The 115,343-nt window shown below is 40.7% G+C and carries 131 protein-coding genes, 2 tRNA genes, 2 rRNA genes and 1 riboswitch (2 of these 136 only partly in view); of the genes, 114 read left to right on the forward strand and 21 right to left on the reverse strand.

Going from position 1 to position 115,343, the window contains the following annotated elements; translation table 11 throughout:
• The 9 genes from LG330_RS04135 to LG330_RS04175 form a co-directional block, all read left to right on the forward strand.
• Positions 1-1,898 (forward strand): 23S ribosomal RNA (locus tag LG330_RS04135); it begins 1,029 nt to the left of the window's first position.
• 187 nt (positions 1,899-2,085) lie between these two features.
• Positions 2,086-2,201 (forward strand): 5S ribosomal RNA (gene rrf, locus LG330_RS04140).
• Between the two features lie 10 nt (positions 2,202-2,211).
• A tRNA-Met gene (locus LG330_RS04145) sits at positions 2,212-2,285 on the forward strand.
• 8 nt (positions 2,286-2,293) lie between these two features.
• Positions 2,294-2,369 (forward strand) — tRNA-Asp (locus LG330_RS04150).
• Between the two features lie 311 nt (positions 2,370-2,680).
• Positions 2,681-3,136 carry a tRNA (adenosine(37)-N6)-threonylcarbamoyltransferase complex ATPase subunit type 1 TsaE gene (tsaE, locus tag LG330_RS04155; RefSeq protein ID WP_404407623.1) on the forward strand — a complete coding sequence of 152 codons (456 nt, stop codon included), beginning with the start codon at positions 2,681-2,683 and terminating at the stop codon, positions 3,134-3,136.
• Positions 3,133-3,831, forward strand: coding sequence for a tRNA (adenosine(37)-N6)-threonylcarbamoyltransferase complex dimerization subunit type 1 TsaB (gene tsaB, locus LG330_RS04160; RefSeq protein WP_404407625.1), 699 nt, complete (start codon positions 3,133-3,135; stop codon positions 3,829-3,831). The genes tsaE and tsaB overlap by 4 nt, the downstream gene beginning before the upstream one ends.
• Complete coding sequence (rimI, locus tag LG330_RS04165; RefSeq protein WP_404407627.1) at positions 3,824-4,279, forward strand: ribosomal protein S18-alanine N-acetyltransferase; 456 nt, start codon at positions 3,824-3,826, stop codon at positions 4,277-4,279. Before tsaB ends, rimI begins: the two co-directional genes overlap by 8 nt.
• Positions 4,269-5,279: a tRNA (adenosine(37)-N6)-threonylcarbamoyltransferase complex transferase subunit TsaD gene (gene tsaD / locus LG330_RS04170; RefSeq protein ID WP_404407628.1), complete on the forward strand. Its 1,011-nt coding sequence runs from the start codon at positions 4,269-4,271 to the stop codon at positions 5,277-5,279. The genes rimI and tsaD overlap by 11 nt, the downstream gene beginning before the upstream one ends.
• 99 nt (positions 5,280-5,378) lie before the next feature.
• Positions 5,379-6,656, forward strand: a complete 1,278-nt coding sequence (locus LG330_RS04175) for an MFS transporter (protein WP_404407630.1) — start codon at positions 5,379-5,381, stop codon at positions 6,654-6,656.
• A gap of 545 nt (positions 6,657-7,201) precedes the next feature.
• On the opposite strand, the gene LG330_RS04180 is transcribed toward LG330_RS04175, so the two are convergent.
• Positions 7,202-9,139 (reverse strand): ABC-F family ATP-binding cassette domain-containing protein, encoded by a 1,938-nt coding sequence (locus LG330_RS04180; protein WP_404407632.1) that lies wholly within the window; start codon positions 9,137-9,139, stop codon positions 7,202-7,204.
• Between the two features lie 629 nt (positions 9,140-9,768).
• Between LG330_RS04180 and LG330_RS04185 the strand changes: the two genes are divergently transcribed.
• The 3 genes from LG330_RS04185 to tatC are packed head-to-tail and all read left to right on the forward strand — an operon-like array spanning position 9,769 to position 11,525.
• Entirely contained in the window at positions 9,769-10,440 is a 672-nt protein-coding gene (locus tag LG330_RS04185) for a redox-sensing transcriptional repressor Rex (RefSeq protein WP_404407634.1), read from the forward strand.
• A gap of 59 nt (positions 10,441-10,499) precedes the next feature.
• Positions 10,500-10,688 carry a twin-arginine translocase TatA/TatE family subunit gene (locus LG330_RS04190; protein ID WP_404407636.1) on the forward strand — a complete coding sequence of 63 codons (189 nt, stop codon included), beginning with the start codon at positions 10,500-10,502 and terminating at the stop codon, positions 10,686-10,688.
• An 18-nt stretch (positions 10,689-10,706) separates the two neighbouring features.
• On the forward strand, positions 10,707-11,525 hold the full coding sequence (gene tatC, locus LG330_RS04195) for a twin-arginine translocase subunit TatC (protein ID WP_404407638.1): 819 nt from the start codon (positions 10,707-10,709) through the stop codon (positions 11,523-11,525).
• A 218-nt stretch (positions 11,526-11,743) separates the two neighbouring features.
• Here the strand turns inward: tatC and LG330_RS04200 are convergent, their stop codons facing one another.
• Together LG330_RS04200 and LG330_RS04205 are read right to left on the reverse strand one after the other, a co-directional pair.
• On the reverse strand, positions 11,744-11,947 hold the full coding sequence (locus LG330_RS04200; RefSeq protein ID WP_039807386.1) for a YdiK family protein: 204 nt from the start codon (positions 11,945-11,947) through the stop codon (positions 11,744-11,746).
• Positions 11,948-12,697, reverse strand: coding sequence for a lysostaphin resistance A-like protein (locus tag LG330_RS04205; protein WP_404407640.1), 750 nt, complete (start codon positions 12,695-12,697; stop codon positions 11,948-11,950).
• A 652-nt stretch (positions 12,698-13,349) separates the two neighbouring features.
• Here LG330_RS04205 and groES point away from each other — a divergent pair.
• Entirely contained in the window at positions 13,350-13,634 is a 285-nt protein-coding gene (groES, locus tag LG330_RS04210; RefSeq protein WP_404407642.1) for a co-chaperone GroES, read from the forward strand.
• Between the two features lie 61 nt (positions 13,635-13,695).
• The gene (gene groL, locus LG330_RS04215) at positions 13,696-15,318 is read left to right on the forward strand and encodes a chaperonin GroEL (RefSeq protein ID WP_404407644.1); all 1,623 of its coding nucleotides are present in this window, start codon (positions 13,696-13,698) and stop codon (positions 15,316-15,318) included.
• 79 nt (positions 15,319-15,397) lie between these two features.
• Here the strand turns inward: groL and LG330_RS04220 are convergent, their stop codons facing one another.
• From LG330_RS04220 to LG330_RS04255, 8 genes are all read right to left on the reverse strand, one after another.
• Positions 15,398-16,582 (reverse strand): tyrosine-type recombinase/integrase, encoded by a 1,185-nt coding sequence (locus tag LG330_RS04220; RefSeq protein ID WP_404407646.1) that lies wholly within the window; start codon positions 16,580-16,582, stop codon positions 15,398-15,400.
• Positions 16,583-16,727: 145 nt separating this feature from the next.
• Positions 16,728-16,925 (reverse strand): hypothetical protein, encoded by a 198-nt coding sequence (locus LG330_RS04225; RefSeq protein ID WP_041123111.1) that lies wholly within the window; start codon positions 16,923-16,925, stop codon positions 16,728-16,730.
• Positions 16,926-16,934: 9 nt separating this feature from the next.
• The gene (locus LG330_RS04230) at positions 16,935-17,462 is read right to left on the reverse strand and encodes an ImmA/IrrE family metallo-endopeptidase (protein ID WP_404407648.1); all 528 of its coding nucleotides are present in this window, start codon (positions 17,460-17,462) and stop codon (positions 16,935-16,937) included.
• A gap of 78 nt (positions 17,463-17,540) precedes the next feature.
• A complete protein-coding gene (locus LG330_RS04235; RefSeq protein ID WP_404407650.1) occupies positions 17,541-18,209 on the reverse strand; it encodes a hypothetical protein in 669 nt (222 codons plus the stop codon).
• A gap of 17 nt (positions 18,210-18,226) precedes the next feature.
• Entirely contained in the window at positions 18,227-19,162 is a 936-nt protein-coding gene (locus tag LG330_RS04240; RefSeq protein ID WP_404407652.1) for a hypothetical protein, read from the reverse strand.
• A 38-nt stretch (positions 19,163-19,200) separates the two neighbouring features.
• Positions 19,201-20,334, reverse strand: coding sequence for a thermonuclease family protein (locus LG330_RS04245; protein ID WP_404407654.1), 1,134 nt, complete (start codon positions 20,332-20,334; stop codon positions 19,201-19,203).
• Positions 20,335-20,359: 25 nt separating this feature from the next.
• A complete protein-coding gene (locus LG330_RS04250; protein ID WP_404407655.1) occupies positions 20,360-20,998 on the reverse strand; it encodes a hypothetical protein in 639 nt (212 codons plus the stop codon).
• Between the two features lie 539 nt (positions 20,999-21,537).
• Positions 21,538-21,903: a helix-turn-helix domain-containing protein gene (locus tag LG330_RS04255; RefSeq protein WP_404407657.1), complete on the reverse strand. Its 366-nt coding sequence runs from the start codon at positions 21,901-21,903 to the stop codon at positions 21,538-21,540.
• Between the two features lie 163 nt (positions 21,904-22,066).
• On the opposite strand from LG330_RS04255, the gene LG330_RS04260 reads away from it, so the two are divergent.
• On the forward strand, positions 22,067-22,294 hold the full coding sequence (locus LG330_RS04260; protein WP_404407659.1) for a helix-turn-helix transcriptional regulator: 228 nt from the start codon (positions 22,067-22,069) through the stop codon (positions 22,292-22,294).
• A gap of 262 nt (positions 22,295-22,556) precedes the next feature.
• On the opposite strand, the gene LG330_RS04265 is transcribed toward LG330_RS04260, so the two are convergent.
• Positions 22,557-23,033 carry a hypothetical protein gene (locus LG330_RS04265; protein WP_404407661.1) on the reverse strand — a complete coding sequence of 159 codons (477 nt, stop codon included), beginning with the start codon at positions 23,031-23,033 and terminating at the stop codon, positions 22,557-22,559.
• A gap of 169 nt (positions 23,034-23,202) precedes the next feature.
• Between LG330_RS04265 and LG330_RS04270 the strand changes: the two genes are divergently transcribed.
• The 18 genes from LG330_RS04270 (at position 23,203) to LG330_RS04355 (ending at position 33,892) form a co-directional block, all read left to right on the forward strand.
• Positions 23,203-23,472 carry a LexA repressor gene (locus tag LG330_RS04270; protein ID WP_404407662.1) on the forward strand — a complete coding sequence of 90 codons (270 nt, stop codon included), beginning with the start codon at positions 23,203-23,205 and terminating at the stop codon, positions 23,470-23,472.
• Complete coding sequence (locus tag LG330_RS04275; protein WP_404407664.1) at positions 23,444-24,124, forward strand: ORF6N domain-containing protein; 681 nt, start codon at positions 23,444-23,446, stop codon at positions 24,122-24,124. Before LG330_RS04270 ends, LG330_RS04275 begins: the two co-directional genes overlap by 29 nt.
• Before the next feature lie 15 nt (positions 24,125-24,139).
• Complete coding sequence (locus tag LG330_RS04280; protein WP_404407665.1) at positions 24,140-24,454, forward strand: helix-turn-helix domain-containing protein; 315 nt, start codon at positions 24,140-24,142, stop codon at positions 24,452-24,454.
• A 49-nt stretch (positions 24,455-24,503) separates the two neighbouring features.
• Positions 24,504-25,070, forward strand: a complete 567-nt coding sequence (locus LG330_RS04285; protein WP_404407667.1) for a hypothetical protein — start codon at positions 24,504-24,506, stop codon at positions 25,068-25,070.
• The gene (locus LG330_RS04290; protein WP_404407669.1) at positions 25,067-25,336 is read left to right on the forward strand and encodes a hypothetical protein; all 270 of its coding nucleotides are present in this window, start codon (positions 25,067-25,069) and stop codon (positions 25,334-25,336) included. The genes LG330_RS04285 and LG330_RS04290 overlap by 4 nt, the downstream gene beginning before the upstream one ends.
• Positions 25,337-25,434: 98 nt before the next feature.
• The gene (locus tag LG330_RS04295; RefSeq protein ID WP_404407671.1) at positions 25,435-25,626 is read left to right on the forward strand and encodes a hypothetical protein; all 192 of its coding nucleotides are present in this window, start codon (positions 25,435-25,437) and stop codon (positions 25,624-25,626) included.
• Complete coding sequence (locus tag LG330_RS04300; protein WP_404407673.1) at positions 25,623-27,605, forward strand: hypothetical protein; 1,983 nt, start codon at positions 25,623-25,625, stop codon at positions 27,603-27,605. Before LG330_RS04295 ends, LG330_RS04300 begins: the two co-directional genes overlap by 4 nt.
• Positions 27,602-28,276 carry a hypothetical protein gene (locus LG330_RS04305; RefSeq protein ID WP_404407675.1) on the forward strand — a complete coding sequence of 225 codons (675 nt, stop codon included), beginning with the start codon at positions 27,602-27,604 and terminating at the stop codon, positions 28,274-28,276. The genes LG330_RS04300 and LG330_RS04305 overlap by 4 nt, the downstream gene beginning before the upstream one ends.
• Positions 28,251-29,138 carry a recombinase RecT gene (locus LG330_RS04310; RefSeq protein WP_404407677.1) on the forward strand — a complete coding sequence of 296 codons (888 nt, stop codon included), beginning with the start codon at positions 28,251-28,253 and terminating at the stop codon, positions 29,136-29,138. The genes LG330_RS04305 and LG330_RS04310 overlap by 26 nt, the downstream gene beginning before the upstream one ends.
• A complete protein-coding gene (locus tag LG330_RS04315; RefSeq protein WP_404407678.1) occupies positions 29,135-29,839 on the forward strand; it encodes an MBL fold metallo-hydrolase in 705 nt (234 codons plus the stop codon). The genes LG330_RS04310 and LG330_RS04315 overlap by 4 nt, the downstream gene beginning before the upstream one ends.
• A 13-nt stretch (positions 29,840-29,852) precedes the next feature.
• Positions 29,853-30,077, forward strand: coding sequence for a hypothetical protein (locus tag LG330_RS04320; RefSeq protein ID WP_404407680.1), 225 nt, complete (start codon positions 29,853-29,855; stop codon positions 30,075-30,077).
• Between the two features lie 26 nt (positions 30,078-30,103).
• Positions 30,104-30,529: a hypothetical protein gene (locus tag LG330_RS04325; RefSeq protein ID WP_404407682.1), complete on the forward strand. Its 426-nt coding sequence runs from the start codon at positions 30,104-30,106 to the stop codon at positions 30,527-30,529.
• Positions 30,530-30,558: 29 nt separating this feature from the next.
• Positions 30,559-31,170 (forward strand): hypothetical protein, encoded by a 612-nt coding sequence (locus tag LG330_RS04330; RefSeq protein WP_404407684.1) that lies wholly within the window; start codon positions 30,559-30,561, stop codon positions 31,168-31,170.
• Between the two features lie 48 nt (positions 31,171-31,218).
• Positions 31,219-32,001, forward strand: coding sequence for a hypothetical protein (locus LG330_RS04335; protein ID WP_404407686.1), 783 nt, complete (start codon positions 31,219-31,221; stop codon positions 31,999-32,001).
• Positions 31,925-32,833 carry a DnaA ATPase domain-containing protein gene (locus LG330_RS04340; protein WP_404409499.1) on the forward strand — a complete coding sequence of 303 codons (909 nt, stop codon included), beginning with the start codon at positions 31,925-31,927 and terminating at the stop codon, positions 32,831-32,833. Before LG330_RS04335 ends, LG330_RS04340 begins: the two co-directional genes overlap by 77 nt.
• 1 nt (position 32,834) lies before the next feature.
• The gene (locus tag LG330_RS04345; RefSeq protein ID WP_404407687.1) at positions 32,835-33,023 is read left to right on the forward strand and encodes a hypothetical protein; all 189 of its coding nucleotides are present in this window, start codon (positions 32,835-32,837) and stop codon (positions 33,021-33,023) included.
• Positions 33,024-33,128: 105 nt separating this feature from the next.
• Positions 33,129-33,296 (forward strand): hypothetical protein, encoded by a 168-nt coding sequence (locus LG330_RS04350; protein ID WP_404407689.1) that lies wholly within the window; start codon positions 33,129-33,131, stop codon positions 33,294-33,296.
• A gap of 320 nt (positions 33,297-33,616) precedes the next feature.
• Positions 33,617-33,892: a hypothetical protein gene (locus LG330_RS04355; RefSeq protein WP_404407691.1), complete on the forward strand. Its 276-nt coding sequence runs from the start codon at positions 33,617-33,619 to the stop codon at positions 33,890-33,892.
• Positions 33,893-33,938: 46 nt separating this feature from the next.
• Here LG330_RS04355 and LG330_RS04360 read toward each other — a convergent pair whose 3' ends face one another.
• On the reverse strand, positions 33,939-34,253 hold the full coding sequence (locus LG330_RS04360) for a hypothetical protein (RefSeq protein ID WP_404407692.1): 315 nt from the start codon (positions 34,251-34,253) through the stop codon (positions 33,939-33,941).
• Positions 34,254-34,751: 498 nt separating this feature from the next.
• A complete protein-coding gene (locus LG330_RS04365; protein ID WP_404407694.1) occupies positions 34,752-34,970 on the reverse strand; it encodes a hypothetical protein in 219 nt (72 codons plus the stop codon).
• Between the two features lie 82 nt (positions 34,971-35,052).
• Here LG330_RS04365 and LG330_RS04370 point away from each other — a divergent pair, with 82 nt between their 5' ends.
• From LG330_RS04370 to LG330_RS04585, 44 genes are all read left to right on the forward strand, one after another.
• Positions 35,053-35,478, forward strand: coding sequence for a DUF1064 domain-containing protein (locus tag LG330_RS04370; protein ID WP_404407697.1), 426 nt, complete (start codon positions 35,053-35,055; stop codon positions 35,476-35,478).
• Between the two features lie 4 nt (positions 35,479-35,482).
• Positions 35,483-35,656, forward strand: coding sequence for a hypothetical protein (locus LG330_RS04375; RefSeq protein WP_404407698.1), 174 nt, complete (start codon positions 35,483-35,485; stop codon positions 35,654-35,656).
• Positions 35,653-36,456 (forward strand): DNA adenine methylase, encoded by an 804-nt coding sequence (locus LG330_RS04380; protein ID WP_404407700.1) that lies wholly within the window; start codon positions 35,653-35,655, stop codon positions 36,454-36,456. The genes LG330_RS04375 and LG330_RS04380 overlap by 4 nt, the downstream gene beginning before the upstream one ends.
• Before the next feature lie 204 nt (positions 36,457-36,660).
• On the forward strand, positions 36,661-36,855 hold the full coding sequence (locus tag LG330_RS04385) for an XtrA/YqaO family protein (protein WP_404407702.1): 195 nt from the start codon (positions 36,661-36,663) through the stop codon (positions 36,853-36,855).
• A gap of 37 nt (positions 36,856-36,892) precedes the next feature.
• Complete coding sequence (locus tag LG330_RS04390) at positions 36,893-37,327, forward strand: hypothetical protein (protein ID WP_404407704.1); 435 nt, start codon at positions 36,893-36,895, stop codon at positions 37,325-37,327.
• A 263-nt stretch (positions 37,328-37,590) separates the two neighbouring features.
• Positions 37,591-38,070: a hypothetical protein gene (locus tag LG330_RS04395; RefSeq protein ID WP_404407706.1), complete on the forward strand. Its 480-nt coding sequence runs from the start codon at positions 37,591-37,593 to the stop codon at positions 38,068-38,070.
• A gap of 85 nt (positions 38,071-38,155) precedes the next feature.
• The gene (locus LG330_RS04400; RefSeq protein WP_404407708.1) at positions 38,156-38,329 is read left to right on the forward strand and encodes a hypothetical protein; all 174 of its coding nucleotides are present in this window, start codon (positions 38,156-38,158) and stop codon (positions 38,327-38,329) included.
• 23 nt (positions 38,330-38,352) lie between these two features.
• On the forward strand, positions 38,353-38,766 hold the full coding sequence (locus tag LG330_RS04405) for a LuxR C-terminal-related transcriptional regulator (protein WP_404407709.1): 414 nt from the start codon (positions 38,353-38,355) through the stop codon (positions 38,764-38,766).
• Positions 38,763-38,981: a hypothetical protein gene (locus LG330_RS04410; RefSeq protein ID WP_404407710.1), complete on the forward strand. Its 219-nt coding sequence runs from the start codon at positions 38,763-38,765 to the stop codon at positions 38,979-38,981. Before LG330_RS04405 ends, LG330_RS04410 begins: the two co-directional genes overlap by 4 nt.
• Before the next feature lie 310 nt (positions 38,982-39,291).
• On the forward strand, positions 39,292-39,732 hold the full coding sequence (locus LG330_RS04415; protein ID WP_404407712.1) for a hypothetical protein: 441 nt from the start codon (positions 39,292-39,294) through the stop codon (positions 39,730-39,732).
• A gap of 247 nt (positions 39,733-39,979) precedes the next feature.
• Positions 39,980-40,702, forward strand: coding sequence for a phage terminase small subunit (terS, locus tag LG330_RS04420; protein ID WP_404407714.1), 723 nt, complete (start codon positions 39,980-39,982; stop codon positions 40,700-40,702).
• The gene (locus tag LG330_RS04425; RefSeq protein ID WP_404407715.1) at positions 40,702-42,024 is read left to right on the forward strand and encodes a PBSX family phage terminase large subunit; all 1,323 of its coding nucleotides are present in this window, start codon (positions 40,702-40,704) and stop codon (positions 42,022-42,024) included. Before terS ends, LG330_RS04425 begins: the two co-directional genes overlap by 1 nt.
• Positions 42,025-42,027: 3 nt before the next feature.
• Positions 42,028-43,560: a phage portal protein gene (locus LG330_RS04430; protein ID WP_404407717.1), complete on the forward strand. Its 1,533-nt coding sequence runs from the start codon at positions 42,028-42,030 to the stop codon at positions 43,558-43,560.
• Positions 43,557-44,471: a phage minor head protein gene (locus tag LG330_RS04435; RefSeq protein WP_404407719.1), complete on the forward strand. Its 915-nt coding sequence runs from the start codon at positions 43,557-43,559 to the stop codon at positions 44,469-44,471. The genes LG330_RS04430 and LG330_RS04435 overlap by 4 nt, the downstream gene beginning before the upstream one ends.
• Before the next feature lie 69 nt (positions 44,472-44,540).
• Positions 44,541-45,707 (forward strand): XkdF-like putative serine protease domain-containing protein, encoded by a 1,167-nt coding sequence (locus LG330_RS04440; RefSeq protein WP_404407720.1) that lies wholly within the window; start codon positions 44,541-44,543, stop codon positions 45,705-45,707.
• A gap of 29 nt (positions 45,708-45,736) precedes the next feature.
• Positions 45,737-46,690 carry a phage major capsid protein gene (locus LG330_RS04445; protein ID WP_404407722.1) on the forward strand — a complete coding sequence of 318 codons (954 nt, stop codon included), beginning with the start codon at positions 45,737-45,739 and terminating at the stop codon, positions 46,688-46,690.
• Positions 46,691-46,713: 23 nt separating this feature from the next.
• Positions 46,714-47,049 carry a hypothetical protein gene (locus LG330_RS04450; RefSeq protein ID WP_404407724.1) on the forward strand — a complete coding sequence of 112 codons (336 nt, stop codon included), beginning with the start codon at positions 46,714-46,716 and terminating at the stop codon, positions 47,047-47,049.
• A gap of 7 nt (positions 47,050-47,056) precedes the next feature.
• Complete coding sequence (locus LG330_RS04455; RefSeq protein WP_404407726.1) at positions 47,057-47,452, forward strand: DUF3199 family protein; 396 nt, start codon at positions 47,057-47,059, stop codon at positions 47,450-47,452.
• A complete protein-coding gene (locus tag LG330_RS04460; RefSeq protein ID WP_404407727.1) occupies positions 47,449-47,805 on the forward strand; it encodes a DUF3599 family protein in 357 nt (118 codons plus the stop codon). The genes LG330_RS04455 and LG330_RS04460 overlap by 4 nt, the downstream gene beginning before the upstream one ends.
• Positions 47,802-48,296: an HK97 gp10 family phage protein gene (locus LG330_RS04465; RefSeq protein WP_404407729.1), complete on the forward strand. Its 495-nt coding sequence runs from the start codon at positions 47,802-47,804 to the stop codon at positions 48,294-48,296. Before LG330_RS04460 ends, LG330_RS04465 begins: the two co-directional genes overlap by 4 nt.
• An 11-nt stretch (positions 48,297-48,307) precedes the next feature.
• A complete protein-coding gene (locus LG330_RS04470; protein ID WP_404407731.1) occupies positions 48,308-48,754 on the forward strand; it encodes a phage portal protein in 447 nt (148 codons plus the stop codon).
• Positions 48,747-48,977, forward strand: coding sequence for a hypothetical protein (locus tag LG330_RS04475; RefSeq protein WP_404407732.1), 231 nt, complete (start codon positions 48,747-48,749; stop codon positions 48,975-48,977). The genes LG330_RS04470 and LG330_RS04475 overlap by 8 nt, the downstream gene beginning before the upstream one ends.
• Positions 48,974-50,323 (forward strand): phage tail sheath family protein, encoded by a 1,350-nt coding sequence (locus LG330_RS04480; RefSeq protein WP_404407734.1) that lies wholly within the window; start codon positions 48,974-48,976, stop codon positions 50,321-50,323. Before LG330_RS04475 ends, LG330_RS04480 begins: the two co-directional genes overlap by 4 nt.
• A gap of 22 nt (positions 50,324-50,345) precedes the next feature.
• Positions 50,346-50,798 (forward strand): phage tail tube protein, encoded by a 453-nt coding sequence (locus tag LG330_RS04485; RefSeq protein ID WP_404407736.1) that lies wholly within the window; start codon positions 50,346-50,348, stop codon positions 50,796-50,798.
• Positions 50,799-50,854: 56 nt separating this feature from the next.
• Positions 50,855-51,283 (forward strand): phage tail assembly chaperone, encoded by a 429-nt coding sequence (locus LG330_RS04490; RefSeq protein WP_404407738.1) that lies wholly within the window; start codon positions 50,855-50,857, stop codon positions 51,281-51,283.
• A 193-nt stretch (positions 51,284-51,476) separates the two neighbouring features.
• Positions 51,477-55,403 (forward strand): hypothetical protein, encoded by a 3,927-nt coding sequence (locus tag LG330_RS04495; RefSeq protein WP_404407740.1) that lies wholly within the window; start codon positions 51,477-51,479, stop codon positions 55,401-55,403.
• Positions 55,396-56,076 (forward strand): LysM peptidoglycan-binding domain-containing protein, encoded by a 681-nt coding sequence (locus LG330_RS04500; RefSeq protein ID WP_404407742.1) that lies wholly within the window; start codon positions 55,396-55,398, stop codon positions 56,074-56,076. The genes LG330_RS04495 and LG330_RS04500 overlap by 8 nt, the downstream gene beginning before the upstream one ends.
• 29 nt (positions 56,077-56,105) lie before the next feature.
• Positions 56,106-57,026: a phage portal protein gene (locus tag LG330_RS04505; RefSeq protein WP_404407744.1), complete on the forward strand. Its 921-nt coding sequence runs from the start codon at positions 56,106-56,108 to the stop codon at positions 57,024-57,026.
• Complete coding sequence (locus LG330_RS04510) at positions 57,027-57,341, forward strand: DUF2577 domain-containing protein (RefSeq protein ID WP_404407746.1); 315 nt, start codon at positions 57,027-57,029, stop codon at positions 57,339-57,341.
• A 15-nt stretch (positions 57,342-57,356) separates the two neighbouring features.
• Positions 57,357-57,764 carry a DUF2634 domain-containing protein gene (locus LG330_RS04515; RefSeq protein ID WP_404407748.1) on the forward strand — a complete coding sequence of 136 codons (408 nt, stop codon included), beginning with the start codon at positions 57,357-57,359 and terminating at the stop codon, positions 57,762-57,764.
• Positions 57,764-58,840: a baseplate J/gp47 family protein gene (locus tag LG330_RS04520; protein WP_404407749.1), complete on the forward strand. Its 1,077-nt coding sequence runs from the start codon at positions 57,764-57,766 to the stop codon at positions 58,838-58,840. The genes LG330_RS04515 and LG330_RS04520 overlap by 1 nt, the downstream gene beginning before the upstream one ends.
• The gene (locus LG330_RS04525) at positions 58,833-59,420 is read left to right on the forward strand and encodes a putative phage tail protein (protein ID WP_404407750.1); all 588 of its coding nucleotides are present in this window, start codon (positions 58,833-58,835) and stop codon (positions 59,418-59,420) included. The genes LG330_RS04520 and LG330_RS04525 overlap by 8 nt, the downstream gene beginning before the upstream one ends.
• Positions 59,417-59,698, forward strand: a complete 282-nt coding sequence (locus tag LG330_RS04530; RefSeq protein WP_404407752.1) for a ketopantoate hydroxymethyltransferase — start codon at positions 59,417-59,419, stop codon at positions 59,696-59,698. Before LG330_RS04525 ends, LG330_RS04530 begins: the two co-directional genes overlap by 4 nt.
• A 4-nt stretch (positions 59,699-59,702) precedes the next feature.
• Positions 59,703-61,469 (forward strand): hypothetical protein, encoded by a 1,767-nt coding sequence (locus LG330_RS04535; RefSeq protein ID WP_404407754.1) that lies wholly within the window; start codon positions 59,703-59,705, stop codon positions 61,467-61,469.
• 13 nt (positions 61,470-61,482) lie between these two features.
• The gene (locus LG330_RS04540; protein WP_404407756.1) at positions 61,483-61,749 is read left to right on the forward strand and encodes a hypothetical protein; all 267 of its coding nucleotides are present in this window, start codon (positions 61,483-61,485) and stop codon (positions 61,747-61,749) included.
• Positions 61,750-61,878, forward strand: coding sequence for a CD1375 family protein (locus tag LG330_RS04545; protein ID WP_404407758.1), 129 nt, complete (start codon positions 61,750-61,752; stop codon positions 61,876-61,878).
• A 34-nt stretch (positions 61,879-61,912) separates the two neighbouring features.
• Positions 61,913-62,047 carry a CD1375 family protein gene (locus tag LG330_RS04550; RefSeq protein ID WP_404407759.1) on the forward strand — a complete coding sequence of 45 codons (135 nt, stop codon included), beginning with the start codon at positions 61,913-61,915 and terminating at the stop codon, positions 62,045-62,047.
• 132 nt (positions 62,048-62,179) lie between these two features.
• Positions 62,180-63,553: a protein kinase domain-containing protein gene (locus LG330_RS04555; protein WP_404407761.1), complete on the forward strand. Its 1,374-nt coding sequence runs from the start codon at positions 62,180-62,182 to the stop codon at positions 63,551-63,553.
• 33 nt (positions 63,554-63,586) lie between these two features.
• Entirely contained in the window at positions 63,587-63,769 is a 183-nt protein-coding gene (locus LG330_RS04560) for a hypothetical protein (protein WP_404407762.1), read from the forward strand.
• 77 nt (positions 63,770-63,846) lie between these two features.
• Positions 63,847-64,167, forward strand: coding sequence for a hypothetical protein (locus LG330_RS04565; RefSeq protein WP_404407764.1), 321 nt, complete (start codon positions 63,847-63,849; stop codon positions 64,165-64,167).
• Positions 64,160-64,444 (forward strand): holin, encoded by a 285-nt coding sequence (locus LG330_RS04570; protein ID WP_404407765.1) that lies wholly within the window; start codon positions 64,160-64,162, stop codon positions 64,442-64,444. The genes LG330_RS04565 and LG330_RS04570 overlap by 8 nt, the downstream gene beginning before the upstream one ends.
• Entirely contained in the window at positions 64,437-65,537 is a 1,101-nt protein-coding gene (locus LG330_RS04575) for a peptidoglycan-binding protein (protein ID WP_404407767.1), read from the forward strand. Before LG330_RS04570 ends, LG330_RS04575 begins: the two co-directional genes overlap by 8 nt.
• A 474-nt stretch (positions 65,538-66,011) precedes the next feature.
• Positions 66,012-66,341, forward strand: a complete 330-nt coding sequence (locus LG330_RS04580) for a YolD-like family protein (protein ID WP_404407769.1) — start codon at positions 66,012-66,014, stop codon at positions 66,339-66,341.
• 84 nt (positions 66,342-66,425) lie between these two features.
• On the forward strand, positions 66,426-66,905 hold the full coding sequence (locus LG330_RS04585; RefSeq protein WP_404407771.1) for a hypothetical protein: 480 nt from the start codon (positions 66,426-66,428) through the stop codon (positions 66,903-66,905).
• A 330-nt stretch (positions 66,906-67,235) separates the two neighbouring features.
• Here LG330_RS04585 and LG330_RS04590 read toward each other — a convergent pair whose 3' ends face one another.
• Positions 67,236-67,931 (reverse strand): EAL domain-containing protein, encoded by a 696-nt coding sequence (locus LG330_RS04590; protein ID WP_404407773.1) that lies wholly within the window; start codon positions 67,929-67,931, stop codon positions 67,236-67,238.
• Between the two features lie 424 nt (positions 67,932-68,355).
• Here LG330_RS04590 and LG330_RS04595 point away from each other — a divergent pair, with 424 nt between their 5' ends.
• The gene (locus LG330_RS04595; RefSeq protein WP_404407775.1) at positions 68,356-68,724 is read left to right on the forward strand and encodes a winged helix-turn-helix transcriptional regulator; all 369 of its coding nucleotides are present in this window, start codon (positions 68,356-68,358) and stop codon (positions 68,722-68,724) included.
• Positions 68,725-68,887: 163 nt separating this feature from the next.
• On the opposite strand, the gene LG330_RS04600 is transcribed toward LG330_RS04595, so the two are convergent.
• Complete coding sequence (locus tag LG330_RS04600; RefSeq protein ID WP_404407777.1) at positions 68,888-69,145, reverse strand: LysE family transporter; 258 nt, start codon at positions 69,143-69,145, stop codon at positions 68,888-68,890.
• Between the two features lie 333 nt (positions 69,146-69,478).
• On the opposite strand from LG330_RS04600, the gene LG330_RS04605 reads away from it, so the two are divergent.
• Positions 69,479-70,030: a DJ-1/PfpI family protein gene (locus LG330_RS04605; RefSeq protein WP_404407779.1), complete on the forward strand. Its 552-nt coding sequence runs from the start codon at positions 69,479-69,481 to the stop codon at positions 70,028-70,030.
• A gap of 338 nt (positions 70,031-70,368) precedes the next feature.
• Here LG330_RS04605 and LG330_RS04610 read toward each other — a convergent pair whose 3' ends face one another.
• Entirely contained in the window at positions 70,369-71,982 is a 1,614-nt protein-coding gene (locus LG330_RS04610; RefSeq protein ID WP_404407781.1) for a sodium:solute symporter, read from the reverse strand.
• Between the two features lie 255 nt (positions 71,983-72,237).
• Positions 72,238-72,343, reverse strand: a riboswitch (SAM riboswitch).
• A 715-nt stretch (positions 72,344-73,058) separates the two neighbouring features.
• Between LG330_RS04610 and LG330_RS04615 the strand changes: the two genes are divergently transcribed.
• From LG330_RS04615 to LG330_RS04715, 21 genes are all read left to right on the forward strand, one after another.
• Positions 73,059-73,832, forward strand: a complete 774-nt coding sequence (locus tag LG330_RS04615) for a DNA-binding response regulator (protein ID WP_404407782.1) — start codon at positions 73,059-73,061, stop codon at positions 73,830-73,832.
• A 19-nt stretch (positions 73,833-73,851) separates the two neighbouring features.
• A complete protein-coding gene (locus LG330_RS04620; RefSeq protein ID WP_404407784.1) occupies positions 73,852-74,973 on the forward strand; it encodes an XdhC family protein in 1,122 nt (373 codons plus the stop codon).
• A complete protein-coding gene (locus tag LG330_RS04625; RefSeq protein WP_404407786.1) occupies positions 74,970-75,572 on the forward strand; it encodes an NTP transferase domain-containing protein in 603 nt (200 codons plus the stop codon). Before LG330_RS04620 ends, LG330_RS04625 begins: the two co-directional genes overlap by 4 nt.
• Positions 75,573-75,575: 3 nt before the next feature.
• Positions 75,576-77,990 carry a xanthine dehydrogenase family protein molybdopterin-binding subunit gene (locus LG330_RS04630; protein ID WP_404407787.1) on the forward strand — a complete coding sequence of 805 codons (2,415 nt, stop codon included), beginning with the start codon at positions 75,576-75,578 and terminating at the stop codon, positions 77,988-77,990.
• Positions 77,991-78,005: 15 nt separating this feature from the next.
• A complete protein-coding gene (locus LG330_RS04635) occupies positions 78,006-78,461 on the forward strand; it encodes a carbon monoxide dehydrogenase subunit G (protein WP_404407789.1) in 456 nt (151 codons plus the stop codon).
• A gap of 14 nt (positions 78,462-78,475) precedes the next feature.
• Positions 78,476-79,345 carry an FAD binding domain-containing protein gene (locus LG330_RS04640; RefSeq protein WP_404407791.1) on the forward strand — a complete coding sequence of 290 codons (870 nt, stop codon included), beginning with the start codon at positions 78,476-78,478 and terminating at the stop codon, positions 79,343-79,345.
• A gap of 5 nt (positions 79,346-79,350) precedes the next feature.
• The gene (locus LG330_RS04645; RefSeq protein ID WP_404407793.1) at positions 79,351-79,845 is read left to right on the forward strand and encodes a (2Fe-2S)-binding protein; all 495 of its coding nucleotides are present in this window, start codon (positions 79,351-79,353) and stop codon (positions 79,843-79,845) included.
• A gap of 4 nt (positions 79,846-79,849) precedes the next feature.
• Positions 79,850-81,409 (forward strand): AMP-binding protein, encoded by a 1,560-nt coding sequence (locus tag LG330_RS04650; RefSeq protein ID WP_404407795.1) that lies wholly within the window; start codon positions 79,850-79,852, stop codon positions 81,407-81,409.
• A 19-nt stretch (positions 81,410-81,428) separates the two neighbouring features.
• On the forward strand, positions 81,429-82,217 hold the full coding sequence (locus LG330_RS04655) for an enoyl-CoA hydratase/isomerase family protein (RefSeq protein ID WP_404407797.1): 789 nt from the start codon (positions 81,429-81,431) through the stop codon (positions 82,215-82,217).
• 100 nt (positions 82,218-82,317) lie between these two features.
• Positions 82,318-82,599 carry a hypothetical protein gene (locus tag LG330_RS04660; RefSeq protein ID WP_404407799.1) on the forward strand — a complete coding sequence of 94 codons (282 nt, stop codon included), beginning with the start codon at positions 82,318-82,320 and terminating at the stop codon, positions 82,597-82,599.
• Positions 82,600-83,119: 520 nt separating this feature from the next.
• Positions 83,120-84,151: a TRAP transporter substrate-binding protein gene (locus LG330_RS04665; RefSeq protein ID WP_404407801.1), complete on the forward strand. Its 1,032-nt coding sequence runs from the start codon at positions 83,120-83,122 to the stop codon at positions 84,149-84,151.
• 125 nt (positions 84,152-84,276) lie between these two features.
• Positions 84,277-84,777: a TRAP transporter small permease gene (locus LG330_RS04670; RefSeq protein WP_404407803.1), complete on the forward strand. Its 501-nt coding sequence runs from the start codon at positions 84,277-84,279 to the stop codon at positions 84,775-84,777.
• Entirely contained in the window at positions 84,762-86,039 is a 1,278-nt protein-coding gene (locus tag LG330_RS04675) for a TRAP transporter large permease (protein WP_404407804.1), read from the forward strand. The genes LG330_RS04670 and LG330_RS04675 overlap by 16 nt, the downstream gene beginning before the upstream one ends.
• Before the next feature lie 57 nt (positions 86,040-86,096).
• Complete coding sequence (locus LG330_RS04680) at positions 86,097-86,669, forward strand: UbiX family flavin prenyltransferase (RefSeq protein WP_404407806.1); 573 nt, start codon at positions 86,097-86,099, stop codon at positions 86,667-86,669.
• Positions 86,670-86,686: 17 nt separating this feature from the next.
• Entirely contained in the window at positions 86,687-88,144 is a 1,458-nt protein-coding gene (locus LG330_RS04685) for an aldehyde dehydrogenase family protein (protein WP_404407808.1), read from the forward strand.
• A 24-nt stretch (positions 88,145-88,168) separates the two neighbouring features.
• A complete protein-coding gene (locus LG330_RS04690) occupies positions 88,169-89,317 on the forward strand; it encodes an iron-containing alcohol dehydrogenase (protein ID WP_404407809.1) in 1,149 nt (382 codons plus the stop codon).
• A gap of 11 nt (positions 89,318-89,328) precedes the next feature.
• Complete coding sequence (locus tag LG330_RS04695; RefSeq protein WP_404407811.1) at positions 89,329-90,735, forward strand: UbiD family decarboxylase; 1,407 nt, start codon at positions 89,329-89,331, stop codon at positions 90,733-90,735.
• Between the two features lie 82 nt (positions 90,736-90,817).
• Positions 90,818-91,696, forward strand: coding sequence for a R2-like ligand-binding oxidase (locus tag LG330_RS04700; protein WP_404407813.1), 879 nt, complete (start codon positions 90,818-90,820; stop codon positions 91,694-91,696).
• Positions 91,697-91,858: 162 nt separating this feature from the next.
• Positions 91,859-92,956, forward strand: coding sequence for an NAD(P)-dependent alcohol dehydrogenase (locus LG330_RS04705; RefSeq protein ID WP_404407814.1), 1,098 nt, complete (start codon positions 91,859-91,861; stop codon positions 92,954-92,956).
• A gap of 22 nt (positions 92,957-92,978) precedes the next feature.
• Positions 92,979-94,451 carry an aldehyde dehydrogenase family protein gene (locus LG330_RS04710; RefSeq protein WP_404407816.1) on the forward strand — a complete coding sequence of 491 codons (1,473 nt, stop codon included), beginning with the start codon at positions 92,979-92,981 and terminating at the stop codon, positions 94,449-94,451.
• 530 nt (positions 94,452-94,981) lie between these two features.
• Positions 94,982-95,410 (forward strand): 2-oxoglutarate dehydrogenase E1, encoded by a 429-nt coding sequence (locus tag LG330_RS04715; RefSeq protein WP_404407818.1) that lies wholly within the window; start codon positions 94,982-94,984, stop codon positions 95,408-95,410.
• 228 nt (positions 95,411-95,638) lie between these two features.
• On the opposite strand, the gene LG330_RS04720 is transcribed toward LG330_RS04715, so the two are convergent.
• From LG330_RS04720 to LG330_RS04730, 3 genes are all read right to left on the reverse strand, one after another.
• Entirely contained in the window at positions 95,639-96,355 is a 717-nt protein-coding gene (locus LG330_RS04720) for an SDR family oxidoreductase (protein ID WP_404407820.1), read from the reverse strand.
• Positions 96,356-96,436: 81 nt separating this feature from the next.
• Positions 96,437-97,300, reverse strand: coding sequence for an SDR family oxidoreductase (locus LG330_RS04725; RefSeq protein ID WP_404407822.1), 864 nt, complete (start codon positions 97,298-97,300; stop codon positions 96,437-96,439).
• Between the two features lie 86 nt (positions 97,301-97,386).
• Complete coding sequence (locus LG330_RS04730; protein ID WP_404407824.1) at positions 97,387-97,821, reverse strand: Rrf2 family transcriptional regulator; 435 nt, start codon at positions 97,819-97,821, stop codon at positions 97,387-97,389.
• A 725-nt stretch (positions 97,822-98,546) separates the two neighbouring features.
• Between LG330_RS04730 and LG330_RS04735 the strand changes: the two genes are divergently transcribed.
• The 14 genes from LG330_RS04735 (at position 98,547) to LG330_RS04800 (ending at position 114,744) form a co-directional block, all read left to right on the forward strand.
• Positions 98,547-99,356: a sugar phosphate isomerase/epimerase family protein gene (locus LG330_RS04735; RefSeq protein WP_404407825.1), complete on the forward strand. Its 810-nt coding sequence runs from the start codon at positions 98,547-98,549 to the stop codon at positions 99,354-99,356.
• A 40-nt stretch (positions 99,357-99,396) separates the two neighbouring features.
• Complete coding sequence (locus LG330_RS04740) at positions 99,397-100,569, forward strand: Gfo/Idh/MocA family protein (RefSeq protein WP_404407827.1); 1,173 nt, start codon at positions 99,397-99,399, stop codon at positions 100,567-100,569.
• 64 nt (positions 100,570-100,633) lie between these two features.
• Positions 100,634-101,812 carry a substrate-binding domain-containing protein gene (locus LG330_RS04745; RefSeq protein WP_404407829.1) on the forward strand — a complete coding sequence of 393 codons (1,179 nt, stop codon included), beginning with the start codon at positions 100,634-100,636 and terminating at the stop codon, positions 101,810-101,812.
• Between the two features lie 18 nt (positions 101,813-101,830).
• Positions 101,831-102,997: a Gfo/Idh/MocA family protein gene (locus LG330_RS04750; protein ID WP_404407830.1), complete on the forward strand. Its 1,167-nt coding sequence runs from the start codon at positions 101,831-101,833 to the stop codon at positions 102,995-102,997.
• A 104-nt stretch (positions 102,998-103,101) separates the two neighbouring features.
• Positions 103,102-104,601, forward strand: coding sequence for a sugar ABC transporter ATP-binding protein (locus LG330_RS04755; protein WP_404407832.1), 1,500 nt, complete (start codon positions 103,102-103,104; stop codon positions 104,599-104,601).
• Positions 104,582-105,541, forward strand: coding sequence for an ABC transporter permease (locus LG330_RS04760; RefSeq protein WP_236953576.1), 960 nt, complete (start codon positions 104,582-104,584; stop codon positions 105,539-105,541). Before LG330_RS04755 ends, LG330_RS04760 begins: the two co-directional genes overlap by 20 nt.
• A gap of 290 nt (positions 105,542-105,831) precedes the next feature.
• A complete protein-coding gene (locus LG330_RS04765) occupies positions 105,832-107,880 on the forward strand; it encodes a LacI family DNA-binding transcriptional regulator (RefSeq protein WP_404407834.1) in 2,049 nt (682 codons plus the stop codon).
• Positions 107,881-108,310: 430 nt separating this feature from the next.
• Positions 108,311-108,685, forward strand: coding sequence for a PaaI family thioesterase (locus LG330_RS04770; protein ID WP_404407836.1), 375 nt, complete (start codon positions 108,311-108,313; stop codon positions 108,683-108,685).
• Between the two features lie 257 nt (positions 108,686-108,942).
• Positions 108,943-110,430 (forward strand): spore germination protein, encoded by a 1,488-nt coding sequence (locus tag LG330_RS04775; RefSeq protein WP_404407837.1) that lies wholly within the window; start codon positions 108,943-108,945, stop codon positions 110,428-110,430.
• A 4-nt stretch (positions 110,431-110,434) separates the two neighbouring features.
• Positions 110,435-111,550, forward strand: a complete 1,116-nt coding sequence (locus tag LG330_RS04780; protein WP_404407839.1) for a GerAB/ArcD/ProY family transporter — start codon at positions 110,435-110,437, stop codon at positions 111,548-111,550.
• Between the two features lies 1 nt (position 111,551).
• The gene (locus LG330_RS04785) at positions 111,552-112,631 is read left to right on the forward strand and encodes a Ger(x)C family spore germination protein (RefSeq protein ID WP_404407841.1); all 1,080 of its coding nucleotides are present in this window, start codon (positions 111,552-111,554) and stop codon (positions 112,629-112,631) included.
• Between the two features lie 371 nt (positions 112,632-113,002).
• Positions 113,003-113,218 carry a spore coat protein gene (locus tag LG330_RS04790; protein WP_404407843.1) on the forward strand — a complete coding sequence of 72 codons (216 nt, stop codon included), beginning with the start codon at positions 113,003-113,005 and terminating at the stop codon, positions 113,216-113,218.
• A 10-nt stretch (positions 113,219-113,228) separates the two neighbouring features.
• Positions 113,229-113,591, forward strand: coding sequence for a spore coat protein (locus LG330_RS04795; RefSeq protein WP_404407844.1), 363 nt, complete (start codon positions 113,229-113,231; stop codon positions 113,589-113,591).
• A 16-nt stretch (positions 113,592-113,607) separates the two neighbouring features.
• Positions 113,608-114,744, forward strand: a complete 1,137-nt coding sequence (locus LG330_RS04800; protein WP_404407846.1) for a zinc-dependent alcohol dehydrogenase — start codon at positions 113,608-113,610, stop codon at positions 114,742-114,744.
• Positions 114,745-114,950: 206 nt separating this feature from the next.
• Here LG330_RS04800 and LG330_RS04805 read toward each other — a convergent pair whose 3' ends face one another.
• A protein-coding gene (locus LG330_RS04805) for a 3-ketoacyl-ACP reductase (RefSeq protein ID WP_404407848.1) crosses the window boundary here: on the reverse strand, positions 114,951-115,343 show its 3' portion. 324 nt of this gene lie beyond the right edge of the window; only the last 393 of its 717 coding nucleotides appear in the window; its start codon lies off the right edge, out of view; the stop codon is at positions 114,951-114,953.

Consider the following 115,343-nt stretch of genomic DNA (forward strand, 5'->3'; position numbering starts at 1 on the left):
CCAGACCACCAGCTAAGGTCCCCAAGTAATCGTTAAGTGGAAAAGGATGTGGGGTTGCTTAGACAACCAGGATGTTGGCTTAGAAGCAGCCACCATTTAAAGAGTGCGTAATAGCTCACTGGTCGAGTGACCCTGCGCCGAAAATGTACCGGGGCTAAACGATTCACCGAAGCTGTGGATGAATCTCTATGAGATTCGTGGTAGGAGAGCGTTCTAAGCGCTGTGAAGTCAGACCGGAAGGACTGGTGGAGTACTTAGAAGTGAGAATGCCGGTATGAGTAGCGAAAGAAGAGTGAGAATCTCTTCCACCGAATGCCTAAGGTTTCCTGAGGAAGGCTCGTCCGCTCAGGGTTAGTCGGGACCTAAGCCGAGGCCGATAGGCGTAGGCGATGGACAACAGGTTGATATTCCTGTACCACCAACACATCGTTTGAGTAATGGGGGGACGCAGGAGGATAGGAGAGCACGCCGTTGGTTGCGCGTGTTTAAGCAGTTAGGCAGGAAATGAGGCAAATCCCGTTTCCGCGTAAGCTGAGCTGTGATGACGAGGGAAATTAGTACCGAAGTCTTTGATTCCACACTGCCAAGAAAAGCCTCTAGCGAGATGCAAGGTGCCCGTACCGCAAACCGACACAGGTAGGCGAGGAGAGAATCCTAAGGTGAGCGAGTGAACTCTCGTTAAGGAACTCGGCAAAATGACCCCGTAACTTCGGGAGAAGGGGTGCTCTATTAGGGTGCAAGCCCGAGAGAGCCGCAGTGAATAGGCCCAGGCGACTGTTTAGCAAAAACACAGGTCTCTGCGAAACCGTAAGGTGAAGTATAGGGGCTGACACCTGCCCGGTGCTGGAAGGTTAAGAGGAGTGCTTAGCGCAAGCGAAGGTGCGAATTGAAGCCCCAGTAAACGGCGGCCGTAACTATAACGGTCCTAAGGTAGCGAAATTCCTTGTCGGGTAAGTTCCGACCCGCACGAAAGGTGCAACGATCTGGGCACTGTCTCAACGAGAGACTCGGTGAAATTATAGTACCTGTGAAGATGCAGGTTACCCGCGACAGGACGGAAAGACCCCGTGGAGCTTTACTGCAGCCTGATATTGAATTTTGGCACAGCTTGTACAGGATAGGTAGGAGCCTTGGAAACCGGAGCGCCAGCTTCGGTGGAGGCATTGGTGGGATACTACCCCCGCTGTGTTGAACTTCTAACCCGCACCCGTAATCCGGGTGGGAGACAGTGTCAGGCAGGCAGTTTGACTGGGGCGGTCGCCTCCTAAAGAGTAACGGAGGCGCCCAAAGGTTCCCTCAGAATGGTTGGAAATCATTCGAAGAGTGTAAAGGCATAAGGGAGCTTGACTGCGAGACCTACAAGTCGAGCAGGGTCGAAAGACGGGCTTAGTGATCCGGTGGTTCCGCATGGAAGGGCCATCGCTCAACGGATAAAAGCTACCCCGGGGATAACAGGCTTATCTCCCCCAAGAGTCCACATCGACGGGGAGGTTTGGCACCTCGATGTCGGCTCATCGCATCCTGGGGCTGTAGTCGGTCCCAAGGGTTGGGCTGTTCGCCCATTAAAGCGGTACGCGAGCTGGGTTCAGAACGTCGTGAGACAGTTCGGTCCCTATCCGTCGTGGGCGCAGGAAATTTGAGAGGAGCTGTCCTTAGTACGAGAGGACCGGGATGGACGCACCGCTGGTGTACCAGTTGTCATGCCAATGGCATCGCTGGGTAGCTATGTGCGGACGGGATAAGTGCTGAAAGCATCTAAGCATGAAGCCCCCCTCAAGATGAGATTTCCCACACGCAAGTGGTAAGATCCCTGAAAGATGATCAGGTAGATAGGTTCGAGGTGGAAGCATGGTGACATGTGCAGCTGACGAATACTAATCGATCGAGGACTTAACCAATATAAGAAAGTGGAAGCGACTGGTCAGCTTTGAGAGCTGGTGGAAGCCTGAATGGATGAGACGTCAGTCTCAAACAGGCAGGGTGAAGCAGCCGAAAAGCTAGGAGCTGAAACTGGACTAGGTTGATTCTCGGCAATCTCCTTACTTTGATGAACGTATCCAGTTTTGAAGGCGCGAGCCTTTATAGTCTAGTGATGACAGCGAAGAGGTCACACCCGTTCCCATGCCGAACACGGAAGTTAAGCTCTTCAGCGCCGATGGTAGTTGGGGGTTTCCCCCTGTGAGAGTAGGACGTCGCTAGGCTTTATATCGTCGCGGGGTGGAGCAGTTCGGTAGCTCGTCGGGCTCATAACCCGAAGGTCGCAGGTTCAAATCCTGCCCCCGCAATTACCTTTGGTCCCGTGGTGTAGCGGTTAACATGCCTGCCTGTCACGCAGGAGATCGCCGGTTCGATCCCGGTCGGGACCGCCATTTAAGTTTCCATGACACTGGTCATGGTTATTTTTTTGTTTAAAGAAGAACCTTTTTCGTGTAAACTATTGATGATAGATGAAACTGACAGACTGACTCCGAGTGGGTGAGTCTTTTTTATTGATAAAGAAGTGAATTTAAAAAACGCTGTTGATTTCCGTGGAGGACTGCGCTTTCCGCGGCCGTGCGGTGAGCCTCCTATGCCGCAGGAGTCTCCGTCCCCACTACAATCCACAGCTTAATCTGTATTTTAACAGTACATTTCCGTTATACACTGCCAAATCAATGTACTTTACAACGAGGTGAATGGATTGAAAACATATGAATGGAGATCTTCTTCTTCTGAGGAGACATCTGCTTTTGCTGAAAAGCTTGGTGCTCTTTTAGAAGCGGGAGATGTGCTGACGCTTGAGGGTGACCTGGGTGCGGGGAAGACCACATTTACAAAAGGACTCGCAAAAGGTCTTGAAATTAAGCGGACGGTGAATAGCCCGACATTTACAATTATGAAGGAATACCCGGGGAGACTGCCGCTTTACCATATGGATGTGTATCGTGTGGAGGATGAGTTTGAGGACCTTGGGTTTGATGAGTATTTTAATGGTGAGGGCGTTTGTGTGGTTGAGTGGGCGCATTTGATTGCGGATCAGCTGCCCGAGGAGAGGCTCGAGATGTTCATTTATTATATAGGTGAGGCGTCGAGAAGGTTTGAGCTTGTGCCGAGGGGCGAGCGTTATGAATCATTATGTGAGGAGATTTTAGGATGATTGTACTTGCAATTGATACGTCGAATCAGCCGCTGTCGCTTGCTGTCATGAAGGACGGGGCAGTGATGGGTGAGAAACTGATTAATATAAAGAGAAATCATTCGCTGCAGGCGATGAGTGCGGTGGAGGAATTGCTTGCGTCGCTTGATGTGGCACCTGCTTCACTTGACCGGATTGTTGTGGCAAAGGGTCCCGGATCTTATACGGGTGTAAGGATTGGGGTTACGCTTGCGAAGACACTTGCGTGGTCTTTGAAGATTCCGATTGTAGGAGTATCAAGTCTGCTTAGTCTTGCATGGCCTGGAAAGTATTATGATGGGGTTGTTGTGCCACTGATGAATGCGAGAAGAGGTAATGTGTATACCGGGCTTTATGAGTATCGGGATGGCTGGCAGACGCTTTTAGAGGATCGCAATCTGGCGATGAGTGAATGGCTCGCACATTTAGCTGAGCGTGAAGAGAAGGTTTTGTTCTCGGGTGCTGATGTGGATGTGTTTTGGGAAGACATTCAGTCGGTGCTTGGTGAGCGTGCTTACCGTGTATCAGGTGATGAGGCTTATCCGCGTGCAGCTGTAATGGCGAAACATGCTGAAGGGCTGCCTGATGAGGACGCGCATGGGTTTGTACCGAACTATATTCGTCTTGCAGAAGCGGAGGCAAATTGGCTGAAAGAGCAGGAAAAGAAGAATGGATGAGATCCGCTTTCGCTGGATGACCTATGGGGATATTGATGCTGTGCTTGCGGTTGAGGAGGCTTCATTCAGTGCGCCCTGGAGCCGTGAAGCATTTGAAAATGAGATGACGATTAATCAGTTTGCGAAGTATCTGCTGCTTGAGGTGGACGGTACGGTTGCCGGCTATTGCGGGCTGTGGCTTGTGATGGATGAGGCGCATATTACGAATGTGGCGGTTGTACCTGAGCTTAGGGGTAGGAAGCTAGGCGAGAAGCTGATGGTGAAAGTAATGGATATGCTGCGCAATGAAGGGGTCACGATGATGACGCTTGAAGTCAGAGTCAGTAACAATATCGCCCAGTCGCTTTATGAAAAGCTTGGTTTTTCTAGAGGCGGGATCAGGAAAAATTATTATTCAGATAATGGAGAGGATGCATTAGTCATGTGGGTGAAGTTAAATGAGCAGTGAAACGTTGATTTTAGGGATTGAGACGAGCTGTGATGAGACTGCTGCATCTGTTGTAAGAAATGGAACGGACATTGTATCAAATGTAGTTGCTTCACAGATTGAGAGTCATAAGCGTTTTGGCGGCGTGGTACCTGAGATTGCTTCGCGTCACCACGTTGAGCAGATGACAATTGTGGTAGAGGAAGCGCTTGAGCAGGCTGAGGTCACGATGGATGAGATTGATGCGGTTGCAGTAACTGAGGGACCAGGACTTGTTGGCGCACTCATTATCGGGGTAAATGCAGCAAAAGCCATTGCGTTTGCGCATCAGAAGCCTTTAATTGGTGTGCACCATATTGCGGGGCATATTTATGCGAACCGTTTAATAAAAGAAATACAATTCCCGCTGTTATCGCTTGTGGTTTCAGGCGGTCATACAGAGCTTGTGCTGATGAAAGAGCACGGTTCTTTTGAAGTGATTGGTGAGACGCGTGATGATGCTGCGGGTGAGGCTTATGATAAAGTGGCGAGAACGCTTGGACTGCCTTATCCTGGTGGACCGCATATTGACAGGCTTGCACATGAAGGTACGCCTTCAGTAAAACTGCCGAGAGCTTGGCTTGAGGAAGGTTCATATGACTTTAGCTTCAGCGGATTGAAGTCTGCTGTGATCAATACGCTTCATAATGCTGAACAGCGCGGTGAAGAGATAGTTGTGAAAGACCTTGCTGCAAGCTTTCAGGAAAGCGTTGTAGACGTGCTGACAGAGAAAACGAAGCGTGCAGTTGAAGAGTATGGCGTAAAGCAGTTGTTGCTTGCTGGTGGTGTTGCAGCGAACAAGGGATTACGTGCACGTCTGACTGAAATGTTTGGAGAAAGAGAAGACCTTAAGCTAGTGATTCCACCTCTGTCACTTTGTACGGATAATGCAGCGATGATTGCAGCTGCCGGGACTGTGATGTATGAGCAGGGGAAGAGGTCAGCTTTGGATTTGAATGCGAATCCGGGGTTAATGTTATAAAGGTGAGGACGTCTGCTGAGAAAGCAGGCGTCTTTTTTTGTATAAATAAACCCCGGGGCGTACAATACAGTTAAAGAGAGATGAAACGGAGATGTAGCCATGGAACGAGATATTCAAGTATACATAGATAGTGAAGAAAAGCGTACCCAGCTTTATAAAAGAACGCTGTGGGTGGTTGTACTGTCGCAGATCTTTGGTGGAGCGGGGCTTGCTGCAGGGATTACAGTAGGTGCTTTGCTTGCTCAGAATATGCTTGGGACAGACAGTTATGCCGGGCTTCCGGTTGCGCTGTTTACACTCGGTTCTGCAGGAGCGGCGCTTTTAGTCGGGAGACTGTCTCAAAAAGCAGGAAGGCGGATTGGACTCGGAGCCGGATTTGTTACTGGCGGTTTAGGTGCACTTGGTGTTGTCGGGTCAGCAGTCTGGGATAGTGTCCCGCTGCTATTGATTTCATTGCTGATTTACGGGGCAGGAACTGCATCTAATCTTCAGGCACGCTATGCCGGGACAGATCTGGCGAATGATAAACAGCGCGCAACAGCTGTCAGTATCGCAATGGTTGCCACAACTTTTGGTGCAGTAGCCGGACCGAACCTGGTCGGTGTCATGGGAAGGTTTGCGGAATCTATTGGCGTCCCGGCTCTCGGGGGACCGTTCATATTAGCGGCTGCAGCTTACATTGCAGCTGGACTGGTGTTATTTATCATGCTAAAGCCTGACCCGTTGATAATCGCACGTGGACTGTCTGAAGCTTCAAAAGAAGAAACAGCACCTATTGAAACGTTTGATGTGTCCGGTTTGAAAAGAAGAGGCGTGATTACTGGGGCGGTAGTGATGGTGCTCACGCAGATCGTCATGGTCGCTGTCATGACAATGACGCCGGTTCATATGGGACATCACGGTCACACGTTAAGTGCGGTCGGATTAGTAATTGGCCTTCATATCGCAGCTATGTATCTCCCTTCATTAATTACAGGTGTACTAGTTGATAAGCTGGGGAGGACATTTATGGCGTCAGCATCAGGGATAACGCTGCTTGCAGCAGGCGTAGTAGGCGCACTTGCACCCGGAGAATCATTAGCAGGGATGATTGTCGCACTGATGCTGCTTGGACTCGGGTGGAACTTCGGCCTGATCAGCGGAACAGCAACGATCATAGATGCCACACATCTTTCAGTGCGTGCAAAAACGCAAGGATCAGTGGATGTCTTCATTGCATTATCAGGAGCGGCAGGCGGTGCATTGTCAGGAATGGTGGTTGGTGCTTCCAGCTTTTCGATTCTATCACTTGGAGGCGGACTATTGTCTCTGATATTAATTCCAATGATTTTCTGGGCAAGAGGAACAAAATCGATGAGAAGTGAAACTCAGCTGTAAAAAGCTGAGTTTTTTCTGTGGATAAGCTGTGTATAAGTCAGAAACAAGCTGTATATAACTCGGTGTGTCTTTTGTTGTGGATAATGTTAATAATTGTGTACAAACCTGTGGGTAATGTGCATAACTCTGTGTGTTGTCATCATTCTGTTACACTACGTTCACATTATATACATATTTGATTTGTAATTTTCACACAAATATAAGCAAAAAGTTATTCACAATTGCCTGATATTTCGGATATTGAAGGATGGGTGAGGATAAGTGGGAATCGAGGAGAATTTGGATGGGGAGTGGTTTGAGTTTGTGAAAAGTATTCTAGTTTTTGACAGCGGATTCCTGTTGAATCCCTGTATGTAAAATGACGTGATTTCCGGGACCACCTGCCAAATCTTCTGAAAGTCATGTGTAATCTCATGAACACTCATGATAATCTTTTGGATCACACGCCAAATCTCCGGAACACCCAATGTATTCTCCTGAACCACTAAACAAACTCCCAAAAAAACAGGAATCCCCAAAAAGGATCCCTGACAAAAACTCAAACCTCACTCACTCAATTCCTCCTCCAGCTCAGCCCACTCCTCAAGCAGCTGATCCATTTCAGCTTTTGCCTGATCTATGGCCTGGTTGGATTCCATCACCCGCTCATGATCCTGAAAAATTTCAGGGTCACACAACAGGTTTTCATGCTCTTCAATCGTACCTTCAAGCTCTGTGATCAGCAGCTCAATTTCCTCAAGCCGTCTGCGTTTCTTCCGCTCAGCCTTTTGCTTTTCCTTATCAAGCGCAAAGGCTGATTTATCAGTCGGCTTTTCAGCGGCAGGTGCTTTCTCAAGTCGCTCGCGTTCTTCAATTGCTGCAAGCTCAGCTATTTCACTCAGTTTCTCCATATAGTAATCATAGTCACCAAGATACTCAGTGCTGCCATCAGGTGACAGCTCGAGCACCTTTGTCGCAAGTCTGTTGATAAAATAGCGGTCATGCGATACAAACAGGATCGTACCAGGATAATCGATCAGCGCATTCTCCAAAATCTCTTTACTGTCGAGATCCAGGTGGTTGGTCGGCTCATCTAAAATCAGGAGGTTCGATTTCTGCATCATCAGCTTAGCAAGCGCAAGGCGTGCTTTTTCACCGCCGCTCAAAGTTGAGACAGGCTTCAGCACATCATCCCCCGAAAAGAGGAAGTTGCCAAGCACCGTACGGATATCCTTTTCATTTTTCATCGGATAGTCATCCCACAGCTCATTCAGCACGGTTTTATTCGAATGCAGCTCTGCCTGCTGCTGGTCGTAGTAACCGATGCTGACGTTCGATCCATATTGTATCTGTCCGGCAAGCGCAGGAATTATTTTTACAATTGTTTTTAAAAGGGTGGACTTTCCAACACCATTTGGCCCGATCAGCGCGATACTATCCTCACGTGTGACGGCTGCATTGATGTTACGTGAAACAGGTGCATCATAGCCGACAGAGAGATCCTGCAGCTTCAAGACGTCATTCCCACTTTGGCGATCAATCGAGAAGCCGAAGCTTGCTGATTTCTCATCCCCTTTTGGGCGGTCCATCCTGTCCATCTTTTGAAGCTTTTTACGGCGGCTTTGTGCCATTTTCGTAGTAGAAGCCCGTGCCAGGTTTCGCGCGACAAAGTCTTCCATCTTCGCGATCTCTTCCTGCTGCTTTTCAAATTCCTTCATCTCGCGCTCATAATCAAGCGCCTTCTGATCCAGGTAGCGGCTGTAGTTACCGTGGAATTTCTTCGATCGCTTACGTGAAATCTCCACAACCTGATTGACGATTTTATCTAAAAAGTAGCGATCGTGTGAAACGATTAAAATCGCGCCAGGGTAACCCTGCAGATAAGATTCCAGCCAGCTGAGTGTATCAATGTCCAGGTGGTTGGTCGGCTCATCGAGGATCATGACGTCAGGCTTGGTTAATAGTAATTTACCCAAAGCGAGACGCGTTTTCTGACCGCCGCTTAACGTCGAGATCGGTGTATCGTAATCAAATGACTGAAAGCGCAGTCCGTGAAGCACGGTTCTGATATCCGCCTCATACTGATACCCGCCGGCGTCTTTGAACTGAACCTGCAGCTCATCGTATTCGGTCACCACACGGTTATAGCGTTCCTCATTTTCATACACATCCGGATCCGCCATCTGTTGCTCGGCTTCACGCAGGCGTTTTTCCATATCTTTTAAGTAATCAAATACACTCATCATTTCTTCCCAGATCGACAGCTCGGATTCAAGTCCGCTATGCTGCTCAAGGTACCCGATCGACACGCCTTTTGGTTTATTAATATCGCCATTGTCATGCGAAAGCTGACCTGCGATGATTTTTAAAAGGGTAGACTTCCCGGCACCATTACGACCGACAAGTGCAATCCGGTCTTTTGTCTGGACTTCAAGCTTTATATTAGCAATAATCTCCTCTGCGCCAAACGACTTTGAGAGATTATTGACCTGTAGTAAAATCATTCGCTCACCTCATTTTTCTTCCTATCTAAGTGTATCGTACCAGCGTTGTGATAAGCAACGAACTGTCATTGTGAAAAAGATTGCATACTTTGCAAGCGGATACCTTAATGGTGTATGATACAATAGGGACTTGGATTGTATTTAAAAGGAATTTGTTGTGAAGTCTGTTCTTATATAAGTAGTTGTTTCGCTGCGCTTCAGGCGGACGCTTTCCGGACGGTTGTTGCTGAGCCTCCTCGCCTTCGGCTGTGGGGTCTCAGCTTCCAACTAATCGTCCCGGAGTCGCCGCCTTACGCTACGCTCAACGCTTTGGTAAGAAGGATAACTTTACAACAAAGTACTATTTTATAGTTTGATAAATGAGAGAGTAAGCTAAACAAATTAGATATACTCACTCAGCTGACCCTTGGAGTAGAGGACGGAGACTCCCGCCCCAGGAAAGGGACAGGTGAGACCATGCATGCGAAGCATGTAGAGGCTCACCGCCCGGGGGCAGGAAAGCGCAGTCCTCTGCGGAAAGGGTCAGCGGTCTTCATCTCAGCATCAACAACATATAGATTTGGAAGCGTTCACAGCTTCACTTTACATGCGGTGCCAGGCGCACTGTTGGATTTAGGGGGAGTACAGGAATGAGTCAGGAACAAATGAAGATTCCTCAGGCAACGGCGAAGCGACTGCCGCTTTATTACCGTTTTCTGAAGAACCTGCATTCATCAGGAAAGCAGCGTGTTTCTTCGAAAGAGCTGAGCGATGCTGTAAAGGTGGATTCAGCAACAATCAGACGTGATTTTTCTTATTTTGGTGCACTTGGCAAAAAGGGTTATGGGTATAATGTAGAATACCTGCTGTCCTTTTTCCGTAAAACACTTGATCAGGACGAAACGACAAAGGTTGTGCTGATTGGTGTCGGAAATCTTGGTACTGCGTTTTTACATTATAATTTCCTGAAAAATAACAATACAAAGATTGAAATGGCGTTTGACGCGGATCCTAAAAAGGCGGGAACGTCAATTGGAGAAGTGCCTGTATATGCGATGGATGACCTTGAGGAAAAAGTGAAGGCGAGCAATATCGAAGTCGCAATCCTCACTGTGCCGGCTGGTCCTGCCCAGGGAATTACTGACCGATTGATTGATCTGAAGGTAAAAGGAATCCTGAATTTCACACCTGCCAGACTCTCTGTGCCTGAGCATATGAGAATCCACCATATTGATCTTGCCGTCGAGCTTCAGTCACTCATTTATTTCCTGAAGAATTATGGAACAGATGACGTAGAAACGTCACAATTAGAAGAAATATAGAATAGCCAAAAAGCTTAATTTAATTTATGATAAAGGAAGAAAGAGGAGGTGCATGCATCATGTTACCAGGCGGAATCAGCCTTGCCGTGATCGCAGTCGTTGCATTATTAATTTTTGGTCCTAAAAAACTGCCGGAGCTAGGGAAAGCAGCAGGCAGCACCCTTCGTGAATTCAAGGATGCAACAAAAGGACTTGCAGATGACGACGATGACGTAAAAGAGACGAAGAAAGACGAAAAACAGCAATAATTACGGGATGGTGGCCATATGAACCAGCAAGATATGACCGTCCATGAACATATAGGTGAAATAAGAAAACGACTCATCATTGTAGTCGTTTTCTTTGTCATTTCGATGGTGGGAGGCTTCTTCTTAGCAGAGCCGCTGATGAAATTCCTCCAGTCTTCAGACGAAGCAGCATCGATGACATTGAACGCATTCCGGGTAACGGATCCTGTAAAGATCTATTTCCAGATTATCATGTTCACTGCGTTGATCATGACGGCACCAGTTATACTGTACCAGCTTTGGGCGTTTGTCAGTCCGGGTCTGCATGACAGGGAGCGGAAAGTAACCCTCAGTTACATTCCTGCATCCGTCATTCTGTTTTTATCAGGCCTTGCGTTTGCATATTTTATTTTATTCCCATTCGTTGTCCGTTTCATGATGAACCTGTCGAACAATCTTGAAATTGAGCAGGTCATCGGAATCAATGAATTCTTCCAGTTCTTATTTCAAATGACAATCCCGTTCGGCTTCTTATTCCAGCTGCCGGTGATCATGTTGTTTGTCACAAGACTGGGGATAGTTACACCAATGTTTCTGGCAAGCATCCGTAAGTACGCATACTTCGGACTGCTCGTCGTCGCAGCCTTTGTGACGCCGCCTGACATCTTCTCACACATGATCGTAACCGTACCGCTGATTTTACTCTACGAAATCAGCCTCTGGATCGCGAAAATCGGCTACAACAAAGCACAAAAAGCTGAAGCCGAGCAGCGTGAGCTAGAAGAACAGGAACGCAGGGAGCGGATCGACCGCGAGCTTGCGAAAAAAGAAGAGTTGAAGGAAAACAGCGGGGAGTGATCCCGGCTGTTTTCTTTTTTTGTTGGTGAGTTTGGTGGTGGTTCGGCGTTAAACATGGTTTGTTCGCTACTTATATGCTGCTGTTCGAGACTTACACCCGCATGTTCGACGCAAAACACACGGTGTTCGACGTATCTCATGCCAGGTTCGCCACTTCATGACCAAATACCCACCCCGCAAAGTTCCAGCACAAACAAAAAAGCAGCGGTCACCAGCCGCTACTTCTTTTCATTCATATGCTTCTTAATCTTAAAGTGGAGTCCAATCAGCCTGAGTCCCGCCCCGATATCATACGTTGCGAATGCAACAAACAGGTAGGCGAAGAAGCCCCAGCCGTTTTCGTTTACGCTGTTAACAGCGAAGTAAACGAAGAATACCCCAAGTATCAGATAGAAGATACCGTGTCCTAATGGAGATTTCATTTACAAAATTCCTCCTATTGCAAAGCGCCACAGTACGAATACTGCTTCATTCATTTCAATGATCCGCTGAATTTCATCAGCAAAGAAGAACTGCGTCATCACGACAAATGTGTTGATCGCCATATGCGCGATGATTGGTACGATGATTCGTTTAGTATATGCATAAAGGAACGCGAATGCATAGCCCATTGCAGCATAAATCAGAATATGGGTGAAGTCGAAGTGGATCACTGCAAAGATCAGCGCACTGATCAGTCCTGAGATGAAGAAATTATATTTACGATAGAACCAGCCGAAGATCACGCCACGAAACACAATTTCCTCTAAAATTGGTCCGATCACCGCAACCGCTACAGCTGCGAGCGGAACGTATGACAGTAAGCTAATGATGTCAGCTGTATTCTGTGATCCCGGATCAATCCCGATCAGTGACTCAATACCGACTGCAATCGCCTGACTGAAGAATGCCAGGAAAATCCCGATAAATGACCACAATGCCGCCATCCCCGGACCAGCCTTTTTACCTGGCAGATCCATGACGCCTTTGTTTTTATTCATGACAAACAGTATGACAATCAGCGCAAGCGTAAAGCTGATAAAGATCCAGTAGCCTGATATTGAGTAGAGCAGCACGGCAGGTTCACTATCTGAGACCATTCCGCTGATAAATAGTGCGAGTGGGACAGCGATAAATGTGGAAAGCTGCATAGCCACATAAGTGATTAATATAATGAGAAAGGTGCGGTTCACAATCATACTCCTTTGAAATAGATTCGTTCTGTTTATTCTACTATTGAACTACAGCACCTTCAATTGATAGCTACGATGTCAGACGTATTAAGTAGACATTTTGTGAATAGGGTGGGGAGGATGGTCTCCCAAAAGCCGCAGTCCCTCTCCATGCAGGACTTCGCTTTCCTGCCCCCGGGCGGTGAGCCCCTACATGCTTCGCATTACGTGGTCTCACCTGTCCCTTCCTAGGGCGGGAGTCTTCGTCCTGCATTCCGAGGGACAGCTGGAGAGTATTCATAACACTGTACATTTATAAATTTGGACAAGTCTACATATTAAAAGGGGGTTAGACTTTTCAATAAAGGAGAAATTACATACTTGATTCATCCGACTTAGCTGGCTCTTGTAGTGGAGGACGAAGACTCCTGCGGCATAGAAGCGACAGCTGAGACGGATTCAGGCGAAGCCTTAAGATGGCTCAGCACGCGGCCGCGGAAAGCGCAGTCCCAAACAGAAAGAAGCAGCGGTTCCCGAAAACAAATTTTTTAAAAAATTTAAACCCATCATACTTGCAAAAACGACGGAAATTAATTAAACTAATACTTGTGTTAGCACTCATATATATAGAGTGCTAATAAATGAAGAACATAATTCAAGGAGGTTGTTTCACTTGTTAAAACCATTAGGTGATCGCGTAGTAATTGAGCTGGTAGAGTCTGAGGAGCAAACATCAAGCGGGATTGTACTTCCGGATAGTGCGAAAGAAAAGCCGCAGGAAGGTAAGATCGTTGCCGTAGGTACAGGCCGTGTACTTGAAAACGGTGAGCGTGTTGAGCTTGAAGTGTCTGTTGATGACCGTATCATCTTCTCTAAGTACGCTGGTACAGAAGTGAAATACCAGGGCACAGAATACCTTATCCTTCGCGAAAGTGATATTCTGGCTGTCGTAAACTAATTCAATCATTTAAAAACATAACGAATTAAAAACACATTACATTCTGGGAGGAACCTTACAAATGGCTAAAGAAATTAAATTTAGTGAAGAAGCACGCCGCTCAATGCTTCGCGGTGTTGATCAGCTTGCTGATGCAGTAAAGGTAACACTTGGACCAAAAGGACGTAACGTTGTTCTTGAAAAGAAATTCGGTTCACCGCTGATTACAAATGACGGTGTAACGATTGCTAAAGAAATCGAGCTTGAAGATGCATTTGAAAACATGGGTGCAAAGCTTGTAGCTGAAGTAGCGAGCAAGACGAACGAAATCGCTGGTGACGGTACAACAACTGCAACGGTTCTTGCTCAGGCAATGATCCGTGAAGGTCTGAAAAACGTTACTGCTGGTGCTAATCCGGTTGGCGTTCGTAAAGGAATCGAAAAAGCAGTTGTGGCTGCGCTTGAAGAACTGAAAGCAATCTCTAAGCCAATCGAAGGCAAAGACTCAATTGCACAAGTTGCAGCAATCTCAGCTGCTGATGATGAAGTTGGCCAGTTGATCGCTGAGGCAATGGAGCGCGTTGGTAACGACGGCGTTATCACAATCGAAGAATCAAAAGGCTTCACAACAGAGCTTGACGTTGTGGAAGGTATGCAGTTCGACCGCGGATACGCATCTCCTTACATGGTGACTGACTCTGACAAAATGGAAGCAGTTCTTGAAAATCCATATATCCTGATCACTGACAAGAAGATTGGCAGCATTCAGGAAGTACTTCCTGTGCTTGAGCAGGTTGTACAGCAGAACAAGCCGCTTCTAATCGTTGCTGAAGACGTTGAAGGTGAAGCACTTGCAACACTTGTTGTGAACAAGCTTCGTGGAACGTTTAACGCAGTAGCAGTTAAAGCACCAGGATTCGGCGACCGTCGTAAAGCAATGCTTGAAGACCTGTCAATCCTGACTGGCGGTGAAGTGATCACTGAAGACCTTGGACTTGATCTGAAGTCAGCAAACATTTCACAGCTTGGACGCGCAGCGAAAGTTGTAGTAACGAAAGAAAACACAACAGTCGTTGAAGGCGCAGGAGATGCTCAGCAAATCGGCGCTCGCGTTGCACAAATCCGTTCTCAAATCGAAGAATCAACTTCTGAATTTGATAAAGAAAAACTTCAGGAACGTCTTGCAAAACTTGCAGGCGGTGTCGCAGTCATCAAAGTCGGTGCTGCAACTGAAACTGAACTGAAAGAGCGTAAACTCCGCATTGAAGATGCCCTGAACTCAACGCGCGCAGCTGTTGAAGAAGGTATCGTATCTGGTGGTGGTACAGCGCTAGTGAACGTATACAACAAAGTCGCATCAATCGAAGCAGAAGACGACGTGGCAACTGGTATCAACATCGTGCTTCGCGCACTTGAAGAGCCAATCCGCCAGATCGCACACAACGCAGGCCTTGAAGGCTCAATCATCGTTGACCGCCTGAAGAAAGAAGAAGTCGGCGTAGGCTTCAACGCAGCGAACGGCGAATGGGTTAACATGATCGAAGCTGGTATCGTGGATCCAACTAAGGTAACACGCTCAGCACTTCAAAACGCTGCATCAGTAGCAGCAATGTTCCTAACAACAGAAGCAGTCGTAGCAGACATTCCAGAACCGGAAAGCGGCGGCGGAATGCCTGATATGGGCGGAATGGGCGGCATGATGTAAAGAGGGGCAAAAACCCCTGTTACATCAGCTTTCATGAAGAAGGCTAGCCTATTTTGTAGCGATTTTGTAGCGCTAACGATTAAAATTTAATAATTCTTTCCGTAAAGCCTTTCATTGATTCTGAGAATTGATGAGAGGCTTTTACTTTTAGACTCTTAGTAATATGAGTATAAATAGTAACGGTTGTCTCCAGATCTTTATGCCCTAATCGATCTCTGATCATAATCAGATCATGGCCGGCTTCCACAAGTAGGGAAGTATGAGTGTGTCTTAATCCGTGAGTGGAGACTTTCTTTTCAATCCCTGATAATCTCATCAGCCTGGCGATCCGGTTATTGATCTGCTTTGGAACTTCAGGCAGCCCATTAGCTCTGGCAAAAACGAAATTTAAATCATGATAGTCCTGACCGATGAGAAACTTTTGTTCATACTGAAACAATTTGTGTTTTTTGAGGAGCTGCATGATTGATTCATCTACTTCAAGTGTTCGGATTGAATGGCGTGTTTTAGGTGTCAGGATCTTATATTTGTGCTGGTTATTTGTAGGGTTGTAAATCTGTTTGGTCACCTTCACCGTATTATTTTCAAAATCTAAATCATCCCACTTAAGAGCAATCGTTTCTCCTAACCTCAAACCCGTGTAAGCAATAAATGAAAAAATCGCGTAATCCTTATCCAGTCCTTTTTCACGAGCAGTATCAAGAAATACTGTCAGCTCATCTTTCTCCAAAAACATAACGTCACCTTCCTCAGACTCTATTTTTTCTACAGTTAATATTTCTTTTGGAATAATTACATGGTCCACAGGGTTTTTTAAAATGAGCCCATCTCTTTGTGCTGCTTTAAAGATCATACGAGCGCAGGTCATGATGCCTGAAACTGTGCTTCTGGCATATTCACGGGCTAAAAGGTTATCAACCAAATTTTGCAGATCAATCCGTGTTATATCTTTGACCTTCGAATAACGGAAAGCTTTTAATAAGTGGCCCATCTCATTTCTTCTAATACGAACACTTCCAGGCTTAGCGTTCATCTTTATGTAACCTTCGATCCAGTTTTCAGCTAACTCACCGAATTTGACTGATTTTGAATCCCACGCTAACCCCTTTTTTATATCCAATATTGCCTCATCCATGGCATCAAGCGCGGTCTTTCTTTTATCGAACCCGCCTTCATAATGGCGAATTGGCTTTCCGGTTTCCGGATCTATCCCATGATAAAATTGATAGGACCAGGTTTTACCCCTCTTATAAACTGTTCCCATATAAATGCTCCTCTCTGATTACATCATCTATATAACAATGATAAATCCTATTTGGCGCTCAGAATGACGACAATAAACTGATTTTGAAACATGAGTGACGAATTAACCATCACTCATGATCCATAGCAGGTTTTGAAGTTCGTCATCAGTTAATTAACAATTCATTTTCTGATCCATCATCAGGCATTTTGTTCCCATCAAAATCCCGGTACTCTAAAACTTCACAGTGCAACTCTCCGTCAATGTCGTACATTTTACCGATCAATGGTATATATTCTTGCTGACCATCTTTACTGTATTTTGCTGTTGCTTCGCTCATCTTCATGATTTTGTGTTTTGACATAGTAACCTCCTAAAGGTATCTGTAAATACGTTTCATTTTGAACTGGAACTGCTCATTTAACTCATGCTCTTGAACTTTTGATAAATGTTGATTGAGACGTTTAAATGCAGTATCTTCAGTAATTCCAAATGTCTTTGAAATGAGCGCTACTGCTTCATGCTTATAGTCAGCCTTACTGATGACCGGTTCCAGCATGAAAGAGGGGACTGCAGCTTGCAGCATAAATCCTTCAGCTTTCCACTCTTGATAGAGCATGTAAGGGAGAGGCATATTACGCTGGGTCCCCATATGCCACATTGCATGGCAGAGCTCGTGGCAGAATTCTTCAAACTGCTGCTGTTCTGATAAGCGCGAATCAATGAAGATGAAGCAATCTCCATACGTGTCCATGCATCTGCTGTTCGTTTCTTCAAGAATGAGGGACACACCTAGTCCTGAAGCGATCGTTTCCATGTTTAACTGTTCGGGTTTGATGATATTAATTGACTCGTACATCTCCTGTACGTAGTCTTCCAAGTGCGAAGTGGCTAATTTCACGGGAACATCCCCTTTCTTTATAGAACATATGTTCCCTTTTTAGTATAAAAGAAAACTCCCAAAAATGGAAGTGGGAGTTTATTTTTTGGTATAGAGGATGAATTTAAAGATCATATCAACGTTTCTAATTGATAAAAAAATTACATGAAAAGTTACAGTAAGCCACATGAAAATAAATATTAGAGCTATGGTTGTTTCTATTACTGCCTCAAGATTTAATATTTCAAATGTACTGCTTAATGCTGCAGAGAATATAATGTCAAATGATAAACCGATCACTATTATTATTAATTGAGCTACAATAGCGTATGAAAAGAATATTATCAGTGTTTTAAGTTTATTATCAGATTTGTTATTGAACAAAGTAACCAGTAAAGACTTGAAGAAGCTATTAGTCTGTTTTGGAATATCATCTTTTAGGTCAAGATCATCATCTGCTTTTGATATTTCGTTATTTAAAAAATCTTTATTGGTTGATGCAATTATAGCTAAGCTTGCTGTATTAAATCCTGCCAATATAGAGATAATCGTTACCGATAAACCATTTATGCCAGATATAATAATCAAAAACTCTCTTGGTATTTCTATAAAGTAATACAAGATAAGACATAAAGTGAATGATAATATTGCTGGTATAACTAAGTCGAATTTTAATTCAGAAGGGGTAGAGTGATCGATGTAAGACCTGAATATATTTTTAAGGAAAGATTCACTCTTTATTCTTTTAACTTTAACTTCAGTCTTCATTCGCCACCCCTCCTTCATTAAGAATATTTCTTACAGTGTTTAATTAGATCCTCAATAATCTTACTTTCATCTAGCTCACCATTTGAATTTTTTGTAGTGGTAATAAAATGCTTTACAGGCTTAACAGAAAATGAAGCAGAATCAGATTTTCCGGCATGATTATAACCACTAGCTTTTATATTTGACACCTTTTCTAAATCAATTACATTTTTAACGAATCTTTCAATGTGCTTCAAACTACTTCCTCTTCCGTTACTTTCCCAAGAGTAACTTACGTCTGTAACTTCTCCTAGCATGTCTTTATCATCGTAATCATCTTTTGTTAAAGTGCTAATTGCTGCATTGCTATCAGGTTTCTCAACAGAAGAAGTTACTTTAAGTTCTTTAGTAGTAGCGAGTTTTCTTAGTTGTTGATAAAAGCCTTCATCAACCATCGTTTCAATAGCGAAGATAAATTCTTTATAAATATGGTTTGGATGGTTATTTTTATTATATTTGTCAACTAGCGTATTAGCTAGTATTTGTTTTCTGTCGAAGTATTTCACAATTGTGTTCCTTGTTGCAACTTTAAAAGGATCCGATTGAATAATAAATACTCCTGTCTTTCTATTGATTACAAAATGAATACTGTTTCGCACACCTTGAGTTGGGTGTAGGTTCGCTACAACAGCTTTTGATTTAATATCAATAATGTCATTTTTAGTTCCGTATCTAGAAGTGTGAAATACACCTTCCAAGATATCTGCATCACTAGATTGTTTTATGGATATTAGATCGATAAATTTCTTTCCATCTGTGAATTCGCTATCAGTTCGCTTAATTATAGTATGTAAGAACTTCTCAAAAAATTTGTAGCTGTAGAAATCCTTTACCATATTGTTTTCATCAATGTTTGTGACAGGTGTTGAAATTTTGTAAACAAATGCAACAAGTTGTACTTTTTCGATACTCATAAGTTATTCCCCTTTACATTAAAAAATTTTAATTATTATTATGATTCACAAGCCCATCCATCTTTATCGCGATCCATCTTTCCTTGATAAGCAGCATGCCCTTCAGGTACACCGTCTGGATAGACTGTTCTTAAGTGTGTGCAGTTATCATAGAACTCTTTTTCTTGAGCAGGCGGTGTAGACTCAGCAGGAGTTTCTTCTGCCGGCTCCTCTGAAGGTGCTTCAACCACTGAACTGTCAAATCCATCTTCTTGAGCATAATTTTCAACTGACCAAATGCCTCGGCCGGCAGCCTTCGCTTCATCTTCGGCAGCTTTCAATGAGTCCAGGTGACGAGTGTTAGGAGGGTAGACGTAAGCGACTCGAGCAAGACCTTCACGGACCAACGTTTCTTGCACTGATACACCATCTACATATACATAAGCCAGCAGACGATCATAACGATCAACACGCTCACCAACATCAAACTCAATCGATAGCTGTCCGGAATTGATCAGCTGCTTATTACGGTCAGACGCTTCTTGGCCAAATGGCTGCTTACCCAACTGAGGGTGCTTCGTTTCCGGTGTATCGATTAGAAGGTAGCGGACAGAGTGTTCTTTACCGTCATAATTTACAACGGCAGTATCGCCGTCTACTGTGCGTACAAGCGTTACAGGAATGAGATCAGTGGTTCCTGCAGTGTTAGTGGAGCTGGCTTCTTCAACCTCAGCTGCTTCAGCAGCGGCAGCCTCTTCGTTGGCTTTCTTTTTTGTTGCGGCTTCTTCCTCAGCTTTTTTATCGGCTTCAGCTTGACCTCTCTCTTCAGCTTCCTTTTTGGCAGCGGCCTTTTCTTCAGCCTCTTTTTCAACTGCTAAACGTTCGGCTTCTGCGGCTGCTTCCTCTTCTTCAATACGTTTCTGTTCTTCTTCCTCTGCAAGGCGAAGTTCTTCAGCTGCGGCTTCTTCTTGCGCCTGTAGAACATCTTGTTCTGCAGAGAATTCTTTAAATTCATCTGATCTGATAAAGCCGGTTAAACTCAAAATGATTCCAAGGAACAAAACTCCTGCGATCGGACCAAATATTTTAATAGGGGGATGCTTCCTTAAAACAAACATCACGACAAATGCAATGACTAATCCAATGAGAGAAAGAAGCAAGATCGCCGCCAGCAAGAAAAAGAATATGTCCATTTTGAGTTCCTCCTAATTGTTTTGTTTATTCTTTATTAACAGGAATTTCAATGCTGAGATCATCACCGATGATTTCAGAGAATCCAATACGTGGAGCTAAAATATTCAGTTGGAGAGACTTTAAATCTTCAACTTTAGAGTTGTTTAAGATATAAGCATTGGTACCTTCTTGAACTACATTACCAAGAAATTTAGGATCAAAAGTTTCCGAGATCATCATATTAGGATCAAGTTGTTCTTTTGTATCAGTCACCAACTTTGCGGTAGGGAAGAAAAGAGTAACTTCTTCGTCACTTGTATTTTCAAAGTAACCGCCTATAAAGACAGCTTGCAGAACGTCTCCTACTTCCTTATTAACAGTTGAAGCGACATACTCATCTTTTATCTCAATTTCAGCTAAGGCTACACCGGGTATTATGTAATCGATCGGTCCAGCAGTTCCTTCAATTCCAGTAGGGTTTTTCTCATAGAGGAATGTCATCTTAAACTGATCATTCTCCTCCACCCTGTAATCGTTAGTATCTTCGTTTGGTTGCTTCTCTTCTGCAGCTTCAGCACTTGCAGGTGTTTCTGCTGGAGTTGTCTCATCGTTTGTTGCATCACTTTCAGAACACGCTACCAACACTAAGGATAAACAAATAAAAAATGCCATTTTTCTAATCAATTGTATTCCTCCTATAAAAATATATATTAGATAGATTTACCCATCTGATAGGTAAAAAAATAAAGCTCATTTCGAGCTCAAATCTCATGAAACTGGTTAAACAGCTTGGCAGGGCTTGGCACCCCGATCGAAAGGCTGTATGTAGACGTTTCTTTAAACTCACAGATTATAGCTTGGCAGTCTAGTGGCACAGCTGGGCACAGCGGTAAAACCCTTATGTATCAACGGTTTAAGATGTTTCGGTATTTAAGACTTGGCACCCCGATACATTTTCAATAGACTATTTTACCAATCATCAGGAGATATGGAAAAATATATCTGGCATAGCTTGGCACACCAATGAACCCTTGATATCACTGCGTTTCTACAACATTCAATTAGCAGGCTTGGCATAACAGTGGCGCAGCTTGGCACCCCTGACGAAAGCCGTCATATCAACGTTTTCAGCACTTCAAAAAATGAGCATTGGCACCATAATAAGAAGGAATAATAAATAATTAAATAATACTGCCTCTTTACGCGCGTAGGCGCGCGTGGCACTATTCTTTTTTCTTTTCACGATCTTGGTACAAGTAATACAAAGTTCTAAATGCTTCGATCACTTCACGATCACTCTCTGGCAGTTTTTTAAACCATGCACCTTCGACAGAGTTTGAAAAAGCTAAAATTGCACGATCCTCTTCTGATAACTGCGTCACTTTTTCAAAATCATCTATAACTCCTAAAAGGTAATCTGTAGAAACCTCTAAAGTCATCGCTAATTCTTTTAGCATTTCATTGGAAGGGGTGCTATATCCATTTTCGTAATTACTAATGGTTCCCTTGGACGTTTTGACTCTGTTAGCTAATTCTAGCTGAGTTAATTTTTTTCTTTTTCTGGCTATTTTCAATCTTTCAGACAGCATAAAATCAGCGTCCTTTCAAGGTTTGTACAAGAATATTGTACCATTAGTAAAAATATAAATATACAAAGTACAAGAAAATCATATTTTTTTGTTGACATATGAGTTTCTTGTACTTTATACTCTAAACAAGAAGTACAAGTTATTCAGACTTGGAGGTGACAAAATGAAAAATGATCGATTAATTCAAGCTCGTCTGGAAAAAGGATTTACTCAAGAAAAACTTGGAGAAATGGTTGGTTACACCAAAGCAACTGTATCAAACTGGGAAACAGGTTTTTCTACTCCAAGAACAAAAGATGCCATCAAAGTAGCAAGAATTTTAGAAAAGGATGTTGACCATCTTTTTTATAATCAAAAAGAACAAGATTCTCATACTCATAAAATCAGCTAGAAAGGAGCAGCCATGAACGAACAGCAGATTGATTACAAAAAGTACGACATGATGCTCCCTTCACAACATAGTGAGTATCTTCAGTCAAATGAATTCATCCTATTAAAGCCACTGGAGCAACTTGCAAGAATGCACTGTCGCAAGATTCAGGAAGTACTCTCAAGTGATCGCGATCAGATGGCTATGACAACTGCTAGTCGACTTAGAAAAGTTTTAAGAGATGGTGACATCCCCTCAATACCAGTTGACTTTCACAAGTTGGTTACTTTTCTCGAAGAATCCAGCCGAAGAAGGATTCAGCTTGAAAATACTTTAAAGGCTGATACAGATGGTTCTGCTCGTTAGTCCAGGCAGGGTTGTAGTCACTAAAATATGTTTTCATCTGTGCTTCAGCATTAGCAATGACATTGTTTGGATCGTATGAACTTATATCTCCATCTAAGCCAGTCCAGACATCTAATAAGCCAAAGAGTCTCACATCAATATGTATCAGTTGATGATAATACTCTTTCGTGAAATTCGACTTTAACTGTTTGTGAAGTTCAACTGCTTTAAGTTTCTCGGAATTGAAAAGCGACAATGTTCTTTCAGCAAATTTCACTGGATTATAACGATAAACTTCACCATCTTCATCATGATAAATGGCACCACCCAGATCAGTTTTCTTGAACTCGTTATAGTCACTTTCAAAACCGAGTGGAACGCTTTGTAAATCTAATTCCCACAAGTATTTTGTCATCAAATCAACCTCGCTTTAAATGTAATACCTAAATTTTAGCACGAGATAGAAAGGAGCAACCAAATGTACGAAGCACACGAAGTACTTCAGATTCTATTCTTCGGCGTTTTCTCAGCAGTTGGTCTGACAATCGTCATCATGGATGTCTTCACTCGTAAAGGTGATCGCCGTGGAAACTAAAGTCAATGCAGCTTTAACGCCGGCTCAAAAAAAAGTATTCAGAGCAATCATCCAGTTCATGGATCAGAATCATTATCCACCAACTGTGAGAGAAGTAGCAGACCTAGCAGGGAATTTATCTACTTCTACAGTTCATGCACACATGCAAAAGATCCGTAAGAAGGGATATATCGGATTTATCTCTACGAAACCTCGCGCTTTATGGATCAACGAGAGGAGCGAAACAGCTTATGAACAGCATTCAGCCAATCACTTATAACGATCAAAGGCTTTTAACAACACAACAGCTTGCTGAATCATTCGATACAGATACAAAAACATTGGCTCGCAATTTCCAAAGAAACGTTGAACGTTACCACCAGGGCAAGCATTACTTTGCTCTTACCGGCGAACAGCTTCGAGAATTCAAAGGGTCACGTCAATTTGACGATAACCTAAAATTCACTTCAATCCTTTATCTCTGGACAGAAAAAGGAGCTTGGATGTTAGCGAAGTCTTTAAACAATGATGTCGCTTGGGATGCTTATGAAACGTTAGTTGATGATTATTATCGGGTGCAGGCTCAAGTGAAGGTGTTATCACCGGAAGAACAGTTGCTGGCAAACATGGAACTAACGATTAAGCATTCAAAGAAACTGACTGACGTTGAAAACGAAATAAAGGTGTTGACTGACAAAGTGGACAATCAAATCACGCTTGATCACGGTGAGCAAAGACGGCTTCAAAAGGGCGTCGCAAAAAGAGTTTACGCTTTAACATCTTGTGAGGAAGATCGTCGAAAACTATTCAGGGAACTGCACAGAGAAATTAAAGACCGATTCGCAGTAGGCAGCTATAAAGATTTAAAGCGTAAGGATCTGCTTAAAGCTATTAACTATATCGACAACTGGGTACCTCGCCAAGTGTCTTAAAGGAGGCCGACAAATATGAAACTTGAATTTGAACTCAATCAAAAGGATCTGGATAAGCTCCAGGAGATGTTCAATGTAGCTCTTGATCAAGCACTTGAAAGACATGCAATCAAGCAACAATTACCACCATTACTTACAATGATTCAATTTATGGAACTCTTTGACATTAGCAGGCCAAAAGCAACCGAATTAATCAATCGTAGGGATTTTCCGGTCCTTCGCAGTGCCGGTCACCCAAGAATACCGACCAAGCAACTTTTTGAGTGGATCGATCGAAATACAGAATGGACTGTGAAGGAAAGCAATCACTTAACCAAGTCCATAGTTTAATTCTAGCACCATAAATGACCGTCATGTGACGAAAGGAGAGTGTATGAAAATGGCATATTACGAGCGCAATAAGCGCGTTGGAGATGTAGTTAAGAGTTACCGTAAAGACCGTTTTACACAAACAGAACTGGCTTTAGAGTCTGACATGTCGAGAAGTGGCTATGCAGATCAGGAGAATGGAAAGGTGCTTATGTCGAACCACGTTGGAAAGGCTGCGGTGAGGATGTTCGGAGATCCTTTTATGCCGGTTGAAATGGCTCAGGCGTTAACAGGAGTTGGCCCGGTGTATTTGGATGGAGAGAACGTTGACCTACACCGTTCCAGTGTAAAAGAAAAAACTCTTAAAGAATTGAGGGATGCACTTGATCACCTTGAAGAGAATTGTCTTGCTAAACCTTTATCCAATCTCAATGAACTTGAAAGAACAGCTGCAGAAAGAACCATTATGGAACTTGCGGAAGCAAAAACCGCCTTGACTCATATGATCTCGGTTCTATGTAAAGAGTTAAATCATGATGTCACAAAGGTTTGGCAGGATCATTATCAACACCTGTTTTCTCAGAAGTACATTTCGAAGGAGAAATTCAGGTTAGTAAGAGTGGAGGCAGTGAATTGAACATATTAGATTTTCGCAGAGAGGACATATTTCAGGCAGTCAATCATGAAATTGATTATGAAAATGCTGTAATTACAATGCAAAAAGCAAAGCAGAAGGGAAAGTTTGAGCTTGCAGGCTGTTATGCAAGAATTGCAAAGCAAAGCCTAGAGAAATTAGCAGAGCTGAAGAAGCGGAAAGAGCATGATGATAACCAGGAGCGCTTGATCCAGAGGCTTGAAGAATACGGCATGGACGTAACGGAGATAAAGAATGCAGAAAAATAGACCCACAGCTGGAACTACGAGTCTACTTAAGTCCTTTAGAAAATTATACAACTTAATTATAGCAGAAGGGTCAACTTTTACAAGAGGAGGCGTGTTGGATGAACTTTGACTGCAACGGTCAAAAAATATACGAACCAAGCCCAAATGACAGTGAACAAATTCACTTCATGTATGAGTGGCTGAAAGAACACTGTGCTTCACTTGCGGGAGCCTCGGCATATGAGCAAGTTCTTGAGCAATATCAAACTACCCGCATCGAGTGGGAAACAGAAAGGTTGAGATTGGTTTGAAGAAAATCACATTGGAGAAACTTCAGCTTACTAACTTTAAAGGCGTTAAGTCATTCACACTGGATGCTGCCGGCGGAAATGTGAAGGTGTACGGAGACAATGCAACTGGCAAAACGACTTTAGCAGATGCTTTCGTATGGCTACTGTTTGATAAAGACACACGTAACCAAAAAGAGTTTGGTATTAAAGCAGTAAAAGATAACAATCAGGTCATCCATGGACTGGATCACGAAGTATCAGCAGTCTTAAGAGTAGATGGTAAAACCGTTCATCTGTCCAAGCTCTACAAAGAGAAGTGGACCAAACACAACGGCAGCAGTCTTGAAAGGGTTATGACTGGACACACCACTAAGTACACTGTGAATGGCGTGCCTCAAAGTAAAGGTGAATACACAAAGTTCATTCAAGAAATTGCTGAAGAAGAAGTGTTTAAGCTACTGACTAACCCAAGCTACTTTAATGAGCAGTTGAAGTGGGAGAAGCGCCGCGAGATTCTGATGGAAGTGTGCGGTGATGTTACGGACCAGGACGTGATCGATGCAAACGAAGACCTTGTATCACTGCTCGGTGTACTGGAAGAGAGAGCGATTGAAGATCATAAAAAGGTAGTTGCTTCATCGAAAAAGAGAATCAATGATGAACGCGAGCTTATTCCAGTCCGTATTGATGAGATTCATAAAGGCATGACCGATCTTTCAGAATTGAATGAATCAGAAATCAATGATGAGCTGCAGTTCTTTAAAACTGAGATTAACAGGCTGGAAGATCAGAAGTCAGATATCAGAAACGGTGCTTCTGCAGCTGAGAAAAAGAACAAGCTGTATGCGCTCGAAAACGAATTGCAGACGATCAAGCATAATCATTCGAAATACATGTCTGATCAAACGCTGCAGGTTGAAAAGGTACTGAACGAAGCAAATCGAGCACAGCAGAACATCCGTTATGAACTACAAGACCTTAGCGAAGAAAAGAATCGACTGAATGGCAGAGTTCAGTTTATGGAAAACGAACGAAAGCAACTGCTTGAAAAATACCATGCAGTGAACGGTCAGGAGTTTGAATTCAGTCAAGAGTGTTCTTGCCCGGCCTGCGGACAAGACTTGCCAGAGGATAAGCTAACTGCAGCACGAGAGAAGTCACTTGAGCAGTTCAATCTTTCCAAGGCAAATGAACTTGATTCGATTAAAGAAAAGGGCATCAGTCTAAAAGCAGACATTCAAAAAGCTTCTGATAGAATCGCTGAAATTAATTCCACAGTTGAACAGCGACAGAAAGATCAGCAGATCGAGGCAGATCATATTGCTAAGTATGAGAGAGAGCTTGCTGCTATCAAAGACGGGCTTGTACCGGTCGAAGATGTACCGGCTTACCAAGAAAAGCTGAATGAAATCACTTCTCTTAAAGAAGAGATCTCGAATGCAAGTGAAAGTGTTACTGATGAAATGAATGAGATTCAAAGCAAGATCGACGAGTTGAAGTATCAGGTTGAGAAGCTGCAGGTATATATGGCGAGTATTAAACAGCAGGAGCAGGCTAAGGCACGTATTCAACAGCTTGAAGATGAAGAACGGAAGCTGGCAAGACGATTTGAAAAGCTGAATAAAGAAGAATTCCTGATGGATGAATTTGTCAGGACAAAAGTGAACCTTCTTGAAGAAAAGATCAATAGTAAATTCAAGCATGCTCGATTCAAACTGTTTAAAGACCAAGTAAATGGCGGCCTTGCTGAAACATGTAAGACGACCTTCAACGGTGTGGAATACGATGCAGGCCTGAACAATGCCGCGAAAATCAATGTGGGAATCGATATTATCAACACTCTGTCAGAGCATTATGGCTTACTGGTGCCGACTTTCGTCGACAATGCGGAAGCAGTAGTTGAGATGATTTCAACGAATAGCCAAATGATTAAGTTGATCGTTTCAGGGGAAGATAAAGCGCTCCGCCTGGAAGTTGAAAAGGAGACGGTTTTAATATGAGCGGTCGAATAAATCGAGTTGGCGAACAATTTGGACGTCTTACAGTAAAACGATTTATAGGGACCAATAAACACTGGCATGGAATTTGGGAGTGTGAATGCGTCTGTGGAAATATCACAAACGTACATTATTCCAACCTATATTCCGGAATTACTAAAAGCTGCGGCTGTTTGAAAAGAGAATCGACAATTAAAAGAAACACAAAGCACGGTTTGTCTGGAGGAGAAAAGAACGCAACTCGACTTTATAGAATTTGGCTGCACATGCGTGGTCGCTGTTTAAGCATAAAAAATCTTGACTATAAGCATTATGGAGCAAGAGGAATATCTATCTGTAAAGAATGGAACGATTACAAATCTTTCTATGATTGGTCTATGGAAAGTGGATATCAAGAAAATTTAACTATCGAGAGAATTAACAATGATGGGAATTATGAACCTTCAAACTGCAGATGGGCTACTCGTAAAGAACAGGCTAGAAACACTCGCATGACTATCTATGTTGAATATGAAGGAGAAACTAAAACTCTCTGGGAGTGGGCTGAAGTTCTTAAAATTAATTATCAAACTTTAAAAATGAGGCTTCATCGTGGTTGGACAACAGAAGAAGCATTTACAACACCTTTAAGAAATAGGAGGAAACAATATGTCAAACGAATTAGCAATGGTTAAAAAAGATACGGTCGATGTAGTCGCGTTGAAGGTAAGAGAGTTTCAGGAAAAAGGGGAGCTTAACTTTCCGACAGGTTATTCTCCGGAAAACGCTATGAAATCAGCTTGGCTCATGTTACAGACCATCAAAGATAAGACAGGTAAGCCGGCATTACAGGGGTGCTCAAAGGATTCGATCGCTAACAGTCTGCTGGACATGGTAGTGCAAGGTCTAAATCCTTCAAAGAAACAAGGTTACTTCATTGTCTACGGTAATCAGCTTACATTCCAACGCTCTTATTTCGGAACAATGGCCGTCACGAAAAGAGTGACCGGCGCGAAGTCAATTGATGCTGCTGTGATCTATGAGGGTGATGAAGTTGATTACGAGATGGAAAACAGCCGCATTGTGAACCTAAAGCATAAACAGAAGTTCGGCAATATCAACAAAGACAATGTTATTGGTGCATATGCAACGATCACGCTGCCAGATGGTGAAGTGTATAACGAGCTGATGACAATTGATGAACTGCGTAAGGCATGGAGCAAAGCGCAGTTCTGGGGCAAAGATCAGGATATTGAAAAGAAGGGCAGTACACATGATGAATTTAAGCAGGAGATGGCCAAGAAAACAGTCATTAACCGTGCTTGTAAGAAGTTTATGAATTCAAGTGATGATAGTAGCCTGCTGATCGACCACTTCAACGGCTCTGATGAACGCCGTGAAGAAGCTGAGCTGTCAGAAGAGATCAATGAGAATGCGAATAAAGAAACGCTCGATCTCGAATATGAAGAAGTCATTGATCCTGATCCGGAAGATAAAAAGGAACCGGAAAAAGAGAAAGAACCAGTCGCTGCCGCAGCAGACAGTGATCCGTTTTGATCGACATTAAAGTTCTCGGATCCGGTAGTAAGGGAAACGCCTATCACATCTCAGATGGGCGTACTTCTTTACTCTTGGAAGCTGGGATAAAGTTCCGAGATATCCAAAGAAAACTAAACTTTGAGACCTCTGATATAGAAGCCTGCTTGATAAGTCATGAACACGGTGATCATAGGGCAGGACTGAAAGATGTTTTGAAAGCAGGGATCAACACTTACATGAGCGCAGGCACTGCTGAAGCGATTGGAATGGATCATCACCGAATTAAGAAGGTTGAAGCGAAGAAATCATTCAAGGTTGGCACTTGGACGATCCTGCCCTTTGATGTAGAACACGATGTAAATGAGCCATTTGGTTTCATGTTGCAAAACGAGCAGGGTGAACGGCTGCTTTTTGTAACAGATAGCTACTATGTGAAATACAAATTCAAGGATTTAACGCACATCATGATCGAAACGAATTACAGCATGAACATCCTGAAAGAGAACATTGCTGAAGGTCGGGTGCCAGCAGTACTGAAGAAGCGATTAATGCAGTCGCACTTTAGCTTAGAAAACGCATTGGACTTCTTTCGAGCCAATGACCTATCAAAGGTCCAGGAGATCTGGCTGCTGCATCTAAGTAGCAATAACTCTGACGAAGAACACTTTAAGCGTGAAGTGCAGAAAGTGACTGGCAAGATTGTAAAAATCGCAAAGTAAAGGAGTTGTCTTTTTGAATAGGAAAATACCTTCAGCAAGACACCTTTCAGATGATTTGTACCGAGTTTTAGAGACTGTTCATGCGAAGCGTTCAAAGTCTATGGGTGAGGAAGAACGCGGCAAGTATGGCATGAAAAACATCGTGAATGTGAAGTTTAACAAAAAAGAAAATTGCCTACACGTTCATTTCGATGACGGCAACTGGTGGCACTACTGCCCGGATGGGACTTGGTACTAAACAAAAAAGCAAAGAAGGTGAACAACTTGAAAACACTGACTATGTTTCAGCAAGACGACGAAATTGTTTTACAAAGAATGAATGAATTTAGCGCTGTTTTTGAAAAGCGTTTTGATACATTAAGCGAATTCTTATCTTACCTGGAGACTTACAAACTCTTTGATCAGTGGAAAAAGTACCAAATTGGTGGAGATGAAGGGTTATTACAGGCTGCTGTTGAGTTTTTAGAGTCTGATGAGGTACTTCCGGAACCGGTTGAAGCAACTATCACTATGACATTGAGAGAATTTAAAAAGCTAGAAGGCTATCAGATTATGCTTTTTGATCTTCACAAGAAATTGTCATCAGCTGTAATCAACGAGATATACAACGATGACCTAGACGTGAACGAACACGAATTTGATGTCCAAAAGCTTCAGGAGATTGCTTTAGATCATTATCACGATTGCTGACACAGGATGTGAACTCAGGAGGGTGGAAAATGGATTACTTAGATATAGCCAAAAAGGAAATTCGTGAAAGATGGTTTGCGAATCATAAAATTAAACAAATTCAAGGTCAAGCTGGTTTTCAAAAGATTGTTTGGGGTGAAGAAGGTTCAAGTTTTTATCAAATCAATTACGTGTTATCCGGCAACATGGTTTTCATTAGCGGAGATTTAGGAACCGCTGCATACTCTTTAACTTGTTCCGCGACCATAGACAACATTGCAACCTCTGATCTATCTTATTTCACTGGAAAACTGACAGCTCACGAAAGAGATAAATACGAGTTTGATGAAAAATTAGCAAGAAACCAAATAAAAGAATACGTTCTGGACTGGTGTGAAGCTGAGAAGGTAAGTGAGCTGAAGAATGAAGATAAAGAGTTATTAAATAACCTTCTTTCAGAAACATCACAGTGGAGCAATTGCCAGCATTTTTCTACTGGCGTGTATGCGATCTATCAAGATTCAAATGTTGATTGGTTTGATGGTGAATCAGCTAGCTGCATTGCAGACTGTGGGAGCAGACTTTCATATTCAGTAATTGCTTATTGGTTAGGTTTGAAGATGGTTATTGAGCTTCTAAAGAATAAAGAGAAAACTGCTTAAATAGTAATTCGATTATTAAAATAATCAATCAAAACAGGAGGCGATCCGGTGGCTGGCGGGGCTTTTCAGATCAGTAGAGAGATATTTGATAACGATATATGGCAGGACCCGATTAAGTTCCGGATCTTCTTCTACCTTGTAGGAAAAGCAGTATTTGATGAAAGAGGGGTACAGCAGGCCGGGATCACATTGAAGAGAGGTCAATATCTGCGGTCGCTGTCAAAGCTTCAACACGATTTATCATACAAAGAAAACAATTCAGTGGCTGAAATTCCTTTGACGACGCTGAGAAGGAAGCTGGATGAATTGGAGAATGAGGGACGTATTGCACGAAAACAGGTCAGAATCGGCACGGTATTCACGATAAACAATTATTACGCTTACCAGGGCTTGCAGAATTACTCAAGGACTGAAGTTCAGGAGGAGAAACCGAAGCAGGTACCTTCTCCCCCACCTCAGTTAGAACAACCGAATAACTTAAACAAACAGCAGGAGCTCTTAAACAAGTTCATTCAGCTGAGAAACAAAGGAATAGAGACTACGCCGAAAGACCAGATGGCTGCTGAAAAGATATTGAAAGACATGCCTTTATCAGATGCGCTTCACTGGCTGGAAGAACGGTTTAAAGCATATCAACCAAAACACAGTTTTGATCAAATAAAAGCACTTGAGTATTGCGCCGGATGGATGCTGGATCGATACCAGGAATCACAGCACTCAAAAAATGGAGGTGGTACATATGGCGACAAAAAGCATGGCAGAAGTATTGGAGAATCTCAGGAACCGTCAATCACAGGAGGGCGCACCGGCCGTATCAGAAGAAAAGGTTAACTGCAGCAAGTGCCACGACAAAGGTGTAGTGATCTACAGGGTACATGAGGACACAGAATGGGAGGAATACCATCACACAGAAGGTAAACGGGTTATCACTTATCACAAACCGAGAGAAATGGTTTCAGAAGATGATTTCTTTGCAGGTAAGGTATGCGGTCCAGATCGAGCGCGAGAGTGGAGAATGACTTATTCAATTGTCTGTCAGTGCATGGTGGAGCGTAAAAAATCAAGGCTTCTCAAATCCAGCGAGATCACTGAAGAATTTAAAAAACTCGGTTTTGGCAATTTCCGCACTGAAGGTAAAGCGCCAGTTATTGCTGAAGCGAAAGAAGCTGCTCTTGAATACTACAAAGACTTCGAGGAGATCAGAGGCACTCGCTTTAACAGTATTGCACTGATTGGTCAGCCAGGGGCCGGTAAAACACATCTGCTCACAGCGATAGCAAATAACCTGATCTTGAAGAAGCTTGTGAACGTACAGTACTTCCCATATGTAGAAGGGTTCAATGATCTCAAGGATGACTTTGACAAGCTGGAAACCAAAATGAAGCATTTAAAGGATGTTGAGGTCCTTTTTATCGACGATCTATTCAAACCCGCCAGAGGAAAACCTCGTGCGACTGAGTGGCAGGTAGAGCAACTATATGCGGTCATCAATTACAGATACCTGAATCATAAACCGATCATGATTTCTTCAGAGCTTGATGTGGATCAGATTATAGATATTGATGAAGCACTGGGTACCCGAATTTATGAAATGTGCAGCAATTATACAGTGGTCATCAAAGGTGATCGCAAAATACTGAACCATCGATTGGAGGGGTTATAGAATGTGCGCTCATTGCAACGGTGAAGGAGCAATCCATAAGTTTCACACATTTGGCTACGAAACGATTCCTTGTCCGAATGAAGTCTGCCAGCAACGCAATCTGAGAGAATACGAGGCTAGCAGGAAAAGAGTTGCTGCTAAGCTTCGAGAAGCTGAGAAGCGGTTCGGTGTGAAAGTTAGTGAAATGTAATGGATACATTTCTTCGAAAAGTACTTGAAGAAGCTGAACGATTAGTAAAGGACTCAGCTAAATATCCTGAACTTTCAAAAATAATTAAGCAAAAGGGGCGATCAAATGTTACTCAGACAAGCAGTTAATCAATCACATGCAATTATGGCACAGTCATTCAGGCAGGAACTACTGGCAGCAGGTATTACTGAAAACAGAAAAGGCATGCGTATTCAGGATTTAGACTACTACGAGCTACGCAACATGGTTGCGATTAATGCTCTGAAGAAGTAGGAGGGTGGACATGGGGGATCTGATTGGATTAACAGTTGTGAACAAAGAAAAGCAGCAGGGCATCATCTTATCTTGTAAAAGAATCTGGCAGAGTGAAAGGCTTTATAGTCAATTTCTATAATCCGTCACAGGGTTGCTACTTCAAGCAGTTTGCTAGTTTTTATGAATTACAAAGTGTTAGAGAATCCGAAATTGATCACTGTGAAACGCATTTAGATAGCGAATCGCTTTATGATCTGCGCTACATAAACCGGATTCTTGCAGTGAGGACGAATGATAGAAGCTGGTATGAAGAACAGTTTAAGTAAGGAGGAACAAAGATGAAAGATGCATGGGTGTTGCGTTTGAAAGAGGAATCGAAAGAAGAAGACATGAAAGGTGATTACTATCTCAGTGATGATGAAGTGGATTTTCTCACTAGAGATTTAAGTGAGGCGACAATCATTTCTAATAAAGATAAAGAAATTGAAAGCATGAAGGTTCATGAAGAAGTGATGAATAATAAATTCGGCGATAGTGCTGTAGTGAACTTCGGCTACACGAACATTATGAAGAATTTTGATTTTGTAGAGGTAGTGATCGAAGAGGTGGATTAAACATTTGACACATTACGCGAAATAAAAAAACTCGTATAAACGAGTTTTAATTGATCATTTGTTTTATCTCAGAAAGGTTTTGAGTAGCTTTTTGATAATCCATATTAATCCCGGTTAAAAATTCAAAAGTAGGATCTCCAAATGATTTCATTTTCAATAAATAAAAAGTTGATGGTTTCTCATTTTTTATAATGGCCATTATTTCTGACGTAGGAAGGTTTATGGACCTAGTACGAATTCGTAAGAAGTTTTTTAAAAACATTTTTACGGTTAATACTTCATTATTTTCATCCTTAATTTTTATCATTAGTCTATCAAATTTATCTAAAGCTTCTTTCAAATCAGGTTCATGATATGCCATTTCAAAACTCCTTTTTAAATGTAGACTGATTAATACCTATTAGCTTATTTCTTATTAATCACAATCAGTTTTAGTTATTGAATCAGTTAATAGCTTTATGTCGCTAAGAATTAAGTCTTTGATTCTTGTGTCGGTACATTTGTAATAATCGTCAACCAATCGATTTAACTCGCAGTATATAAGTAACATTGAATCTTCCTTTATATAGTTCGTTTGCAATCATTCAATTATAGGTCATATGGCACTTGAAGGGAAGAGATTTTTAAAATAAAAACTAAATTTCGATAAAAATACCGAAGAAACCACGTTTTAAAGGAGGAAATGGTGAGATGGGTGGAACAACCTTCAGTATGTCATACAAATAGTTACATGCTACTAAACACGCATTGAAATATTACATGATGCGTCCAGGTATAAGTGAAGCGGATAAGCAGAGCGAACAAGCTCTGCTGGAGAAAGTACAGGGAGAAATTGCTTTGATGAAGGAACGTTATCAGATTAGCGGAAAAACTCATAAAAGCCCATCTCCATAGGTATAGCCCATATATAAGCACCTAGCAATGCAGCTGCAGTCACTAGAAAATTCAAAATCGATTTTGGCAGCATACCAAAAATCAAACGGGCTATACCTGCAGTAATAAACATAGATACAAACAAAATAATAATCGGCCATACAAATTGCATTGAATTAAAATCTACACCTTCAGTAATATCCATACCGTTTCTCCTTTTATTGAATAGTTAAATGTTACCACTTTAAAAGGAGATTTTCACTACAAATTTCATTGGAGTTGTCTTTATGAGGAAACCAAAGTACGGAAACAAAAAAGTCGCAGTGGATGGAATCAATTTTGATTCTACCCTGGAGGCTCGGTATTACAAGCAGCTGCTGTGGGCGCAGGAGCATGAGGATATATTGATGTTCCGCATCCAGCCAGTGTATATGCTGCAGGAGGGTTTCGAAAAGAACGGTGTTAAGCATAGGAGAATTGATTACATTGCAGATTTCGAGGTTCATAGAAAAGATGGATCTATTGAGGTCATTGATATAAAGACGACCGGCACAAAAACGGAAGTCTTTAAGATTAAGCAGAAACTATTTGAAAAGAAATACCCACATAAGTTGATCTTACTTACATACGATCAGCGCGAAGGTGGATGGATTGAGCTGGATAAGCTGGAAATGGCATTACGGATGCGACGGAAAGCACTCAAGAAAGGATGATAACATGTGCCGGATTGTGACAGAGCATAAGGCTGAGGGAACTGATCGTGAATTACTTGCAGTCGTAACAGTGTTTGAAGAAGTCATTAATAAACAGGCAGTCAAAAAGCTTAATAGATTTTCACATAAACGATTAGTGCTGATTGATCGGGCAGAGGTATATGAGGTGAAGGCATGAAGCGGATTTTAAATTATCCAGGTAGCAAGTGGAGTATGGCCAGTTGGATTATTGATCACATGCCACAACATGAAGTTTACCTAGAACCATTCTTCGGATCCGGAGCCGTCTTTTTCAATAAAGCACCAGTGAAGATTGAAACAATAAATGACCTTGATAGTAGAATCGTAAACTTGTTCCGAGTGATTCGGGATCATCCTGAGGAACTCTCAAGATTGGTAGCTTTTACTCCTTTATCAAGAGAAGAGTACAAACGCAGTTATGAAGTACATCCGGATCCACTTGAAGATGCTCGGCGTTTTTTAATTCGTTGCTGGCAGGCGATCGGAGCAAAGACCTCTGACATTACGGGATGGAGAGCTTCAATATCAGCAAACAGTCCAAATAATACAAAGCAGTGGGATGCAATACCTGCAGTTATTACAGAAGTGGCCAGTCGATTGAAGAACGCTCAAATAGAGAATCAGAATGCACTGCAATTGATTCAGCGCTATAACCGAGAGAACGTACTAATTTATGCGGATCCTCCTTATGTAAGGTCTACACGTACAAATCGGCATTACGCTCATGAAATGGATGAGCAGAGTCATATGGATTTACTAGAAGTTCTTAGAGATCATGAAGGACCAGTCATTCTATCGGGTTATGATTGTGAATTGTATCAGCTGTATTTAAAAGATTGGAAGGTCGAAGAAATGATTGTATCTGCAGAGGCTGGTGCAAAGAAAAAGGAAAGTTTGTGGTTGAATCCGTTTGCTGCAGAGCAAATGAGGCAGATGAGTTTGTTTGATATTAAATAGTAGTGGTCCAAGGGCTAGTGTTGTAGGCTCAGCAACAACACCTGTTGAGTGCATAACCATACTGAATATTTTGAAGTGTGACTACATTACATTGATGGCTCTTAGCAACATTGGTGACTGTATCGATTACATCAAAAAAGCCGGAATCTCTCCCGGCGCTAAATAAAAACTCGACACTTTTATTATAGCACGGGAGGGAATTTTATGAGGATGAAAGATCTAAAAATAGATGGTAATGGCTGTCTTTATATTGATATAATGGAACTAGATAACTGTGCTGTGATTATTGATAAGGGAAAAGCTAAATATTTTAAACTGGTAGAGCATGGCGAAGCTGTTATAACAACTCATCAAGGCAAAGTTAAAAGGGTGAACTATAAAGAGGGGGAAGAGTTTTAGGATCTCCACTTCATTAGTTTTAAGGGAGTCATTACTTATGAATGAAAAAAAATATTTTACTAAACAACATTTTACTAAATATATTGATATTCAAAGTATTAGCAAAGAATTTAATAATACTCTTTATGAATGTAATGTTTGTAAAAGAACTCAAATTACATTAGCAAATGATCTAATCATACATTACTCTAAGTCCGACTTGCTTAAAATGGCGAAAGATTTAGAAGAGAATTTAGAATACGCAAAGTATAAAGCCCAAATATCTTTACCTATCTATGCTATTTGCACTTCACTTTTAATTGCTTTATACAGCTTACAAGAAAAATCAATTTATATTCTATCTGCTTTTGTGTTTGGAATATTATTAACATCTTTTTTAATTTTTAATAAGACGATTAATAATGATTACCAACGTAAATTCAGATTGAAGAAAATTTTCTCTGTCGCTTTAGAATTAGTAAATAATGAATAGTAAATAAAGCTTAAAACAAAAAAATTAAATAAATCACATAGAAATCAAGAAATTTGTTAAATGATTTCATGCTAGTTCTACTAGCTTAGTTGTGTATCAAAAGTCAAAGTAGGATAAAACAGGTGAAGTTTGAAGAGGAGGGAGGAATTTAAATTTTTAACGGTGTTAGTACCTTTACAATATACTCATTATTATTAATTATAGTTATTTTGTTTTCAATAATAATTACAGATAGACCTTCACTCTTTTCCGAAAACCAAAATTTGATTTTCGACAGTAACTTTTTAGGATCTTTTTCCGCAGCATTACTAACAGGATTAATTGCTATATGGGTAATGAGAAGACAATTAAAATATGATGAAGCAAAAGAAGAAAGAATTGAGAGTAAAAATTTTTTGAAAGTCCTTACTCTTATTAAGAGCAAGGGAGAATCTTTCCACAGTTCTGGAATATTAATTGTAAGTTTTTATTATGAAGATAACCATATGGTTAGAGGTTCTTTAAAACTTTTGAAAGAAATTAATGCAGAATTTAATTCTATTGATCATGGAAATGTACCTCAGGAGTACTATGAACAATTTATTTCTCTGATCACCTATCAAAACAATATTTTGAAGAATATTCTAGCAGGCATCAACAAAACTCATGGAAGTGAAGGTAATAGTGAGATGCTAGATGAGTATAAAATAATGATTGAAAATTTCATTCTCTTAGAAGATGAAGTTTCGAAGAAAATTAAATAGTCCTACCAGCCCACTGGAGGACACAGACCGAGAGCATAGTGCTCTTAGTTTGTGTCCTCTTTTTATTTGAAAAGGAGATGATCAGATGGACCAGAAAGCGAAAGAGCAGTTGAAAGAATTTAAAAAACGGTTTAATCAGGATGCAACAGTTAAGAAGCCTAAGAAAAAGAAAGGTCTGTCTGATCGTGATCTCCGGGAACTGATGGGAGTGGACAGACCTACATACAGCAGACATAACGGGGCAATGCGTCAGCGATAAGATTTCTGAGGGGGAATGGGTTCATGAATAAAGAGCAGATTAGTAAAACATTGAGAGATTACGCTTGGATGATGAATAGTATTATGATGATCGAATCTGATTTAAATCAACACGATTCCAAGGTGACTGCTCTGTATGGCTTAGAGGCTGCTATGCCTAAAGCAAAAGGAGATCCATCTGATCCGGTATCTAAGGAAGTATGTAGACGCGAAAAGAAATGGAACCGACTTGAAAGGTATAAGAATCGCTGTGGATTTATTACTGACCGCATGCACCGAATCACTGATGACCGAGAGCTTGAAGTGCTACATCTCATTTTAGATGGCTTCTCCAATAGAAAGATTGCACGACATATGGGCTTCAGTCATACTCATATCAAGCGCATACAGGATAGTATTGTAGATAAATTAGATGATGATGGGAGGATAGCTGTATGAACATATATCATGAGATTGATCAAAACATAAAACGCTTTATCAATGATAACTGGAAGGTCACTGCTGTAGTAATGACACCGGATTACTTAGAGGCTATAGAAAAACATAACCCTGTATCAATGCCTAAAGAAGTTGAACCTGAGATCATGGGGATTAGAATTAAAACAGATGAAACCGTGAAACACCTTCGATATGAAGTAGAACCCTTGGCATAGGTTCCATATGTTCCACTTGTTCAACATTTTATTTTTGTATAAAAGCCTGTGTAAAATGTGGGTAGGTCGGACGGTCCGAAGTGAAGCGCACATATCAATGTGGTGAACGGACTAGGGAAACCTTAAGACCTTTAACTGCTATGCGCTACTATGGTTGGTAAGCCATAGCAAAAATGCTTCAAAAGCCATTCGATTCCGGATGGCTTTTATAAAAAATCTGTTCGCGTTTAAATTGTATTAAAATGAAATAATTGGAGGAATAATAAGTTTTTCGTCGAAATAGATCTTAAATACATGTGGAGGTGTTTCAATGGAAAAAGATGTTGAATATAAGAAAACAATAGAAATAGTATTAGAAAAGCATTTTAACAACTACAGTTATTCGAATTTCAATCCACTATTGGTATTGAAAGATATTTTTGGTGAATATGAATATGTCTTCTCCGATACAATTTATGCTCGACATCCTGATGGTGAAAGATTTTACGTTATTCATGGTAATTTCATCAGCGAAGTTTGGCGAAATCAAGGTAAGTTTAAAATCAAATCAAGTCACTTATCCGGTGCCGAGTTAGATGTTACAAAAGAACATCAATTTCACAGTGGATTTGAATTAAACATTCATTTAGCGAATCAAGAAATAATTACATTTAATGCTCGTTCAATGTTTGGAAATGAAACTAATCAAGTTGTTGAAGATCACGCTCAACTATTTGAAGATATTTACCGACACATCTTAAAAGTTGCTTAAGCATCCTTCGGGGTGTTTTTTTAGTGGAGAAATAAATCATCAATGAGAGTGATAGACATTAAAAGGAATTCAGTAATGACGTTTGAGACTGCAGGCAGAACGTGGTCCGGCAGATGTCAGATTGTCATGGATGATTTAAGAGAAGAGCAGCTGTTCAGCGTGCGGGGCTTCCAAGGCTTTCGCTATCGATTGTAGTAGGCTTTCCAAAACAAACAATACACCTTGGGGGTGGCGGCGGTGATATGACGTGGCTGAAAAGTACGTAAAAGCAGAGAACGATTATGTAAGCGGCATGAAATATAAAGATATTGCTGAAAAGTACAACGTTTCACTGAACACAGTGAAGTCTTGGAAAAAGCGATATGGCTGGTCGAGAGAAAAGGGTGCACACAAAACAAAAGGGGTGCACACAAAAAGAGAGACCAGGGGCGCACCCAAAAGAAATCAGAATGCTGCAGGTCACGGGGCGCCAGCTAGAAACCAGAACGCCTCAAAACACGGTTTCTTTTCTAAGTTCATGCCTGAAGAAACACTTGAGATCATGGACAGCATGAATGAAAGTTCTCCTGCAGATTTAATGTGGGATCAGATACAGATTCAATATGCTGCTATTATCCGAGCGCAGAAGATCATGTTCGTTGAGAGTAAGGGCGAGATGATCAAGGAGCTTAAACGGAGTAAAGAAGAGTCGAATGAATTTGCATCTCTATCAGAAGAAGAGTGGGAGTTCCAGTTTGCTTGGGATCGCCATGCTACCTTCCTAAACGCTCAATCACGGGCCATGGCAGAATTGCGTTCAGCTATTAAGCAGTTTAACGAAATGGCCCATGAGGATGACGAGAGAAGACTTCGCTTAGAGCAGATGACACTCAACATTGAAAAGACTCGAATTGAGACAGAGAAGATCCAGAACAAGGATAGTGAAGGTCCTATTGAAATCATGATCAGCCGAAAGAAGCGTGATTCCTGATGGTTGCTATCCAAAAGGAAGTTAACCCACACTTTGAAGATTTCCTTTTCGACTGGAATCAGAAGTTTCAATTCTTAGTTGGGGGCTATGGCAGCTCAAAGAGTTATCATGTAGCTTTGAAAATTATATTAAAGCTACTTGAGGAAAAGCGAACGGGTTTAGTGGTCAGGGAAGTGTATGACACTCACCGTGATTCAACCTTTTCTTTACTAGAAGAGATCATTGAAGATCTTGGCTTGAGCCATAAGATAAGATGTATGACATCACCAATGCAAATCAAATTCCCTAATGGTAGTAAGATCATTTTCAAAGGGATGGATAAGCCGGTTAAGTTAAAATCGATCAACAATATCTCATTGATTTGGCTTGAAGAGTGCTCAGAGATCAAATATGCAGGATTTAAAGAGCTTTTGGGACGTCTCAGACATCCGACATTGAAATTGCACATGATCTTATCGACTAACCCGGTAGGAGAAGATAACTGGACGTTTACACACTTCTTTAAAGATGATCGTAACAAGCGCCTTGTACTTGATGATCAAGTGTTATATGAGCAACGTACTGTTGTCGTAAAGGACACCTATTATCATCACTCGCAGGCAGATGACAATCTGTTTCTGCCTCAATCATATATTGATCAGTTGGATGAACTGGCTGAATATGACCCTGACCTTCACCGTGTAGCGCGGAAAGGTCATTTTGGCGTTAATGGGGAGCGGGTGCTGCCACAGTTTGAAGAACGGCCGCATGAAGAAGTGATGGATACTATTAAAGGCATAAAACAAAAACTTCTTCGCAATGGCATGGACTTTGGTTTCGTTGATTCATACAACGCTTTAATCAGAATGGCGGTCGATCATGAAAAGAAATACTTATATATCTACTATGAGTATTACGACAAAGGCAAGACGGATGATCATACAGCAGATGACCTTGAAGATCTGATTCCTAAAGACATCGAGATTGTTGGGGATTCAGCAGAGCCGAAAACGATTAAATATTATAGGCAACGCGGCTTCAACATGAGGGGATCATATAAGTTTTCAGGTTCCAGGTTGCAGTACACGAAAAAGGTCAAACGTTTCAAAAAGATTATCTGTTCTGATCAGTGTCCGAATACTGTATTCGAACTGAAAGACTTAACTTATAAAGTGGATAAGCAGGGCAGGATCATTGAGGATGAATTCAAGATTGACCCTCATACACTGTCTGCTATTTGGTATGGGCTTGATGATTACGATGTAGGTGATCTCAAAGACACGACAGCTGTTGAAAGAGTTAGAAGCGATAAACGTGAAAGACCTGTTAGAAGGAGGGGATAACGCATGACTCAGCAACAGAAAATGAACGTCAGGGTAATTAAAGCAGATGCAAGTGCATCTACAAAGAAGCTATATGAGGACAGCTTTCTGGATGCTTACGGTAAAGACATCATTGAACCTCCTTATAACTTGAAGGAACTGGACTTAATAGCTGAGTATTCAACGATTATGCAGCAGTGCATTGATGCTTATAAAACGAACATTGTAAACTTTGGTTTTTCTCCTGAGTATTCATTTGATTATAATGCGGATGAAGTTACTGATGAAAAGAAAAATACTGCGGATTCTCAATGGACTCAGCTAGAAGAGTTCATTAAGTACATCCACTATGATGAGCCAGCAGAAACAATCTTTGATTACGTAATTGAAGACCGGGAGAGCACTGGAAACGGATATATTGAAGTTTTAAGAGACGGATTGAACAGACCTTCTGGAATTGAACATGTGAAAGCTGTCGATATGAGAGTCTGTGCCTTCACTCCTCCTGAAGAAGTGAAGATCCAAGTTGAAGAAAGAGGTCAGCCAAAACAGATTAAGCGTTGGAGAAAGTTTCGAAAGTACGTTCAGATGGTCGGTACTCAGCGAGTTTACTTCAAAGAATATGGGGATCCAAGAATCATGGATTCTCGGACCGGTAAATTTGATGACAACACTCCTGAGAATCTCAGGGCAACTGAGATTGTTCACTTTAAGATTGGTTCAGGGGTTTATGGTAAGCCGCGATGGATCGGTAACATTGTGAATGTTTATGGTGCACGTAAAGCTGAAGAATTGAATCTTCTTTACTTCAAACAAGGTAGACATATTCCAGCTGCCATTACCGTCGAAAATGGAATGTTATCTGATGAGTCCTACACTCAACTGCAGGAGTACATGAATGGTCTTGAAGGTAGCGACAATGCCCATAAGTTTCTCCTATTAGAAGCAGAAGGGCTTGAAACTACAAGTGATTCAGGACAGGAGTCTCCTGCTAATGTAAAGGTGACGATAAAATCATTAGCCGAAGTCCTGCAGCAGGATGCCTTGTTCCTTGAGTATGATGAGGCATCAAGGAAGAAACTGAGGTCATCATTCAGACTGCCGCCTCTCTATACCGGTGAAGCAGATGATTATAATCGGGCCACTGCTGACACTGCAAGGAAGATAACTGAGGAGCAAGTATTTCAGCCGGAGCGGTCAAAAATATTCCGAAAGCTAAATACTCTGTTTCTTCCGGACTTGGATTTATCGTTGGTTAAGCTCGTTTTAAAGGGACCAGACTTCAGAGACCCTATCGAGACAGCGAAAGCACTTTATCCATTGATCAGCGCAAAGGCTCTATCTCCAAATGACTTGAGAGACCTTGCTGGTAGAGTCATCGGTAAATCACTTGAAGAGTTTCCGGAAGAAGAGTTTGACCGTCCTTACATGGGACAGAACGATGGAAATAATGAGGCACAGCCACTCAATACAATTGCTAAAAGTAAGAACAGCTCAGATCAACTGATTAATATCATGAAGGATATGAGAGATGTTTTAGAGGGGCTCAAACAATGAGTAAAATAAATCAACTGATTCAGGACATTAATGAATTCATTCAAAAGTCATCTGACAGTTCAATCAGTGATGTTACAGCTGATTACCCTGGAATCGAGTTCTTAGATGAACAGGTTGAGCAGTTTGAGAAGAAAGTGGCAAAGCTACTCAGGAATCAGAGGAAATACTTCATTGAAGCACTTGCAGCGTTTGTATCGAAAGACGAAGATACAGAAACGCTCGGTGCTTTTCTTTCGTTCGTACAGCAGAATCTATTTGCTGAGGATGAGTTTGCACAAGAATTTGGAGAAGAGGCTGCTGCATTTCTTTCCACCACGATCAAAGATCTAACAGGGTTAATGATGGATTCAATTGATAAGGATGTGCAATTTGAAGTCTTATCTCAACGGACTGTCACCTGGATAGAAGAATGGTCAGAGGACTTGGGAGAACTAATGCAGTTAAATTCCCATAACGCAGTTGAAAAGATTCTCTCTGAAGCTATACAAAACGGTGATTCAATCGCGGATATTGAACTGAAACTAAAAGACCTTCCAGAGTTTGATCGAGCAAGAGCAAGACGTACTGCAATCACTGAGGTATTAACTGCTTCGAGTAGATCACAATGGGAGTCTTATATGCAGAGCCCGGCGGTGATCGGCAAGCGATGGAAGCACAGTGGTTCTAAAGGAATTAATCCTAGACAGAACCATATGGAGCTAGACGGCACCGTAGTTGGCGTGGATGAACTGTTTGTTATACCTGGTAGCGGTGAGACTTGTCAGTATCCAAGAGATATTTCTCTCACAGCCAGAGAAAGAGTGAATTGTCACTGCGCTCTTGGACCGGTTACTGATGAGAGCATACTGGGGCTAACTAAAGAAGAGAAAGAAGAGATCCGGCAACAGGTATTGCTTGAGTTAAATGCTTAATTGGAGGAGGTAGCTTATGTGCAGCACTTTTAATAAAATTCAACGTACTTTGAGAGGGGGTGAAAAACAATGCCAAGAGAATTAAAGAACGCTCAGATCACTCATGTCAGCTACGTGGATAAGGGTGCCAATCAAAAGAAATTCTTCATTACCAAGTCTGAAGAAAATCCTGACTTCCAGAAGGAAGTGAAGATCGTATCCAAGTCAGATGAGCAACAATTGGTTTACGGAATTGTGTATGAACCGGACGTTGAAGATTCTCATCAGGATTACATGACTGCTGAGGAGATCGAGAAAGCGGCTCACGGCTTTCTAAAGGATGCGCGGAACATTGACACTCAACATGACTTCAACGCTGGTGTAGGTGAAGTGGTAGAGTCCTATGTTGCGCCTGCTGACATTGAAATGAGCGGCGAAACGATCAAAAAGGGTTCCTGGATTCTAGTTACTAAAGCTAGTGACGATATTTGGGAGCAGATTAAAAAAGGTGACATTACAGGGTACAGCATGGCCGGTACAGCTGAAGTGATCCAAAAAGAAGATAAGCCTCAGTCGTCATCTAAAGGTGATGAAGCGGGGCTTTTTAATTTGCTTAAAAACTTCTTCGTTGGCTCTGATCAAATCAAAAAAGGTGAAGTTCAAGAGAAATATGATCGTGATCGTCGAAGAAGAGAGTTTTGGGCAGCTCAGGACGCACTGAACACTGTCATCTTTAATTGGGATGACTGGGATAGGGAGCTCGAAAAGGACCCTGAAAAGATTCGAGAGGCTCTTGAAGATTTCGTGAATATTGCTCAGCAGGTGCTGCTGGCAGAAGATCTGATGAAAGAGCTTGGAGAGCCCCCGGAAGAAATCGAAAAGGCCGGGAAGAAAATCTCTAATGCCCGCATGAAAAAAATTAACGCTGCTTTTGATGCCTTAAAAGACTTAAAAGCAGAAGTTGAATCCGAGGAGGAAGAAGAAGTGAAAAAAGAAGATATTGCTAAAGCAGTAGAAGAAGCAATGAAGCCGTTAAACGATCGACTGGACGCAATCGAAAAGAATGAGAACAAGCAAGCTGATCCGGCTGAGGATGATATCAAAAAGCAGATTCAGGATGCTGTAGCTGCATCAATCAGTCCATTGTCTGACCGTCTTGATAACATCGAAAAAGCTCGTGGGTCATCTCAGCAAAGGCAAGCTGACCCAGCACCGACTGAAGAAGTAACTAAGGGCTATGCCCGTCTATTCCAATAAACTTTTTGCAATAAGAGAGGATGGTATAAATGCCGACAAATCAAGAACTATTAAACAAGCAAGATCAGGTTCAATCTATTAAAAAGAACCTGGATATTCCGATGGGAGTAAGTGACGCTGAAGCGTTCCTTGTTGATACCGTCAACAATGCTTCAACACTACCTAAACTTAATCCTTTATTCAAAAATGTTCCTGCAGGTAATATTGATGTGCTTTCGGTTGGACGTCGCAAACTACGTCAGGCAGGTAAGAACGATTCGCCAACAGGTACAGGGGCAATTGGTGACCGCCAGATTCCATACGCTGTTAAAAAGGTCAAGTGGGATGAATGGTTACAGAATGATGATGTGTACTACTCACTGACTGGCCGTGGCGACAATGTTGAACAAAAAGTAATCACTATGATCCAGCAACAGTTTGGTGTTGACCTTCAGGATCTGATTTTCAATGGAGACACAGCTGCCACTGTTGATGATGGGGCAGGCGGAACTACTGCAGATCCGTTCCTATCAATCATTGACGGCTTCGTAAAGAAAATGAAGGCTTCAACGAATGTAACGGATCTTGCTACAGAAGAACCAACGATCCTAGACTTTGTAAATCACATTCAACTGCTGCCTGAACGCTATAAGAGCTTCCAGGATATCGCTTGGTTTATTACTCAAAAAACCAACGACAAGCTTGTTGCGATGGTTTCTAACCGCCAGACAGGATTTGGTGATGCTGTCCTTCAGGATGGAAAAATCACTCGTCTTGCAGGTTATGAAGTGGAAGTGGTTTCTGAGTTGCAGAGCGGTTTTGCGGCACTTACTCCACGTAGTAACCTAAAGCCAGTATTTACACGTCAACTTCGTTACATTCGTACTGCTGATGGTGCAACTGCAGCTGCTAAAGATGCAACGTACCATGTACTTTATGGATATCTTGATGCGGTTGTACGAGAAGTACCTGCAGTAGCATACATGACTGGCGATAAACTATAAAAATCGAACAGGAGGTAAAGATCATGCCTTACATTCAATATAAAGAAAAAACAGGTGTCCTTCATGTAGGTAAGGGGCGCTTTTTTTATGCCGGTATTCCGGTAGAAGTGACAGTTGATGAAGAGAAAGAGCTGCTTAAAAAGCATTCTGCACTCGAAAAGACTGAACCTGAGACAGACACAGGTTCAGGACAAAATCAGAATGAGGATGACGCTGACAAGCATACTGAAGCTAGTCTGAAAAAGCTTTCTGCTGATGAACAGAAAGCACTCATTGAAGAGTTTGAAGGCGACGTTGAATCTACAAAAAATGCTGAAGAGAGAATCGCACTGATCCTTAAGCTTCAAGATAAGGAGTGATCGGCTTATGCTGCTCACTCCTACTGAACTAAAGGAGAGTACTTCATTTGATACTGTCAAAGAACGAGAGGAAGCATTGCTCGCTAATGACATTATTGAAGCGGAAGTAGAAATCCAGTCGATTGTTGGGCATGATTTCAGCGGACCTGAGTATGAACCACTTCCTCAAAAGGTCAAGCTAGCCATGATTAAGATGGCTCAGTTCTATGCATTGATTAATAGTGATGAGTCCATTATCAAAGGCTTTGTATCGGAGAAGATCGGTGATTATTCATACACACTCGCTAACGGTTCTACATTAAACAAGCCAGATGTTACAAGCTTGCTAAGGGACTTCATCAAACTTCCGGATCCAGTGCCAGAAGGACAGGGATCGGTAAAGCTAAGGATGCGATCATTATGAGTTATGAAAACCTCTTAACGGATCGTTGTGACATCTATTATTTAAAGATGAGTGATCGTGAGGCTGTGTTTGGAGTTCCTGCTGATAATCTTCAAAAAGATTACAAGTTTGATGAGCTTCCCGATTTAAAAGATGTGAAGTGTTATTTCACTGAAAACAATCAATCAATCTCACAAGCTGATCCTGAAAGGTCAATCTCACAATCATTTAAGGTTCACTTTCAAAAACATATTGCGTTGAAAGTGAATAGCCGAGTGATTTGGAATGGGATTGCATACAGAATGCAGGTTCCTAGAATGATTAAAAATCATCACCAGGAAGTCCTTGTAGTAAGGGAGGTCGAACGTTTGTGAAGGTTAAAGGATTGAGAGAATTTATTAAAAAGCTTGAAGAAGCCGAAAAGAATTTATCTGATGAGATGCAGCTCTGGCTGGATGCGAGTGGAATGGAGTTCCTAGACATCATACAAGATGAAATCATTCGAACCGAGACGGTTGATACTAGGCGGTTACTGAACTCTTTCGATAAGGGCGATTCAGAAAACGTGTGGAACATATCAAAAGGTGGTCTTAGCCTTGAAATCGGAACGAATGTTGATTATGCGTCTTATGTTAATGATGGGCATAACACTGTTTCATTATCATCTGGCAAAGATCGCAGGTGGGTGCCAGGCTACTGGCAAGGGGATCGCTTTGTATATGACCCAGGTGCAGATACTGGCATGCTTTTAAAACAACAGTGGGTGGATGGCTCGTATTACTGGGATAACGCATTGGCCATTTTTGAAAAAATGTTCAGTAAGAGCATGGAGCGGCAGCTTGAAAAATGGTTAGGGCAGTTTTAGGGGGGGATGATGTGAACGTTGAAGTAGGTTCCATTATGAATCGGTTTTATAGCTTGTTTCCTTGCAAGGTTTATACAGAAGAGGTTCCGGAAGACTTCGAGATTCCATCGATGTATTTTCCAGAGCCTTTTTCTTTTGGCGGAGGAGACACGAACATGACCTTTCTAAAGACGTACAGCCTTAACATCAAGCTTTTTCATCAGACAAAGCAAAAAGCTTACTCTGAAGCTGAAAAAATCGCTACAGCCATTGAAAGAGCAAGAAGTGTTGTCCCCATGGTCGATCCTGCAGGAGTACTTACAGGTGAGTATCTTCGAATCGGCAGAATTGAAGTAAGAGGAAGCGGCCCTGGAGTGGCAACGATCGTTGTGAACTGGGATAGCCGTTATCACTATGACCGGGATCCAGTCCCTAGTCTTGAAAACTTTGACCTTGAAGGAGGCTTAAAAGATGAGTGATGAAAAGAAGACAACGGAAAAAGAAACTAAATCAACTGTTAGCAAAACTGCTGCAGAAACAAAATTTGATCTATACGAGCTCCGCGCTCACTCAAAAGAATTATTCGGTGTGAAACCCGAGGTATTCGATGGGGCAATGAGCAAAGTGAAAGTAACTCAAATGACAAAGACTGAAGCCAAACAGCGAATCAGTCAGATGTTAAAGAAGGGGGTTAAACAATGAATGGCGGAACATTTACTCCAGGCGTTGAAAAAGAACGCGCTGGCATATACTTTCGTTTTACATCTGCGGCTCAGCAACGATTAAGTGTTGGAGTCAGAGGCACAGTGGCATTGCCGGCTGTTTTAGGTTGGGGACCATCCAAACAATTCATTTCAATTCGTGATACAGAGGATATTGAAAAGAAGATTGGCTTATCACTATCTGATCCGAGCATGCTTCTGTTGAAAGAGGCAAAGAAAAAAGCACAAACTGTTCTTCTTTATCGTGTTAATGAAGGGTCCAAAGCTTCGGCAGACCTAACAGCTACAGCCACTGCAACAGCAAAATACGGTGGATCAAAGGGTAATGAAATCGTGATTAAAGTGGCTGAGAACGTAGTGGACTCTCTTAAAAAGGATGTCACTACATTCGTAAATGAAAAGGCTTTTAATCGTCAAACCGTGACAGATGCAACTGAGCTTGTATCTAATGACTGGGTAGACTTCTCAGGCGCTGGCGCGCTTGAAGACAGTGCCGGTCTATCTCTTACTGGCGGAGAAAATGGAGAGCCAGTGGTGCTTGATTATACTGATTTTCTTGAAGCTGCTGAGACAGAGTACTTCGATGTGATTGCATTGCCAGTAGATGATGAAGAGGAGCTCAAAACAACATTTGTTTCCTTTGTGAAGCGAGTTCGTGATCAGCAGGGGCAAAAGATTACTGGTGTCCTACCTAACTTCGCTGGCGATTATGAAGGAATCATTAACGTGACAACTGAAAAGGTTGTTTTAGAAGATGGTACTGAGCTATCAGCAGCTGAACAGGTTGCATGGGTAGCAGGAGCTTCTGCCGGTGCATCAATTACTCAATCACTCACATTCATGGAATATGAAGGTGCTGTTGATATCAGTCCACGACTTGGAAATGATGACATCATTGATAAGCTGAAGAATGGTGAATTCTTATTTACTCATGATCCTAGGGAACGCTCTGTTTCTGTCGAAAAAGACATTAACTCATTTACATCGTTTACAAATGATAAAAATGAACGTTTTTCCAAAAATAGAATCATCAGAGTGCTTGATGCAATTAACAATGATATTCGTAGAGAGTTACGCTCACTAATCCAAAACCGTAAAAATAACGGTTTGGATATCCCTGCTAATAATGATGGAGTACAGATTGTTACGACCCTTGCGACAGTCTATATGAATGCACTGCAGGATGGTAGTGCGATTCAAAACTTTAACTCTCAGAATGATATTCAAATCTCTATTAATGAAGCTGGTGATGGTTTCTATATCAACATGGGTGCTCAGCCAGTGGATAGTGCAGAAAAATTCTACTTTGGTGTAGAAGTACGATAATTAGAATCGGAGGTGTAATGAAATGAGTGGTAAATTCAGAGCGGGTAATGCGATTTCCGGAAAAGAAGGGCGTTTGTTCCTTGATGGAGAAGAGTTAGCGTATATCAAGACATACGAAGCTACAATTGAAAAGAATAAAGCTGAGGTGCCGATCATGGGCCGTCGGATGACAGGTCATAAAACGACTGGCGCTAACGGTACTGGTACAGCTACATTCTATAAGGTGACATCGAAGTTTATTAAAATCATGATTGATTACGTAAAAAATGGACAGGATGCCTACTTTACAATGCAATCTGTATTGGATGATGCGAGTTCAGGGCGAGGTACTGAACGTGTCACACTTTACGAAGTGAACTTTGACAGTGTTAAAGTAGCTGGACTAGATGTTGAATCAGATGCACTTGAAGAGGAAATTCCATTCACGTTTGAAGACATTGATCTTCCAGAGGAGCTGCGAGACGACTTTAACTAAGTCGTCTTTTTCTTTTTTGAAATACAAACAAAAAACCATTATGAGGAGAGATTTGAATGACAAGAGATATGAGCTTTTTCATGCAAGGTAAGGCAGAGGTAATTGAAGAACAAGAGCACGTTGTTTCAAAGCGTTATAAAGATGAAGACGGCAAAGTAATTCCGTTTGTATTCAAGCCACTTGCAACAGAACGCATTGAGCAAATCGAAAAAGAGTGCATGAAGCCTGTTATGCAAAAAGGAAGGAAAGTCGGGGAGCGGGTCGACAATGGTCGTTTTATGGCTAGAATCGGTGTGGAGTCCACAGTGTTCCCAGATTTCAAAGACAAATCTTTACTTGAATCTTACAATGCTGTTGATCCGGTTGAAGTATTGAAGAAAGTCCTATCGATCGGTGGAGAGTACACAGCTTTTATGAATGCTGTTCAAAAAGTGAATGGTATGGATGAAGATTTTGAAGACATGGTTGAAGACGCAAAAAACTAATAAAAGCCGGGAACAGAGATGCAATTTATCTGTATTTCTGTATGCACGAGCTCCATTACTCCCCGGCAAACTTAAAAGAGCTGTATGATGCACCGAAAAACTTCAAGGCGATGCTATATGCAGCGATAGATTATAAGCTCGAGAAGCTTGAAAAAGAAGCGAATAAAAATAAATAACGAAAGGAGGAAAATGAATGCCGCGCTTAACCACTATATTTGATATTCAAGATCGTATGAGCCGCAAACTTCGGTTGATTACCGGCAACTTGGAAAAGGTTGAACGAATTACAAGTAAACCCATTACGATATCTCTAAATGACCGTGCTACTCGGCATGCAAAGCGGATTACCAAGTTCATTCGCTCTGATATTGCAAAAACGCACAATATGGTCATTACAGGAAGAGATATGGTGACTTCCAGAGTGCTTCGGCCAATCAGTTCATTTATGGAAAGAAGAATGCCTAGAACTCATACGATGATTATTCGTGGAATGGACCGAGCTACACCTGTATTTATGAGGATTCAGCGGTTATCTAAAGGTTTATTTAACAGTGGATATAATTTAACGATTAGAGCAATGGACCGGGTAACGCCAGTCATCAATCGTATAACAACCTATGCAAAGGCTGCCTTTCATAAAGGGTTCACTTTGTCTGTAAGAACATTAGACCTGGCAACTACCGGATTACGTCACATTGCAAATTATGCCCGATCTGCTGTTGGGCGTACTTACACTTTGACAGTGCGTGCTTTAGATCTGGCATCACGACCACTCAGGGCCATAAGTAATCTTGCGACTTCTACAGTTGGGATATTAGGAGCTGCAGGGGGCGTTTATGGCGGAGTGGTAGCACCACTTAATATGGTGATGGATAGACAAGGAACTGAAACTGCATTTGAAGTGTTATTGGGCAGTGCTGAAGATGCTCAGAAACGTGTCGCTGAATTGACGACATTTGCAGGACAGACGCCTTTTACCCGAGATGAGATATATAAGTCATCCAGGTTACTTGAGACGTTCACAGGCTCAGCATTATCTACTGGCGAAGGGTTAAAGCTTGTTGGTGATGTAGCAGCAGGTACACAAACAGATTTTCAGGAAACAGCAATGTGGTTCGGTCGACTCTATGATGGATTGAAATCAGGTAGACCTGTTGGTGAAGCGACGATGCGTCTTCAAGAAATGGGGGCAATCAGCGGTGAAGCCAGAGCGAATCTTGAAGAGTTAGCTGAGTCAGGAAGAGATATTTCTGAAGTATGGCCAGAAGCTGCCAGAGAGTTTGAACGTTACAGTGGAATGATGGATAAACTGAGCGATAATCTCCAAAACTTATTGCTCGGTGCTAAACAGTTTTTCGTGCAAAATATGATGATGCGTTGGGGTGAAGGACTAGAGAATGCACTTAGTCCAGCATTACAGGCATTCAGAGAATGGCGCGGAGAAAATAAAGCGGCGATCGCTGAAATGGGAAATGAATTTGAGCGAATGGGTGAGAAGGCTGCTAAAGCATTTCTTAACCCAGTATCTGCAGCAGGTTCATTTTTAAGCGATCAATTTAAGATTCTCTTCCCGGTGAATGACAAAATGCGTGAGATGGCTGTTCATGATCCTGAGATAGGAAGAATTGTCGCTCAGCAGGACGGCATGAGCTTTGAAGCTAGAATGGATATTGTCATTGATAATACGAAAGATGCGTTCGGTCAATGGTGGGAGAATACAGGTCAAGGTCAGTTAAATAAGGTTGCTGGCAAGATCGGTAGTACCTACGGTGGAATCATCAACGGTGTGGTCAATGGTGTCTTTGGAGCTGAAAATGAGTCTTCAGGTAACGCATTTGTGGATGCTGGCATGGAAGCAGGTAAAACATTTGCTGATAGTTTCATTGATGCTTTGGACCCTGTTTCTTTAAGTGAAAGAATTGGTAAGAAGATTGCTGAGATTAATGTTAATGCAGGTAAATCAGCTTGGGGCAAGATCACTGGCAATGAGGAACTCGCCGGTTCGGGATCCATTGGTGGAGCTGTGCTTACGAATCTACTTTTTCTTGCAGGAGCTTCAAAGCTATTAACGACTTTTGCGCCAGTTGGTAAAGGTTTGAAAGGTGGCTTTGGTTTAGGTAAGAAAGCATGGGGCAAGATGTTTGGCAAAAAGGGTGGGACAGATAATGTTCCAAGCTCACCTAAAGGTCCTTCAATGTTTGATAGAGCCAAAGGGTGGCTTCCTTTCGGAGCTGTGCCGGATATCGGAGAAGGGAAAGCGCCAAAAGAAGGCATGTTCGGCAAAGCTTTAAAGAAGGTGCCGGTATTAGGCACTGGTTTAGCGGCAGCCGGGTTAATGGCTACACCAAAGGAAATGTTACCCGAAGCGGTAGGCTCTCTTACAGGAGGAATGGCAGGTGCTTCTGTCGGTGCTGCTGTAGGATCAATCATCCCTGGTATTGGGACGTTGATTGGTGGTCTCATTGGTGGAGTACTTGGTTCTATTGGTCTTGGGAAAGTTGGCGAGTGGCTCGGGGACCTTGATTGGTCTGGAATCGGTCAAACACTTTCAAATGGATTCTCTTCTTCAGTTGATTGGCTTAAAGAGTTTTCAGCAGATATCGGAGAGTCCGTATCGAATGGATTCAATTCAGCAATAGACTGGATCGTCGAATCATGGAACAGTTTCACAAGCTGGATGAACGATAGTGTTTGGACACCAATACAAGATGCTGCTAATAGTGCGGCTGATTTCGTTTCGAATAAATGGGGTGAATTCACTTCCTGGTTTGATTCTAATGTGTGGACGCCAATTAAAAATGCCGGTATCAATACCATGAACTTCTTTGTTGGATTATTCGTCCTGACAAAGGCCGGGATCCTTGGTGCATGGATTGTTGTTAAAACATGGTTTAACGAAAACGTTTGGACACCAATTAAGGATTATGGCAGCCAGGCGATTGACTTCTTATCAGAAAAGTTCACTCAGGGTAAAGAGTGGCTGCAGGAAAAATGGGGACAGCTTTCTACCTGGTTCTCTGAAACGGTATGGACACCTATTAAAACAGCAGCAATCATTACTGGTGTATTCATTTATACAAAACTGCTAGAAGCCTATATATGGGTTAAAGAAACGTGGAATCAAGCGTGGACTTGGTTTGAGGAAACGGTTTGGATTCCTTTAAAGAATAGCGTGACTTCAGCTGCAATGTGGACGTGGACCAAACTTCAGGAAGCATGGACATGGATCACTGAAACATGGTCAGCGGCTTGGACATGGTTCGAAACAACCGTATGGATCCCTCTTAAGACTTCAGTTACATCTGCAGCATTGTGGTTGTGGACTAAACTGAACGAAGCTTGGGTTTGGATTCAAGAAACGTGGACGGCTGCCTGGACTTGGTTTGATACGAATGTATGGACGCCTATAGAAACAGGAGCAACTGAAGCGGCTGACTGGATTTGGACGAAACTTGAAGAATCTTGGGGATTTGTTACTGAGACTTGGAGTGCGGTTAGTGGTTGGTTTGAAAAAAATGTTTGGTCTCCTGTTGAAGGAGCTGCAAGCAGAGTAGCTGAATTTGTAAGTGGAGCATTTGAAACAGCGGCAGAAAATGTAAAAACTTTGTTTGGTGGTATTGAAACTGCTTGGAATACTGTTTCTGGCTGGGCTTCAAAAGGAGTAGGAATGCTCCAAGAAGGATATGGTTCCGTCACTCGGTTAGGCGAAAATGTAACTGGTAAATCACCTAATCGGGCAGCAAACAACTACCGCGGCGGACTTATCAACCAGAAGCAACTTAGCTGGGTAGGTGAGCGCGGCAAAGAGTTTATTATCCCGGTCGATACTTATCAGGACCGTGGTAAGAGATTACTTGGTCAAGCTGCATCTGCTTTAGGAATGACTGTTAATGAGCCGGGTAGCGAAAATGTATCTGCTAGCCGTGCGGCAGTGGTTCAATCATCAGGATCAGGTAGCAAGTCAGTGAGCGTTAAGAAAGAAGTTAATGTCAACCTTCAGGGGGACCAGTACTTTTCTCAAGAAGAAGACTGGGACACTTTCAAGAAAAAGGTCAGAGAAGCAGTTGAAGAAGCGATAGACGATGATGAATTCGAAGAAGGAGGCGTTTACGTTGGCTAAAAGTAAATATGAAGTCTGGCTATCATGGCAGAATCAGAAAGAGAAATTGCGATTGCCAGTGCTTCCTTCCCGGATTCAAATTAACAATACAGCTAAAAATACATCAATTGATCTTGCTGATTTCGGTGAATTTACAAAAATTCAAGCTGCATCTGCTGATGTGATCAACTTTGCATCATTCTTCCCGGCGAGTGGAGGGTCAATTGTGGAATACGATAACCCTCCTTCTCCATGGGAGTGTGTGGAAACAATTAATCGCTGGAAAAAGTCAGGACGTCCGATCCGATTGATTGTGACTGGAACACCAATTAATTATGCTGTCTCAATTGAATCCTTTAACATCGTCGAAGGAGACAAGGATATTGGTGATATTGATTTTGATATTTCGTTAAAAGAATATATCTTTGTCACACCAAAAAGGATTGAGATTAAACAGAATAAGCCTAAAGCAGTTAATAACCGTCCTTCTGATGTTCAAAAGTCTAAAACTTACACAGTGAAGAGCGGAGATACACTTTGGGCCATTGCTGGACGCGCTGAAACGTACAGCAAGCATTCAGATTGGACAAAGATCTGGAATGCTAACAAAAGCATGCTTGTAAAAAGAGATTCCAGAAACCTTAAAAAGCCGGGCCACTATATTTTCCCGGGCCAGAAACTGGTGATCCCATGATAGAACTGTATATTGTGAGACAAAATGAAATGGTACAAATTCCAGTGGAATCAGTTACCTGGTCTGGCCAACGCTTTAAGGCTGCTCGTAAGATCGATGTCAGATGCTTAAATCGTACTGTGAATGAAGGAGAAACCGTCATTTTAAAATGGCGAGAAGTAGAGCTCTTCCGCGGTATTGTTTTCAAAAAAGGAAGATCTAAAGACACTACTTTAACATTCACTGCATATGACCTGCTTCAATATCTGCTAAAGAATAGAGACGTATATATTTTCTCGAATAAAAGAGCAGATCAAATATTAAGCAGAATATGCAACGATTTTCAAATCCCAGTGAGCTCTATTGCAAATACGGGTTACGTCATTAAGTCGCTACCCTTCATCAATGAAACTTCTCTGTATGATATCTGGCTAAAAGCGATGATTGAAACTGAGAAACAAACAGGCATACGGTATAACCTGAAGTCTGAAAAAGGAAAGATAAAGCTTGAAAAAGTTACTTCCCCAAGCGGTCTTTGGGTCCTTGAAACAGGTAACAACATTGAAAATTATTCTTATGATACGTCGATCGAAGACACCGCCACTCAGGTTAAGGTAGTGTCAGGAACTGAAGAAAATAAACAAACCGTTGTGATTAGCGATAATGATGGGAAGCAACGTTTTGGGACACTTCAATATTATGAAAATGTACCTGAAGAATTAAACAAAGCTCAGCTTACAGAGAGAGCTAATAATCTTCTGGCTGAAAAGAAAGGCATAGCTGAAAATTTAATCGTTGATAGTTTGGGAATTCCCTCTTTAACGTCAGGGATGATGGTTCAAACGAAGATTGATGACTTAGGGATCAACCGTCAATATTATCTTGATGATGACATCCACACCTTTGCAGGCAGTTCTCACACAATGAATGTAAAGCTGATAAGGAAAAACGTTCTGCCGGAGGTGGTTTAAGTGAGTCTGAAGCAAAAAATGTTAAAGATCGCTGAGCAGGCCCAACATGCATCAAGCCCAGTTATGCTAGTGAAAGGTGAAGTGGTTAGTCCGCCGCCAAACATATCTGTCAGATTAAAAAGCAATTCAAAACTTGTGATTCCATCATCTATGATAATGATTGCAGAGCATCTCAAAAACCATTCCCGGCAGATCCGTGTGAATGGGGGAAGTACTAATACTTATGAGTTTATGGACGAATTAAAGAGTGGTGATAAGGTAATGGTTGCTTCCATACAAGGAGGGCAATCATTTTTTATTATCGACAGGTATTAAGAGAGGTGAATAAATGTGAGTTTGTCACCGGAAATTGAAGTGAATGCTGATCAGCCTATAGAAGTAGAGACATCTTATACTTTCGAAATCGATTTTGAGACAAATCGTTTAACAGGGAAAATGATCAACGGTCTGGAGTCAATAAAGCAGTTTGTTGTGCTTGCTATTAGAATTCCGAGATATGCCTATCCAATATTAAGTTCGAACATTGGAGCGGAAATAGAGGCGCTGCTTGCTGATCCGGATACGACTTTAGATTATAAAAAGATGGAGTTACCCCGGTTGATTACAGAAGCATTGATATATGATGAGCGAATTGATAGTGTTTTAAATTTCAATATCGATCATCAAGAAGACTCTTTTCATGCATCCTTCACAGTTCATTCAGTAGAAGGAATATTCGAAGCGGAGGAGGTGTTCTGATGTATGAAGAACAGACTTTCGAAATGATCATGGAAAGACTCTTGGAGCAAATCCCTGATGAAATAGATAAAAGGGAAGGTTCGGTCATCTGGATGGCGCTTGCTCCGACTGCTGCTGAACTTGAACAGGCGTATGTTCAATTAAAACAAATTGAAAACCTTACATTTGCTGATACTGCAGAAGGTGAATTTTTAGAAAGACGTACCAGGGAATCGGGCGTTAATAAAAATGGTGCAACGATTGCAGTTATTAAGGGTGAATTCAGAGACAGTAGTGGTGCATTAATGGATATCCCAATCAATTCTCGGTTTTTTATTGATGACGTCTACTACATTGCTGCTAAACGTATTTCCGTTGGTGAATATGAACTTGAGTGTGAAGAACCTGGCTCAATTGGCAACAAATCGTCAGGTTCTTTGCTTTCGTTGAATAACATCTCTGATTTATCTACTGCTAAAATCGAAGGAATCATCATTGCTGGAGCTGACGAAGAAACTGATCCTGCGCTTTACTCAAGGTTTATAAATGTAGTCAATGAACCTGCATTTGGTGGCAATGTAGCAGATTATAAGCAGAAGATTAACTCCATTACCGGGATAGGTGGAACAAAAGTGTTTCCAACCTGGCAGGGAGGCGGAACAGTTAAGTGCGTTTTAATTGCAAGTGACTTCAGTTCACCTTCACAAGAGCTGCTTGATCAGATTCAAGGTGAAATTGATCCGCCTGGTTTCGAGGGAGATGGTATCGGCTGGGCTCCAATAGGTCATGTAGTGACAATTGAAGGGGTTGCAGATCAATCTCTAGACATTACTACAACCGTCAGCTTAAAAGATGGCTTTACTTTAAATATGATTGAGGCTTCGGTTAATGAGTTGATTGAGAGTTACCTTTTGTCTTTGCGAGAATCTTGGGAAGAAGAAACACAATTGATTGTGAGAACTGCTCAGATTGAAGCAAGAATACTCATGGTTGAAGGAGTTATTGATGTAGCTGGAACACAAATTAATGGTCTGGAAGAGAATCTGACCTTAAATGATAATATTCCAGTGCTCGGGACGGTGATCATCAATGAATGATGCTAGGTCAGATTATTTGCCAACCGTTATTAATAACATCTATGAATTTCGTGAACTGAATCACTCAAGGTCTAATGAGTTTGAAAGGCTGCAAGCTGCGCTTGATCTGCTTTTAGATAGACAGTTTATTATGACAGCTGATTCACATGCGATAAAGAGGAACGAGAAAATCTTTAAAATCAATGCCAATGAACAACTTGAGACATTGGATTTTCGCAAAGTAAGGCTCATTAATAGGAAGTCCACAAAACCACCTTTTACTAAAAGATACCTGCAACAGAGGATGGACTTCTTACTTGGTAAGAGTAGAGCAACAGTTGAAATAGATCATGGAAACTTCATTCTTAGGGTTGTAACAACGATCGAAAACGCACCAATTTTTACTGAGGTTGAAAGAACAATTCGTGTAACCAAGCCGGCAAATATGATCTATCAACAACAAACATCAATAGAAAATAATATTCAAATTACCGAGTCGATTTCAAAGCAGTCTCTGACAAGGAATTTAAGGCTGGGTACCACTTTCAGAGTTGGTGTTAACCCATTTACGGAATCTGAAGGGGAGGAGATTGTCACATGATGAACCCTGACTTCTTGAATAGTCTAGCTACCTACACACATTCAAAAATTGAGAAAGTCGTCATTAATGAAGTTCATGAAATTATTGAGTTTGAAGTAAAGAGCCAGCAGAGCAATGAGGTTAAGGTGGAGTATCTGGTGCCGTTCAACTTGGTTGAAACAGTGACCAAGATCGAGTTGAAAGATCAGAGTGATCAGGTGGTTACAACTAACAATGTATTTGTACCTATCACTTCAGATACGCTATTGAAACATAACTTTTTAATACAAGAGGGGTGATATAATGTCAGGTTTTACACCTAAAACTAATTGGCAGTACGACGAAGTTGTTACCGAGCAGGATTTCAATAGAATCGAACAAGGGATTGCAGACGCGTTGAATAATTTTACGACTCATCTATTGGAAGATAATCCGCATGATGTTAACAGCGAGCAATTGAATCAGTTAAGTAACAACTATGCATTAAACTCTGATCCACCTTCTAACTATCCGCAGGGCTTATCGGTTTTTAAATTATCTAGTACAACTGCGGGATTTCCTCATGCATACGGTACTGTTTTAACAGAAAGAGTTGGTAATTATACAACTCAGACATTTACGGGATCAACAAATAAAAAGCACTTTAGATTTTCTTCATCAGATACAAGTTGGACTGCTGGGTGGGCGGATTCAGAAACCACCACAGGAGCACAGGGAAAAGTAGACGCACACGCAAACCGAAAAGATAACCCACATGAAGTGTCAAAATCTCAGGTGGGGCTGTCAAACGTGGACAATGTGCAGCAAGCAAGTAAAACAGAATTTAATACACATAATACTGATTCTGCCCGTCATATTACATCAGCGGAGCGCGCAGCATGGAACGCAAAAGAAACGCCATCAGGTGCTCAAGAAAAAGTAGATGCGCACGCTGATTTAAGGAACAATCCACACAACGTAACTACTCAACAAGTGAATCATATGGGTTCCTATACAAGAGATTCGAGTGATCCGGCTGGTGATTATCCTTTGGGAATTTCTGTTCTGTCTGTCGGACCCGGGGCGTCGTATGGTAATTGGCCATCTTATGGAACGGTCACCACTTACCGATCTTACTCTAGTAACGGTGGGACTTATCAAACATATACGCCTTATAGCGATGTATATGGGAACGGTCAATACATGGTCAGGTATTGGCAGTATCAAGGCACTGACTGGGATGAATGGGAAGTGTTCGAGACCACCGACGGGGCTCAATCAAAAGTAGACGCACACGCAAATCTGAAAAACAATCCGCACGCTGTCACTAAGGCGCAGGTGGGTCTTGGCAGCGTGGACAATGTTCAGCAGGCCACGAAAACAGAATTTAATAGCCATGTTGGAGACAGCGTTAAGCATATCACATCAGCTGAACGTACATCATGGAATGGCAAAGCAAGTGCTCAATCTGTGGCCGATCTGGACAGTGAGCTTACGACGCATCAGGCGGAAAAGGCGTCTGCCGCAGAGCTTGGCCATGTATTGGGTAATACAACAACAGAGGGCAAATTGCTAGCTGATAGTGTGCCTATTACAGACGCAGGAAATCTATTTTCCGCAACCGATGTTGAAGGAGCAATGAGTGAGCTTTTTACAAATGTCAGTGACGGAAAAGATTTAGTCGGCGGGGCTATCACTGACGTTGATCCGAATGTTGTAATTCCTGCCGATCCAACTTTTAAACAATTAGCCACAGGTGTTGGGCAGATTAATACCGGTAAGAAGTGGGCGAGCGGTGAAATTAATGAAATTACTACCGACAGAATGTACACAATCAACGGTTTAGATTTTAGTCCTTCAAAAGTGATAATAACTGCATCAGGAATATGGTCAGGGTCAGGGACATTTTTTATGGAGCTTATATCTAGTGAAAATGACTTATATACAGGGTATCAAGTTCTAGGCAAAACATTATATTGGTCATCGTCAGGTATACAAAGTAGCGATACTAACACAACTGTAACTAACGATGGTTTCGTTGCTTACGTAAGGATAATAAGCGGGAATATTAAATGGTATGCATATGAATAGGAGGAGTTGAAATATGAATTCATTAATTATTTACGATGATAACGGAAAAATATTTTCTAATGTAAAAGGAGACTATGCGCTTCCGCAAGGCGGTATTCAGTATTTAGAAGTGGAAGTTCCTGGAGGTAAGAAAATAGTTGGTGTCGATGTTTCTGTTTCGCCACATCAGGCTATTTTAGCGGATATTCCACCAACAGAAAATGAGCAATTACGCCTTGAAATGGCTGAATCTAACGCTGAAATGTTTGAATTAATATTCGGTATGAATGGAGGCGTTTAAATGTTTACTTCTCAAAGCCGAATTGTTCAAGATTATGTTCTATTAATCAAGGAGGGTAGAAGGACAATAGATCAAGTGCCTGACTATCAAAATTTGCGACAGGTAGTTTCAGATGTTCTCGCTGCTTAAACTTTTCATAATACAAACTAAGGAGATGTTGAAAATGACTTTTACAACAGACAGCGCAATTGCAAACTCATACGCTATTTTAATCCTGGCAGGGCGTAGAACAATTGACCAAGTGCCCGATGCAGGAAATTTACGGACTATCGTGGTTGAGATTTTAACAAGTGAGTAATTAAACACTCGGAATCTTATGCGTCGTAAGCATACCTGGAAATAGGTGTGTTTTTAATGTGAAAAAAAGGAGGAGATACCAATCTTTTGTTGAAATAGATGATCATACCAAATTAGAAAGGGAGTTAGTATTATGATCGTTGATTTTCAGCCAGGAGACATTATTGATGAAAGATTAGAAGTGATTGATGATATCGGCGGCGGAGGGTACGGGAAGGTTTTAAAAGTAAGAGATATTAATAATGAAGAAGTCTTTGCGTTAAAGTATTGCACTTCAGAAGATCATGAAGATATTAGAAGGTTTAATAGAGAAATTCGTATTATGGAAGGTATTAAGCATGAAAACGTAATTGAAATTTTGAGTTCAAATGTAGAACATTCACCTCCGTACTTTACTATGCCGATTGCAAATAAATCCTTAAGTAATATGCTTACAGAATTGCAGGGGGATACAGATAGAATTATAGAAATGATGGGGAAAATCTCTACTGGAATTGGTGCAATTCACTCAAGTGGTCATACCCATCGTGATATAAAACCTGATAATATTCTAGTTTTTGAAGATGGACGAGTCGTCGTTTCAGATTTAGGGTTGGCAAAATTTAATGTACGTGAGTCGACAGTATTGACAAGGTCAAATATTTACATGGGGACACAAGGATATATACCTCCTGAGTTTATGCAAAGTGCCGGAACAAAAAATGCAGACCAGCGAGGGGATATATTTCAACTTGGAAAAACATTTTACGAATTACTTTCAGGTTTGAATCCTATCGTTTTAAATCCTCAGTCAGTACCAGTTAACTATTGGTATGTTATTCAAAAAGCGACGCGGGACGACCCTAATGAAAGGTATCAATCTATTGGTCAATTTTATGATGCTATTCTGGATGCTAAAAGAGCAAGCGATCCATCATTAGACATCAATTCACAAATTGAACAATTATTTTCTGTTGCTGATGAAAAATTAAAAAACAATGAATATGATAATGATAACCTACGGAAAATACTGCAATTAATATTTAGTTTGGAAGATGAAGAAGATGTTATTGCGGTATTTAACAAAATTCCAAACAAGCTTTTAACAGTTTACTCAAGCAATTTTATCTCGGAATTTGAGCCTGTTTTAGAGGCTTACTCTAAAGCTCTCGCACTAGAATCTGGTGGATACATGTTCTCTTTTGCTGAGACTGTATCAACTAAAATGGTTGCAGTTTTTAATGCAACTAGTTCACCAAACTTAAAAAAACTTTCAGTAGTTTCTACGCTTATAGTCTCAGTTAAACTAAACCGATATGCAGCTATGGATGACTTTGATTTCATGCTTAGGAAATTAAAATCAGCTAAAGCTGAAGATGCATATGCAGTAGCAAGTGGACTTCGTGATGAAATTTCCCTATACGAATCAGTTTATAGCAGAGTGCCTAAAAAAGAATTGCATCCAGCAATTCAAGTTGTATGGGAAGCGACTGAAAAACTTATTAATGAAAGGCAATACGATTACTAAATGAGAAAATATTTTCAAAGGGGAGTATAGTTAGTGAATTCATTCAAGCTTGTTAAGGGAATTGTGGATGACACAATCTTTATTAAAAACTTTGATTTAAGAAATGGTATACTAACTGGTTCTTATACTAAAGGTGGGGAAGAAGCAGTGTTTAACCTGCATGGAGAAGAGATAGAAAAATTTCTTAACGGCATCACAGTTATGGCAAATAAATAAAGACAGACAAGAGCATCTCAATTGAGGTGCTCTTTTATATTGTACATTTTTAAATCTACTACTTTTAGGGGGCGCTTATGCAATTAGCACAGGAGATCGCAAATTCGCAGGCTGTCTGGGCAGTCTGTTGTATTATTCTTGCCGCAGCTGTCATTCGAGAAATGAGAAAAGAGAATGTTGAGCGAGAAAGACAACTTCAGACTGCAAATGACGTGGCCAGAGCAGAAGCAAACCGACGTGAAGAGCGTTTGCTTAATCATTTAGATAGGTCAAATGAAATACAGCAGGAGACATCCAGAACGCTTCAGTCAATGCAATCCACCTTAGTGACAGTGGAAAATCGTGTAGATCGAATGGAAAAGAAACTATATCGAAAGAAGGTTGATGAAAATGAATGAAGTAAACGAAGTAATGAAAGATGTACTTGCTTTTGGAACTGTGCTATTACTGATTATTCTTGCGTTAGTTGAACTCGCTAAAAGATCATTTACGATTAAAAAGAATTTTGTACCTGCTCTTGCAGTTGTCGTGGGTCTCTTTATCGGATTTGCTGCTATTCCTTTTATTGACCTTGATTTGACATTAAGGTTATGGGCCGGTGGACTGGCAGGACTATCAGCTACGGGGTTGTTTGAGATTTTCAACTTCAGGGACGGGGTGACAAAAGTTGAGTAGAGTATTATTACAAACGCTTATTGACCGTAGTGTGCGTAATATGGGTGCTGTCGTACCTCAAATTCGTACACTTGCTGTTGAATTAATCACAAGATCATACCGTGAAGGAATTAACGTTCAAATCAGCTCAGGCTATCGTTCCAATACTCAACAAGCCTCTATATACGGAATGGGTCGACCAAACTACTGGTGGAATGGAAAACACTATGGCAATTCAGGCAGCATCGTATCAAACGCTCAGCCAGGTCAATCTGTTCATAATTACGGTTTGGCTATTGATTACTTTTTAGTCTCAGATGATGGTTTAAAAGCAATCTGGGTAGTCAACGCACAATGGCGCCGGGTAGCCCAGATTGGAAAAACATTAGGCTTCACATGGGGTGGAGATTGGAAAGGGTTTGTGGATGCACCTCACCTAGAATATACAAAAGGATTGACCTGGGTAGACCTTCAGGCAGGTAAGCGGCCGTCATTCGGAAGTGTACAAGCAGCTGCAGAACGTGATTACCTCGAAAACGGCGATGAAGGTGTTGCAGTAGAAGAAATGCAAAAACTGTTGATTGCTCTTGGTTATAAGATCACAGCTGATGGCATATTTGGACCAGCAAGTGAAACCGCATTGAAAGCTTTTCAGTCGAGTAGAAAACTGTCTGCAGATGGCGTATATGGCCCACAGTCGAAGAAAGCACTGCAGGCAGCCGTTAAACCGCCTGCAGTACCGGGGGCAACAGCACCAACTAAAAATGATCCTAAGGAGGAAACCATTTTGTTCAAACCAAATAGTCCTACATTCAGGAAAGAAACCGTTAAATTATTCGAAGATGCTCACACAGTAGGTATCTTCAGTTCAAGAGAGCATGCTGAGCAGACCGAGAAAGGTGATATTTCTGAGTCAGATGCGATTGGAGCGATCGCTACTATTCTAAATCGCGTTGGTTTTCTCGTAGATCCTGAAGCTAAAGTGTACCCTGCTCATGCAGACGCTCAAGAATGGGCAAAAGAAAAAGGCATTTCAAATGGAACTCGACCGACACTTCCAGTTACGAGACAGCAGGCATGGCAAATGTTTAAAAATTACGATGAATTGAAATAAAAAAATCCCCTGCTTTAGCCGGCAGGGGTTCTATTACTTTCTATACATCTCACGTATTTGAAATTCTTCTCGATCCAATGTGGTACACATACTACACTATCCTCTATGTACTGGCACAGACTAAATATTTCATCAATTGCATTGCCAGGACCAGCCTTCGATTTCTTGATATCCAATACAAATATATAACGGTCAAAACTCTTTTTCTTAACCTTGAAGTACAGTAGAATCTCCTTCTCCTCACTGGTGTGCTCCTTAAAAGACACTCGATAATTACGCAGAATGCTCAGAAGCATCTTTGTTTCCTGCCAATGAGCTGTTGACTTATAAGTATTCAATTCATTCTTCTCCAGTCATTTACTACAATCTTACAATACCTTCATGAATAAAAATAATAAAAATTAACAAATATGAATGGATGATATACAATAAGAACATAAGTTCGTATAATTGTTATTGGAGGAGAATTAATTTATGTATAAGGATGATCCGGAAGTTCAATGTTTTATTGAAAGTTTCCGTGAAAAGTACGGAGATACAACAGGAGTTTTTCATATAAATTATGCTGAACCTGAAAAGCCTGAAATAGAGGACCATATGGCAGAGATAATAATTTTAAATATTCAAGAGGCCATAGAGTTCCAGGTGGTAGTGAAGATCTCTATTTTCAAAAACAAAGAAGAAATAAGTCTTATTGGAACACCGAAAGAAATTAATTATGAAAAAGGCAACATAATTTTGACGAGCGCAGCTGAACAATCGAAAATTTTATTTGATGAAATAACAGGTGTTGATTTTATATAAATGGAGGAGTTGTCAGATAATACTATGAAATTTATGGTATGATTTAACTAATTCAGGGTTCATATTTGAGGTGAAGTAAACTAAATGGAACGAAAAAGTAATATTTTAGCGATATCTATTCTATTTTCAACATGCTTAGCAATTACATTAGCATTCAATATTTACGATAATTCTAAAAAGAAAGAAGAAGAAATATATTATTTACTTTCTGCTGTTCAATTGGTTATAAATAATATTGAGACTGATTTAGAGAAGCAGTACGCTATACTGAATTCAACTGACTTTGAAACAGAAACACAAAATTATAAAGGTTCAGTGCCGGCTATTTTAGATTTATCTAATGCTGCTGCATATATGTTTAAGACAGTAGATGATGTCGAGGACGCAGAGGATTCTTTTATTGAATTAAATAAAGATTTGCATGTACATTATCAGTATTTTACAAATGCTAATGATATAGAAGAAGCAAAAAGAGAAAACGAGAATATAACGATAACTTTAGAAAAAATTAAAGAACTAAGGGATTACCTAGATAGTATTAACAAGATTGACGAACCATATTAACAGAGTAAAACATGAGTATGATCAAAAGTGAAAATCTAGTACTTTGAACTATTTGATGATCGCGTTACTCAATAGCTTTAATGTAGCAAATCTGTAGCTACAAATAATTAACGTGGATTTATGCAGGTTTTCAAAAAACACACATTATATAGAAGAAACTAATAAAAACGGATTCAAATTTACATGTATGAACGCTCATTTACCCTGGTGATATATGGGCGGCATGATGTAAGGTCGTCCCCCAAAAAACGCCAAACCTTTATAAATAAAGGTTTGGCGTTTTTATTTTCCACTCCATTAAAATTTCCTATCTCTAAAACAAACTCCATCCTACTCTAATGGTTTCCCCAATAAAAAACCTTGTCCTATATGGACGCCTAACATTTTGGCTATTGCCAAATCCTTTTCATCTTCTATATCTCCCAGAATCAATTTCATCTTTTTTTGCTGACAAACCTCTAACATCATTTTAACTTCGTTTTGCTTTTTATCTGAATTGAATAGCCCTTTAGAAATGGATTTGTCTAATTTTACGTAGTCTGGTTCTAAATCAATAACAGATTTCAATGATGTCTCTTCTATACCAAGATCCTTAATAGCAATTCCATACCCTTTTTGTTTTAATATGTCTACGATTTGCCTGAATGAACTCAAATCTAATACTTTTTCTGCTTCACTAATTTCAAATATTATTTCTGAGGATCTGGTACAGAACTCATTTAGATCGTCCAGAAATCCAATAAACAAAGGGTTCATTATGGTAGAGGGGTATACATTTACAAACAATCTATTGTTTCTTATCCAATCTGTATTTAAAATATTGTAAATGGAGCAAGTGTCTAATTCATACAACAAATTGTGCTCAATTGCAGATTTGAAAAGCATCTTGGAGTTATCAACAGAATGAAAGCGTAAGAGCGCTTCGAAACCAACCTGTTTCCAATCCTCCATACAAAATAATGGTTGTAAAACATGGTGGAATTTTTTTTCGCTTACAATATTATTTACTTCATCTTTTTTTAACACGATGAAACCTCCTGACAGATGTATAAACTGATATTTCCACACAATTAATACATCTTTTATGATTTTAATTTCCAAAAAGCAAAACTGTATAAATTGAGATTAGTACTGTAATCTCAGGTGTAATTTGATAAAAATAATTGAATTTTGAGGTGCCTATTATGATGAATCTCCTCAATATAAATGATAAATTTTCTATAGCTGCCGATAAAAAACTTATCATTTATATTAAAAAAATTTATCGCATTTTTATCATTAGAGTACAGGAGGTTGGAAATCCCTGTTTTTACAGAAACTTTGTAAAACATTTTACTCAATAGCACGTTTTAAAGTATACTTGGTATGTTCGAACATAAATAGTACGCACCTTTAAAGCATATAGTAATAAAAAGTATACTAATGGATAACATAAGGGGGAGTGAAGTGGATGCCGAATTTGGGGAATAAAACCTTTAACTGTGAAAAAGAATTAACACTTTCAATAATCGGTGGTAAATGGAAAATGTTGATTTTATGGCATTTAGGTAAGGAAGGAACAAAACGATTTGGTGAATTAAAGTCCCTTATACCAGGGATTACCCAGAGAATGCTTGTAAATCAATTACGTGAACTTGAAGATCATTTAATCATACACCGTGAAGTGTACCCTGTCGTTCCACCAAAAGTTGAATACTCATTGACTGAGCATGGTAAAAGTCTTATACCAATTCTGGATGTTATGTATGAGTGGGGTAAAGATTATATTGAGAATGTATTGGATAAGGAAACGGAAGCAGAAGATCCATCAGCTATTTAGTAAAAAAAGCTTTGAACAGTGATTTTAAATATCACTGTTCAAAGCTTTTTTATTTCAGATCACAACTTGCTCTTATTCAGGAAGAAATAATCAGGATACACATATAAAAGGGGGAATGATCGTCCTTGCATTTAACGATCGATTAGCTGGAATTCCTTTCTTTTCAGTGCATACTTTGTAATTCCAGAATAAATTCATACCCAAAGTAAAAGCTAAATCCAATCAATAAAATTCCGGCAATAATAGAAACCCATTTTATAGCTTTTTGATTAAGTAATTGCCTGCTGTAATGCACAATAAAGGATAGAGCAACGTCATGAATTAATATGCCAACGATAATACCACTTGCGACAAATAAAAAAGAATTGAAAGACTGTTTTTGTGTGATCGTTGAAGCAAGTACCGTTCCTAAAATACCCATCCATCCGTATAATCGTCTATTAAGATAGTATACATAAGAATAAAACTTAAGATTGGTATGATGCTTGAAGAGATTTTTTATCCAGCCTTAGAAACATCACTTGAAGTAGTGTCGAGCCATATTTGTGAAGATGACTTAATGACCTTTCGATATTGATGTATAAACTTTTGAGCTTTGAGCAATATAAACTCGTTTAGGTTGTAACATCTAGAGCTACAAATAATTTTTTTGTCGTTGTTAAAGGTCATTATTGTTTATACACAGCTGTTGATTGAAGCGGAAACAGGCAGCCAACTTTAACAGAGCAAAAATCTTACACAGGAGGCTGGTTTCATGAGCAGAAAAATACTCATAGTTTCAGGAGATGCGGTAGAAGCACTGGAGATTTATTATCCCTATTACCGTTGTTTAGAGGAGGGGTATGATGTCACGATTGCTTCTCCTGCAGTGAAGAAGCTGTATACGGTTGTCCATGATTTTATAGAGGGTATGGAGACATTTGTGGAAAAATCTGCTTACGCTCTTCAATCTCATGCCGCATTTACAGATATTAGCCCGGAGGAATTTGATGGCCTCATTATACCAGGAGGTCGCGCACCAGAATATATCCGTATGAATGAAGCCGTGGCCCCTATTATCAGTCACTTTTTCAAGGAAAATAAGCCTGTTGGAGCAATTTGTCACGCGGCTCAGTTACTGAGTGTAATCCCTGAATTGATGGAAGGAAGAGAATATACAGCCTATCCTTCCTGCAGACCTGATGTATTAGCCTGCGGAGCAAAATACATCGACGAACAGGTACACCTTCACCAAAACCTTGTATCGGGTCAAGCATGGCCAGATCTGCCGGGATTTATGAGGGAATTTCTTACTTTGCTGAAATAGGTGCAATTCCAATTGAATGGGTAAATGAATGGCAGCAAGGGGTTTCCTTCTATTATATAGAGGACACCTCTTCTGTATGGGTTTGTGATACCGGTCAAATCAAAAGGATGAATGTTTTTTCAAGCCATCATTTTTGTCAATATACATAGGCTACGGTCGCTAGCCAATACTGCTGACTTTTGCATCCTAGTGATGTAAACTCTCTTATATTAATCTATGAAAAGAAAGGTACTACAAAAAAGCTTAGAGCCAAATAAAATGTTCAAGCTTTTTTGTAGTACATGTTTTAAGGTTTTCTTTACAATATTTGAACGATTTTCATAGGGATCCCTTAATCTTTAAGAAACCACCTGTTCCTGAACAGATCCTTCGGTTACTTTTGGTTTGATAAAAATAATACTTCCGATAAATACAGCTAATACATTAAGGAAGAGGGTCAAACCTATCACACCAGCGGCGTGGAGAGATTCATAGAATAAGCCGTTAATGACAATCAGTGCTACAAGAATTGTCAACACACCGCCTCCTTTTACAGAGCGGTTGTTGATGATCTTCCAATTTCCATAGTTGAAAACAACGGTAAACAATACCATAACGAGAATGTTGACGCTCATTCCTACCCAAACCGGGTGAATGTTCAAGAAGAAATCAGCAGGGTGCCAATTGCTCAGGTGATACCAGGTTAAGCCTGCTGCAAACCCGCCGAATAGCGCTCCGAGGACGGCCCGCTTTGTAACAAGCGGCCAGAATAATGCAGCGACTACAGGTGCAAAAGTGGCAGAGTTTCTCATTGTCCATGCAAGTACGTTCCACCAGGCGGCTTGTTCAGTACGCAGGAAGCCGAAGATAATCATAAGTCCTGTCAACAGCAGCAGCGACCATTTTGTATACTTAACGAGCTGTTCTGGAGAAGCGCCGGGGAAAATGGCGCTTCCGACGTCTTTACCAAGACTGGTTGCCCCTGAGAACTGACAAGGCGCTCCCCATCCGAGAGCACAAGCCCAGATGCCTAAAAAGAACAGGCCAACCAGTGGTGCGGGCAGTACTTCCATTAAATATTGGGGAAGTGCAACCAGTCCCATACTGGCGTCAGGAACGACCGCAGCGGCAGACAAACCAAACAGGATACCTAATAGAATAAAAGGTACACTCATTATTTCTGCTACGAGTAAGCCTTTGCGACCTTCCTCAGGTGTTTTACAAGATAAGGCCATCTGAAAAGCAGCTTGCGCTAAAATTACGTTTACTAAGAAAGTGGCAAACCATACAAGGATCACTTGAAGACCAGCGCCTCCCCAATCAAACATGTTCGGCTGATCGGCGGCAAGTTGCTGCAAGCCGGAGATACCCGGGTTGATAAAGAATGCCACAGTCCCAATTATAAACATGATGGCAAAAATAAACGTGTTCATCGTCTGTGTAAATGCTATAGCCCACATACCCCCTGATTGTAAATAAACAAATAGTAAGAGGGCTGTAAAAGCGATGGATAGGGACAACGAAACGCCAGTAAACACATGAAAGGCAGAAGCAAAAGCAATAGCTGTAGCTACGGACCACATCGGAAAGGCAAACGCCGTAATCACGCCCGATAAAGCTTTAGCACGTCTGCCGAATTGATCACCGATTAATCCTGTAATCGTGACAATTAACTTTTCACGGAATGATTTGATTAATAATAAGGCAATCAGTAAGACTTGTATTGTTTCTGCGATCCCGTACCAAATTGCTGAAATTCCTGTCAGGTAGGAAAGCTCAACGATCGATATGTACGTAGAACCTGAGAAGAGTCCGGTAATACAAAAGGCAACCGTCCACCATCTGAACGTCCTTCCTCCAACAAAATATTGCTCGCCGCGGCTGGCTTTACGTTTCGCTATATTACCGACAATGATGAGGGCGAACGTATATAGTACGGCCAGTGAAATGACCCATAATCCGTATGAACTCATATTTTCTCCTCCTCTTTGAATGTCCAGATTACTTCAATTTCTACGTCTGCATCCATAAGCAGGTTGTAAGCCGGACAGTGTTTTGAACGCATTGAATAAAATCTCCTTTATTTACTTCTTCCTCGGTAAATGTAACGTAATGCTGAATTCTTCTGTGTTTGCTGATCTGCCATTTAATTTTCCCTCCATCCGAAATTAAAAAAACCCTGCTACTTTTCTGTAAGAAAAATAGCAGGGTTGATTTGAACGTCCCGACTCTTATCTTTCAGACAGAAAGTGTCTGCTGGAATGAGCACCTTGTTCTAAAAACAGGTTGCCGCGGGATCACAGGACCAGGTTCCTCCACCGCTCTCGATAAGAAAATTATGAAATTAACGACTATTTTACTTGTATAGCTAACAGTGTGTCAACCGTATTTTAAAATTAACATCATGTTCTGCAGAACCAGCGACCCACGATACCTGGTGAAGAGGTAAGGAGTATTGGAGAAGTCATTGATGGTTATTACCTATATATCAAAAGTGTTGAATAGGAATAGGAGTAAGTACATACTTGCCTGCTTTTGAACCTGCAAAGGAGGAGCCTATTCTTATAAGATCTGAATACCAGTACGTCCAGGCCGATTGGCGAGTTTTGAAGGAATTTAGCTGCTTTCCCACGAACTATATTGGGATGGTACTTACTTGAACGTACTGTAAGAGACAAATGAGGAGCTGATTATCCTTTCCTATGTATTCAATTCATAGCAAGGCATGTATTATCGATGATCAATGAGTTAATTACATCATGAAGAACTCTTATCTTAACGTTTACTCTTATACTGACCCCAGGGATATTTATACCCAAGTTGAACACAAGATGCGGATCTTATATGTAATATTTTGTAAAACAACTGAAAATTAATAAGAATTCTAAGAGTAAAAAGTGATAAATTGAAACATACATGCAAATTTGTGCAATAATATTTAAAATAATTAGAAAATTATAAAAACAATTAAAATCAAATAATAAAAAGCAAAATAATGAAACTGTTCCTTAACGAAGTCTACTAGGATTTAAGAAGAGGGGGAGAAAGCTTGGCTGAATTGCTGATTGTTGATAATGATCAACTAGCTAGACGAGAGATATGTACGATAATAAAAGAAAGCAAATATCACTTCTTATCTATATATGAGTCAAGTACAGTTCAAAGAGGCCTGCTCCTTTTGAAGCAAAGTCAACCAAGTGCCCTTATTATCGATCTTTCATTACCTGATATGGATGGAATTAAATTCGGGAGAACAGCACTTCAATTATATCCCACACTGCCGGTAATTGTCGTCACTCAGCTGAAGATGTTTGAGTTAGCTCAAGATGCGATTAACTCGGGTTTTTCTTCCTATTTATTGAAACCGCTTTCAAAAAATGAATTAATTGAAACATTTGACCGGGTACTGGCTCCAGAGATCAGTTCGGAATTAAATAACGGAACCAATAAACAATCAGGTCAGTTTTTATCAGATATCAAGAATCCAATCGAAAGCACAATCCAGTATATTCAACTGAACTACGGCGAACAGCTGACATTAAAGGGAATAGCCGATCTTGTGTATTTGAGTCCTTCTTACTTCAGCCGTTTATTTAAAGAAGATACTGGAATGACATTTGTTGAATATTTATCATTTGTCAGGGTGCAAAAAGCAAAAGGAATGCTTCGGCTTTCTTCTTTGCCAATTGAAGTGATTGCAAACAATACCGGTTTTGCAAACTCAAGTTATTTTGCCACAGCATTCAAAAAAATTGTAGGAAAAACACCGAGTGAATATCGGGAACAATTTCACTGGAAAGCAAGTGCATCTTTAAAAGCTTAAAGCGGGAGGTGAGTATATCATGATTGCCATTCAAAAGGAAATACAAAAGTGTCTACAAAACGGATCAAATGGTGTAATCGGAACCATTATTTCCACAGAAGGCTCTACCTATCAAAAAACAGGCGCCAAATGCTTCATTCATGAGGATGGAAAAATCACTGGACTTTTAAGCGGCGGATGTGTTGAAGGGGATTTGAAGGAATACGCTTTTCAAATATTAGAATCAGGAATTCCTAAAATCGTAGAGTATGATTTTCAGGATGAGGGTGATCTTGTCTGGGGTCTTGGATTAGGATGCAACGGCAAAATGGATATTTTTCTTGAGCCTTTTCTTCCAAAACGGGGAAACGAAAGAGCCGTCAGTATTAATGCGTATTATAAAGCTGCGTTAACTAAACCTATGCACTGTATAACCATTATTGAGTCTGCTGAACAATCATTAGTCGGAACCAAATGGATGATTGATCCTGACTCGGAAGAATTTCCTGAAATAGAAAATAAGGACATCCTTATTGACTATTTACATCAGCGGGAAACGCTGAAAAATGGTCGAAGCATGATAGGGGAGAAATGTGAACTCCAGGTTTTTTATGAATGTACGACCCCGCCTCCGCAGCTTATGATTTTTGGAGCTGGACCTGATGCCGTTCCAATTGTGCGAATGGCGAAATCTTTAAATTGGCAGGTTACGGTACTGGACTACAGACCGGCATTTGCCACAGAAGAGAATTTTCCAGATGTGGATCGGCTGCTCATTTATCCTGCTGGAACAGCTCCTGAGATTGAGCTTAACAGGAACTCCTATGTCATTTTAATGACGCATAATTTTTTGCAGGATCAGCTCATACTGGAGCAAATTTTTACTAAAGATGCAGCGTACATCGGCCTGCTTGGTCCAAGAAAAAGAACGAATGAATTAATTAAAACGAGTATGGGTCTTAAAATGAATACAGAAATTGATAACATCCACAGTCCAATTGGCTTGGATATAGGCTCAAAGACGCCTGAAGAAATCGCCTTAAGTATAATAGCCGAAATCATGCTCGTGTATCGCGGGGGAACAGGTTCAAAGCTCAGTGACGTGAAATCACACCCTTTAGTCGAAACTAGGAGTGGATGTGAGGTGGTATGGAATACATGAATCCAAAGATTTGGGGGATTGTCCTTGCGGCAGGCTTTTCAAGAAGGATGGGAACCGCTAAAATGCTCCTCCCTTTTAAAGAGAAATCGATCTTTCGGCATGTGATTGATCACGGCTTACATTCACAGTTATACGGAATATCTGCCGTAGTGAATGCTGATATCCCGGAGCTTATAAAGGAAGCTTCAGCTGTCGGAGGCATTCATACTATTCTTAACGATCGTTCTTCTAATGAGATGTCCCAGTCGATGAAAAAAGGGCTGCAATCTGTACCTGAGGATGCGGACGCAGCCATGTTTTTACTCGGAGACCAGCCATTAGTAACAGCAGACGATATTAATATCGTCATAAGAGAGTACTATTCTCAGAAGACCCGGCCTTTGATTGTACAGGCAAGCTATGAAAATCAAAAAGGACATCCGGTGCTTTTCAGTAGATCCTTGTTTCCTCCATTAATGATGGTTACTGGAGATGAGGGTGGAAGATCTGTTATCCAGCAATATCAACAACAGGTTTATTACGCAACGATGCAAAAGAAACTGGCTCCAGATATTGATACAAAAGCAGATTATCAAGCATTGCTTGGGGAGGAGGTCTAGCAAATGGAAAATGTAGTTGGAAAACCAGTTCCACGTGTTGAAGATGCAAGATTATTAATGGGACAAGGAAAATATATAGACGACATCGGAACGCCGCCAAATACTGCACATATTGCGATAGTAAGAAGTGCATACCCGCATGCCAATATACAATCCATCCAGATTGAAAAAGCGCTGGAGGTTCCGGGTGTAAAAGGTATTATTACTGGAAAGGACGTTGTTCAATATTTAAACCCGTTTAGTGTGGGGGTAAGTGCTCCGGTCAAATACTATCCAATTGCGGTTGATAAGGTTCGTTATGTTGGAGAGCCGGTAGCGGTCGTCATTGCAAAAAACCGATACATTGCAGAGGACGCAGCTGAATTAGTGAAGGTGAAATACGAAACGCTTGAAGCGATTGTTGATATCGAGAAATCAATGGACGACGATGCTCCTTTATTACATGAAAACGTAGGATCTAACATTGCCAATCATCGAAGCTTCCATTATGGTGACGCACATTCTGCATTCAAAAACGCAGACCGTATTATTAAGCATAGATTCAATTTTCCTAAGTATTCAGCTACACCTGTTGAAACATATGGAATCATTGCACAGTATGAATCAAGCTCAGATCAATATACAATCAACGCAAATTTTCATGGACCATTTGTGATTCAAGCGGTCATGGCAGGAGCCTTGAAAATTCCCAGCAACCGTTTAAGAATCATTGTGCCAAAGGACATTGGAGGCAGCTACGGAATTAAAGCGGGAACGTTCCCATATATGGTTCTCTGTGCAATCGCAAGCCGCATTGCAGGATGTCCTGTTAAGTGGATTGAAGATCGCCAGGAACATCTATCTGCAAGTTCAAGTGGAACGGACCGTGTCACCTATATCGAAGCGGCAGTTCAAGAGGACGGAAAGGTTTTAGGCCTTAAAATGAAAATGATTGATAATGTCGGTGCCTATATCCGTGCCCCTGAGCCTGCCTGTTTATATCGAACCCATGCGAATACTACAGGCGCCTATGATATCCCTAATCTGATGGTAGATGGATATATCGTCATGACGAATAAATTGCCGACTGGACTGATCAGGGGATACGGAGGTCAGGAGCTTTATTTTCCGCTTGAGCGGATGATGCAAATGATTGCGCTTGAGCTTCAATTAGATCCTGCTGATGTGATCAGAAGGAACTTAATCAAAACAGAAAAATTTCCTTATCAAACAGCCTCTGGAGGGATCTATGACAGCGGTGATTATGAAAAAGGGTTTGAGCTTGCTTTAGCAACAGGAAAATATACAGAATTTCGTGAGAAGCAGGAAAAGGCAAGAAAAGAAGGCAAGATTTTCGGTGTCGGTTTGGCGTGTATTGTTGAACCTTCGGGATCAAATATGGGCTATATTACGATCGCGCTTACGCCTGAAGAAAGGGCAGCCTCGCTGCCAAAGTCAGGCTGTGCAGAAGCGGCCACGATCTCAATGGATCCGATGGGAAATGTTAATGTACGCATAAGTACAACACCATCAGGTCAGGGACATGAAACCGTAGCTGCTCAAATCGTAGCAGATGTTCTGCAAATCCCGGGAGAACAAATTAATGTGGTTGCTGAATTAGATACGGCAACCAGCGCCTGGTCCATTGCATCAGGAAGTTATTCCAGCCGGTTTGCTTCTTTAGGGTCAAGTGCCGTCTATTATGCGGCCCATAGAGTAAAGGAGAAAATTCTTAAAATAGCAGCCCATCACCTGCAAACAAATAAAGATGATCTTGAAATTGAAAGCGCTATAATCCGTTCAAAAAGTAACCCGTCAAAGAAATATTCCGTGAAAAGAGCAGCGGGTTCCGCACATTGGAATCCGTTATCTCTTCCTGATGGAATGCAGCCAGGAATTTATGAAACGTACTACTATACTGCATCCATCGCAGAGCCGCCGGATGAAAATGACTTAATTAATTCGTCCATTACTTACGGTTTTGTTGCTGACATGGTCACAGTTGAAATCGACCCGGAAACGGCTGAGGTAAAGATTCTGGATTATTTCACCATTCACGATGCCGGAAAGCTATTAAATCCATTAATCGTTGATGGGCAAATTTATGGCGGTCTGGTCCATGGGCTTGGTGGAGCTTTGTACGAAGAACTTGCTTACGACGATAAGGGTCAGTTTTTAACAGGGTCATTTATGGATTATTTATGTCCAACCGCGCCTGAAATACCGAACATCACGATTAAGCATATTGAAACACCATCACCAGTTACACCGCTCGGGGCGAAGGGCTTGGGTGAAGGAAATACGATGAGTGCCCCAGTAGCAATAGCTAATGCGGTAAGTGATGCACTGACACCTTATAACATTGTGATTGATTCATTGCCATTAAGCCCGACAAAAATATGGGAATTACTTCAAAGTGCTAAGGTGAAAACTACTTAAAAGAGGTGAACAATAATGGATGGAAAAGGAAATGTCACATTAGAGGCAGGAATTGAAAGAGCTTGGGATGTTTTGCTTGATCCAAATGTACTGGAAAAATGTATTACAGGCTGTAAAAAGCTTGAGCTGATCGGTGACAACAAATACCAGGCCGATCTTGCTGTTGGGATTGCCGCTGTAAAAGGAAAATATGATTCCACGATTGAAATTGCGGATATCGAAAAACCAAACCATTACAAGCTTATCGTACAAGGTGAAGGCGGACCGGGAAATGTGGAAGCTGCCGGAACGATTGATCTTACACCGATCGATGAAAATACAACAGAGCTTTCCTATTCATACGAGGCAGAAGTAGGCGGCAAGGTGGCGATGATTGGACAGCGTATGCTGGGCGGAGTAGCTAAGCTGATCATCCAGGATTTTTTCAAAAGGCTTGAAAAAGAATTGAAACGAAATGAAATGAGTGCTTGAAGGGAGGTTAAACCTTGAAACCGCCAAAATTTGATTACTATCGTCCAAATACTGTGGATACCGCACTTTCATTACTAGAGGAATCAGGTTTTGATGGGAAAATTATTGCGGGTGGACAGAGTCTGGTTCCAATTATGAATATGAGATTGGCTTCACCTGAGTGTCTAATCGATATTAATCAGCTGCATGAGCTGGATTTCATCGAAGCTGATGATGACAAAGTGAAAATTGGAACGCTAACACGGCAAAGTCGGGTAGAAGTATCAGACCTGATTAAAGATAACATTGGTTTATTGCATGAAGCGGTACCATTTATCGGTCATCTTCAAACAAGGAATAGAGGCACGTTTGGCGGCAGTCTCGTTCATGCTGATCCAACAGCGGAAATTCCACTTGCTTTAATGGCATCTGGCGGAACTGTCCATATTGCGTCTGCTGATGAGACGAGAGAAGTTCAAGTAGAGGATTTTTTTGTGACATACCTGACGACGGATGTTATGCCTACTGAACTTTTGACAGAGGTTCATATTCCGATTTGGAAAGGAAGAGTGGGATTCGCATTTGATGAAATTTCCCGCCGTCACGGTGACTTTGCAATTGTCGCCTCAGCTTGCCAGCTAACACTGGATGATCATAATAAAATTTCTAATGTCCGTCTCGTTTTGGGAGGTGTTGAAGCCGTCCCTCTACTAGTGGAGGGAGTAAATGAGATTATGATCGGTGAAGAACTGTCAGATTCTCTTTTAAACAAAGTAGCTGACATCGTGACAGGCGTTGTTGATCCTGAATCTGATCTTCATGCTTCTGCAGACTATCGAAGACATCTTGCAACCGTCTATACAAAAAGGATTTTACAAACAGCATACAATCGGGCCAGGAGGTGACCGGCATGGGAACACATTCTATTAGACTCACAATCAACGGGAAACAATATGTTGAAGAAGTAGAGTCCAGAATACTTTTAAGTGATTTTATCCGTGAAAATTGTGGACTGACAGGCACACATGTCGGGTGTGAACACGGGGTTTGTGGTGCTTGCACCGTCATTGTAAATGGCACGGCGGTAAGAAGCTGTTTAATGTTCGCTGTTCAGACAGACGGGGTGGACATTCAAACAGTGGAGGGGCTGAGCCATGATGGTGAATTAACACCATTACAGCAAAATTTTAAAGAATGCCACGGGCTGCAGTGTGGGTTTTGTACACCTGGAATTCTAATGTCTGCACAGGATTATTTAGCCAAAAATCCTGTACCGTCAACAAAAGAGTTAAAAGAAATGCTTTCAGGACATCTCTGCAGATGTACAGGCTATGATGGCATTTTGAAAGCCATTCAAAAAACAGTTGATGAAAACAAACAACTGACCTTTACAGAAGGGAGTTGAAACTATGAATCTATCAACCATGTTTGAATTTGCAGTCGATCGTCATCCAAATCGAATCGCAATTGTTGAAAAGGACAAGCGATATACTTACAAGCAGCTGGACAAGGAAATTATTAAGGTTGCTTCATCTCTCCAAAGGATGGGGATTCAGCAACACGACAGAGTGATGGTTGTGTTGAAAAATAGACTTGAAAATGTCGTGATATATTGGGCTAGTCAAAAAATAGGTGCGGTTTATACACCGATCAACCATCGTTTAACTGCCAAGGAAGTTGAATACTGCGTGAATGATGCAGAGGCAAAAGCGGTTGTGTATGAACGTACAAGTCAGGATGCCGTTCTGAAAGCAACGTTTAGAGAAAATCCGATTTTAATCGGTTTGGGAAATGTTGATGGAGCCGACATTTTTTACAATGAACTGATAGATAGAAGCGTTGGCAGTTACAATAAGCCGGCTATTCATGAGGATGATATTGCGTTAATGCTCTATACATCTGGGACGACTGGACGTCCAAAAGGCGTACCAAGAAGCCAAAAAAATGAGTACGCCGCTGCGGTTGCACATGTGATTCAAAATCAATACTGCGACGGGGAGAGCACATTAGGGACGATGCCACTGTACCATACAATGGGAATACGTTCGTTGTTATCCATTACCTTACTAAACGGAAAATATGTGGTTCTTCCTGATTTCGATGCAAAAGAAGCACTGGAATTATTAAGCAGTGAAGAAATTTCGTCCTTATACTTAGTTCCAACCTTATATCATGATATTTTATGTCACCAAAGCTTTGATCAATATGATTTAAAGAAACTGCGTAAAATCGGCTATGCAGGAGCCTCGATGACTTCTTCATTGACAGAAAAATGTGTGGAATTATTAAAACCTGATGTATTTATTAACCATTTTGGCAGCACTGAAATCTACACGTTTACGATTTGTTCAAATGTAATCGAAAAGCCGGGATGTGCCGGCAAGGCCGGTTTACAGCAAAGCATTCGTATTGTGAAGGCTGACACTGATGGAGGCTCTCTTCCAGATCACCAGGTTGGCAAGGGTGAAATTGGGGAAATCATTATTTCCCTTAGTTCAGATGAAGCATTTAAAGGCTATTGGAACAGACCGGAAGCAACTCAAAAGGCAATTCGTGAAGGATGGTATTTCACTGGGGATTTAGGTGTTATGGATGACGACGGAGATCTGCATGTAGTTGGAAGAGTTGACGATATGATTATCTCTGGAGGTGAAAATATTCATCCGCTGGAAGTAGAGGACGTTCTCTCTAAACATGAAAAGGTGTCAGAAGTTGCTGTTTGCGGAGAAGAGGATGAGCGGTGGGGATTTATTGTATGCGCTTACATCGTTCCGAAGGATCATTCGATTTCTGTCCAGGAGCTTGATGAATATTGTAAAAGCCATCCTAAGCTTTCAAATTTCAAAAGACCGAGAAACTATGTGTTTGTCAAAGAAATACCAAAAAGTCCTGTCGGTAAAATTCTTCGTCGCATGCTCCGGGACGGAGAATATGAATTATTCAATAACGAAAATAAAATAGTAGGATAATTAGGAAGGGGAATGATCCATGACAACAAATACTGCGTATGATCATATTCGGGTAGAAAAAAATAGTGAAAGTAAAACGGCAACGATCATTTTTGATCGGCCCGAAAAAATGAATTACATCAGTATGCTTGCTCGGGCTCAATTTGCTGAAATTTTCACTGAGCTGGATAAGGATGACAACGTTCGTGTCATTATCATTAAAGGAGAAGGGGATAAAGCGTTTAGTGCTGGAGGGAATATTCAGCAATTTATGGATACTCACCCTGAGGAACTGTCCCGTTTAAGAGTGAATGTAGCAGCACCAGAACGTTCTCCTAAACCAGTAATCGCACAGCTTCAAGGCTATACATTTGGGGTAGGTTTTGAGATTGCTATGGCCTGCGATTTTCGAATTGCAGCAGATGATACGCTCTTAGGGCTGCCGGAAATGAACCTGGGTATGATCCCTGGAAGCGGAGGAACACAGCGTGTAGCAAAAGCAGTTGGACTCACGAGGGCGAAAGATATGATTATGAGAGCAAGAAGAATTCCTGCTGACGAAGCCTATCAATGGGGATTGCTGACCAAGGTGGTTGCAAAGGGTGACCTGGAATCAGAAGTGAATGCACTGGCGAAGGAACTGACCAGGTTTTCACCTTTAGCACAGCGCGTAGCGAAGGAAGTACTTCATGCTGCTGAAGAAGGACCGCTTAGTACAGGTCTTGAAATTGAAGGAAGAGCTTACGGAATGCTAAGATGTACGGATGATTTTAAAGAAGGTGTAGAGGCCTTCTATGAAAAGAGAAAACCAAACTTCACAGGTAAATAATATTTGGTATAAACCCTACATTTTTTGTGGGGTTTATATTGTTGTGATGGTCATTCGGGTCAAGGGCGCTTGATACTGATTTATAGAAAGGGTGAGATAGGTGAGTAAAAAAGATCATGTTTTCATGGTGAATGTTAATTGTAAAATATGGTGGATTTTTTGTAAATTTAAAGACATATCGAAAATTGAGGCCTATCAAAGAGTGGAGAAGGTGTTAATAGATAAAAAAAATTTAAATTCATATGACCTCTATTATTTAGGAAATTTAAATTATGAAGATATGGACCCTGAAGTGGCAAATCTATTACCTCTTTATGAAAAATATGAAACAGTGTGGATCTTAACAGATCATCCTACGGTCTCACAAGAAAATGACAGTTGATTACATATAAAAAATGCTTTAACATACTCCTGCTTACCAAAAGACTTTAGTGCATAATCACGGCAATATAGTCAGTGATTATGCCGCTGTAATAGATATAAGATCTATTAAAAAATACATTTTAAATGAACGATCATCTTTAAAAGAAGATTATTTTACAATTAAAAAAGCAGGAATTTAAAACAAAAAATACCTGCATGAATTATATTAATAGTAAGAAAATTAATATAATTGAGAATTATCAGCATATTAATTCATTCATTTAAAAAGGATACACAATCGATATATTGGATTTATAGACTTTTTGTATATCCAAAAATTTTTATGCAACAAAATGTAATCGCTTTCAAAAAGATGATAACTCTATCGTTCACACATAAATAAACTGTGAATGAACTTTTTTATAGAGCTTTAAAACTTTTATATTTTATAGTGCTTTTTCTCTGCAGCTACACACCATATTCTCTTTCAGAGTAATTATGGTTAGCCTTAGTACAAAATAAAAAAGGGGGAGAATGAATTGAAAAAGTCTTTATTTTCTGCAGCAATTCTTTGTTTACTTGTTCTGTCTGCCTGTGGTTCAGAAGGTTCATCAGGGGAAGCTGAAGGATCTAGTACAGGTGATTCTGAAGACACCATTTCATTACGGTTAGGACATGTAACACAAGATACACATCCCTATCATTTAGCGGCTGAAAAATACGCTGAATTAGTAAATGAAAAAAGTGCAGGAGAAATTGAAATCGAAATTTTTCCTGCACGTCAGCTTGGCGGTGATGTAGACATGCTTCAAAGTATTCAAAATGGATCACTTGATGCAGGGTTTATTACAACTGCTGTATTCAGTGGCTCTACACCAGTACTTGATGGGCTTCAATTGCCATTCTTAATTGACAGTTATGATGTTTTCGAAAAGACGTTGGAAACAGAAACGATTCAAAAGATGCTAGACAGTTTAGAAGATATTAATGTAAAAGGTCTTGCAATCAATGAAAGTGGAATCCGTCATATTGGAAGTAATGTATCACAAATTCAATCTCCAGATGATATGAAAGGACTGAAGATTCGTGTAGCAGAAAGCCCGCTTATGACGGATATATTTAATGAGCTGGGAGCGAGTCCTACACCTATGCCTTATGGTGAGATTTACAGTTCACTACAAACCGGGGTTATTGATGCGCATGAAGCAAATCTTCCAGCTTATCTAGATGAAAAATTTGATGAAGTAACGGAGTATATTACGTTAACAGGGCATTTTCCTTGGCCAAATGCAAATATTATTAATTTAGATAAGTTCAATTCATTATCTGAGGAGCATCAAAAAATCCTGGAAGAATCAGCAAAAGAAGCATCAAAATGGATTATTACTGAACTGAAAACTGTAGACGAGCAATCCATCGAAGAATTAAAAGCGAATGGTGAAAATATCGTAGAGTTGGAAAATAGAGAGTTATTTGTTGAGAAAGTTCAGCCTGTCTATGACAAATATGCTGAGAACCACGAATTAATAAAGGAATTGATCGAGGAAGTGAATAACATTAAGGAAGAATAAAAAATGTTCGTTTTCCCTTAATGCAGATCAATTCTTTATCAGAGAAATAAATAGGTTAGAATGCTCCTAACCTATTTATTTCAAGTTTGATTTTTCCTTGTACATGAAATAAGGCGGTGAAAAGGTTGAATAGGGTCAGTAATCTTATAAATGGAATATCTATTAAAATTATTACGATTTTAGGCATCATCATGACATTAACCATTATCGTTCAAGTAATCTGTCGGACATTTCTTGGATTTTCTATCTATTGGAGTGAAGAACTGGCAAGATACTGTCTCATTTGGATTACATTTATCGGAGCCGCTGTAGCTTATCGAAACGCGGACTTGGCTGTATTGGATCTGCTAGATCAAAAAATCAGCCGGAAGTCAAAGTGGATTTACAAGCTAATTATACAAGTGATTGTAGCGAACTTTATAATTGTTTGTATATATTATGGTTTTAAACAAGCGGCAAGCCCAAGTACGGTCAATGCTGTCTCACCAGCATTAAGGTTACCAATGCAATATATTTATCTTTCAGTTCCTGTTGCTTTCTCCATTATGTTCATACATTGGATTCGATCTGTGATAGAAATTATTACAGATCGAAAGGGGAAGAGTGAAAAATGTCAATTATCATAGCGTTCTTTATCCTGCTTATCCTGGGTGTGCCCATCGCATTTGTGCTGGGTTTGTCGAGTGTATTTTATATGTTTTTTACTGGAAATATCGATTTTTTACTAAGTGTTCCCCAAAGAATGATTGTGGCTGCAGATAATTTTAGCTTAATGGCCATTCCACTCTTTGTTTTAGCAGGAGAATTAATGAATTATGGTGGAATTACTAGAAGACTAACTGATTTCGCCCGATCATTGATTTCTCATCTTCGTGGCGGACTGGCGTATGTGAATATACTAGTCAGTATGTTTCTTTCTGCCATCATTGGTTCAGCAAATGCGGTAGCAGCTATTCAAAGCTCGTCAATGGTTCCTGAAATGAGAAAGGACGGCTATGATAACGAGTACTCTTCAGCGGTGACAGCTGCTTCAGCTATTATTGGACCGATCATCCCCCCGAGCATGGTATTTATTATTTATGGTGTCTCAGCCGGAACCTCCATTGGGGCTTTGTTTTTAGCGGGGATCATTCCCGGTATCCTTTTAGGAGGTGGTTTCTTTTTACTTTCTTATTTTTATGCAAAAAAGAAAAACTTCCCCACTCGAAAGAGATCTTCTTTACAAGAAGTGATTAAAATGTGGCTAATTGCCATTCCAGCCTTAACGATTCCCTTATTTATTATAGGAGGAATCATTTCAGGCAGCTTTACACCGACTGAAGCTGGTGCTATTGGAAGTTTAATTGCTTTTTTAGTGGGTAAGTTCATCTATCGAGAAATCAAATGGAAATATATCCCTTCTGTTTTTAAGAAAACAGGCATGATTACTGCTTCTATTATGATCATTGTTGCTTGTGCCAACATTTTTGGATGGACTTTGGCAATGGAACGTATTCCACAAGTAATAGCGGAATCTATTTTATCTATTTCCACCAACACAATCATTATACTGCTTATTATTAATCTTCTTTTACTAGTGGTCGGTATGTTTTTAGAGCCTATTGCCGCCATTATTATTGTTGTTCCTGTCTTACTTCCGGTAGTGCTTGAGCTTGGAATTGATCCGGTTCACTTTGGTTTAATTGTTTGTTTGAATTTAGTGATCGGGTTAATTACTCCCCCCGTTGGGATTGTATTGTTTGTTGTTTCAGGTATAACAAAAATTTCAGTTCAGCGTTTAAGCCAATCTATTTTTCCTTTTGTTGTAGTCGCAGTTATTGTATTGCTTGTAATTACATTGGTTCCAGAGCTAGTAACTTATCTTCCTGAGAGATTTCTATCTCAGTAATGAATTTAAAGCGTAGAGTGGTAACGAATTAAATTAGTAAGATAGAGAGGTCATGATATGAAAAAAAAAATTGTCATCGGTATGACTGGAGCAAGCGGGGCAATTTATGGAATTCGTTTGATTGAAGCACTTAATAAGTTAAATATCGAATCCCATGTTGTCATTAGTTCAGCCGCAGTTAAAACCATTCATCATGAAACGGACTACACCATAAACCAGGTTGAGTCTCTATGCTCCCACCTGTATGACTCAAATGATATAGGAGCAACAATTTCAAGTGGTTCTTTTCTCGTTGACGGAATGATTATCGCTCCATGCTCGATTAAAACACTCTCCTCTGTCGCAAATAGCTTTAACGATAACTTGATTACACGCGCGGCAGACGTTTCATTGAAAGAAAGAAGAAAGCTCGTTTTAATGGTGCGGGAAACACCACTCCATCTTGGACATTTAAAATTGATGCAAACTGTTACGGAAAACGGAGCAGTTATTCTGCCTCCAGTACCAAGCTTTTATCATCATCCTAAATTGTTGGACGATATAGTGGCACAAAGTGTTGGAAAGGCTTTAGATCAATTCCGGATCGAGGCAGATTTATTTGAAAGATGGGGCGGACTGGAAGAAAATTAGGGAAGGATGAATGGCTCATGATCGTAAAAACAGATGCGGTAAAAAACTATATTGATGGAAGTTGGCAAGCAGCTGCAAAAGGAGAAACCATGGAGTCTTTTAATCCCGCTACAGGAGAGCTTGTCGGAGTCGCGCAAAAATCAGGTCTTGATGATATTAAGTTGGCAATTGAAGCGGCTAAAAATGCCTTTGAAAATGAGGATTGGAAATACAATTCCAGCAAAAGGTCTGATGCCTTGATGAAGTGGGCGGCAAACCTCAGTGAACACAAAGAAAGAATAGCAAAGCTGTTAACACAGGAAAATGGAAAAACCTTGAAGGAGTCGCGAGTTGAAATTGGGGCGTGCATTGATACATTAAAGTATTTCGCTGGTATGGCACGCAGCGTGTTCGGGAGGTCAATCAACCTTTCAGAAACGGCTTATGGAATCATTGATAAGAGTCCAATTGGTGTAGTGGGGATTATCTCTCCCTGGAATTGGCCGGCTATGCTGATGATTCGTGAGGTGGCGCCTGCTTTGGCAGCTGGCAACACGGTTATTTTAAAACCGGCGAGTCGGACACCCTTAGTCAGCGTAGCGGTAGTTGAGCTAATCGAAGATATTGCAGAATTTCCGCCTGGTACAGTTAATATCGTGACCGGACCTGGAGTTTTAATCGGCGATGAAATTTCTAAAAATCCTGATGTTCAAGCGATCAGCTTTACCGGTGATACATCGACGGGTATCCAGCTTTCAAAAATTGCTGCAGATAAAGTAAAGAAATTGGCACTTGAGCTTGGAGGGAAATCTCCAAATCTCATTTTTCCTGATGCTGATTTAAAAAAAGCAATACCCACTGTCATCAAATCCATTTTTATTACAGCAGGTCAAATGTGTTTTGCAGGAACAAGGTTGCTTGTCCATGAATCAATCCATAGAGAAGTAGTGGAAGAGCTTAAAAGAGAAACAGAAAAACTGCGGGTTGGAAATGGGAATGATGACGAAGTTGACATGGGACCAGTCATTTCTGGATCTCAATTAAAAGAAGTGTTGGAATACTGCGAGGTTGGCAGAAAGGAAGCAACGCTTGTCACCGGAGGGAACCAGCTAAAAGGCGAAGATTTTGATAAAGGTTTTTTCATCGAGCCGACAATCTTTGATCATGTTCCACTTGAATCCAAAATATGTCAGGAAGAAATATTTGGACCTGTTCTTGTTGTTCAATCATTTAAAGATGAAAAAGAGGCAATTCAGCTGGCAAATGGGACGAGTTTTGGCCTTGCAGCGGGTGTATGGACGAAAGATATTAATAAAGCAATAAGAGTGTCTAAGAAGATTGATGCCGGTACGGTTTGGATTAATACGTATAACAAGAACTATCCTCAGACTGAATTTGGCGGATATAAGGAGAGCGGCTTGGGTCGTACAAGAGGGCTGGAAGGATTATTTGAATACATGGAAACCAAGCATATCAATATTGATTTTGAAGATTAAATGAAGGGTTTGGTGTGATACCTTATGCATTCATCATTTATGTTTCATTTGCCAACGAAAGTATTTTTCGGTAATGGGAAAATAGAAGAGTTAAAGAATTTACCGTTCGAAGTGAAAAGAGCTTTTATCGTTACGGATAAAGGCGTTTTAAATGCCGGACTGATTGATAGCAGTACCCAGCAGTTAATAGCAGCGGGCATTTCCTATGAAATATATAGTGACGTGGAACCGGATCCAAGTGTCGAAACAGTAGATAAAGCAGCCATGGCATTTCATGAGGCTGACTGTAATCTCATTATAGCCATTGGGGGTGGAAGCCCCATTGATACCGCGAAAGGCATTAGAGTAGTAGCAAGCAATGGCGGGTCAATCAGGGATTATGCAGGAAATAATATGGTTAAAAAGGCGGCAGACATTCCTTTCGTAGCGATTCCGACTACGTCTGGAACAGGCAGTGAAGTGACCATCTTTGCGGTGTTTTCAGACTGGACTGAAAATCGTAAAGTCACAGTTGTAAGTCCGCATCTCTCACCTGATATCAGTATTGTGGACCCGATGCTTACGATTACAGCACCACCATCCATTACAGCAGCAGCGGGCTTTGATGCTTTTGCACATGCGGCAGAAACATTTGTATCTAGAGCCGCTCAACCTGCAAGTGATGCACTGGCATTATCTGCAATGAAAACAGTCAATGACTATTTACGCCGTGCGGTATTTGAGGGGCATGATGGAGAAGCAAGAACTAAAATGGCTGAAGCAAGCCTGCTTGCAGGTATGGCTTTTAACCAGTCATATCTTGGGTTAGCTCATGCAATAGGCAGCGCGATCAGTGGCCATGCTCATGTTAGTCATGGTGTTTCCATAGGCCTTTTACTGCCGAGTGTGATGGAATATAACCTGGTTTCAAGAATTGATAAGTATCATCAGATAGGGAATATTCTGTTTGATACAAGAAATCTTTCAAAAAGGGAAATGGCTGAAAAAATTGTAGCTGAAGTGAGACAGCTGAGAGACGATCTCCTATTGCCGCGGAGGCTGAAAGATGTGCAGGTAAAAGAAGAACAGTTAAAAGGAATTGCAGATGACTCGATTAAGAGCGGAATGTGGAAGTTTAATCCGCGTGAAGCTTCTGCAGATGATATTCAGCAATTATTAAAGCAAATTTTTTAGGGGGGAGTTCTATGCAAAAAAGTAAATCGCTCAGAAGCTGGCTAGGTCATTTAAAAGAACTGAACCAACTTGCTGTTGTTGATAAAAAGGTTTCATTAGAGTTTGAAATTGCAGGGATTGTGAAGAAGCTCGATGGGACGAAAGCGGCTTATTTCCCCAATGTAAACGGTTATCAAATTCCTGTTGTAGCTGGAACCGCAACAACAAGAAGACAATTTGCTGATGCACTTGATATAACAGAGCCACAACTAAATGAAAAATTTTTAGATGCATTGGAGCATCCCATTCCGTGTAAAGAAATTCCGAGTGAAGCAGCACCTGTCCACGAAAATATTATTCTTGGGGAAGCGGTTGATTTACTGGGGTATTTTCCTATTCCTATTCATCATGAAAAGGATTCAGGCAATTACATATCAGCAGGGCTTTCCATAGCCAAGGATCCGACCTCTGGCAGTCAAAACGTATCCATTCATCGCCTTCAGGTTTCCGGGAAAAACAAATTGGGCGCGCTTATCCTTCCAAGACATTTGTACAGCTTTTATAAAGAAGCGGAAGAAAAAGGACAACCCCTTAATGTGGCCATCGTCATAGGTGTAGATCCTGTCACGGTTCTAGCCTCACAGGCAATCGCTCCGCTCGGTCAGGATGAAATGGAAATTACAGGAGCCTTAAAAGGAAGACCTGAACCGGTCGTTAAGTGCAAGACGATCGATGTTCTTGTCCCTGCACACGCTGAAATTGTTCTAGAAGGCAGAATACTTCCCAATGTACGCGAGCCTGAAGGACCGTTTGGTGAATTCCCCAAATACTACGGACCGAGAAGCGATAAAGAAGTGATCGAAATTACGGCAATTACCCATCGTAACAACCCTATTTATCAAACGATTGTAGCAGCAAGCTATGAGCATTTATTGCTGGGTGGGATTCCACGGGAAGCGAGCCTGCTGCAAGCGTTAAGAAATACTGTACCAACAGTGAAGGATGTTCATCTAACATTAGGCGGAACATGCCGTTACCACTTAGTTATTCAAATGAAAAAAAGAAATGAAGGAGAAGTAAAAAATGTCATTATGGCTGCATTCGCTGGACACTATGATGTAAAACATGTCGTCGTCGTGGATGAAGATGTCGATATATATAACTTGGAAGAAGTCGAATGGGCGATCGCAACAAGGTTCCAGGCAGAAAAAGATCTAGTGGTGATTAACGGGGCTCTTGGTTCTAAGCTTGATCCATCAACTGATAATGGAGTTGGCTCCAAGCTTGGCTTTGATTGTACTGTGCCATTAAACAGTGAGCCAATGGAATTTGAAAAAATTCAAATTCCTGGGATGAAGGATTTGGATATAGAATTATACAAAAATCAAGATGTACATTCAATTGAAGTGGCTTCCGAACATTTTAGAGAAAGAGATTGATCTATTAAGCTCTGTTTATCATAGAAGCTGTGGCTAGATATTTATTACATGAAAAAATTCGCGAAAACGAAGGAGGATTATAATGAGTATCTCAGAAGAGCGGTTGAATTATGAAAATGTGGATCAGGAGCTGGATCGAATTCAGGATTTGAAACAGGAGGATAGAAGAAAAGCGGATGAGTTGGCGTACTCTCTTTATCGAATGGCGATACGATTTGGGACGTGGGATCCTTTGGAAATAAATTTAACTGAAGACAAAAAGCATTTTGCAGAGATGGATAAACAAAAAAGAGATTATCTCATTCATTTTTGCACCGGCTTTTGGAATGCAGAGGAAAATGTTGCTCTTCAATTTTGTCCATGGGTGATGGTCGCACCCTCCACTTATCAGCAAGCATTTTTAAGTACGCAGCTGGTGGAAGAGTTTAAGCACACGGAATTCTTTGAACATTATTTTAAAGAAGTAATTGGAGTTGAACGTGAAAATAAAGTGCAAAATATTGTGCACGATAGCCTTGATCCAAGAGGTAAACAGCTTATTCAAGCAATAGACGCAGGACCAGTTGAACGGGAAGCAGCGATGGTGGAAGGACTCGTTCATTATCAAGGTGTGATTGAAGGCGTTCAGGCAATGGTGGGGTACGATGTTTTTCAAGCGGTTTGGGGGCAATATGATCTTTTACCTGGATTAAAGGAAGGGTTTAAAAACATTAAAAGGGACGAGGGACGCCATGTTGGTTTTGGTCTTCGTATGTTAAAGCAATTTGCCAAAAAACCAGAGCATGCTGAGCGAATTAAAGAGATTTATACGGAGTACCTTCCTGCTATGCTGACACGTTATGACCAACAAGTAATCGTCAATGGGGACGAGGTGGAAACGCCAATAGAGGTTCAAGGTAAAGATCGAATTCAAAATATGTTTGACCGCAGATTAAAAGACGTACTCGGACAAACGGTCTGAACTTCAATTTAAAATCCTGCCGAAAAATCACTTGACAATATTTAACTATTTAGCAGATCATAATTTATTAAAGATGAGAGAGTAATATTTTAAAACACTGAATTTTCTGTATATTATATGATATAAAATGTAAACGCTTTCAATATAAAAGGGGGCATTAAAATGGTAAAGACAAAAGCTGCTGTTACTCACGGGAAAGGGGAACCATTTAAGATTGAAGACATTACAGTTGATGACCCAAAAGCTGGAGAGGTGCTTGTCCGAATTGAAGCTGTAGGAATTTGTCACACAGATTTAATTGTGCGTGATCAATATTACCCTGTTCCTTTGCCTGCTGTTTTGGGACATGAGGGTTCAGGCGTTGTTGAAAAGGTGGGTCCTGGAGTAAGCAGTGTCCAGCCTGGTGATCATGTTGTTCTATCATTTGCTTCCTGCGGAGATTGTGTGAAGTGTAATAGTGGAAACCCTTACGCCTGTGATCGATTTTACGATTTAAACTTTGCAGGTACAATGGGCGATGGGACATGCAGATTGCACCAGCATGACAAAGATATTTCCAATTTCTTTGGTCAGGGAAGCTTTGCTCATTATTCCGTGGTCTCAGAAAGAAATGCTGTTAAAGTACCAAAGGATGTTCCACTGGAGCTATTAGGACCATTAGGCTGCGGGATTCAAACAGGAAGCGGGGCCGTTCTTAATAAGCTGCAGCCGAGGGAAGGATCGACTATCGTTGTTTTTGGCTGTGGTTCAGTAGGCTTAAGTGCCGTTATGGCTTCGAAAGTAGCAAATTGTACAACCATCATAGCTGTTGATCTGCAGGACAGCCGATTAGAAATGGCGAAGGAGCTTGGAGCCACACACACGATTAATGCGAAAGACGTAAATTCGGTTGAAGAAATTCAACGTATTACAGTGGGCGGTGCGGACTACTCAATAGAAACAACCAGCAGCCCAAAGGTTTTACGACAGGCGGTTGACTGTCTTGCTACATTAGGAAAGGCAGTTGTTATTGGTGCACCTCCAGTAGGCACAGAAGTTAATTTAGATGTTAATACGGTTTTATTTGAACGTTCGGTTATGGGTGTCTTATTAGGTTCAGCCGTTCCCCAAGTGTTTATTCCGAAATTAATTAATCTTTATAAACAAGGAAAATTTCCATTTGACAAGCTAGTAAAATATTATAATTTAGAAGATATTAATCAGGCAAGTGCAGACTCGGAATCAGGTGTAACCATTAAACCGATATTGAAAATAGGTTGATTATTTAAGGGAGGGAAAACGAATGACTGTTAAGACAAATCAATACTCTGAATGGAATAAGCTGATGATCAATGGAAGCTGGAGAGACGGAGCGAGTGAAAAAATTTGTACAGTAACGAATCCCTATAATGATGAAGTCCTGACAACCTTTAACTATGCAAATAGAGACGATATCAATGAAGCATATGAACATGCCGAAGAAGCACAAAAAGAATGGGCAAAAGTTTCTCCATATGAAAAAATCGCGCTGTTAGAAAGAGCGGCTCAAATCGTACAGGATCGAAAAGAAGAACTGGTGGAATTGCTCGTAGCTGAAACAGGAAGCTCGCAAATTAAAGCAAGCGTCGAAGTAGACTGCTGTGTTGCCGATATTAAACTAGCCGCAACGTTTCCTATGATGATGGGCGGGGAAATTCGTCCGTCCGCTATTCCTGGTAAGGAAAACCGTGTATACCATAATCCAGCAGGTGTTGTAGGAGCAATTACGCCTTGGAACTGGCCAATGCATTTAACAATGCGTGTAGTTGCACCGGCAATTGCTACAGGGAATGGGGTTGTATTGAAGCCGGATCATCAAACTCCAATTTCTGGCGGACTCGTGATTGCACAAATCTTTGAAGAAGCTGGACTTCCTAAAGGGCTTTTAAATGTCACAGTAGCGGATCTTGAAGAAATAGGCGACCAATTTGTCGAGCATCCTATTCCCAGTATTATTTCCTTCACTGGCTCTACTGCTGCCGGAAGACACGTAGGCTCCCTTGCCGTAAAAAATGTAAAAAAACCAGCCCTGGAGCTTGGCGGTAACAATGCATTTATCGTATTGGATGATGCGGATGTTGATCAGGCAGTAGCTGCTGCAACATTCGGCAAATTTTTTCACTCAGGACAAATTTGCCTGGCGATTAACCGTATTATCGTGGACAGAAAACTATATGATTCTTTCACAGAAAAATTCATAGCAGCAGCCAAGAAGGTAAAAGTAGGAAATCCACTTGAGAGTGATACGATTATTGGTCCGATGATTAATAGTAAACAAGTGGACCGCGCATTGAAATTTGTTGAACAAAGTGAGCGTGAAGGGGCGAAAGTAGTCTACAGAGGAAGTGTAAATGGAAACGTAATGGAACCAATTATTCTTACTGATGTAACAAATGATATGACAATCGCACAAAATGAAGTATTTGCCCCTGTTGCGTGTATTATTCCTGTTGATAGTGAAGAAGAAGCAATTCAAGTTGCGAATGGTTCGCTATTTGGACTAAGCGGGGCAGTATTCTCTGACTCACTTGACCGGGGAATTAATGTTGCCCATCAAATTAAAACAGGTATGATTCACGTTAATGACCAATCTGTAAATGTTGAAGCTAACGTACCATTTGGCGGAGAAAAACTCTCTGGTATTGGCAGATACTGCGGTGAATGGGCATTTGAAGAATTTACAACAGTGAAATGGATCTCGGTTCAAAAAGAGCCTAGACAATTTCCATTCTCTTAATAAATAGCTTTGTTATAGTCCATTGTTGTTTTTGCACAGCTGGTGATTGAAGCGTAAGGCGGCGACTCCTGCATGAGCGACGGTCAGGTGAGATCCCGCAAGGTGAAGCCTGAGGAGATCGGACAGGGCCAGAAAACGGCCCATCCATGTGGAAAGCGTCCGCCTGAAGCAGTATTGGGTACCAAACTTTAACAAAGCCAAATAAAAGGCGACTTTTCTTAGAAAAGGTCTTTTTTCTAACTCTGCTGAACTAAGAAATACTTGCTCGTTAGAATCCTTCATCGAGTGAGATGTAAAGGATTCTAAGGAGTTTTTTTATTAGAGAAAACAGAAACTAAAAAAAGTGTGCGATTAGCAAGGTATTAAATATAAGATATTGAACAAGTCAAGGTGGTTATGTATTTAACTTTTAAGAGGGAAATACGTTTTCGCAGAGTAAATGATAGAAAAAATCTAAGTATTTGTTCATAATATTTTTCCCGACGGACACGATAAGACAAACGATGATTTATTGATTGGTGGTCGGGAGAATGAAGGTATTGTCTATGATTCAGCCCTGGGCAAGTCTATTTGTCCTTCGGGAGAACGAATTTGAAACAAGGTCATGGAGAACAAATTATCGAGGCCCGCTGGCCATTCATACAAGTAAGAAAATTGATAAGGCCGTCTGCAGGCATGTGGCGATCCGTTCGCTGCTCGGTAAGCATGGATACACAGAAGAGACCCTTCCAACCGGGGTAATCATTGCTGTAGGGCGGCTTGAAAATTGTCTGAAGGTAACTGAAAATAATCAGACATCAGCAGTCCTCGAAAATGGACAAATCGTATCAGGAAATGATTATTTTTTGGGAGACTTTAAAGTAGGGGGATATGCATGGGAGGTTCAAGACATGAAAATCCTGAATGAAAGTATTCCAGCAAAAGGTCAGCTTGGGTTATGGGAAACTGATTTATTGTGAAAGGCGATGGAGATAAACAATATTTCACTTGCATATAGAAAAAACGGGTTAAATTCCATACTGTAGTGACTTTAATCGAGAGGAAGATATAGTGATCTTTGGATTTACAAAGGCTTTCCGCCAAGTGAATGAAACACAAACAAAAAAGACTCAAACCATCTGAAAAAATGATTTGAGCCTTTTTTATCGCGGTTTTGTGCTGGTTTTATCCCAGTCTCATCTTATGAATTAAATTAATCGTGCACCACCATCAATATCAATAACGGATCCAGTTGTAAATCCATTTTTTGCTAAGTAAACGTAAGATTGCGCGATGTCTTCAGGCTGTGCAATGCGTTTTACAGGAAGCTGGTCAGCAATTCCTTTGAACATGCCTTCACGTTGATCTTCCGGCATTCCTGCGTATATCGGTGTATCTACAATACCTGGTGATACAACATTTACGCGCATTGGTGATAGCTCAATAGCCAGTCCTCTTACTAAACCATCAACCGCAGAATTAATTGCTGCTAATGTAGATGCTCCCTGAGGTGGGCGTTGACCATACACGCCTGATGTAAGCGTGATGGAACTCGCATCATTTAAGTAAGGGAGGGCGGCAAGAGCCGTAGCATATTGACCCCAGAACTTACTGTCGAATGCTTCTTTCGCACTTTCAACCGGCAACTCTTTAAATAGTCCCATTGTTCCTTCACCTGCAGTGATTACCAAGTGATCAAAATTCCCTGTCTTCTTAAAAAAGTTAGCTACACTCTCGTCGTTACGAAAATCCAGCTCGTATCCTTCTACATCCTGACCCAGCAAATTCTTTGCCTCATCAAGCCTGGCAGAAGAACGGCTTGCAACTACTACTTGAGCAGATTCTTCTAAAAATGCTTTGGCAGTAGCCAGGCCGATCCCTGAAGTACCACCGACAACAACAATGCGTTTTCCTTGTAATGACATGAGATAGCCTCCTGTATCATCAGTATTTTTAATTGACAACAAGATGTTTATTTCCGAAAAGGACCTGATTTATTCTTCAATTTATGCCTTTAATGCTTGTTGAACCAATTTTTTCAATGGTGTTGGTTGTCCAATAAGGTTTGTTAAATCATTAGAAGTTTTATTCGTTTCCCCAGCTGCAATGGAATGGTAAATACCTGCAATTAGTTCAGCTACTGGTGCAGGTAATCCAACATTGCCAAGGTAATCCTTCATTTCATCAAAAGAAACCTTTTTATGTGAAACTTGTTTACCTGAAACCTCGGAAACAACTTCAGCCAGCTCATCGAAAGTCCAAGGTGATGGGTTGACAAGGTTGTATGATTTGTTTTCATGTCCTTCTCCCGTTAATACAGCAGCAGCAGCTAATGCAAGATCTTCACGGCTTACGGCATTTAGCTTGCCATCACCTGTGTTTGTTACTAATTCACCAGTTGCCACTGATCCAGCTAAGCTTTCATCAATGAATACATCTGAATAAAGTGAATTACGCAAGAATGTATAGGGTACGCCAGTTGAACGAATCGCATACTCTGTTGCCATATGGACATATGCAAGTTCGATTTGAGATGTTTCACCAAATGCATAACCTGTGTAAGCGATGTGTTTTACACCAGCATCCCGGGCAGCCTGGACAACATTTGCATGCTGGCGGATACGAAGAGTATTATCTGAATCCGGTCCTGAAACAAAAAGAACTTTTGAAGCACCTTCAAATGATGTTTTCATCGACTCATAGTCCATATAATCACCATGACGGACTTCTACTCCCAGTTCGGCTAACGCATTCGCTTTTTCTACATTGCGAACGCTCGCGATCATTTCATTTGCTGGAATAGTTTTTAATAGTTCTTGAATAACACGGTTCCCATAATGACCTGTTGCACCAGTAATAACGATTGACATGTAAAATTCCTACCCTTCTATTTGCAGATTATTTCAAGAGGTCTTAGTGTAACCAGTATTGTTACAACTAGTATAAAAAAATAGCTCTAAATAGAGCCGGTTTTCTCTTTAAGTTCAGACACCAATTGTTTGAGTGTGACTTGATCCAATTCGTGCTCCATGGCAGATTGTGCCTGCAGCATCTTTGTCCGGAAAACAGACTCAATATTTGCGCCTACCGGACACCTTGGATTGGTTTCATCATGACAATTGAAAATATTTTCATTATCTGCAACTTCAACTGCTCTATACACATCCAGTAAAGTAATCTCATCAAGTTCCTTTTGTAAATAAGTACCTCCTGCACCGGCACGTACATGCACCAACCCGGCTTTCTTCAACATCCCAATAATACGGCGAATAATGACGGGGTTCGTATTGACGCTTTCAGCAATGAAATCGGAAGTACATGAAGTTGGACTTAATGCAATCAGCGATAAAATATGTACAGAAATGGAATAACGGCTGCTAAATTTTTTCATACAAGTCACCCTCTCGATGTAATCATTATAGTTACAACGGATAATGGAAGTCAAAGAATTAGTTTGAAGAGAAGAAATGGGGAAGTGTTGAGAGTGTTCAGGGTATTCTTCCGGACCTGTGGGATCTGATCAATATTATATTAATCATTTTATAACTTTACCTTCATAGAGGTGGGTTTTTTGAGAGAAGCCTTGTTCTTTAGACCCGCCTCTCCAAATGAGACAGTGATAAAAGACCTTCTTAAGTAATGAGTGTAAAGCTTGTAAGCAACAATTTGATTATTAAACAAGTTCACGTGGTGATTTCCGGTTCAGGGAGATCCTTTCTAGGGCCAGGAAAAGGAGTTCCACCCTGGAGCAAGGATCATCAGCCTTACATAAACAACAATGGCCTTTAACAAAGCATTTCAAAATAAAAATCTATAATATTTTCTTAATCGTAAATAGATATATTAATCAAATCATGATTTTCCTCTATATATTCGCCCCCCTATTCCTGTAAATGAAAATGTGATATCTCATATTCTTTTATTTAACAATATTTACGTAAATAATTATTTTTAATGATTAAAACTAAAATCAATCCTTTAAGAAAAAGGATTTAACAAAAATTAACGGTTATATTACGCAAAAAAATCAGAAAATTAGTTTGACAGCGCTTTCAAAAGGTGCTAGATTTAGTCATAAGATTTACGATATAAAATTTACGTAAAGGAGTTGGCGAAATGAAGGTTGGTTATATGACAAATTCATTCGGTCTTTTGATTGGCTCAGGCGCAGGTGTTACAAGCGCTAAAGATATTCGGTACGAAACGATTTGTAATGATGAAGACGTTATTAAAACAATTAGCAGCTACGGATACAGTAGTATCGAGCTCTTTGATGGGAACCTTGAAAGGTTTGAAAAAAATCGGGAAGAATTTAAAGGATATTTACGTAAATATGAAATTGATCTGCTCGGAGTTTATGTAGGCGCAAATTTTATCTATGAAGATTCATTGGAAGATGAACTGTGGAGAATCAATTTGACTGCCGAGCTTGCAGCTGATTTTGGCGCTAAGCACATTGTATTGGGGGGAGGTGCTGTTCGGGCGAAAGGAAACACAGAGCAAGACTATGTGTTATTAGGACAGGGATTAGATCAAGCAAGAGAGATTATAGAAAAGCATGGATTAATAGCAAGCTACCATCCTCATTTGGGGTCAATGGTAGAAACTCCTGAACAGATAGACAAAATATTTTCATTAACATCGATTCCTTTCTGTCCGGACCTTGCCCACTTAGCCGCAGGGGGAGGTAATCCTCTAGAAATAGTGAAGAAATATTATGAACGCATTCACTATATTCATCTGAAGGATTTGAAAGACTCCGAATTTGTTCCACTGGGACAAGGTACGTTAGCACTTGATGATATTATCCAATTTTTAAAGAGCAAGGATTTTAATGGTGAGTGGCTAGTAGAGATTGATGGATTTTCTGGTGATCCTGAAGAAGCTTGTAAAATTTCATATGAATTTTTAGAAGGTAAGCTATAAAAATATTTTTAAAAAATATAAATAGATAGGATGATATTTTATGAAAAAGTTAAATGTTGGATTGATTGGTGCAGGTTTTATGGGAAAAGCTCATGTTGTGGCCTATTCTAATTTACCTAAATTTTTCTGGCCTGCTCCAGCGGTACCCGTATTAAAAACGGTTTGTGATATTGAGGAAAGTATAGCGTCTGATGCTAAGGACCGATTCGGTTTTGAAAAATATACAACGGATTGGAAAGAAATCGTTAATGATCCCGATATCGATATTGTGAGTGTGTGTACCCCAAATGATTCGCACGCAGAGATCTCGATCGCGGCTTTACGCGCAGGAAAGCATGTTTTATGTGAGAAACCAATCTCTAATAGTTCAGCAGATGCAAAAGAAATGGCTGAAGCTGCAGAAGCAGCAAAAGAAAATGGAATCATCGCGATGGTTGCTTATCAATATCGTAGAGTACCTGCACTTGTGCAAGCTAAAAAGTTTATTGATGAAGGATCGATAGGTGAGATTCTTAATGTCAGAGCTACTTATTTGCAAAGCTGGAGCGCTGATCCGTCTTCTCCATTATCGTGGAGGTTCCAGAAAAAACATGCTGGAGCTGGAGCATTAGGAGATATTGCAACCCATGTTATTGACATTTCACAATACTTAGCAGGTGATATTTCAGAGGTCGTATCTTCTGTGAAAACATATATTAAAGAACGTCCGGTTCAAGAGGGTGGAGTCGATTCATTAGGAACGATCAAGCTTGATGAAAATGCAAAAAAAGAAAAAGTCGATGTAGATGACGAAGCATCTTTCCTTGTGAATTTTGCGAGCGGGGCAGTTGGCAGTATAGAAGCAACACGAAATGCATGGGGAAGAAATAACTTTCTTACAGTAGAAGTTCATGGAACAAAAGGATCCATTTTATTTAACTATGAACGATTGAATGAGCTGGAGGTTTGTTTTTCAGATGATCCAGATGATCGTAGAGGATTTAAAACAATTTACACAGGTCCTGCTCATTTTTATGGTGAGGTCACATGGAATATTCCAGGGATGAACATTGGCTATGGTGAACTGAAGACAATTGAATCCTATGAATTTATCAAAGCCATCGTATCCGGTGAACAGCCTTCTACGTCATTCGCTGAAGCTTATAAAGTGGACAAGGTAAGTGACGCTGTAATGAAGTCATCTGAGTCGAGAAGCTGGGAAAAAGTAGAGTAAGAGTTTAGTCAAGGGGATGGGCAGTTTTAATGAATGAAAACACTAAAAAAGGGGCGTGTATTTAATGAGAAAAGCTAAACTTGTATTAATGTTTTTACTGCTGTTGGTCGTTTCAGTAATGGTCGCTTGTGGAAATGATGAGACTGCTGGATCAGGTGATGATACAGACGTAACGCCAGTAGAAGATCTGGAAGTAGAAATGGATGGACCGATTAAGATTAATTCAGATATTCCAGAAGGCTCGGAGATTTTTAGTGAGGGGCCAAATGGAGAAGAAGCAGTTTCTGCTCATACAATCGAACTGACGGAAGAAGAAGTTGCAGAGATTCGGGAGGGTGATTATACCGCTGCCATTTCTATGCACTATGCAGGGAATGATTGGTCCCGGGCGCAAATAGATGGATTAGAATCAACGTTTGCAAAGATGGGAATTGAGGTTTTAGCAATCACAGATGCTCAGTTCAGTGTGGAAAAGCAAACCTCAGATCTCGAAACACTTCTCTCTAGACAACCAGATATTCTAGTGAGTATTCCAGTCGATCCTGTCTCAACGGCTAGTGCATATCAAAGAATTGCTGACAGCGGAGTAAATATCGTATTTATGGATAATGTGCCAGACGGATTCGTTCATGGGGAAGATTATGTAAGCGTTGTCTCGGCCGATAACTACGGCAACGGAGTAGCTGCGGCACATGCAATGGCAGAGGAATTAGGCGGGGAAGGTCAAATTGGTGTTATTTATCATGATGCAGACTTTTTCGTGACTGGTCAAAGAGTCGAAGCCTTTGAAACAACAATTGAAAACGAATATCCAGATATCGAAATTGTTGATAGAGCTGGAATTGCAGCACCTGAAGACGGTGAAAGTGTAGCTAGTTCTATGTTTACACGCACAAGTGATTTAGATGGACTGTTTGTCGTGTGGGATGTTCCTGCAGAAGGTGCTATGGCGGCTGCCCGGACTGCCGGTCTGGATGATCTTGTTATTACGACAATCGATCTGGGGTCAGGCGTTGCAATAGACATGGCAGCAGATCAGAACCTTAAAGGAATTGGTGCTCAATTACCTTACGATCAAGGTGTTTCTGAAGCCATTCTTGCTGGATATGCATTATTAGGGAAAGAGGCTCCATCCTACGTTGCTGTACCTGCACTGTCTGTTACAAAAGACAATCTTTTAGAATCATGGAAGTTAGTGTATAACGAGGAGGCGCCTGAAGAAATTCAAAGTTACTTTGACTAAAAGCTAAGGAGAATAAAAATGAAAACCTTAACTGTTGGAATGATCGGTGGCGGATTTATGGCTAAGGCTCATTCGATGGCCATGGCTTCGGTCAATATGTTTTTTGACGATGGTGTATTTTTGAAACGAAAAACGATCGCTGATATTGATGAGGAATTAGCCAGGAATGCTGCAAGAAAATTAGGCTTTGAGCAGTACACCACAAATTGGAGAGATATTATAGAAGATCCTGAAATTGATATAGTAGATATCGTTACGCCGAACAACATGCATGAAGAGATGGCAATTGCAGCTGCAAAAGCAGGAAAACATATTATCTGTGAGAAGCCGCTTGGCAGAGATGCTCAGGAAACAAAGCGTATCTTAGAAGCTGTTGAAGCTGCAAACGTAAAAAATCTAGTGGCATTTAATTATCGAAAAACGCCCGCCGTTGCTTTAGCTAAAAAGTATATTAGTGAAGGCTCTATAGGGAAGATCCTTAATTTCAGAGGAACCTATTTACAAGATTGGTCTGCAGATCCTGCATCGCCACTTTCATGGAGGTTTCAAAAAGAAATGGCTGGATCTGGTGCGCTGGGAGATATCGGTACGCACGTACTTGATTTTGCTCATTACCTGGTAGGAGATATCGACCAGGTAATGGCTACAACGAAAACATGGATTCCAGATCGTCCTATTCAGAAGGGAACGGTCGATACGCTGGGAAATAATAAGTCTGAAATTAAAGAGCTTGGTCATGTGGATGTCGATGATGAATTTTTAACGTTATTACGATTCAGTAATGGTGTAATTGGAAGTATAGAAGGAACAAGAAACGCTTGGGGAAGACATAACTTTCTAACTTTTGAAATACACGGTGAAAAGGGTTCGATCGTCTTTAATTATGAACGCCGTGACGAACTGCAAGTATGTTTTTCGGAGGATCCGGACGATCGAAGAGGTTTTAAAACGGTCTACACAGGCGCTGCACATCCTTACGGAGAAGGATTATGGCCGATTCCGGGACTTGGCATTGGCTACAGTGAAGTGAAAATAATTGAGATGCATGATTTTCTCCAGGCGATCATGACTGATAAAGAATGTGAACCGAACTTTAGAGATGGACATAAAATTGCAAAGGTTACTGATGCAATTCTGGAATCTTCACGCTTGGATAGATGGGTTGCGACTAATCTCAGCGAGTAGATGAAGCGGAAAATTCCTGTATGGAAATGTACTTCGACTCTCTGCAGATGACTTACGATCCGCTCATTCCATGGGATTATTAATCAAAGAAAGGAGAAATGGATATGGCGGAAACCATTCTCAAGATGTCGAATATTGAGAAATCATTTAACGGTATAAACGTACTGAATCAAGTTGATTTTGAAGTGGAAAAAGGTGAAGTTCACGCATTAATGGGTGGAAATGGCGCTGGGAAATCAACGTTGATGAAGATCTTAACGGGCATCTATGAATTAGATGGAGGAACGATCGAAATTGATGGAAAAGAACATATTCTAAAAAACACTACTGATGCAGAAGATGCGGGCATATCCATGATATTTCAGGAATTTAGTTTAATTCCTAAGTTTTCTATTGCGAAAAATATATATTTAAACAGAGAACCTCGAAACAAATTTGGGATGATTGATGATAAAAAAATGGTGAAGGACAGCGAAGCGATTATTAAAGAGCTTGAGTTGAAAATCCCTCCCAGGGAAATCGTCGAAAATATCAGTGTCGGTTATTGGCAAATGACAGAAATTGCAAAAGCCTTATCAAAAGGCACGAAAATACTGATAATGGATGAACCGACTTCTACATTAACCAAGACAGAAACGGAAGTTCTATTCAGGATTATCAAAAAATTAAAATCATCAGGCATTACGATCATTTATATTTCACATAGAATGGATGAAATATTTCAAATTTGCGATCGTATCACTGTACTGAGAAATGGTAAAAACGTTGTGACAAAAAATAGTGCGGACATGACCATGGAAGAAGTTATTAACTCTATCATAGGTGGTTCCATGCGGTCATCCTTTGAGTGGGTAGAGCGGAAAACATCAGATGACCGTAAGCCGCTATTAGAAGTAGAAAAGCTGAAGTCGGGTAATCGTGTAAAAGATGTAAGCTTCACGCTGTTTGCAGGAGAAATTCTTGGCATGGCAGGCTTGATGGGAAGTGGACGATCCGAAACAGTCAGGGCTATATTCGGAATTGAACCAATTGAAAGCGGAAGGATTCTCGTCAGGGGAGAACACGTGAATATACATTCTCCTGATAAGGCCATTAAGCTGGGTCTGGGACTTGTTCCTGAAGATCGTCGTTCACAAGGGCTTGTTCTGGGGCATTCAGTAAAAGAGAATACGATATTACCAAGCTTGAAAAAGGTTTCAAAGAAAAATCTCATCCAAAACAAAATCGCTAATGAGAAGGTTGAAAGATTAGTCGCTAAGTTGAAAATAAAAACAGATGACATTTACAAAGAAGCTTCTTTGCTATCAGGAGGAAATCAGCAAAAAATTGTATTAGCTAAATGGCTTTTGAACGATACCGACATCTTAATTCTGGACGAACCTACCAGCGGTGTCGATATAGGTGCAAAAACAGATATAATCGAAATCATTCGGGAAATTGCTGATTTAGGTAAGGCGGTACTTGTTATTTCATCTGAAATGACTGAGTTGTTAGCAATGAGTGATCGAGTTCTCGTCATGAAGGATGGGGTCGTTACAAATTCATTAGAACGCAAACGCATTGAAAGCGAGGAGGAAGTTGAACGTGCCATCCAAAATGAGTGATACACTGAAAAAGTTTGACTGGAGACAAAACATTGTCTATATTGCCTTTGTTTTAATTCTGATTTATTTTTCTATTACCTTGCAGGATTATGGATTTTTGACCCCGGACAATCTGTTAAATATTGCACGTCAAACTGCAATGATTTCCATTATGGGAGTGGCGATGACGTTTGTTATTGCATCTAAAGAGATTGATTTATCAGTAGGTTCCGTAGCTGCATTATCAGCTATTACGACTGCATTAACGATGCAGGCGGGTCTCGGAATGTTTGCTGCTATCTTTGTAGGTTTACTGACAGGCATATTGATCGGTTTTATAAATGGTTACTTAGTGACAAAAATTGCTATTCCCAGCTTCCTGGTAACGCTGGCAATGATGATGGTAGTAAGAGGTTTGGCAATGTGGATTTCGGGTACTGCCCCAATACCAATCATGAGTGAACATTACATTTTCTTCTTTGGATCAGGAAACGTGCTAGGTATACCAATTCTGCTTTTCTGGACAATTGTCATTGCCTTTATTGGTCATTTTCTGCTAAGACATTCTGTTTTTGGCAGGCAGACGCTGGCAACTGGTGGGAATGAGACAGCTGCAATATTTTCAGGAGTAAAAACTGCACGCATAAAAATGGCTGTTTTTATGGGTACTGGTGCCATGGCTGCTTTAGCAGGCATGTTATACGCAGGCAGACTTCAAGCTGGGCGCTTTACATTTGGTGAAGGAGATGAGCTATCTGTCATAGCTGCTGTCATCTTAGGTGGAACAAGCCTGTTTGGTGGTGTAGGAACCGTTGTTGGTACTGTCATCGGCTCCATCATGATTGGTACAATAAACAATGCACTTATTTTACAGGGACTAGACGTCAGTCAGCAAATGATGGTTCAGGGAGCTATAATCATTTTAGCTGTTGCGTTTGGTCGTAAAACAAAGAAAGTTTAGTCTTCGATGACGAAAGTATTTGAAATAAGGCTGGCGTATTACGCAAGATCTTATAGAGTTTTCGCAACGTCCATCAGAGAATGAACTGATGGGCTTGCTTCGTTTTATAACCATATAGAAAGTTAATTGAAAGTACAACTATAATGTGAATCCTGTATTTATAAGTAATTATATCGTATAATTGGAAACGGAGTCTTTTCCTAAAATAATGATGGATGAGGGTCCATTATTACTTTAGGAAAAGACTTAATGTGATTATACGTGAGTTTTGTAAATTGGAGGTCAGAAGAATGGCTACCATTCAAGATATAGCAAAAATGGCTGGAGTATCAGTTGCAACGGTCTCGCATGTTGTGAATCAAACAAGATACGTTAGCCCGCGCACTGTAAAAAAAGTTGAGGATGTCATCAACTCAATGGATGAACTGCCTAAATTTATCGTAAAAAAACAAAAGGCAGCGCGTTTAAATGGATCTAAAAATGTGTTTATATATGTCACAAATGCATCTAACTTTTTTCAGTCACAGCTCGTAAAAATATTAGCTTCCGAAGTATCTAAAATAGAAGGTGCAAAGGTTGTTACAATCTATACCGATGATGTTCATGAAGCACTGAAAAATAATCAAATAGTAAACACCGATCATTGCATAGGTCAAATTCTTTTAGTTAATGACGACATAAAGAAATCGCTTAAACCACACCCTTCTATGAACGGAATCCCTATTATCCTGGTTAGTGAGAATCACTTGAATATTACGGGCTCTGACACAAATAGCATCAGTCAAATTGTGTCAGACACATACAACGGCTGCTATCATGCTGTAAACCATTTTGTGAATAATGGTCATGAGAAAATAGCCTTGCTAAATAACGGTGATCAAACACTTGCGAAAAATAATTCAATCTTACGTGCCTATAAAGAGGCATTGGAAACAAAAGGTATTGCAATGAACGAATCCTATATATCTCGTGGTTTAATGAATGAGGACTCTATAAGAGAATATCTCCATGCGTTATTTTTCGGATTTGATCCTCCATCTGCTATGTTTATTACAAGTGAAAGTGCATTGATCAGTACACTTAAATTCATGAGCAGCAATAACTTAAACTGTCCTGATGATTTTTCTATTGTATGTCTCAATGAAGCCAGCTGGTTTGAATTATTTTCTCCACCAATAACCTCTGTGAAGCAAAACGTTGAAGTGATCGCCAAAAAAGTGCTTGAAGTAATCTGCATGGAGGAAGACAAAGGTTCATCACCTCCTTTAAAAGAGAATTTAATGGCAGTGATTCCTACCAACCTTTCTATCCGCTCCTCTACTGCCGGAATTGCCAGAGGACCATTTGGAGAAAAAGCATCGGGTGTTGATGTGCTGGAACTATCTGTAAAAGAAAAAAATGAAATCAAAGAGCGTAATTTAACAGCAGTCATTTCCTTTCACTATATGGGTGCCGCTTGGATGGAACTCCATGAACAGGGTATAAAGAACGTGTTTCTGGAACTTGGAATTTCGTTATTAGCTATCACTAATGCCCACTTTGATCCCGACATGCAAAGCAAGCAATTGCTGGGGTTACTGGCACTGGAACCGGATATTATCATTGCAATGCCAGTAGAAAATAAAAAGACGTCAGCGGCCTTCAAGAAAATCGCTAAAAGTAATTCAAAACTTGTCTTAATTACAAACGTTCCTGATGGTCTCACTCCTGAGGATTATGTAAGCTGTGTCTCTGTAAATGAATGGTCCCATGGAAGAATTGCTGGAAGTGGCTTAGGCAATAATATGAGAAAATATAATAAGAAAAATATTGGCATGCTTGTTTTTGATGCTGACTTTTATGCAACGAACCAGCGGGATTCTGCTGTGAAGCAACTTCTGCTTGAAGAGTTTCCTGATTTAACAATTAAGGCTGAGATTGGCTTTAAAGATGAAAATGATATATATCAAAAAACAATTGAACTATTAGAAAAGCATACTGATATTGAAGGGCTTTATATCTCGTGGGACGGTCCTGCAATGAAGGCTACTGAGGCACTTATGAGCATAGGAAGAAGCGACATGATTATCGGAACAGCAGATTTAGATTACCCTCTTGCGCTGAAAATGGCCAGGGGAGAATATATTAAATCTGTAAGCTCCCAGCGGCCGTATGAACAGGGGCAGGCAATAGCTCTGGTTGCAGCAAATGCTCTTTTGAACAAAACAGTACCTAAATTCATCGGGGTTGAGCCATTGGCAGTATCAAATGAAAACCTGATTAAAAACTGGAAAACAATCTTTAAGGAAAATGCGCCTGAAGAAATGGTCGATTTGATTAAAAATAACCGTTATCTTTGATAGTGTTTTTTAGGATAGAATTAAATACATTAGAACCTAAGCCCTTCAGAGAAAATTTGATGGGCTTAGATTTTTAATTACCTGCTTTACAATTTTCCTTGCCAATCGAGCAATTATATCTTTTTTGTGTTGCTAGTTCTTGAAATGTTTATAAAAGTGTTGTTTGTTCACGATGTTCAGCTTCACGAACAGCTACTTTATCATAAGACTTTTATTACTTGAACTTCATACGAATATATATTTATTTAAATCGCTATGTTAGAGATCATTGTTGTTTCTACACAGCTGGTGATTGGAGCGTAAGGGGGCGACTCCTGCGTCCGGCCGCGGACAGAGTCCCCCTGAAGCGGAAATCAACAGCTGGCTTTAATAAAGCCATTTTAATAAGGATATCCAAAAAATAATAGCCTAATTGATTGGAGTGAAGCCAGTGTTTATACATCAGCCATTTGATGAATTCTTAGGTCTTCAATATGAAAGAACTGATGAAAAAAGCGTTAAAGTGACTTTACCTATAAAACAACTGTACATAAACAGTTCAGAGGTGGTACATGGAGGGATCATATCATCCCTAGCTGATGTAGCGATGTGTAATACAATTGGGGCTGATGAAAACAATATACAAAAAGTAGTGACAGTAGACCTTAATGTAACCTTTTTAAAAGGAGCAAAAGGTGATTTTTTATACGCGTATGCACATGCAGTAAAGGAAGGGAGAAACCTTACGCATGCCGATTGTTTAATTTATGATGAGAAAGACCAACTGATTGCAAAAGCTAAGGGAGTGTTTTTCAATCATTCTTAAAACATCTTATATATGAACGTACAACAGAACGCAATTAAAATATAGATCTCTGAAGGACTGATCAGAGTCAGCATGCCGATATATTTGAGTGCTGCGTGAAGATAAAGGGTTAGGTCAAATAAGAAAAAGTACGATAAACCGCCAGGAATACTTGGCGGTTTTTTGTAATGGCTGCATTTTATGACAGTATAAACGATCTGAATCTGACCATAATAATAACGGTGTCTATACACGATCTAATTAGGGGATTGATGTTTATGTTTAGAAAAAGTAAGAGTACAGGGGTAGGGAATAAAATAGAAAAAAGTACAAGAAAAACTAAAAATACTCCTATCACACTAGAGGGTCTCCGTGAACGCGTTGACAATATGGACGACGCTAAAATAATCGAACATCAAACTCATAACAATAAGTTATTTGTATTGATATACGTCAATACATTGATTGATCTTGCAAGGGTAAATGAAGCTGTAATTGAACCTTTAAAGCGCTGTACGAATGAAAAGATTTCAGATTGTATTTCTGTCTCAGAAATTATAGATATTTCAATGTTGAAAGAGGCTGAAAAGAAATTGATGCTTGGGGCAGTCCTTATTTTTGACATCACTGAAAATCAATTATATGCTGTCAATCTTAAAAATCCAGCGGGACGTGGGATAGAAACCTCTGAAACAGAAACTATTCTTTATGGTACCAAAGACAGCTTCACTGAAAACTTAGAACAGAACATGATGTTGATCCGTAGAAGACTCCCATTAACAACCTTAAAATCAGAGAAATTCACGGTAGGGTCACAAACGGAAACAAAGGTTATTTTAATGTATATTGAAGGGTTAACGCATCCGGATTTCATTTCTATTGCCAGGGAAAAAATCGAGAGTATCAACTATGATCAGATTCTTGACTCATCCCAATTAGCAGCGTTTATGGAAGATCATCATCACAGTATGTTTCCACAGTTTCAACAGACTGACCGTCCTGATGTATGTGCTTTCTCCTTAGGCTCTGGAAAAGTGACCATTCTTGTGGATAATACGCCTTTCGCCCTGAATGCCCCGATCGGCTTTTTCCATTTGTTTCAATCACCTGAAGATTATATTAATCGCTGGGTCGTGGCAAGTTTCCTGAGGCTCTTAAGGTATTTTAGTTTTATACTCTCCCTGCTGATGGTTCCAGTATATGTAGCTTTAACGACACATCATTATCAGATGATTCCCTTACAAATACTATTCGTCCTTGTGGATACGAGAAGTCAATTGCCACTAACTCCATTTTGGGAATCGGTTCTGATGTTGCTGACACTTGAAGTCATAAAAGAAGCAAGTCTGAGAATGCCTACCAAATCTGGTCAAATGTTAGGTGTTATCGGTGGTATCGTCGTTGGACAAGCCAGTGTAGAAGCAGGGTTCGCCAGTCAGGTTTTAATCGTTATTGTTGGTATTTCTGCGATCGCTTCATTTCTGGTGCCCAATTACTTGATTACCAAAGCGAGCACATTGATTCAGTTTATCATATTGGTCCTTGCTTCTTTTCTTGGAATAATGGGTATTTTCATGGGTATCATTATACTTTTTGTCCATTTGAATGCACTTACTTCCTTAAGACAACCATACCTTGCACCAGTAGCTCCTTTTTATGGAAAGGATTGGCTTGATTTATTTATCCGTGGACCATTACATTGGATGAAAATAAGACCAGAGGCTCTGCATCCATTGCAGAAATGGCGTTATAGCCGAAGGAGATGATACCTTGAGTGGATTTTCTTTGTTTGAGAAAACCTCTTCGTTTAACGGTGTTTATGCCACCTTGATGGTGAACAGAATGCAAATGTTATATTTTGTGATCATCTTGCCTGTATTTCTTATATATCCCTATATGATTTGGGTGATCATCATCGTAGGATTACTATCACAAATCAGTATTTTCATGTTATCGAAATGGTTTAATTCGATTTACGCATCTAAAGGGTACGAAGGGTTTGCAGAACTTTTTGGTGAGCGGTCAGTACGGTTACTGGCTTTCATCGGATTGGCATTTATCTTATTAAAAATAACAGTCATAACGCTTGGATATGTAGAAATAACACAGCATTTCATCTTTCCTTCCCTGAATACGAATTGGATGATTCTATTCATTATACTTATTTGCTGGTATGTGGGTTCACATGGGATGGCTCCTACAATACGATTCGTCGTCGTTGCTTTTTTAAGTACAGCGTGGATGATTTTGTTATTATTCAACTTCCTCTTTCAACCTGTTAATACGATACATGATCTGTTTCCGTTAATACCGTATGAATGGACAATGGAATCATGGAAAGGTGTTCTTTTTATTTTTTCAGCCTTATCTGGACCAGAATATTTAGTTTTACTTGCACCCTGGTTCAATACGAGAAAAAAAATCCTTAAATACATGACAATTGGAAACGCATTCACCATTTTTGAATATGTGTTTCTGTTTATTGCAGCTCTGTTCTTTTTCGGATCAAATTATCTGGAAGAAAGCAGATTCCCGATGATGGAAATGATGCGTTATCTGGAATCTCCAGTGTTTGAACGAATTGATATGGTGTTAATCTCTGTTTATTTAATTAACTTTGTATTTGCCATATCAATCTTCACGTTACTTTTTTATGGTGCGGCACGGATCACTCTGAAGAAATCAAAAGATCAAACGACTAGATCAGGGTTTGCCATTTGCTGTGGTATTTTATTCATTTGTTTATTTATTTGTAATGAATTGTTGTGGAAAAAGGTAACGAATCAAAATATTTTGTTAGAGCTGGAGATATGGGCAGGCGCACTCACTTACTTATTAGTACCATTACTTCTATTCACCTCTTTAAAGCGAAAGGGCCGGGTCTAGCATGAAAAATAAACGTAACAAAATCATTTTCGTCATTTTTGTTAATATGCTCGTTTTATCCGGCTGTTCGCCTATTGTAGAAAAGAATCTGGTTGAAGAAATTGCACCTGTGACTTTTTGGTCGTTTCAGAAAGGGGAGGAGAAGAACTTCAGAATGAGCACTGTCATACCCCCCCTTGTAAAAGAAAAGAAACGCCTTTTGACTGTTCAGGTCGACTTGTTAAAAGAAGGTATGAAGGGTTTCAATCTAAAATATTATAGAGAATTGAAAGTTGGTCAGCTCCGGATGCTGTTGATCAGTGAGGAAATTGCAACAGAAGGGATCAGTCCATTGATTGATACGATTTTGACAGATCCTGATATTTCTAAACGTGTGTATCTGGTCATTGTAAAAGGGGATTTTGATGAGTATATTAACAGTCAACTTGGCGTACAGCAGGACCTGGATTATTATCTCTATCGGATGTTCAAGCATTACGATAATCAAGGAAAGTTGACCATTGTAAATTTGCATGAATTTATGAAAGCTCTTCATTCACCAGCGCATTCTCCAGTATTGCCTGTATTTGAAGCGAGTAATGAAAATTTCCAATATCTAGGTACTGGTATTTTTAAAAATGACAAATTGATTGAAACCACGAATAACATGGAAGAACTAATATACCAGCTTATCGACAACGATCACTTTTTAAAGTATTTTCCAATCCGTGACTTATCTTTTGTGCTGGGTCATGTGAAAGCAAATGTCCAATTGAATATGGATCAGGCAAATTCTGAACTGACGCTCAACGTCCAATTGAACGGACGGCTTGATGAGATTGCCCGGGAACATGGTTCGCTCACCCGGGATGCACTTTCAGGATTAGAGTCGGAAATTGAATCATATTTGGAAGAACAGACTACCGGGTTTTTAGAAAAGCTTCAGGAGAATAAAGTCGACCCTTTACAATTCAGAAAACTTACCTTGAGACCTTTCTCAAAACCTCTTGATGAAAAAGAATGGTCAGACAGATGGGAGCAGATGGAGGTTAAAGTCGATTATGATCTTAAAATCCAGCCGCTAACAGATATCAAAAACTGATCAATCCATCTCTCGTAAGCGAACGAAAACAATTGCGCTCCGAACGTAAAGAGCGGACGAAGCTCATGAACATTTCAGGAATTTACGTCTAACTAATTATGAGTGTGATGCAGCATAAAAGGTTCCGGTCATCAAAATTCGATGACCGGAACCTTTTTTCACTATTTTCGGCTGGTTATATCCCTGCATCTTTTATTGCATAAAACATACAATAATGCGCCTATTAAACTTTAAAGTTCAAAGCTGTAATGGGCACCCTGTAACAGACAGGAGATTCACGTTCCACTGGCGATATTCCATAAGCTCTAAGGTTTCATTGAATACGACGTGCGTATTAATGGAATAATAACGATTATTCAGGAGGTGAAGTCATGGAGAAGAAAAGCTTGGGTAATCACGAAACGATGGAAACGCATGAAGTATTAAACCTGAAAACCGTAGGCTTATTGAAATCAAAACTTATGCAGGGCATTTGTTTCGATAATGATTTAAAAGCATTAATGGAAAAAAATGTTCAGCAGTCAATGGCAGCGATAAATGAACTTAGAAAGTTTTATAAAGGGGCAGGAACCAATTATATAAAATGAGGTGAAAAAAATGGAAATGGATTATTTGGATCCCCAGGGAGCTGAACATATGCCGGAAATGGCAGATTCAGGTATTGCGCTTGAATTCCTGCTTTCAGTTAAAGCGGACATTCATACGTATTCCGTTGCGCTAACTGAAACATCAAACCAGAAGTTAAGAGAGACATTATTCAGGCAAATGAAACTATCGATTGATTTACACGCAGAGCTATCTGAATTGATGATAAACAAAAACTGGTTATATCCAAACGATCTCAGTAAGCAGGCAGAGCTGGATCTTAAATCTGCCGACGTTGCCTTAGCAATTGCCGGAATGAATTTATTCCCAAGAGATACGGATAGACTTGGAATGTTTGCAACGCCTGATAAATAATGGAGGTTATAGAAAAATGAAAGCTGTGACGTACCAGGGAAATAAAAATGTACAGGTTAAAGAAGTAAAAGATCCGAAAATTAAAAATAAAGATGATATTATTGTAAAAATAACAACTTCCGCTATTTGCGGTTCTGATTTGCATTTGATTCACCAGATGATCCCCAATCTGCCGGTTGATTACGTAATAGGCCATGAACCGATGGGGGTAGTAGAAGAAGTTGGACCGGAAGTAACAAAAGTGAAAAAAGGGGATCGGGTCATTATTCCCTTTAATGTGAGCTGCGGGCATTGCTGGTATTGTAACAATGACATAACCAGCCAATGTGATAATTCAAACCCTCACGGTGAAATGGGTGGTTTCTTTGGTTATTCAGAAACAACCGGTGGATTTGCTGGCGGACAGGCTGAATATTTACGTGTTCCATATGGAAACTTTACTCCATTCAAAATACCGGAGAACTGCGAAGTAGAGGATGAAAAGTTAGTGTTACTTGCAGATGCGGCCTCAACAGCATACTGGAGTGTAGATCACTCGGGTGTCAAAGCTGGTGATACTGTCATCGTTTTAGGATGTGGTCCAGTAGGTCTCCTGGCTCAAAAATTTGCCTGGTTTAAAGGTGCTAAGCGGGTTATTGCGGTCGATTATCTTAATTACCGGCTCAAGCATGCGAAAAAAACCAATAAAGTGGAGATTGTAAATTTCGAAGACCATGAAAACGTTGGCGAATATTTAAAAGAGATAACAAAAGGTGGAGCAGATGTCGTTATTGATTGTTCAGGTATGAGCGGTAAGATGACGCCTCTTGAATATCTTGCAGCCGGAATGAAACTTCATGGTGGTGCGATGGGCGGGCTTGTCATTGCATCCCAGGCTGTACGTAAAGCCGGGACCATCCAGATTACCGGTGTTTACGGGGGACGTTATAATGGTTTCCCTCTGGGGGATATTTTCCAGAGGAATGTTGACATTAAAACGGGCCAGGCTCCGGTTATTCCATATATGCCTTTTCTTTATAATCTGATCTCTGAAGGAAAAGTTGATATTGGTGATGTCATTACACATGTTCTTCCATTAGACCAGGCGAAGCATGGATATGAAGTGTTTGATACCAGAACCGATAATTGTATAAAAGTTATTCTAAAACCTTAAATTTAGTGAATCTGAGATAAGTTCCTATGAAAATAGATTTTTGTTCTGGATAGCAGTTTTGGTATAACGTTTGTACAATATGCCTTGATGGTGGATGCTTCCATTCTAATGGAGCACTGATTTGTTCCGGGGTATAGTGTGAAAGAAAAAGGAAAATAAAGTGCCTGCCCATTCCGCGGAATGAGCAGGCACGTATTTCATTATGTTTAAGGATTTGTTGACCACATGCCAGCTGTTTTAATGAAAACACGTGGGTTTAATTTAAGCTGTGAGACCATCAATTCAGCAAGATCTTCTGGCTGCATTACATTTTCAGGGTTGCCGCTGATAAGATTTGTTTCGATTGCCAGATCAGTAGCAACTGTACTTGGCGTTAGTGCAGTAACGCGGATGTTATGCTTTCTTACTTCAAGCATAAGTGATTCCGTTAATCCAAGCACGGCAAATTTTGAAGCACTGTACGCGCTCATTACTGGCGCTCCCTTTTGACCGGCAGAAGAAGAAACATTGATGATATCTCCTGCTTTTCTTTCAATCATATCTGGAAGTACGGCTCTGGTAGTATTGTAAACACCCATTAGATTAACATTAATAATATT

The sequence above is a fragment of the Jeotgalibacillus malaysiensis genome (assembly GCF_044789845.1).
Lineage (GTDB): Bacteria > Bacillota > Bacilli > Bacillales > Jeotgalibacillaceae > Jeotgalibacillus > Jeotgalibacillus malaysiensis_A.

Excerpts from the sequence above, each read along its gene's own strand:
- tsaB (WP_404407625.1), top strand. The coding sequence starts at position 3,133 with ATGATTGTACTTGCAATTGATACGTCGAATCAGCCGCTGTCGCTTGCT.
- rimI (WP_404407627.1), top strand. The coding sequence starts at position 3,824 with ATGGATGAGATCCGCTTTCGCTGGATGACCTATGGGGATATTGATGCT.
- tsaD (WP_404407628.1), top strand. The coding sequence starts at position 4,269 with ATGAGCAGTGAAACGTTGATTTTAGGGATTGAGACGAGCTGTGATGAG.
- LG330_RS04175 (WP_404407630.1), top strand. The coding sequence starts at position 5,379 with ATGGAACGAGATATTCAAGTATACATAGATAGTGAAGAAAAGCGTACC.
- LG330_RS04180 (WP_404407632.1), bottom strand. The coding sequence starts at position 9,139 with ATGATTTTACTACAGGTCAATAATCTCTCAAAGTCGTTTGGCGCAGAG.
- LG330_RS04185 (WP_404407634.1), top strand. The coding sequence starts at position 9,769 with ATGAGTCAGGAACAAATGAAGATTCCTCAGGCAACGGCGAAGCGACTG.
- LG330_RS04190 (WP_404407636.1), top strand. The coding sequence starts at position 10,500 with ATGTTACCAGGCGGAATCAGCCTTGCCGTGATCGCAGTCGTTGCATTA.
- tatC (WP_404407638.1), top strand. The coding sequence starts at position 10,707 with ATGAACCAGCAAGATATGACCGTCCATGAACATATAGGTGAAATAAGA.
- LG330_RS04200 (WP_039807386.1), bottom strand. The coding sequence starts at position 11,947 with ATGAAATCTCCATTAGGACACGGTATCTTCTATCTGATACTTGGGGTA.
- groL (WP_404407644.1), top strand. The coding sequence starts at position 13,696 with ATGGCTAAAGAAATTAAATTTAGTGAAGAAGCACGCCGCTCAATGCTT.
- LG330_RS04220 (WP_404407646.1), bottom strand. The coding sequence starts at position 16,582 with ATGGGAACAGTTTATAAGAGGGGTAAAACCTGGTCCTATCAATTTTAT.
- LG330_RS04225 (WP_041123111.1), bottom strand. The coding sequence starts at position 16,925 with ATGTCAAAACACAAAATCATGAAGATGAGCGAAGCAACAGCAAAATAC.
- LG330_RS04235 (WP_404407650.1), bottom strand. The coding sequence starts at position 18,209 with ATGAAGACTGAAGTTAAAGTTAAAAGAATAAAGAGTGAATCTTTCCTT.
- LG330_RS04240 (WP_404407652.1), bottom strand. The coding sequence starts at position 19,162 with ATGAGTATCGAAAAAGTACAACTTGTTGCATTTGTTTACAAAATTTCA.
- LG330_RS04245 (WP_404407654.1), bottom strand. The coding sequence starts at position 20,334 with ATGGACATATTCTTTTTCTTGCTGGCGGCGATCTTGCTTCTTTCTCTC.
- LG330_RS04255 (WP_404407657.1), bottom strand. The coding sequence starts at position 21,903 with ATGCTGTCTGAAAGATTGAAAATAGCCAGAAAAAGAAAAAAATTAACT.
- LG330_RS04260 (WP_404407659.1), top strand. The coding sequence starts at position 22,067 with ATGAAAAATGATCGATTAATTCAAGCTCGTCTGGAAAAAGGATTTACT.
- LG330_RS04265 (WP_404407661.1), bottom strand. The coding sequence starts at position 23,033 with ATGACAAAATACTTGTGGGAATTAGATTTACAAAGCGTTCCACTCGGT.
- LG330_RS04275 (WP_404407664.1), top strand. The coding sequence starts at position 23,444 with ATGAACAGCATTCAGCCAATCACTTATAACGATCAAAGGCTTTTAACA.
- LG330_RS04280 (WP_404407665.1), top strand. The coding sequence starts at position 24,140 with ATGAAACTTGAATTTGAACTCAATCAAAAGGATCTGGATAAGCTCCAG.
- LG330_RS04285 (WP_404407667.1), top strand. The coding sequence starts at position 24,504 with ATGGCATATTACGAGCGCAATAAGCGCGTTGGAGATGTAGTTAAGAGT.
- LG330_RS04295 (WP_404407671.1), top strand. The coding sequence starts at position 25,435 with ATGAACTTTGACTGCAACGGTCAAAAAATATACGAACCAAGCCCAAAT.
- LG330_RS04305 (WP_404407675.1), top strand. The coding sequence starts at position 27,602 with ATGAGCGGTCGAATAAATCGAGTTGGCGAACAATTTGGACGTCTTACA.
- LG330_RS04310 (WP_404407677.1), top strand. The coding sequence starts at position 28,251 with ATGTCAAACGAATTAGCAATGGTTAAAAAAGATACGGTCGATGTAGTC.
- LG330_RS04330 (WP_404407684.1), top strand. The coding sequence starts at position 30,559 with ATGGATTACTTAGATATAGCCAAAAAGGAAATTCGTGAAAGATGGTTT.
- LG330_RS04340 (WP_404409499.1), top strand. The coding sequence starts at position 31,925 with ATGGCAGAAGTATTGGAGAATCTCAGGAACCGTCAATCACAGGAGGGC.
- LG330_RS04345 (WP_404407687.1), top strand. The coding sequence starts at position 32,835 with ATGTGCGCTCATTGCAACGGTGAAGGAGCAATCCATAAGTTTCACACA.
- LG330_RS04350 (WP_404407689.1), top strand. The coding sequence starts at position 33,129 with ATGTTACTCAGACAAGCAGTTAATCAATCACATGCAATTATGGCACAG.
- LG330_RS04355 (WP_404407691.1), top strand. The coding sequence starts at position 33,617 with ATGAAAGATGCATGGGTGTTGCGTTTGAAAGAGGAATCGAAAGAAGAA.
- LG330_RS04360 (WP_404407692.1), bottom strand. The coding sequence starts at position 34,253 with ATGGCATATCATGAACCTGATTTGAAAGAAGCTTTAGATAAATTTGAT.
- LG330_RS04365 (WP_404407694.1), bottom strand. The coding sequence starts at position 34,970 with ATGGATATTACTGAAGGTGTAGATTTTAATTCAATGCAATTTGTATGG.
- LG330_RS04370 (WP_404407697.1), top strand. The coding sequence starts at position 35,053 with ATGAGGAAACCAAAGTACGGAAACAAAAAAGTCGCAGTGGATGGAATC.
- LG330_RS04375 (WP_404407698.1), top strand. The coding sequence starts at position 35,483 with ATGTGCCGGATTGTGACAGAGCATAAGGCTGAGGGAACTGATCGTGAA.
- LG330_RS04380 (WP_404407700.1), top strand. The coding sequence starts at position 35,653 with ATGAAGCGGATTTTAAATTATCCAGGTAGCAAGTGGAGTATGGCCAGT.
- LG330_RS04385 (WP_404407702.1), top strand. The coding sequence starts at position 36,661 with ATGAGGATGAAAGATCTAAAAATAGATGGTAATGGCTGTCTTTATATT.
- LG330_RS04390 (WP_404407704.1), top strand. The coding sequence starts at position 36,893 with ATGAATGAAAAAAAATATTTTACTAAACAACATTTTACTAAATATATT.
- LG330_RS04400 (WP_404407708.1), top strand. The coding sequence starts at position 38,156 with ATGGACCAGAAAGCGAAAGAGCAGTTGAAAGAATTTAAAAAACGGTTT.
- LG330_RS04405 (WP_404407709.1), top strand. The coding sequence starts at position 38,353 with ATGAATAAAGAGCAGATTAGTAAAACATTGAGAGATTACGCTTGGATG.
- LG330_RS04410 (WP_404407710.1), top strand. The coding sequence starts at position 38,763 with ATGAACATATATCATGAGATTGATCAAAACATAAAACGCTTTATCAAT.
- LG330_RS04415 (WP_404407712.1), top strand. The coding sequence starts at position 39,292 with ATGGAAAAAGATGTTGAATATAAGAAAACAATAGAAATAGTATTAGAA.
- LG330_RS04425 (WP_404407715.1), top strand. The coding sequence starts at position 40,702 with ATGGTTGCTATCCAAAAGGAAGTTAACCCACACTTTGAAGATTTCCTT.
- LG330_RS04430 (WP_404407717.1), top strand. The coding sequence starts at position 42,028 with ATGACTCAGCAACAGAAAATGAACGTCAGGGTAATTAAAGCAGATGCA.
- LG330_RS04435 (WP_404407719.1), top strand. The coding sequence starts at position 43,557 with ATGAGTAAAATAAATCAACTGATTCAGGACATTAATGAATTCATTCAA.
- LG330_RS04440 (WP_404407720.1), top strand. The coding sequence starts at position 44,541 with ATGCCAAGAGAATTAAAGAACGCTCAGATCACTCATGTCAGCTACGTG.
- LG330_RS04445 (WP_404407722.1), top strand. The coding sequence starts at position 45,737 with ATGCCGACAAATCAAGAACTATTAAACAAGCAAGATCAGGTTCAATCT.
- LG330_RS04450 (WP_404407724.1), top strand. The coding sequence starts at position 46,714 with ATGCCTTACATTCAATATAAAGAAAAAACAGGTGTCCTTCATGTAGGT.
- LG330_RS04455 (WP_404407726.1), top strand. The coding sequence starts at position 47,057 with ATGCTGCTCACTCCTACTGAACTAAAGGAGAGTACTTCATTTGATACT.
- LG330_RS04460 (WP_404407727.1), top strand. The coding sequence starts at position 47,449 with ATGAGTTATGAAAACCTCTTAACGGATCGTTGTGACATCTATTATTTA.
- LG330_RS04475 (WP_404407732.1), top strand. The coding sequence starts at position 48,747 with ATGAGTGATGAAAAGAAGACAACGGAAAAAGAAACTAAATCAACTGTT.
- LG330_RS04480 (WP_404407734.1), top strand. The coding sequence starts at position 48,974 with ATGAATGGCGGAACATTTACTCCAGGCGTTGAAAAAGAACGCGCTGGC.
- LG330_RS04485 (WP_404407736.1), top strand. The coding sequence starts at position 50,346 with ATGAGTGGTAAATTCAGAGCGGGTAATGCGATTTCCGGAAAAGAAGGG.
- LG330_RS04490 (WP_404407738.1), top strand. The coding sequence starts at position 50,855 with ATGACAAGAGATATGAGCTTTTTCATGCAAGGTAAGGCAGAGGTAATT.
- LG330_RS04495 (WP_404407740.1), top strand. The coding sequence starts at position 51,477 with ATGCCGCGCTTAACCACTATATTTGATATTCAAGATCGTATGAGCCGC.
- LG330_RS04505 (WP_404407744.1), top strand. The coding sequence starts at position 56,106 with ATGGTACAAATTCCAGTGGAATCAGTTACCTGGTCTGGCCAACGCTTT.
- LG330_RS04520 (WP_404407749.1), top strand. The coding sequence starts at position 57,764 with ATGTATGAAGAACAGACTTTCGAAATGATCATGGAAAGACTCTTGGAG.
- LG330_RS04525 (WP_404407750.1), top strand. The coding sequence starts at position 58,833 with ATGAATGATGCTAGGTCAGATTATTTGCCAACCGTTATTAATAACATC.
- LG330_RS04530 (WP_404407752.1), top strand. The coding sequence starts at position 59,417 with ATGATGAACCCTGACTTCTTGAATAGTCTAGCTACCTACACACATTCA.
- LG330_RS04535 (WP_404407754.1), top strand. The coding sequence starts at position 59,703 with ATGTCAGGTTTTACACCTAAAACTAATTGGCAGTACGACGAAGTTGTT.
- LG330_RS04540 (WP_404407756.1), top strand. The coding sequence starts at position 61,483 with ATGAATTCATTAATTATTTACGATGATAACGGAAAAATATTTTCTAAT.
- LG330_RS04545 (WP_404407758.1), top strand. The coding sequence starts at position 61,750 with ATGTTTACTTCTCAAAGCCGAATTGTTCAAGATTATGTTCTATTAATC.
- LG330_RS04550 (WP_404407759.1), top strand. The coding sequence starts at position 61,913 with ATGACTTTTACAACAGACAGCGCAATTGCAAACTCATACGCTATTTTA.
- LG330_RS04555 (WP_404407761.1), top strand. The coding sequence starts at position 62,180 with ATGATCGTTGATTTTCAGCCAGGAGACATTATTGATGAAAGATTAGAA.
- LG330_RS04565 (WP_404407764.1), top strand. The coding sequence starts at position 63,847 with ATGCAATTAGCACAGGAGATCGCAAATTCGCAGGCTGTCTGGGCAGTC.
- LG330_RS04570 (WP_404407765.1), top strand. The coding sequence starts at position 64,160 with ATGAATGAAGTAAACGAAGTAATGAAAGATGTACTTGCTTTTGGAACT.
- LG330_RS04580 (WP_404407769.1), top strand. The coding sequence starts at position 66,012 with ATGTATAAGGATGATCCGGAAGTTCAATGTTTTATTGAAAGTTTCCGT.
- LG330_RS04585 (WP_404407771.1), top strand. The coding sequence starts at position 66,426 with ATGGAACGAAAAAGTAATATTTTAGCGATATCTATTCTATTTTCAACA.
- LG330_RS04595 (WP_404407775.1), top strand. The coding sequence starts at position 68,356 with ATGCCGAATTTGGGGAATAAAACCTTTAACTGTGAAAAAGAATTAACA.
- LG330_RS04600 (WP_404407777.1), bottom strand. The coding sequence starts at position 69,145 with ATGGGTATTTTAGGAACGGTACTTGCTTCAACGATCACACAAAAACAG.
- LG330_RS04605 (WP_404407779.1), top strand. The coding sequence starts at position 69,479 with ATGAGCAGAAAAATACTCATAGTTTCAGGAGATGCGGTAGAAGCACTG.
- LG330_RS04610 (WP_404407781.1), bottom strand. The coding sequence starts at position 71,982 with ATGAGTTCATACGGATTATGGGTCATTTCACTGGCCGTACTATATACG.
- LG330_RS04620 (WP_404407784.1), top strand. The coding sequence starts at position 73,852 with ATGATTGCCATTCAAAAGGAAATACAAAAGTGTCTACAAAACGGATCA.
- LG330_RS04625 (WP_404407786.1), top strand. The coding sequence starts at position 74,970 with ATGAATCCAAAGATTTGGGGGATTGTCCTTGCGGCAGGCTTTTCAAGA.
- LG330_RS04630 (WP_404407787.1), top strand. The coding sequence starts at position 75,576 with ATGGAAAATGTAGTTGGAAAACCAGTTCCACGTGTTGAAGATGCAAGA.
- LG330_RS04635 (WP_404407789.1), top strand. The coding sequence starts at position 78,006 with ATGGATGGAAAAGGAAATGTCACATTAGAGGCAGGAATTGAAAGAGCT.
- LG330_RS04645 (WP_404407793.1), top strand. The coding sequence starts at position 79,351 with ATGGGAACACATTCTATTAGACTCACAATCAACGGGAAACAATATGTT.
- LG330_RS04650 (WP_404407795.1), top strand. The coding sequence starts at position 79,850 with ATGAATCTATCAACCATGTTTGAATTTGCAGTCGATCGTCATCCAAAT.
- LG330_RS04655 (WP_404407797.1), top strand. The coding sequence starts at position 81,429 with ATGACAACAAATACTGCGTATGATCATATTCGGGTAGAAAAAAATAGT.
- LG330_RS04675 (WP_404407804.1), top strand. The coding sequence starts at position 84,762 with ATGTCAATTATCATAGCGTTCTTTATCCTGCTTATCCTGGGTGTGCCC.
- LG330_RS04680 (WP_404407806.1), top strand. The coding sequence starts at position 86,097 with ATGAAAAAAAAAATTGTCATCGGTATGACTGGAGCAAGCGGGGCAATT.
- LG330_RS04685 (WP_404407808.1), top strand. The coding sequence starts at position 86,687 with ATGATCGTAAAAACAGATGCGGTAAAAAACTATATTGATGGAAGTTGG.
- LG330_RS04690 (WP_404407809.1), top strand. The coding sequence starts at position 88,169 with ATGCATTCATCATTTATGTTTCATTTGCCAACGAAAGTATTTTTCGGT.
- LG330_RS04695 (WP_404407811.1), top strand. The coding sequence starts at position 89,329 with ATGCAAAAAAGTAAATCGCTCAGAAGCTGGCTAGGTCATTTAAAAGAA.
- LG330_RS04700 (WP_404407813.1), top strand. The coding sequence starts at position 90,818 with ATGAGTATCTCAGAAGAGCGGTTGAATTATGAAAATGTGGATCAGGAG.
- LG330_RS04705 (WP_404407814.1), top strand. The coding sequence starts at position 91,859 with ATGGTAAAGACAAAAGCTGCTGTTACTCACGGGAAAGGGGAACCATTT.
- LG330_RS04710 (WP_404407816.1), top strand. The coding sequence starts at position 92,979 with ATGACTGTTAAGACAAATCAATACTCTGAATGGAATAAGCTGATGATC.
- LG330_RS04715 (WP_404407818.1), top strand. The coding sequence starts at position 94,982 with ATGAAGGTATTGTCTATGATTCAGCCCTGGGCAAGTCTATTTGTCCTT.
- LG330_RS04720 (WP_404407820.1), bottom strand. The coding sequence starts at position 96,355 with ATGTCATTACAAGGAAAACGCATTGTTGTTGTCGGTGGTACTTCAGGG.
- LG330_RS04725 (WP_404407822.1), bottom strand. The coding sequence starts at position 97,300 with ATGTCAATCGTTATTACTGGTGCAACAGGTCATTATGGGAACCGTGTT.
- LG330_RS04730 (WP_404407824.1), bottom strand. The coding sequence starts at position 97,821 with ATGAAAAAATTTAGCAGCCGTTATTCCATTTCTGTACATATTTTATCG.
- LG330_RS04735 (WP_404407825.1), top strand. The coding sequence starts at position 98,547 with ATGAAGGTTGGTTATATGACAAATTCATTCGGTCTTTTGATTGGCTCA.
- LG330_RS04740 (WP_404407827.1), top strand. The coding sequence starts at position 99,397 with ATGAAAAAGTTAAATGTTGGATTGATTGGTGCAGGTTTTATGGGAAAA.
- LG330_RS04745 (WP_404407829.1), top strand. The coding sequence starts at position 100,634 with ATGAGAAAAGCTAAACTTGTATTAATGTTTTTACTGCTGTTGGTCGTT.
- LG330_RS04750 (WP_404407830.1), top strand. The coding sequence starts at position 101,831 with ATGAAAACCTTAACTGTTGGAATGATCGGTGGCGGATTTATGGCTAAG.
- LG330_RS04755 (WP_404407832.1), top strand. The coding sequence starts at position 103,102 with ATGGCGGAAACCATTCTCAAGATGTCGAATATTGAGAAATCATTTAAC.
- LG330_RS04765 (WP_404407834.1), top strand. The coding sequence starts at position 105,832 with ATGGCTACCATTCAAGATATAGCAAAAATGGCTGGAGTATCAGTTGCA.
- LG330_RS04775 (WP_404407837.1), top strand. The coding sequence starts at position 108,943 with ATGTTTAGAAAAAGTAAGAGTACAGGGGTAGGGAATAAAATAGAAAAA.
- LG330_RS04785 (WP_404407841.1), top strand. The coding sequence starts at position 111,552 with ATGAAAAATAAACGTAACAAAATCATTTTCGTCATTTTTGTTAATATG.
- LG330_RS04790 (WP_404407843.1), top strand. The coding sequence starts at position 113,003 with ATGGAGAAGAAAAGCTTGGGTAATCACGAAACGATGGAAACGCATGAA.
- LG330_RS04795 (WP_404407844.1), top strand. The coding sequence starts at position 113,229 with ATGGAAATGGATTATTTGGATCCCCAGGGAGCTGAACATATGCCGGAA.
- LG330_RS04800 (WP_404407846.1), top strand. The coding sequence starts at position 113,608 with ATGAAAGCTGTGACGTACCAGGGAAATAAAAATGTACAGGTTAAAGAA.